96 protein-coding genes, 1 tRNA gene and 2 pseudogenes (1 of these 99 running past the window's edge) are annotated in these 81,199 nt (G+C 58.6%); 58 read left to right on the top strand and 41 right to left on the bottom strand.

Annotation, left to right across the window (positions count from 1 at the left end):
* The 4 genes from FQ187_RS12825 to FQ187_RS12840 all read left to right on the top strand — a co-directional run.
* On the top strand, nt 1-104 hold the 3' end of the coding sequence (locus FQ187_RS12825) for a hypothetical protein (protein ID WP_149629767.1). The gene continues 574 nt to the left of window position 1, outside the view; the window shows 104 of its 678 coding nt (coding positions 575-678); its start codon lies off the left edge, out of view; the stop codon is at nt 102-104.
* A 198-nt stretch (nt 105-302) separates the two neighbouring features.
* A complete protein-coding gene (locus FQ187_RS12830; protein ID WP_149629768.1) occupies nt 303-611 on the top strand; it encodes a hypothetical protein in 309 nt (102 codons plus the stop codon).
* 750 nt (nt 612-1,361) lie between these two features.
* Nucleotides 1,362-1,676: a phage holin, lambda family gene (locus FQ187_RS12835; protein WP_046047667.1), complete on the top strand. Its 315-nt coding sequence runs from the start codon at nt 1,362-1,364 to the stop codon at nt 1,674-1,676.
* On the top strand, nt 1,673-2,050 hold the full coding sequence (locus tag FQ187_RS12840) for a hypothetical protein (protein ID WP_149629769.1): 378 nt from the start codon (nt 1,673-1,675) through the stop codon (nt 2,048-2,050). The genes FQ187_RS12835 and FQ187_RS12840 overlap by 4 nt, the downstream gene beginning before the upstream one ends.
* A gap of 224 nt (nt 2,051-2,274) precedes the next feature.
* On the opposite strand, the gene FQ187_RS12850 is transcribed toward FQ187_RS12840, so the two are convergent.
* Complete coding sequence (locus FQ187_RS12850; protein WP_178122717.1) at nt 2,275-2,871, bottom strand: hypothetical protein; 597 nt, start codon at nt 2,869-2,871, stop codon at nt 2,275-2,277.
* 195 nt (nt 2,872-3,066) lie between these two features.
* Between FQ187_RS12850 and FQ187_RS12860 the strand changes: the two genes are divergently transcribed.
* The 20 genes and pseudogenes from FQ187_RS12860 to FQ187_RS12955 all read left to right on the top strand — a co-directional run bounded on the left by FQ187_RS12860 (nt 3,067) and on the right by FQ187_RS12955 (nt 18,646).
* Nucleotides 3,067-3,528: a DUF2280 domain-containing protein gene (locus FQ187_RS12860; RefSeq protein WP_149629772.1), complete on the top strand. Its 462-nt coding sequence runs from the start codon at nt 3,067-3,069 to the stop codon at nt 3,526-3,528.
* Complete coding sequence (locus FQ187_RS12865) at nt 3,515-4,816, top strand: terminase large subunit domain-containing protein (RefSeq protein ID WP_149629773.1); 1,302 nt, start codon at nt 3,515-3,517, stop codon at nt 4,814-4,816. The genes FQ187_RS12860 and FQ187_RS12865 overlap by 14 nt, the downstream gene beginning before the upstream one ends.
* Nucleotides 4,813-6,273, top strand: a complete 1,461-nt coding sequence (locus FQ187_RS12870) for a DUF4055 domain-containing protein (RefSeq protein WP_149629774.1) — start codon at nt 4,813-4,815, stop codon at nt 6,271-6,273. The genes FQ187_RS12865 and FQ187_RS12870 overlap by 4 nt, the downstream gene beginning before the upstream one ends.
* Entirely contained in the window at nt 6,248-7,336 is a 1,089-nt protein-coding gene (locus FQ187_RS12875) for a minor capsid protein (protein ID WP_149629775.1), read from the top strand. Before FQ187_RS12870 ends, FQ187_RS12875 begins: the two co-directional genes overlap by 26 nt.
* A 39-nt stretch (nt 7,337-7,375) precedes the next feature.
* Nucleotides 7,376-8,086 (top strand): hypothetical protein, encoded by a 711-nt coding sequence (locus FQ187_RS12880; protein ID WP_149629776.1) that lies wholly within the window; start codon nt 7,376-7,378, stop codon nt 8,084-8,086.
* An 11-nt stretch (nt 8,087-8,097) separates the two neighbouring features.
* Nucleotides 8,098-9,066, top strand: coding sequence for a major capsid protein (locus FQ187_RS12885; RefSeq protein WP_046048554.1), 969 nt, complete (start codon nt 8,098-8,100; stop codon nt 9,064-9,066).
* 53 nt (nt 9,067-9,119) lie between these two features.
* Nucleotides 9,120-9,335: a hypothetical protein gene (locus FQ187_RS12890; protein WP_178122714.1), complete on the top strand. Its 216-nt coding sequence runs from the start codon at nt 9,120-9,122 to the stop codon at nt 9,333-9,335.
* 3 nt (nt 9,336-9,338) lie between these two features.
* On the top strand, nt 9,339-9,839 hold the full coding sequence (locus FQ187_RS12895; protein ID WP_149629778.1) for a DnaT-like ssDNA-binding protein: 501 nt from the start codon (nt 9,339-9,341) through the stop codon (nt 9,837-9,839).
* A 40-nt stretch (nt 9,840-9,879) separates the two neighbouring features.
* A complete protein-coding gene (locus FQ187_RS12900; protein ID WP_149629779.1) occupies nt 9,880-10,104 on the top strand; it encodes a hypothetical protein in 225 nt (74 codons plus the stop codon).
* A 48-nt stretch (nt 10,105-10,152) separates the two neighbouring features.
* Nucleotides 10,153-10,521: a hypothetical protein gene (locus FQ187_RS12905; protein ID WP_149629780.1), complete on the top strand. Its 369-nt coding sequence runs from the start codon at nt 10,153-10,155 to the stop codon at nt 10,519-10,521.
* On the top strand, nt 10,518-11,171 hold the full coding sequence (locus FQ187_RS12910; protein WP_149629781.1) for a hypothetical protein: 654 nt from the start codon (nt 10,518-10,520) through the stop codon (nt 11,169-11,171). Before FQ187_RS12905 ends, FQ187_RS12910 begins: the two co-directional genes overlap by 4 nt.
* A complete protein-coding gene (locus tag FQ187_RS12915) occupies nt 11,168-11,584 on the top strand; it encodes a phage tail terminator-like protein (RefSeq protein ID WP_149629782.1) in 417 nt (138 codons plus the stop codon). The genes FQ187_RS12910 and FQ187_RS12915 overlap by 4 nt, the downstream gene beginning before the upstream one ends.
* 195 nt (nt 11,585-11,779) lie before the next feature.
* Nucleotides 11,780-11,935, top strand: a pseudogene (locus FQ187_RS30905) (DUF1983 domain-containing protein); the annotation flags it as partial.
* Nucleotides 11,936-12,185: 250 nt separating this feature from the next.
* A complete protein-coding gene (locus FQ187_RS12925; protein ID WP_149629784.1) occupies nt 12,186-12,842 on the top strand; it encodes a phage tail protein in 657 nt (218 codons plus the stop codon).
* A gap of 3 nt (nt 12,843-12,845) precedes the next feature.
* On the top strand, nt 12,846-13,226 hold the full coding sequence (locus FQ187_RS12930) for a phage tail assembly chaperone (protein WP_149629785.1): 381 nt from the start codon (nt 12,846-12,848) through the stop codon (nt 13,224-13,226).
* Between the two features lie 62 nt (nt 13,227-13,288).
* Nucleotides 13,289-13,543 carry a DUF1799 domain-containing protein gene (locus FQ187_RS12935; RefSeq protein ID WP_149629786.1) on the top strand — a complete coding sequence of 85 codons (255 nt, stop codon included), beginning with the start codon at nt 13,289-13,291 and terminating at the stop codon, nt 13,541-13,543.
* Nucleotides 13,540-16,773 (top strand): phage tail tape measure protein, encoded by a 3,234-nt coding sequence (locus tag FQ187_RS12940; protein WP_149629787.1) that lies wholly within the window; start codon nt 13,540-13,542, stop codon nt 16,771-16,773. The genes FQ187_RS12935 and FQ187_RS12940 overlap by 4 nt, the downstream gene beginning before the upstream one ends.
* 3 nt (nt 16,774-16,776) lie before the next feature.
* A complete protein-coding gene (locus FQ187_RS12945; protein WP_149629788.1) occupies nt 16,777-17,115 on the top strand; it encodes a phage tail protein in 339 nt (112 codons plus the stop codon).
* Nucleotides 17,116-17,126: 11 nt separating this feature from the next.
* A complete protein-coding gene (locus FQ187_RS12950; protein ID WP_149629789.1) occupies nt 17,127-17,879 on the top strand; it encodes a phage minor tail protein L in 753 nt (250 codons plus the stop codon).
* Between the two features lie 2 nt (nt 17,880-17,881).
* The gene (locus FQ187_RS12955; RefSeq protein ID WP_149629790.1) at nt 17,882-18,646 is read left to right on the top strand and encodes a C40 family peptidase; all 765 of its coding nucleotides are present in this window, start codon (nt 17,882-17,884) and stop codon (nt 18,644-18,646) included.
* 110 nt (nt 18,647-18,756) lie between these two features.
* Here the strand turns inward: FQ187_RS12955 and FQ187_RS12960 are convergent, their stop codons facing one another.
* Complete coding sequence (locus FQ187_RS12960; protein ID WP_149629791.1) at nt 18,757-19,002, bottom strand: hypothetical protein; 246 nt, start codon at nt 19,000-19,002, stop codon at nt 18,757-18,759.
* A gap of 121 nt (nt 19,003-19,123) precedes the next feature.
* Between FQ187_RS12960 and FQ187_RS12965 the strand changes: the two genes are divergently transcribed.
* From FQ187_RS12965 to FQ187_RS13020, 11 genes are all read left to right on the top strand, one after another.
* The gene (locus FQ187_RS12965; RefSeq protein ID WP_149629792.1) at nt 19,124-19,387 is read left to right on the top strand and encodes a hypothetical protein; all 264 of its coding nucleotides are present in this window, start codon (nt 19,124-19,126) and stop codon (nt 19,385-19,387) included.
* 334 nt (nt 19,388-19,721) lie between these two features.
* Nucleotides 19,722-20,069: a hypothetical protein gene (locus FQ187_RS12975; protein ID WP_149629794.1), complete on the top strand. Its 348-nt coding sequence runs from the start codon at nt 19,722-19,724 to the stop codon at nt 20,067-20,069.
* A 54-nt stretch (nt 20,070-20,123) separates the two neighbouring features.
* Nucleotides 20,124-20,705, top strand: coding sequence for a tail assembly protein (locus tag FQ187_RS12980; RefSeq protein ID WP_149629795.1), 582 nt, complete (start codon nt 20,124-20,126; stop codon nt 20,703-20,705).
* A 58-nt stretch (nt 20,706-20,763) separates the two neighbouring features.
* Nucleotides 20,764-24,327, top strand: a complete 3,564-nt coding sequence (locus FQ187_RS12985; protein ID WP_149629796.1) for a host specificity protein J — start codon at nt 20,764-20,766, stop codon at nt 24,325-24,327.
* 51 nt (nt 24,328-24,378) lie between these two features.
* Entirely contained in the window at nt 24,379-24,687 is a 309-nt protein-coding gene (locus FQ187_RS12990) for a hypothetical protein (RefSeq protein WP_256667307.1), read from the top strand.
* Entirely contained in the window at nt 24,684-25,343 is a 660-nt protein-coding gene (locus tag FQ187_RS12995) for a hypothetical protein (RefSeq protein WP_149629798.1), read from the top strand. The genes FQ187_RS12990 and FQ187_RS12995 overlap by 4 nt, the downstream gene beginning before the upstream one ends.
* A 705-nt stretch (nt 25,344-26,048) precedes the next feature.
* The gene (locus tag FQ187_RS13000; protein WP_149629799.1) at nt 26,049-26,996 is read left to right on the top strand and encodes a phage tail protein; all 948 of its coding nucleotides are present in this window, start codon (nt 26,049-26,051) and stop codon (nt 26,994-26,996) included.
* On the top strand, nt 26,996-27,331 hold the full coding sequence (locus FQ187_RS13005) for a hypothetical protein (RefSeq protein WP_149629800.1): 336 nt from the start codon (nt 26,996-26,998) through the stop codon (nt 27,329-27,331). The genes FQ187_RS13000 and FQ187_RS13005 overlap by 1 nt, the downstream gene beginning before the upstream one ends.
* Complete coding sequence (locus FQ187_RS13010; protein WP_149629801.1) at nt 27,328-27,693, top strand: phage tail protein; 366 nt, start codon at nt 27,328-27,330, stop codon at nt 27,691-27,693. Before FQ187_RS13005 ends, FQ187_RS13010 begins: the two co-directional genes overlap by 4 nt.
* A 62-nt stretch (nt 27,694-27,755) precedes the next feature.
* On the top strand, nt 27,756-28,181 hold the full coding sequence (locus FQ187_RS13015) for a cell wall hydrolase (protein ID WP_149629802.1): 426 nt from the start codon (nt 27,756-27,758) through the stop codon (nt 28,179-28,181).
* Nucleotides 28,182-28,232: 51 nt separating this feature from the next.
* Nucleotides 28,233-28,463 (top strand): hypothetical protein, encoded by a 231-nt coding sequence (locus tag FQ187_RS13020; protein WP_056740689.1) that lies wholly within the window; start codon nt 28,233-28,235, stop codon nt 28,461-28,463.
* Here FQ187_RS13020 and FQ187_RS13025 read toward each other — a convergent pair.
* Both FQ187_RS13025 and FQ187_RS13030 read right to left on the bottom strand, forming a co-directional pair.
* On the bottom strand, nt 28,460-29,155 hold the full coding sequence (locus FQ187_RS13025; RefSeq protein ID WP_149629803.1) for an SOS response-associated peptidase family protein: 696 nt from the start codon (nt 29,153-29,155) through the stop codon (nt 28,460-28,462). The two genes, FQ187_RS13020 and FQ187_RS13025, sit on opposite strands and share 4 nt — an antisense overlap.
* 23 nt (nt 29,156-29,178) lie before the next feature.
* Nucleotides 29,179-29,907, bottom strand: a complete 729-nt coding sequence (locus FQ187_RS13030) for a hypothetical protein (protein WP_149629804.1) — start codon at nt 29,905-29,907, stop codon at nt 29,179-29,181.
* Nucleotides 29,908-30,091: 184 nt separating this feature from the next.
* Between FQ187_RS13030 and FQ187_RS13035 the strand changes: the two genes are divergently transcribed.
* Nucleotides 30,092-30,328 carry a hypothetical protein gene (locus FQ187_RS13035; protein ID WP_149629805.1) on the top strand — a complete coding sequence of 79 codons (237 nt, stop codon included), beginning with the start codon at nt 30,092-30,094 and terminating at the stop codon, nt 30,326-30,328.
* A 41-nt stretch (nt 30,329-30,369) separates the two neighbouring features.
* On the opposite strand, the gene FQ187_RS13040 is transcribed toward FQ187_RS13035, so the two are convergent.
* A complete protein-coding gene (locus FQ187_RS13040; protein ID WP_149629806.1) occupies nt 30,370-30,579 on the bottom strand; it encodes a hypothetical protein in 210 nt (69 codons plus the stop codon).
* Nucleotides 30,580-30,953: 374 nt separating this feature from the next.
* Between FQ187_RS13040 and FQ187_RS13045 the strand changes: the two genes are divergently transcribed.
* A tRNA-OTHER gene (locus tag FQ187_RS13045) sits at nt 30,954-31,068 on the top strand.
* Between the two features lie 80 nt (nt 31,069-31,148).
* Here FQ187_RS13045 and FQ187_RS30370 read toward each other — a convergent pair.
* On the bottom strand, nt 31,149-31,358 hold the full coding sequence (locus FQ187_RS30370; protein WP_149629807.1) for a hypothetical protein: 210 nt from the start codon (nt 31,356-31,358) through the stop codon (nt 31,149-31,151).
* A gap of 358 nt (nt 31,359-31,716) precedes the next feature.
* Here FQ187_RS30370 and FQ187_RS13055 point away from each other — a divergent pair, with 358 nt between their 5' ends.
* On the top strand, nt 31,717-31,977 hold the full coding sequence (locus tag FQ187_RS13055; RefSeq protein WP_149629808.1) for a hypothetical protein: 261 nt from the start codon (nt 31,717-31,719) through the stop codon (nt 31,975-31,977).
* Nucleotides 31,978-32,164: 187 nt separating this feature from the next.
* Here FQ187_RS13055 and FQ187_RS13065 read toward each other — a convergent pair whose 3' ends face one another.
* The 8 genes from FQ187_RS13065 to FQ187_RS13100 form a co-directional block, all read right to left on the bottom strand.
* A complete protein-coding gene (locus FQ187_RS13065) occupies nt 32,165-32,449 on the bottom strand; it encodes a hypothetical protein (RefSeq protein WP_149629809.1) in 285 nt (94 codons plus the stop codon).
* A 311-nt stretch (nt 32,450-32,760) separates the two neighbouring features.
* Nucleotides 32,761-32,991, bottom strand: coding sequence for a hypothetical protein (locus FQ187_RS13070; RefSeq protein WP_010460746.1), 231 nt, complete (start codon nt 32,989-32,991; stop codon nt 32,761-32,763).
* A 125-nt stretch (nt 32,992-33,116) separates the two neighbouring features.
* Complete coding sequence (locus FQ187_RS13075) at nt 33,117-33,338, bottom strand: hypothetical protein (protein WP_149629810.1); 222 nt, start codon at nt 33,336-33,338, stop codon at nt 33,117-33,119.
* A 72-nt stretch (nt 33,339-33,410) separates the two neighbouring features.
* Nucleotides 33,411-34,451, bottom strand: a complete 1,041-nt coding sequence (locus FQ187_RS13080; RefSeq protein ID WP_149629811.1) for a DNA topoisomerase IB — start codon at nt 34,449-34,451, stop codon at nt 33,411-33,413.
* A 75-nt stretch (nt 34,452-34,526) separates the two neighbouring features.
* Complete coding sequence (gene modC, locus FQ187_RS13085; RefSeq protein ID WP_149629812.1) at nt 34,527-35,606, bottom strand: molybdenum ABC transporter ATP-binding protein; 1,080 nt, start codon at nt 35,604-35,606, stop codon at nt 34,527-34,529.
* 3 nt (nt 35,607-35,609) lie between these two features.
* On the bottom strand, nt 35,610-36,290 hold the full coding sequence (gene modB, locus FQ187_RS13090) for a molybdate ABC transporter permease subunit (RefSeq protein WP_149629813.1): 681 nt from the start codon (nt 36,288-36,290) through the stop codon (nt 35,610-35,612).
* Nucleotides 36,291-37,058, bottom strand: a complete 768-nt coding sequence (gene modA / locus FQ187_RS13095; RefSeq protein ID WP_149629814.1) for a molybdate ABC transporter substrate-binding protein — start codon at nt 37,056-37,058, stop codon at nt 36,291-36,293. It lies immediately after the preceding gene.
* Between the two features lie 155 nt (nt 37,059-37,213).
* Nucleotides 37,214-38,278 (bottom strand): nitronate monooxygenase family protein, encoded by a 1,065-nt coding sequence (locus FQ187_RS13100; RefSeq protein ID WP_149629815.1) that lies wholly within the window; start codon nt 38,276-38,278, stop codon nt 37,214-37,216.
* 189 nt (nt 38,279-38,467) lie between these two features.
* On the opposite strand from FQ187_RS13100, the gene FQ187_RS13105 reads away from it, so the two are divergent.
* Nucleotides 38,468-39,451 carry an MDR family oxidoreductase gene (locus tag FQ187_RS13105; RefSeq protein WP_149629816.1) on the top strand — a complete coding sequence of 328 codons (984 nt, stop codon included), beginning with the start codon at nt 38,468-38,470 and terminating at the stop codon, nt 39,449-39,451.
* 52 nt (nt 39,452-39,503) lie between these two features.
* A complete protein-coding gene (locus FQ187_RS13110) occupies nt 39,504-39,992 on the top strand; it encodes a GyrI-like domain-containing protein (protein ID WP_149629817.1) in 489 nt (162 codons plus the stop codon).
* Here the strand turns inward: FQ187_RS13110 and ada are convergent.
* The 6 genes from ada to FQ187_RS13135 form a co-directional block, all read right to left on the bottom strand.
* Nucleotides 39,956-41,029 (bottom strand): bifunctional DNA-binding transcriptional regulator/O6-methylguanine-DNA methyltransferase Ada, encoded by a 1,074-nt coding sequence (gene ada / locus FQ187_RS13115; protein ID WP_149629853.1) that lies wholly within the window; start codon nt 41,027-41,029, stop codon nt 39,956-39,958. The two genes, FQ187_RS13110 and ada, sit on opposite strands and share 37 nt — an antisense overlap.
* A gap of 88 nt (nt 41,030-41,117) precedes the next feature.
* Entirely contained in the window at nt 41,118-41,798 is a 681-nt protein-coding gene (alkB, locus tag FQ187_RS13120; RefSeq protein WP_149629854.1) for a DNA oxidative demethylase AlkB, read from the bottom strand.
* Complete coding sequence (locus tag FQ187_RS13125; RefSeq protein ID WP_149629818.1) at nt 41,788-42,492, bottom strand: 2OG-Fe(II) oxygenase; 705 nt, start codon at nt 42,490-42,492, stop codon at nt 41,788-41,790. The genes alkB and FQ187_RS13125 overlap by 11 nt, the downstream gene beginning before the upstream one ends.
* Entirely contained in the window at nt 42,489-42,995 is a 507-nt protein-coding gene (locus FQ187_RS13130) for a methylated-DNA--[protein]-cysteine S-methyltransferase (RefSeq protein ID WP_149629819.1), read from the bottom strand. Before FQ187_RS13130 ends, FQ187_RS13125 begins: the two co-directional genes overlap by 4 nt.
* Before the next feature lie 126 nt (nt 42,996-43,121).
* The gene (locus FQ187_RS29965; protein ID WP_156363902.1) at nt 43,122-43,298 is read right to left on the bottom strand and encodes a hypothetical protein; all 177 of its coding nucleotides are present in this window, start codon (nt 43,296-43,298) and stop codon (nt 43,122-43,124) included.
* Between the two features lie 29 nt (nt 43,299-43,327).
* Nucleotides 43,328-43,630, bottom strand: coding sequence for a DUF1883 domain-containing protein (locus FQ187_RS13135; RefSeq protein WP_024164534.1), 303 nt, complete (start codon nt 43,628-43,630; stop codon nt 43,328-43,330).
* Between the two features lie 212 nt (nt 43,631-43,842).
* Between FQ187_RS13135 and FQ187_RS13140 the strand changes: the two genes are divergently transcribed.
* A complete protein-coding gene (locus FQ187_RS13140; protein WP_149629820.1) occupies nt 43,843-44,199 on the top strand; it encodes a hypothetical protein in 357 nt (118 codons plus the stop codon).
* A 72-nt stretch (nt 44,200-44,271) separates the two neighbouring features.
* The gene (locus FQ187_RS13145) at nt 44,272-44,502 is read left to right on the top strand and encodes a hypothetical protein (RefSeq protein WP_123364930.1); all 231 of its coding nucleotides are present in this window, start codon (nt 44,272-44,274) and stop codon (nt 44,500-44,502) included.
* Between the two features lie 11 nt (nt 44,503-44,513).
* On the opposite strand, the gene FQ187_RS13150 is transcribed toward FQ187_RS13145, so the two are convergent.
* Both FQ187_RS13150 and FQ187_RS13155 read right to left on the bottom strand, forming a co-directional pair.
* Complete coding sequence (locus FQ187_RS13150) at nt 44,514-44,795, bottom strand: hypothetical protein (protein ID WP_056740098.1); 282 nt, start codon at nt 44,793-44,795, stop codon at nt 44,514-44,516.
* Between the two features lie 139 nt (nt 44,796-44,934).
* A complete protein-coding gene (locus FQ187_RS13155) occupies nt 44,935-45,123 on the bottom strand; it encodes a hypothetical protein (protein ID WP_129444520.1) in 189 nt (62 codons plus the stop codon).
* Nucleotides 45,124-45,389: 266 nt separating this feature from the next.
* On the opposite strand from FQ187_RS13155, the gene galU reads away from it, so the two are divergent.
* Entirely contained in the window at nt 45,390-46,229 is an 840-nt protein-coding gene (gene galU, locus FQ187_RS13160) for a UTP--glucose-1-phosphate uridylyltransferase GalU (protein WP_129444518.1), read from the top strand.
* A gap of 133 nt (nt 46,230-46,362) precedes the next feature.
* Nucleotides 46,363-47,721: a glutathione-disulfide reductase gene (gene gorA / locus FQ187_RS13165; protein WP_149629821.1), complete on the top strand. Its 1,359-nt coding sequence runs from the start codon at nt 46,363-46,365 to the stop codon at nt 47,719-47,721.
* Here the strand turns inward: gorA and FQ187_RS13170 are convergent.
* On the bottom strand, nt 47,718-48,737 hold the full coding sequence (locus FQ187_RS13170) for a DNA-binding protein (protein WP_149629822.1): 1,020 nt from the start codon (nt 48,735-48,737) through the stop codon (nt 47,718-47,720). The genes gorA and FQ187_RS13170 overlap by 4 nt on opposite strands.
* A gap of 178 nt (nt 48,738-48,915) precedes the next feature.
* Between FQ187_RS13170 and FQ187_RS13175 the strand changes: the two genes are divergently transcribed.
* The 3 genes from FQ187_RS13175 (at nt 48,916) to ahpF (ending at nt 52,265) form a co-directional block, all read left to right on the top strand.
* Nucleotides 48,916-49,860, top strand: coding sequence for a site-specific integrase (locus FQ187_RS13175; protein WP_134420136.1), 945 nt, complete (start codon nt 48,916-48,918; stop codon nt 49,858-49,860).
* 144 nt (nt 49,861-50,004) lie between these two features.
* Entirely contained in the window at nt 50,005-50,568 is a 564-nt protein-coding gene (gene ahpC / locus FQ187_RS13180; RefSeq protein ID WP_046047429.1) for an alkyl hydroperoxide reductase subunit C, read from the top strand.
* 134 nt (nt 50,569-50,702) lie between these two features.
* Nucleotides 50,703-52,265: an alkyl hydroperoxide reductase subunit F gene (ahpF, locus tag FQ187_RS13185; RefSeq protein ID WP_149629823.1), complete on the top strand. Its 1,563-nt coding sequence runs from the start codon at nt 50,703-50,705 to the stop codon at nt 52,263-52,265.
* 178 nt (nt 52,266-52,443) lie between these two features.
* Here ahpF and gloA read toward each other — a convergent pair whose 3' ends face one another.
* The gene (gene gloA / locus FQ187_RS13190; protein WP_149629824.1) at nt 52,444-52,965 is read right to left on the bottom strand and encodes a lactoylglutathione lyase; all 522 of its coding nucleotides are present in this window, start codon (nt 52,963-52,965) and stop codon (nt 52,444-52,446) included.
* A 145-nt stretch (nt 52,966-53,110) separates the two neighbouring features.
* Here gloA and FQ187_RS13195 point away from each other — a divergent pair, with 145 nt between their 5' ends.
* Nucleotides 53,111-53,635 (top strand): DUF4946 domain-containing protein, encoded by a 525-nt coding sequence (locus tag FQ187_RS13195; protein ID WP_149629825.1) that lies wholly within the window; start codon nt 53,111-53,113, stop codon nt 53,633-53,635.
* A gap of 171 nt (nt 53,636-53,806) precedes the next feature.
* On the opposite strand, the gene FQ187_RS13200 is transcribed toward FQ187_RS13195, so the two are convergent.
* From FQ187_RS13200 to FQ187_RS13210, 3 genes are all read right to left on the bottom strand, one after another.
* Entirely contained in the window at nt 53,807-54,172 is a 366-nt protein-coding gene (locus FQ187_RS13200; protein WP_149629826.1) for a histone-like nucleoid-structuring protein, MvaT/MvaU family, read from the bottom strand.
* A 232-nt stretch (nt 54,173-54,404) separates the two neighbouring features.
* Nucleotides 54,405-55,940, bottom strand: a complete 1,536-nt coding sequence (locus FQ187_RS13205; protein WP_149629827.1) for a cyclic diguanylate phosphodiesterase — start codon at nt 55,938-55,940, stop codon at nt 54,405-54,407.
* A gap of 112 nt (nt 55,941-56,052) precedes the next feature.
* Nucleotides 56,053-56,925 (bottom strand): LysR family transcriptional regulator, encoded by an 873-nt coding sequence (locus FQ187_RS13210; RefSeq protein ID WP_149629828.1) that lies wholly within the window; start codon nt 56,923-56,925, stop codon nt 56,053-56,055.
* Nucleotides 56,926-57,004: 79 nt separating this feature from the next.
* On the opposite strand from FQ187_RS13210, the gene FQ187_RS13215 reads away from it, so the two are divergent.
* Entirely contained in the window at nt 57,005-57,949 is a 945-nt protein-coding gene (locus tag FQ187_RS13215) for a DMT family transporter (protein ID WP_149629829.1), read from the top strand.
* A 252-nt stretch (nt 57,950-58,201) separates the two neighbouring features.
* Nucleotides 58,202-59,278, top strand: a complete 1,077-nt coding sequence (gene hppD / locus FQ187_RS13220) for a 4-hydroxyphenylpyruvate dioxygenase (RefSeq protein WP_008155142.1) — start codon at nt 58,202-58,204, stop codon at nt 59,276-59,278.
* Nucleotides 59,279-59,342: 64 nt separating this feature from the next.
* On the opposite strand, the gene rarD is transcribed toward hppD, so the two are convergent.
* From rarD to FQ187_RS13235, 3 genes are all read right to left on the bottom strand, one after another.
* A complete protein-coding gene (rarD, locus tag FQ187_RS13225) occupies nt 59,343-60,230 on the bottom strand; it encodes an EamA family transporter RarD (RefSeq protein WP_149629830.1) in 888 nt (295 codons plus the stop codon).
* Between the two features lie 152 nt (nt 60,231-60,382).
* Nucleotides 60,383-61,390, bottom strand: a complete 1,008-nt coding sequence (locus tag FQ187_RS13230) for an aldo/keto reductase (protein WP_149629831.1) — start codon at nt 61,388-61,390, stop codon at nt 60,383-60,385.
* A gap of 103 nt (nt 61,391-61,493) precedes the next feature.
* On the bottom strand, nt 61,494-62,804 hold the full coding sequence (locus FQ187_RS13235; RefSeq protein ID WP_149629832.1) for an MFS transporter: 1,311 nt from the start codon (nt 62,802-62,804) through the stop codon (nt 61,494-61,496).
* A 170-nt stretch (nt 62,805-62,974) separates the two neighbouring features.
* Between FQ187_RS13235 and FQ187_RS13240 the strand changes: the two genes are divergently transcribed.
* Together FQ187_RS13240 and FQ187_RS13245 are read left to right on the top strand one after the other, a co-directional pair.
* On the top strand, nt 62,975-64,087 hold the full coding sequence (locus tag FQ187_RS13240) for a sugar diacid recognition domain-containing protein (RefSeq protein WP_149629833.1): 1,113 nt from the start codon (nt 62,975-62,977) through the stop codon (nt 64,085-64,087).
* Nucleotides 64,088-64,239: 152 nt separating this feature from the next.
* Complete coding sequence (locus FQ187_RS13245; RefSeq protein WP_149629834.1) at nt 64,240-65,382, top strand: glycerate kinase; 1,143 nt, start codon at nt 64,240-64,242, stop codon at nt 65,380-65,382.
* A 145-nt stretch (nt 65,383-65,527) separates the two neighbouring features.
* Here the strand turns inward: FQ187_RS13245 and FQ187_RS30910 are convergent.
* A pseudogene (locus FQ187_RS30910) lies at nt 65,528-66,357 on the bottom strand (DNA cytosine methyltransferase).
* Nucleotides 66,358-66,403: 46 nt separating this feature from the next.
* Between FQ187_RS30910 and FQ187_RS13255 the strand changes: the two are divergent.
* Complete coding sequence (locus FQ187_RS13255; RefSeq protein WP_149629835.1) at nt 66,404-66,607, top strand: hypothetical protein; 204 nt, start codon at nt 66,404-66,406, stop codon at nt 66,605-66,607.
* Nucleotides 66,608-66,703: 96 nt separating this feature from the next.
* Here FQ187_RS13255 and FQ187_RS13260 read toward each other — a convergent pair whose 3' ends face one another.
* The 8 genes from FQ187_RS13260 to FQ187_RS13295 all read right to left on the bottom strand — a co-directional run bounded on the left by FQ187_RS13260 (nt 66,704) and on the right by FQ187_RS13295 (nt 74,908).
* Nucleotides 66,704-67,573, bottom strand: coding sequence for an oxaloacetate decarboxylase (locus FQ187_RS13260; RefSeq protein WP_149629836.1), 870 nt, complete (start codon nt 67,571-67,573; stop codon nt 66,704-66,706).
* Nucleotides 67,574-67,703: 130 nt separating this feature from the next.
* The gene (gene astA, locus FQ187_RS13265) at nt 67,704-68,738 is read right to left on the bottom strand and encodes an arginine N-succinyltransferase (protein WP_149629837.1); all 1,035 of its coding nucleotides are present in this window, start codon (nt 68,736-68,738) and stop codon (nt 67,704-67,706) included.
* 61 nt (nt 68,739-68,799) lie between these two features.
* The gene (locus FQ187_RS13270; RefSeq protein WP_149629838.1) at nt 68,800-69,816 is read right to left on the bottom strand and encodes an arginine N-succinyltransferase; all 1,017 of its coding nucleotides are present in this window, start codon (nt 69,814-69,816) and stop codon (nt 68,800-68,802) included.
* 119 nt (nt 69,817-69,935) lie between these two features.
* Complete coding sequence (locus FQ187_RS13275; protein WP_149629839.1) at nt 69,936-71,285, bottom strand: APC family permease; 1,350 nt, start codon at nt 71,283-71,285, stop codon at nt 69,936-69,938.
* A 57-nt stretch (nt 71,286-71,342) separates the two neighbouring features.
* Nucleotides 71,343-72,095, bottom strand: a complete 753-nt coding sequence (locus FQ187_RS13280; protein WP_149629840.1) for an N-formylglutamate amidohydrolase — start codon at nt 72,093-72,095, stop codon at nt 71,343-71,345.
* Nucleotides 72,079-73,410 (bottom strand): glutamine synthetase family protein, encoded by a 1,332-nt coding sequence (locus tag FQ187_RS13285; protein ID WP_149629841.1) that lies wholly within the window; start codon nt 73,408-73,410, stop codon nt 72,079-72,081. The genes FQ187_RS13280 and FQ187_RS13285 overlap by 17 nt, the downstream gene beginning before the upstream one ends.
* Nucleotides 73,407-74,051 (bottom strand): isochorismatase family cysteine hydrolase, encoded by a 645-nt coding sequence (locus tag FQ187_RS13290; protein ID WP_149629842.1) that lies wholly within the window; start codon nt 74,049-74,051, stop codon nt 73,407-73,409. The genes FQ187_RS13285 and FQ187_RS13290 overlap by 4 nt, the downstream gene beginning before the upstream one ends.
* Before the next feature lie 2 nt (nt 74,052-74,053).
* Entirely contained in the window at nt 74,054-74,908 is an 855-nt protein-coding gene (locus FQ187_RS13295) for a MurR/RpiR family transcriptional regulator (RefSeq protein WP_149629843.1), read from the bottom strand.
* A gap of 342 nt (nt 74,909-75,250) precedes the next feature.
* On the opposite strand from FQ187_RS13295, the gene FQ187_RS13300 reads away from it, so the two are divergent.
* Together FQ187_RS13300 and cobF are read left to right on the top strand one after the other, a co-directional pair.
* Complete coding sequence (locus FQ187_RS13300) at nt 75,251-75,823, top strand: histidine phosphatase family protein (protein ID WP_149629844.1); 573 nt, start codon at nt 75,251-75,253, stop codon at nt 75,821-75,823.
* Entirely contained in the window at nt 75,823-76,578 is a 756-nt protein-coding gene (cobF, locus tag FQ187_RS13305) for a precorrin-6A synthase (deacetylating) (RefSeq protein ID WP_149629845.1), read from the top strand. The genes FQ187_RS13300 and cobF overlap by 1 nt, the downstream gene beginning before the upstream one ends.
* Nucleotides 76,579-76,702: 124 nt before the next feature.
* Here cobF and ftrA read toward each other — a convergent pair whose 3' ends face one another.
* Nucleotides 76,703-77,677, bottom strand: coding sequence for a transcriptional regulator FtrA (gene ftrA, locus FQ187_RS13310; protein ID WP_149629846.1), 975 nt, complete (start codon nt 77,675-77,677; stop codon nt 76,703-76,705).
* A 101-nt stretch (nt 77,678-77,778) separates the two neighbouring features.
* On the opposite strand from ftrA, the gene FQ187_RS13315 reads away from it, so the two are divergent.
* Nucleotides 77,779-78,213 (top strand): rhodanese-like domain-containing protein, encoded by a 435-nt coding sequence (locus tag FQ187_RS13315; RefSeq protein WP_149629847.1) that lies wholly within the window; start codon nt 77,779-77,781, stop codon nt 78,211-78,213.
* Nucleotides 78,214-78,221: 8 nt separating this feature from the next.
* Here FQ187_RS13315 and FQ187_RS13320 read toward each other — a convergent pair whose 3' ends face one another.
* A complete protein-coding gene (locus FQ187_RS13320; protein ID WP_149629848.1) occupies nt 78,222-78,854 on the bottom strand; it encodes a type 1 glutamine amidotransferase in 633 nt (210 codons plus the stop codon).
* 248 nt (nt 78,855-79,102) lie between these two features.
* On the opposite strand from FQ187_RS13320, the gene FQ187_RS13325 reads away from it, so the two are divergent.
* Nucleotides 79,103-79,882 carry an ABC transporter substrate-binding protein gene (locus FQ187_RS13325; RefSeq protein ID WP_056746669.1) on the top strand — a complete coding sequence of 260 codons (780 nt, stop codon included), beginning with the start codon at nt 79,103-79,105 and terminating at the stop codon, nt 79,880-79,882.
* A gap of 98 nt (nt 79,883-79,980) precedes the next feature.
* Complete coding sequence (locus FQ187_RS13330; RefSeq protein ID WP_149629849.1) at nt 79,981-81,093, top strand: succinylglutamate desuccinylase/aspartoacylase family protein; 1,113 nt, start codon at nt 79,981-79,983, stop codon at nt 81,091-81,093.
* The last annotated feature ends 106 nt before the right edge of the window (nt 81,094-81,199 follow it).

An 81,199-nucleotide genomic window follows, 5' to 3' on the forward strand; every position in this document is an offset into this window, starting at 1 on the left:
ACCTGTGGGAATCCCTGAAAGAAGTGATCGCGGAAGTGGATATTCAGGCGCAACAACCAGTATGGCAGGTCATTCACGCGGAAAAAGATGAAGAGGCGGCATAAACATATTGACATGACGGGGAGTTGCGCGTACTTTTCCCATAGTGCGCAATTCACGCAACACGCACACGAATACCTGAACCCGGCCATCGCGCCGGGTTTTTTGTCCCCGCCGTTCGTCCAATGCTCGGCACTTGCAATTGCTTTGGCATCTCTCATGTACAAGCACGGACATTCCGGGCATCAGAACGGAGAGCCAGCATGGAAATTGACGAGAATGCGCCTGGAAATATTTCTCAGGCGGGCGTAACAAGCACCACGGATAACGAAGCAGGCCATGATCCTAAGGGGAAAGAACCTGAGGTCCCGCTGCCTGCCGACGACGAAGCGCCTGTCGATGAAGATATGACAGACGTGGATGCAAATAACTCGGTGTCGAGTGAGCATCCCGAAGCCGGTACAAGCGGCCGCGTCGATGATCCGGACGCCGACTCACAGATTAACGATCAGGGCGAAGACGATAATGAGGCTCGTGGCTTGCCTGCGAGCGACCCTGAATCAGGCGCTTGAACAAGTTCGAATCATTCCAAATGCCCGCACAGCGCGGGCTTTTTTACGCCTCGAATTCACCTGTAGCCAGGGCAGCCTTCGGGAAGGCCTGGACGTCGATAGCCGGACAGTGCGACGTACGGAATCAACACCGGCAGCCCGCGCATTTTGCACACCAACGCTTACAGGGTGGCGCGAGACTGAATCTGCGAGATCGATGCAATAGGGCGTCGACGCAGTGAAGGTCTTTGGCGGACAGCGGGAAAGACTGCGAACCTATTCAGGGCCTCGCATTGAGCGAGGCCTTTCGCGTCAGTCAAAATCTACAAAGATCGGTGCCAAGTAACTTCGGTGATGCCGCTTAATCTCACGAAATCTCGCATCGCTCTGATTGTTCCGCCGCATGGCGGACCTGAACCAAGATTGCTGCCAGAGTGAAGCAAGGAGAGGTAGCAAGCATCCGCCTCTGTCATGGTTGTCGAGGGATGGGCGAACCCGACGCGGTACCCGTTGAAGCTGTAGCAAATAATAAAATTTGAGAGCTTCACGGCGGACCTCGTGGCTATTGGCTATCACCTGCTGACCCTAGTATGGGTGCGAGTAGATTGCTCTCGCCTCCGGTCTGAATGATTCAAAACTCTTTATTTGAGCCTCGCCATCGTGCCGGGCTTTTTCGTTTTCGGTTCCACCGCACCCATCGCTCTGAGCTGGGAGTGCTGCTGGAGCCGTACCTATCACGCTCCCCGAGAGGGAGCCATTGGATTCTCAATCATGCCGGACAGACCTGAGAGCTGGGCCAAGTTCTGGGAGGCAATGAGCAATCCACTCCTACAGGGCGCAATTATGGCGATCCTCATCTCCCTCTTACGCGTGCTGTACGACGCCAAAGAAACCAGCAAGCGCCGAATCATCTTCGAGGCGCTGATCTGTGGGGGCCTGAGCCTGTCAGCCAGTAGCGTTATCGCCTGGATGGAGTGGCCATCGAATCTTTCGGTTGCTGCCGGGGGCGCCATTGGCTTCCTCGGCGTGACAGCCATCCGCGAAATGGTGACCCGCTTCCTGGGTCGCAAGGTTGATTCGTTATGAAGGCGTTCGCAGCTGCAGCAATCATCGCTCTTGTTGCCTGCCTGCTGCTGGGTATCCAGCACTACCAGGTCATTGCACTTGAGGGGCAGGTGACGATCGAGGCCAAGGGCAAGCAGGACGCCATCGCGGCCAACACCGAGAGCCAGGCCACCATCACCACGCTACGGGCCGAAGCCCAGCGAAACGCTGACTACCTGAAAGACCTGAACAAGCGAATCAAGGCCAGCGAAGACAAAGCCAAAAAGGCGAGGAAAGACTTTGAGACTCTCAAACGAAACAGCAAGCCTGTTCGCGATTGGGCTGCTCAGCCTCTTCCTGACGGCCTGCGCGGGAAGCCAGCCAGTGGTAACAAAGGCAACGGCAGTAAGAATTGAAGCGCCTGAGCTAATTCCCTGTGAGCGGATTGACACGGCCGAGTCTGAGGCTGGCCTTCGACTGAACGGCGATGTGTGGGAGCTCAAGGACCAGGCCATCAAACTGCTGGATACGTGCGCTGACCAGGTGGACGCCCAGATCAAACGCAGTCAGAGCAAGTAAACCGCGACACGTTTTCGATAGTGGAGGTTCGTGGCGCGGATAGGCGAACGTTGAATGAGTGCTATCTGTGTGACGACTGGCATACATCAAGAGAATTATATTTTTTGTCCAAGCTTGATTGGGCCTGTGCTCGCTGGCCATCGCTTAGTCGCGGCAGCACGTAAGAGGGGCGCTGCAGTTCCGCCTCTAAAGAGCTAATTTCTTTCCGGAGTGGCGCACAAGGGTCTGAATTTCTGAGCGATGTACTTAGTTGCGCGACGTATACCTCGAGTTGTTTAGATTTTACGTCGCTTTCATCAAGAAGCTTCTTGTCATACCTGCTGTTGTTCTGCTCAGTTAGTAGTTGTTGTCGTAGTTCGTCAATTTGCTTTTGAAGGCTTTCCTTCTCGGCCTTGAGCTTTTCATTCTCGGACTTGCTCTCAACGAGTTGACCATTCGTGAATGCGAGTGCGGCTTTGTTCTCCCCATAAGCTGTCGATTTCTCGTTTGAGTCGTGCCACATCGTGTAGGCGATGGTGAGGAGCGCAGCGACGCCAGCTCCCCCCAGCACCACTTGAATAGTCCCTTTAATTACGCTTGATGCGGTCAATGTCATACGTGTTCCTGGAAGGTACAAATGAGGTCGAATGGCCATCATACCAAGCGCAAGGATACTCATGGCCAGGCCATATCCTCCCGTGTCACTTTCAGAGCTGTCCGAACTATCCGACTTCGGCGAGCCCTGACGTTCAGGCATTGGTGGACGCTGCAAACAAACCTGCTGAGGTGGGGAAATTGAACATATCGAGGGCCTGCGGAACCTGTCTGCTCAAGTCGGCCTGATTCTGGACAGGCATTGGACGGATGAGAATTTATGGCTGCCCTTCAAAATGACGTGAAGGCCTTTATCGTTCAGGCCCTGGCGTGCTTTGACACGCCCTCACAGGTTGTTGAGGCTGTCCAGAAAGAATACGGGGTGTCGATCACCCGCCAGCAGGTTGAAACACACGATCCCACGAAGACCTCAGGGAAGTGCCTGGCAAAGCGCTGGGTGACGATGTTCGAAGACACTCGGAAGCGATTCCGCGAAGAGACAGCTGATATCCCGATCGCCAACCGTGCGTTCCGCCTCCGCGCAATGAACCGTTTCGTGGAAAGGGCCGAGACGATGAAGAACATCGGCCTCGCCATGCAGATTCTGGAGCAGGCCGCGAAAGAAACCGGCGACATGTACGTCAACCGCAACCGAAAGGAAGAGCCTGACGACGAGCCGGCGATCCCGACTCGCATTCAGGTCGATGTAGTGGATGCGAGGAAGCCGAATGCCGAGCCTTAATGTTCCGCAGGCTCACTTCCTCACGCTACCCCATAAATTCCGCGCATTCGTTGCAGGGCTTGGCTCAGGAAAGACCTGGGTGGGATGCTCGGCGCTGTGCAAGCACTTCATGGAGTGGCCCGGCGTCAACGCTGGCTACTTCGCACCGACTTACCCGCAGATCCGGGACATCTTCTATCCGACAGTGGAAGAGGTGGCTCATGACTGGGGATTGAAGACCAAGATCAACCAGGCGAACCATGAGGTTCACATCTACAGTGGCCGGCAGTATCGCGGCACTGTGATTTGCCGGTCGATGGAGAAGCCGCAGACCATCGTCGGCTTCAAGATCGGCCACGCCCTGGTGGATGAGCTGGACGTGCTGACGTCGGTCAAGGCGCAGCAGGCCTGGCGCAAGATCATCGCCCGGATGCGTTACAACCTGCCGGGATTGAAGAACGGTGTGGACGTAACCACGACGCCGGAAGGCTTCAAGTTCGTCTTCTTGCAGTTCGTGAAGCAGCTCCGCGATAAGCCCAAGCTGAATGAGATGTACGGCCTGGTGCAGGCAAGCACGTTCGACAACGAACTGAACCTGCCAAGCGACTACATCGAATCGCTGATGGAGTCGTATCCGCCGCAACTGATCCTCGCGTACCTGAACGGCCAGTTCGTCAACCTGACGTCTGGCTCGATCTACCACACGTACGACCGCAAGCTGAATCAGTGCTTCGACACCGTCCAGCCAGGCGAACCCCTGTTCATCGGTATGGACTTCAACGTCGGCAAGATGGCAGCGGTGACCCACGTCAAACGTGACCAAGGACTTCCCCGCGCGGTGGATGAGCTGATGGATGGCTACGACACGCCGGACATGATCCGCCGCATTAAGGAGCGCTACTGGGAGCACACCGGCAACGACTACAAGAAGACCTGCGAGATACGGATTTACCCGGACGCCTCCGGTGATTCCCGCAAGTCTGTCAACGCCAGCGTCACCGATATCGCCATGCTCAAGCAGGCAGGCTTCGCGGTCATCGCGCCGGCAGCCAACCCACCAGTCAAGGATCGGATCAACGCCATGAACGCCATGTTCTGCAACGCGCAGGGTGAGCGGCGTTACCTGGTCAATCCGTTCACATGCCCGACCTATGCCGATGGCCTTGAGCAGCAGATCTGGGCGCCCAACGGCGAGCCGGACAAGAGCCAAGGCAACGACCACGCCAACGACGGTGGTGGTTACTTCATCCATCGCGAGTACCCGATCATTAAACCGGTCACCTCAATGAAAATGGGAGTCGCCCGATGACGGACGTCACTTTTACCCGCCCCGAGTACACCGCGGCGCGATACCGCTGGCGTTTGGTGCGTGACGTCTGTAAGGGCTCGGAAACCATCAAGGGGGCCGGTGATTATTACCTTCCACGGCCGAACGCCTCGGATACCAGTCAAGACAACAAGGATCGATACGACGCGTATAAGAAGCGCGCCGTGTTCTACAACGCCACGGGCCGGACGAAGCACAGTCTGGTTGGGGCGGTGTTCCGCACCTGGCCAACGCTGACCGTTCCCGGCGCCCTCGACTACGTGTCGAAGGACATCGACGGGCAGGGCGTCAGCATCTACCAGCAGTCGCAATCGGTCATCGGGCATCTGCTCGAAGTCGGCCGTCACGGGTTGCTGGTGGATTACGCGGCTGTTGTGGCCGGTTCCGTGAGCAAGGCAGATGAACAAGCCGGACGAGCCCGGGCAAACATCGGCAGCTACCCGGCAGAGGCGATCATCAACTGGAAGACTCGCCAAGTCGGTGGTCAGCATCTGCTGAGCCTGGTCGTGCTGCGTGAAACGGTCGACATCGACACTGACGATGGCTTCGGTAGCGAGCAGGTCGTTCAGTATCGAGTGCTGCGTCTGGATGCTGCCGGCGTCTACACGCAGGAAGTGTGGGAGGAGGGATCTAGCGAAACGGCAATGATCATCGCGCCCTTCACTCCACTGAATGGCCTCGGCCAGCCTTGGCGGGTGATCCCATTTCAGTTTCTCGGCAGCGAGAACAACGACACCAGCATCGACGACTCACCGCTGTACGACATGGCTGAAGTAAACATCGGCCATTACCGCAACAGCGCTGACTATGAAGAGGCTGCCTACCTAGTGGGCCAGCCTCAGCCATGGATAGCCGGACTCGAAGAGCAGTGGCGCGACCACATGGAGAAGAACGGCATCTTCCTTGGCTCCCGTGCGCCTTGGCTGCTTCCGGTCGGCGGTGATTGCGGCGTCTGGCAGGCTCAACCCAACACGGTGGCCAAAGAGGCCATGGACAGCAAGAAAGAGGACATGGTGTCGCTCGGCGCCCGACTGATTGAGCGAGGTAGCGCGGTGAAGACCGCGACCCAAGCCGACAACGACAGCGCCGCCGAACACAGCGTGCTCTCTCTGGTGGTGAGCAACGTCAGCGAGGCCTACAGCCAGTGTCTGGTCTGGATGGCTGAGTTCGTGAACGCTCCCGGCGAAACCCTCTACAAACTCAATCAGGACTTCAGCCAGATCACCCTGGACGCAACGATCCTTTCCGCACTGTTCAATGCGGTGCAGGGCGGCAAGTTGCCGGCAGGCGACTTCTGGCAGTACCTGCGCGATCGCGGGGTTATCGATCCCGAGAAGACCGACGACCAGATCCGCGACGAACTGGAGACCGAAAGCCCTGGGCCTGCCCTGGACGACACCGAGGTAATCCCGAATGGCGGCAAACCAAGCAATCCTTGATGCCACGATTCGCCACGCCGTTTTCCTCGAGCAGTTGAAGTCGGGGGAGGTCGCGAAGTTCGGGCCTTTCCTCAAGGAGATTGACCGCTCGATTCGTGAGCGACTGACCCGGACCGATCTGACGGATTACACCGTTGCTCGGTTGGAGCGATTGCTAAGTGAAGTGGATAGCCTGCTGCTGGGCATCTTCAGCCGCTACAGCGACAAGCTGAGCCTCGACCTGATCGATATTGCGAACTACGAGGCCGAGTTCGAAGCGACCAGCCTGACCCGGGCGGCACCGGTTGGCGTCTCGTTTGATGCCGCGGTGCCTGGTGCTGCTGCAATCAGGGCGGCAATCCTCACCAACCCGCTCAGCGTGCGCGGCGCAGATGGCGGCAAGCTGCTCAAGTCGTTCATTGATGGATTCACCTCCACAGAGCGGCAACGCCTCACAGGCGCGATCCGGCAGGGCTTCTTCGAAGGCCAGACCAACTTCCAGATCATCAAGAACATTCGCGGGACCAAGGCGCTTCAGTACAACGACGGCATCCTGGCCACGACCAACCGGAATGCCGGCGCTGTGGTGCGAACGGCAGTGCAGCACGTTGCTACCCAAGCGCGCATGGAGACGCTGAAAGAGAACTCCGATGTCGTGCAGGCGGTGGAGTGGGTCAGCACCCTGGACACGAAGACCACCAGTCAGTGCCGGACGCTCGACAAGCAGCGCTTCAAGCTGACCGAAGGGCCAAGGCCGCCGATCCACATCAACTGTCGCTCGACAGTGGTTGCGGTGACCCGCTTCAGCGCTCTGTTCGCCAAGGACGCCACGCGGGCATCCATCGGCGATGGTGGGCCGCAGCAGGTGAGGGCAGACCTCAGCTATTACGACTGGCTCAAGCAGCAACCGGCGGCGTTTCAGGACAAGGCCATTGGTCCGGTCCGCGCCAAGCTGTTCCGCGAAGGCGGCTTGAGCATCGAACGATTCTCCGAGCTGCAGCTTGATCGCAACTTTTCACCTCTGACCCTTGTGCAGATGAAGGCTTTAGAGCCTCTGGCGTTCGAGCGGGCGGGCATCAAATAGCAGGCAGGGCCTGCACCAACGTCTCTGGGAGACAAGAAAATGGGTTTGAAATATCAGCTGGACACCCTGGACGGGGTGGATGACACCGTGCGCGCTCTTTACACCGAGAAGGACGGCAAGTTCGTGCTCGGCATTGAAGGTCTGCCACAGCCTGAAGACGTATCTGGGCTGAAAGCCAAGGTCGACGAATTGCTCGGTGAGAAGAAAGCCGCCGAGAAGAAGGCACGGGAAGCCGAAGAGGCGGCGCGGCTCGAGCGTGAAGAGCTGGCTCGCAAATCGGGCAACGTCGAAGAGCTCGAACGCTCCTGGTCCGAGAAATACAACCGCCGCGAAGCTGAGCTGAACGGTGCGTTGGAGCAGGAGCGTGGAACTCTGGGTGGGCAGATCCGGGATCTGACTGTCGGCCGTACCGCTACTGATATCGCGTCTGCCCTGGCAATCCCAGGCAGCGCCAAAGCCCTGTTGCCGCACATCGAACGCCGATTGAGCGTCGAGCAGCGCGACGGGAAGCCTGTGGTGGTCGTTCTCGACCAGCAGGGCAAGCTCTCGGCGGCAACGCTGGATGAGCTGAAAGCAGAATTCGCAAACGACACGGCGTTCGCGCCGTTGATCGCGGGTAGCAAGGCATCTGGCGGCGGGGCCGGCGGTGCTGGAGGTGGCGGCGGGGCCGCGAAAGGAAACATCGGCGGTACCAAAGCGGAGCGCACGGCGGCAATTGCGTCCCGGTTCTCTGATCTCCCCCTAAATTAAGGATTTGACCCATGTCCCTGTCTCAAATGCAGGTTTTCAACGATTACATCATGCCGGCGACTCTCGAGACGCTGGACCAAATGCTGGAGGCGTTCAACGCAGCCAGCAACGGCGCGATTGTGCTGTCGCCGAACGGCTTCACCGGTGACTTCCTGCAAGAGTCGTTCTTCCAGAACCTCGGCGCAGCTCAGCGTCGCGTGAACCGCTATGGCGCCAACGCCGCGGTAACGCCGGTTGATCTGACCGAGCTGCAAGACACCACCGTGAAAGTGGCGGGCGGCTTCGGTCCGATTCGCTACGAACCGTCGCAAATGACCTGGCTGCAGCGTCCGACTGCACAGGGCGTCGAAGTGGCGAGCCGCGCGTTCGCTGAAGTGCTGCTGAAGGATCAGTTGAACACCGCGATCGCTGCACTGGTGGCGGCCATCACTGCGCAAGCAGCAGCGGTGAACGACGTGTCGGCCACTCTTGGCATCTCCCAGTCTGGCCTGAACAGCGCGCATGCGAAGTTCGGCGATGCCAGCCAGAACCTGGTTGCTCAAGTCATGCAGGGCACCACCTGGCACAAGCTGGTCGGCCAGGGCCTCGCCAACCCGAACAACCTGTTCCAGGCCGGCAACGTTCGCGTCGTCGACATCCTCGGCAAGACCTCGATCGTCACCGATGCACCGGCTCTCGCTCAAGCCGGCACGCCGAACAAGGAAATCATCCTCGGTCTGGCGGCTGGTGCGGCGCTGGTGCACGACAACCGAGACATCATCTCGAACGTGCAGACCAACAACGGCAACGAGCGCATCACCACGACCATCCAGGTGGACTACACCTTCGGTCTCGGCATCAAGGGCTACACCTGGGATGTCGCGAACGGCGGCAAGTCTCCATCCAGTGCCGCGCTTGCCACCGGCACCAACTGGGACAAAACAGCAGCCAGCATCAAGGACACCGCTGGTGTTGCTCTGATCGGCGACGCCTCCAAGTAACCAATCGATGACTGCACCGGGGCATAATGCCCTGGCGCAGCGGAGTAACAGTGATGACTAACAACATCTGGTATCTGCCGGGCCCGTTCCACCGCTACGAAGATGACGTGAAGGCAATCGCCAAAAAGGAAGGCCTGATCATCATCGACGCCAACGTGACGGAAGACCGTGACGGTGAAGTCGAGAAGCCGCCAAAGGCTACGCTGAAGGCTGAGTACCGCAGTGCGCCTGTGAAGGCAGGCGCTGACCTGAACAAACCCAAGGACTGACCCATGCTCATCATCGAGGACGGCACCAGCAAGCCAGACGCCGAAAGCTACGCGAGCGCCGCGGACCTGGTCATGTACGCCGGCAAGTTTGGTGTGACCATCCCTGCGGACGAGCCAGCGCAAGAAGCACTGCTTCGCCGGGCCGCCTTGGCGATGGATGGAAAGACCTGGAAGGGGCGCAAAACGGACAGCGATCAGGCTCTAGCCTGGCCGCGCCGGGGTGTTGAGCTGGATTGCCAGATCAAACCCGACAACTACCTGCCGGCGCGTATCCAGTACGGCCAGATGGCCTTGGCCGCTGAGATTCACACCGACGACATTGACCCAATCGACAAGCGAAAGGGTGCCATCACCCGTGAGCGCGTCGAGGGCGCAGTTGATCGCGAGTACGCGACGATTTCGAATACCAGCGGCCGACTGTTACCGGCGGCACCGGATCGGCCGAGCGCAACTCAGTTTGCTGACTACCTACAGAAGCGGGGGCTGTTTGCGGTACGGGCGTAATCGAGCGTAGGCTTGCGACTCCATCAAAAAGGAAGTCGATATGGCCGAACATCAGATAGTTAGAAAACACCCGACTCAGGATGAAAAAGACGCTTGGGATGCTTACGCCAGCGCTGCTCTTTCCTCGCTTGTTGCCATAGGAAGCGAGCCAAATAAACTGGCGGCTTCAAAAGCCGCAAAGTTCGCTACCCTGCTACTCAACGAGCGGAGGGAGTTGTTCTCAGAGAAGGAAGCGACAGCTCGAAGCGTGCCTCTCAAGCTTTAACTCAAACTGCCCGGCCATCGAGCTGGGCTTTTCACATCTGGAGCCACCATGGCCTTCTACGACGAAATGGCCGTGATGGCTCTGGAGATGATTACAGAGTTCGGCCAGCCCGTGACCATCCGGGCAATCACCGTCGGCGAGTACGATCCCGATACCGGGAGCGCGCCGCCAGACACCATCACCGAGCAGACCGCCCAAGGCATCCTGCTCGACTTCACCGGCCAAGAATTCCAGAACAACAGCCTAATCAAGCAGGGCGATAAGAAGCTCAAGATCGCCGCGCAGGGACTGGCGTGGGTGCCGGATCTGCTGAACAAGGTCATCGCCCAAGGTCGCACCTGGTCAATCGTTCCGCCGCTGAAAGAGATCAACCCGGCCGGCACACCGATTCTGTACGAGCTGCAGGTGCGATCGTGAGCAAGTACTCGGGCCTCAACGGCAGCTTTGCCGAGAACATCCGACAGTTCGCCGAGCAGGCCCAGGCTGGGCTCGACGCCACCTTCCGCGAGATTGTGATCGAGATCGGCAGCAGCGTTATACGCATGTCACCGGTCGGAAATCCGGAGATCTGGGCGGCCAACCTTGCGCATCGCCAAGCCAACACCGCGGCGGCTGACGACTACGACTTCAAGGTGGCTGTACGCAATACGGTCATCAACCTGACCGACAGCAACTTCACCAAGGCCGGCAAGCTGAAGCGCGGCGTGAAGTATGCCAAACCCCTGACCAAGACCGAGCGCGACCAGAACTTCAATGTGAACGGGCTGGTCGCTGGCAAGGACTATGTCGGCGGGCGGTTCCGCGGAAACTGGCAGTTTTCTGTTGGCTCGCCGGTTGACGGCGTTCTCGATCAGATCGACCCTTCGGGCAATGTATCGGTGGCGGTGCTGAGAACGCAGGTGCAGTCGCTGACAATCGGCCAGACGGCGTACCTGGTGAACAACCTGCCGTATGCGGTGCCGCTTGAGTACGGACATTCGAAGCAGGCGCCCGGCGGGATGGTCCGCATCACCCTGGCCCGCTTTCAGCAGATCGTCGATGAAGCCATCAGGAACAACCAGGTATGAGCCATAACTTAATCGCCTCGGTCTACGAGGCCAAGCTGATCGCTTGGGCGAAAGCGTTGCCGGTGCCGCTCAAGGTTGTCGTCGAGAACGAGACTTACACGCCCGTGGACGGCGTCACCTACCTGAAGGCGTTCACGCTGCCGGGCGACACCGCAAGCAACACGCTCGGCGGTGACCACAAGCTGTACACCGGCGTATTTCAGGTCAGCATCGTGACGCCCTCGGGCAAGTATCGCGGGGCGGCCGGTGCACTGGCTGACCAGATCGCCGCGCTGTTCCCGCTGTACGAGCGGTACACGAAGGGCGCGCTGACCGTCGTGACGATGACGCCGGTGGACCCTGGCCCCGGCATTCCCGACGACACCACGTTCACCGTGCCTGTGTCGTTTCTGTACCGCGCTGACACCAATTAAATAACGGAGATACCAATGCAAAGTACCGACTATGTGCCGGGCGTTTCCGGCTGGAAGATCGACCCGGCCTCTGGTGCCTTCGAAATGGCGTCCGATCGAGTAGCTGTCGTCGGCACGGACCCAAAGGCAATTTACACCGGGAGGTCTCGGCCTAAAGAGCCGAATCCATTCGTTGTGATTGATGGTGTCACCTACATCAGCCAGGCCGAGGTTGAGCGAGCGTCCATCGCCAGCCTGAATAACCACCATATGTGGTCGGTGAAGATGCAGATCACCCAGGACGGCAAGTACGTCGCAGCGGGCGTTGGCCTAGATTCCCAGTTCTTGGTTTCCGCTGAAAAGTTCGCCATCAAGGAGCCAGGCGAGTTCGAAAAAGCCCGGGGAAAATGGGCTGACGCAGTACTCGAATTCATAGGAAACATCATCAAAGACACCGATCTTGGCGCGACTTTGTCCTCGCCGATCGCTGATCAGGTGCGAGACGTTATCCGCGCCGAGATCAAGCCGGGCGGCCTGCTGCACCGCAACTAATCCGCCCATTGGGCAAACCCAGAACCCGCCATTGAGCGGGTTTTGTCATTTCTGCAAAGAGGAAAAACCCATGGGCTACAAGATTCCCAACGGCGGCACCTTCCAGCATGCCGCGACCTATGCCGCTGCGCTGGCGTTCACTGCCATCTCCAATGCGTCCGAGGCCGTGGCCACGGTTGTCGGTAGCACCTTGGCCGCTGGCGATATTGTCCTGCTCAGCTCTGGCTGGAGCAAACTGGACAACAAAGTGGTGCGCGTGAAAGTGGCTACGGCCACCGCGATCACCCTGGAGGCGATCGACACCACCGACGCGCAGGTTTTCCCGGTCGGCAACGGCGCCGGAACCATGAAGAAGGTGCTGACCTGGGTGCAAATCCCTCAAGTCACCGACCTGGCTTTCTCGGGCGGTGAACAGAACTATCTGGACGTGGTGTTCCTGGAGAACGACCAGGGCAAACAGATCCCGACCGACAAGTCGGCGGCCAGCATGGTGCTGACCATTGCCGATGACCCGGCCCAGCCATTCAATGCTGTGCTGATGGCTGCCGACGCGGGAAAACAGGTGCAGGCGGCGCGCCTCAATCTCCCCGGTAACGACACGCTGCTCTACGGGGCCTTCACCTCGTTCTCGAAGCAGCCGGCCGTCTCCCGCAACAACCTGCTGACCCGCACCGTCAACCTGGCGTTGCAGGCCGAACCAACCCGTTACCTGACTGCGGCGGCGTAATCCATGGCCAAGTTCACGCTTATTCAGAATCCCACCTTCAAAGCTGACGTCATGCTCCCGACAGTTGGCGGGGAGCCGGTGAAAGTGGAGTTCGAGTTCAAGTATCGCGACCGAACCGAGTTGGCAGATCTGTACGCCGCTTGGGGCGAGCGGCATAAGGCGCTGGGTCTGAAATCGGAAGAGGTGGGGCTGAAGCAGTTCACCACCTTGCTGATCGATCTACAGGTGGAACAGCTCAAGGCAATCGTCTCCGGCTGGGACATCGATGAAGAGTTCACCGACGAAAACCTTCGCATCCTAGTCAGCTCGATCAGCGCCACGCCAAGCGCGGTGCTGGGGGCGTATTCCGATGCGTTCAGCAAGGCTCGCCTGGGAAACTCCTAAGCGCTGCACGCACCCTCTATGAGCAAGGCCCTTCAGCCGAAGAGCTGAAGACCTTCGGCTTTATGGTCGGCGACCTGACAGGGCAAGACTGCGAGGTCTGGCCCGATGTCTGGCAGGCCTTTCAGGTCTTCGAGGCCATGAGCACACAGTGGCGTACAGGTGCGTGCGGCGCTACCGGTCTGGATTACACGTCAATTCGCGCAGTTGCGGGCTTTCTCGGTTTAACCCGAGCCCAGGCCACCGACATTTTCCCAGATCTCCGCATCATGGAAGCCGAAGCCCTCCGGGTGATGGCGGAACAGAGGGACAGTAAATGAGCACTAACTTCACGTCCCTGGGCATCGAGGTCAATTCGTCGCAAGCAGTCAAGGCCGCTGACGATTTGGACAAACTGGTCGATTCGGCTGTTGATGCCGAAAAGGCAATCGACGATCTCGGCAAGACCGGGACCGGATTGGCCGACACTGGCAAAAAGATCGTTCAGGCCGAGCGTGAAGTCGCTCAGGAAATCGACAAATCGACTGGCGCCACCCAGCGCCAGACCGACGCAAGACGAAAGTCAGGCGCAAGCGCTACCAGCGAAATCGCCATCATCAGCCAGCTCGACAAGGCGATGTCCGGCAACATCGGCAGCATGGAGCAGTTGGTTCAGGCGGAAGGGTTGCTGGAGCGCGCTCGCAAGGGTGGCTTGGTCACTATCGAGCAGCAGGAGGCTTATCATGATCGTCTCGGTATGTCTTACGACAAGATCGAAAAAGCCGAAGCGAAGGAAATCGCGCAGAAGCAACGTTTGATCGATGCCGAGAGCCGCCAGATCGAAGCGCTGAAACGCACGGTCAACGGCATTGACCCGGTTACCGCGAAGCTGGCCAAGTTGGAGGCTCAGGAGAAAGCGGCTCACGAAGCTTTTCGAGTAGGTGCGATTAACGCAGACCGCTACAACGAGTCTTTGGCAAAAATCGGAAAGGATCGAGCCGGTTTGACGGAAGTCGCTACCGGCTTCGACAAATTGAAACTCGGCACCCGCCAGGCGCAGGAAAATGTTATTCAGCTCGGCAACGCGCTGTCTTCTGGAGACTGGGGAAGCGGCGTTCGCGCCGTTGCTCAAATTGGTGCTGGCGCCGGCGCTTCTGCTGCCGGCTTGCTTACAGTGCTCGCTCCTCTCGCGCTTGCAACTGCAGCAGTTGGCGCATTGGCTGTCGCCTATTTCAAGGGCAGCGCAGAGCAGGACGCCTTCAACAAATCACTAATTCTTACTGGCAGTTACGTCGGCACAACTGCGGACGGATTGGCTTCTATGGCCCGACAGGTCAGCTCCACTGTCGGCACAACCGGCGCAGCGGCTGCCGTCCTTGCTCAGCTGGCAGGCAGCGGCAACATTGCGGCCTACAGCTTCGAAGGGATCACCAAGGCCGCCTTGACCATGAAGGAGGCCACAGGCAAAGCCGTAGAGGAAACTGTGGCCGAGTTTGCCTCTATCGCCAAGGAGCCGGTGGCGGCCTCAATCAAGCTGAACGAGCAGTATCACTACCTTACAGCGTCGGTTTACGAGCAGGTCGCTGCCCTTGAGAAGCAAGGTGAGCAGGCTGCCGCAGTGAAGCTGGCCACGGATTCATTTGCAGACGCCATTCAGTCGCGCGGAGAGAAGATCACCGAGCGGCTGGGACTGATCGAAGGTGCCTGGAACAAAGTCGCAAGGGCAGCCAAATGGGCGTGGGATTCGGCTCTAGACGTCGGGCGTGAAGCAACCTACGAAGAGAAGCTTGCCGATCTAGAAAGTCAGGCGCAAAACGCTGCTCGACTGGGCGCAGGACCTCGTGGCGGCGGTGGGCGCGGCCCGGAGCAGATCGAGGCTGAAAAAACCTCGCTGATGCTGGCCGAGCAAGAGCGGAAAAACCGTGTTCAAGCCCGTAAGGATGAGCAGGGTCGCCAAGAGTCCGCAGTCAATGGAATGCAGCTTATTGCCCGAGAGGCAGACTCTGCTCAATCCCAGGTGCAGAAGCTCGAGAAAAAGCTGCTGGATCTCGACAAGGCTCGCCAGAAGAACATAGCCAACAAAAGTTACTCGCCAGAACTGCAAAAGCAATACGAAGGCGCCGTGGCTGGCGTGCAAAAGCAAATTGTTGATGCAAAAAAGAAAGACGCCGGCCCTGCCGGGTCTGTTGACCTGACCGGCTTCAACGATACAAAGAACCAGCTCGCGGCAATTCTGGCCGAGTACAGCAACGCTCAGAAAAAGCTGGAGGCCGAACAGAAGGCCGGGCTCATCTCCCAGGCTGAGTACGCACAAAAGAGAGACGGCCTGATCGGCAACGAACGGGACGAGGTTACCGCGGCGTACGAAGCCGAAATAACGGCGCTGGAATCCGTAAAGAACAAGTCCAGCACCACGGCAGCGCAGCGCATTCAGCTCGACCAGAAGATCGCTGACGCACGCACAGCCATGGTCAATGCGCAGAAGGATGCCGACAGCCAGCAGGAAGTGCTGGCCACCGCCGAGACAGGTCGTCTCGACAAGCAGAAGTACGCGATCAGCCAATACGTTGCAGCCCTCGGGCAGCAACAGAAAGCTCTGGCGCTTGCCGGTCAGCGTGCAGTCAACGGCGTCGGCGAAGGCGATCGACAGAACGCGCTCAACGGCGAGCTGAACAGCCAGCAAGACCGATTTGCGCAGCAGTCGCTGGATCTGGAAAACCAGCGTTCCGACCCGTCCAGAAACATGGACCCGGAAGAGTTCAAGCAGAAGTCGAAAGCGCTCGCAGACGCGAACAAAGCGGCCACCGACCAGATCCGGCAGAACTATGCCGATGTCGAAGCGGCACAGGGTGACTGGACGAAGGGCGCAACTTCGGCCTGGGCCAACTACCTGGACTCCGCTCGGGACATTGCCGGCCAAACGCGGAACCTGTTCACCAACGCCTTCAGCTCCATGGAGGACTCGATCGTCAACTTCGCCATGACGGGGAAGGCATCGTTCGGTGATTTCGCGGAGTCGATCTTGGCGGACATGGCGCGCATCGCCACTCGGCAGGCTAGCTCCGCTTTGCTGGGCAGCCTGGTCGGGGCGGCAACCAGCTACTTCACTGGCAGTGGTGCTGGTAATGGCTTGGCGTCTGGCTCAGCGGGTGCTGCTTCTTCTGCGGCAGGAGCGTCGCAGGCCGGATACACCGGTGTCGACTTCTCTGGCTACAGAGCTACTGGCGGCCCGGTCTCGCCAAACTCCCTGTACGAGGTAAACGAGCTCGGCCCGGAGCTTTACAACGAGGGCGGGAAGTCCTTCCTCATGACTGGTGCAAATGGCGGCAGCGTCACGCCGCTGACTTCTGGTGCCGGGCCCGGTGTCGCTTCTTTGGGTGGCGGGGGTGCAACCACAATCAGCGTGCAGGTCATGGTGGCCGGCGACGGATCGACCAGCTCAACAACTGATGATCCTGCCTACGAGCAGTTCGGGAAGGACTTGGCCGACTTCGTCGATCAACGTTATCAGAAACTCGTGAGCCAGGACCTGAGGCAGGGCGGGAAAATCAACAGGGCCATCAAGGGGTGATCCATGGCAATTGAGCGATTCACCTGGCAGACGGAAAAGGGTGCGACGGGCGACATCAAGCAGCGAGTTCGCACCAAGGGCTTCGGTGACGGCTACAGCCAGTCTGTGTCGGACGGCATCAACAACGAGCAACAGTCTTGGCCGGTCACGCACACGGGCAGCTCGGAACGAATCCAGGAAATCATCACGTTCCTGCGCCGCCACAAGGGAGCAAAGGCCTTCCTGTGGACGCCGCCCCTGGGCGAACTCGGGCTCTACAAATGCACCGGCTTTCAGCCGTCACACAAAGGCGGATCGGTTTACACGCTGACCGCCACTTTTGAACAAACCTTTCACCCCTGAGGTAACGCCGAATGGCTTTGATTACGGACATCCAGAAGCTGGAGCCCGGCGGGGAAGTGCGGCTGTTTCAAATTGACGGCACTGAATACGGTGCGGACTTTCTGCGCTTCCATGCCCACGCTATCCCGCACACCCCGGAAGAATTGCTGGCTTATGAGGGTTCGGAAGAGGATCTGCCGGCGAAGTCGATCTGGTGGCAGGGCAACGAATACGCGGCCTGGCCAGTGCAGATTGAGGGCGTCGGCGCCGACAGCAATGGCAGTGCGACTCGGCCCACGTTCATGGCTGCCAACGTCAACGGACGCATTACGGCGCTGTGCCTGGCCTTCGATGACCTGCTGAAGTTTCAACTGACCGTACGCGAAACCATGGTGAAGTACCTGGATGCTGCGAACTTCCCTGAGGGCAATCCGACGGCTGATCCGACGCAGGAGGCGCTGGAAATCTGGTTTATCGATCAGAAGACCAGTGAAGACGGCGAGGTGGTGCAATGGGAGCTGTCCTCACCTGGTGAGATCGACAACCACGGATTGCCGGGCCGGCAGATGACGATCTTCTGCCACTGGGCAATGACCGGCGGCTACCGCGGGCCGAACTGCGGCTACACCGGCGGTGCGATGTTTGATGACGACGACAACCCCGCGGACGACCCGAGCAAGGACGAGTGCAAGGGCGGGCTCAAGTCCTGCAAATTGCGTTTCGGCGAGAACAACCAACTTCCTCACGGCGGATTCCCCGCGGTATCCCTGATCGCACGGAGTTGACCATGCGCAAGCACATCTTGAGCGCCATGGCAGCGCACGCGTCAGCCCAGTATCCGAAAGAGGCTTGTGGGTTGCTGCTGGCGATCGGTAGGAAGCAGAAGTACTTCCCGTGCCGGAACATCGCCAATGAGCCGGCCGAAGAGTTTCGAATCGATCCCGAGGACTACGCCGCGGCCGAAGATGCGGGCGAGGTGATCGGTATCTTCCACACCCACCCAGATGCAACCAGTCGGCCATCGCCGCACGACTTGGCCATGTGCGAGGCGACAGCCTTGCCCTGGCACATCCTCAGTTGGCCGGAAGGGGATCTGCGCAGCATTACCCCGGCCGGAAACACGCCGCTGCTCAACCGGCCGTTCGTGCATGGTGCGTGGGACTGCTGGCAAGTCTGCGCCGACTGGTACAAACGCGAGTGGGGGATTGAGTTTGAAGCCTTCAAACGCGCCGATGGCTGGTGGGAGAGCAAGGAAAACGCCAGCCTGTACGAGGCGAACTACGAGGCCGCCGGCTTTTACCGGGTCGACCAGCCACAGCACGGCGACATGATCGTGATGGAAGTAGGTCGGACGGTTTACCCAAACCATGCCGGCATCTTCCTCGGTGCCGATCCGGCGTTGCCTGACGAAGAGGCAAATACCTTCGGGCCTGGGCCCTTCCTGCTGCACCACCTGTACGGCAGGCCGAGCGAGATCATCGTTTTCGGCGGTCCTTGGCTGGACCGAACACGCCTGATCCTCAGGCACAAAGATGCACAATTAGCCACATGACGCGGCGAAGCCGTTGGAGATATGTATGAATCGAAACACTTCGGCTGTTGATGCCAGCCAGCCAGATACCTTCCCTGGGCATCAAGACGCAGGGAAGGTTTTGAAATGGATCAGCCGACAGATTTCTTCGACTTCTCTGGGTAAAGACCTGCTATTAACGCTTGAAGCGGGACGTGATGTGCAGAAGAACCATCTGCGAGCTCCCCATCCGCTGGAAGCATCGTTATAAGAGATTCGGCCGACGACTTTATCATGTCTCGTTTCGATGGTTCCAACGCTGCCAGTGCTGTGCCTATCAAGGTGATCGCAGCAATCACGCCCGTGTCGAATGAAGTCAGTGTTCGTTTGTCGCTCATTTCAGTTTCCTTTCATTACCCGCGCCGAAATTGGCGCAATCCCAGTCCTTGGGCTTGCAGGCAAAGGACTGGGAAATCCTTCAATTAATGTTCACTGCCCATCCGGCAGCAGGAGGGCTGTATGCAGCCAAGCCAGCGCTATGTGCTGACCATTCACGACCTCTTCACTATTACCGACGGCGGTATCTGCGGCGCTGAGGCCGAAGTTGCCATTCTTGATGGCGACGTCGAGATCGATCGAGTGAAATTCACCGGCAAGTGCCAGAGCAAGGATGGCTACCGCCGTGCGTACACTGGAAGGCCTGGGCTCGCAGCCAAGCTCGTGTCAGGCCCTGGCCGAATCCGTTTTGCAGAAGAAAAGCTTCCGGTCACTTCGGCGGTGTAAGCCCGCCGATGAAGTCGCCCGTACCAGGGCGGTGAGATCCGTATTCGACGCTATAGCGTGGCCCACGGACTGAGGATTCAGCTTCAGCCGTATCCTTGGACGCGTAAATGTCGATGAACCGCCACGGCGATTTCTGAATCACTCCCCAGCCTAGGACCGAGCCAGGATTATCTGGATCTGCCGGAAGGTTTTTCGCAAGACTTCTGATTGACATGACCGCTCCCTGGCTTTGATGAAGGCCAAACGCTACTCCTGAACATTAGCGGGGCGTTACTGAGGATTTGTACAGGCGTAAACCGGTGATATGGTGGCGCTTTCAGGACGAGGAAAAATCATGCGGATTTTGATAGGAGCGTTGGCGGTGGCGCTGTTGGCGGGGTGCACTACACCTTCGGATTTGTTGAAAGGTTCTCCCGAGCTCTCTGGCAGATCAAAGAAGGACCCGAAAGCTTACGCCCTGTGCGTGTACCCATCTTGGCAGGACTATCGATCGAGCTCCGTCATGAGCGAAACCAGCACTGGCTATCGCATTGTCGCCGGCAGTGAAATGAACGGTCAGACGGATGATGTGCTGGACATCAAAAAGGTATCGACAGGTAGCAGTGTGAAGCTTTACCAGCGCGTTGCGTGGCAGCAATTGGGACGATCAGATTTGAAAAGCTCCTTTAATAGCTGTCTTTAAACACTTACGAAACGCCGCCTTCGGGCGGTTTTTTTATGTCTGGAGAAAAGAACTATGTCAGCGCAAGCGATTGAGTATCAGCCCATGACCACCATCTTGCTTTACGGGCAACTCCGGCAATTCGGTCGTTCGTTCAGGCTTTCGGTGCGGTCCCCGGCGGAAGCCATAAAGGCGCTGTGCATTCAGATCCCCGGCTTTGAACGTTTCATTTCAAACGCAAAATCTCGAGGTATCGAATTTGCCGTGTTTCGCGGATCAAAAAATATTGATGAAAAAGAGCTTGGATACTGCGGATCGGGTGAGATCCGCATTGCACCTGTGATCACTGGCAGCAAGCGAGCGGGGATCCTCCAAACTATCGTTGGCGCAATTCTGATCGTCGCCTCATTCATCCCTGGCTTTCAGGCTCTACTTCCTGTGGGCATTGCGTTGGTTGCCGGTGGTGTTATCCAAATGTTGAGTCCACAGCCCAGCGGTTTGAAGACGAGCGCAGCCCCCGAGAACACCCCGGGTTATGCCTTCGGCAGCGCCAAAAACACCACCGCATCCGGCAACCCAGTGCCGCTCTGCTACGGGAAGCGCCGGGTGGGCGGGGCGATCATCAGCGCCGCGATATACGCCGAAGACCAGATGTAGTCACGTCACGAACACCACTGCCGCCCACGAGGCGGTTTTTTATTGCCTGGAGAAAAGCATGGGCGCAGCACAGCAGCTTGATATTTACGGCGCCAAAGGCGGATCGGACAAGCCGAAAACCCCGACGGAGGCGCCCGACAGTCTGCGCTCGGTAGCCGTGGCCAAGATCCTGATCGCAATGGGCGAGGGCGAGTTCGCCGGAAACCCCACAGCTCAGGACATCTACCTCGACAACACGCCGCTGCAAGATCCTCAGGGCAACATGAACTTCCCCAACGTGAAGTGGGAGTATCGCAACGGCTCTGTTGAACAAGGCTACATCCAGGGTATCCCGTCGGTGGAGAATGAAACCACCCTAGGCATCGAGCTGCGCAGCGGCACGCCATGGGTTCGGGCGATCAGCAATACCGAGCTGTCAGCAGTGCGCCTGCGCTTCGCCTGGCCGGCGCTGCAATCGGTTGATGCCAGCGGCAACGTGAATGGCTATCGGATTGAATACAAGGTTGAGTTGGCCACCGATGGTGGCGCCTATCAGCAAGTGCTGAGCGAAGCCGTCGACGGCAAAACCACCAGCACCTATGAACGAACCCGCCGCATTGATTTGCCCGCCGCTACCAGTGGCTGGCTGATCCGCGTCACCCGCATTACGCCGAACCAGAACAACAACAAAATCGCCGACACCATGCAGATCGCCGGCTTCACCGAGGTCATCGACGCCAAGCTGCGCTATCCGAATACAGCGCTACTCTACATCGAGTTTTCGGCCGAGCAGTTTCGTAGCATTCCTGCTGTGACTGTCGATACCAAGCTGAAGAAGATGTCGGTGCCGAGCAATTACAACCCAGACAGCCGGTCCTACACCGGTATTTGGGACGGCACTTTCAAGCAGGCATGGACCGATAACCCGGCGTGGATGACTTATGACATCACTGTCAGTGACCGCTTCGGTCTGGGCCGCCGGATCAAGCCATGGCAGGTCGACAAGTGGGAACTGTACCGGATCGCCCAGTATTGCGATCAGTTGGTGCCGGACGGAAAAGGCGGCCAAGAGCCGCGCTTCATCTGCAACCTGAACCTTCAAGGCAAGGCCGATGCCTGGTCGCTGCTGCGCGATATCTCGGCGATCTATCGGGGCATGACTTACTGGGCGCAGGGCCAAGTGTTCACTCTGTCGGACATGCCGCGCGCAACTGACTTCGACTTTGCCTATACCCGGGCGAATGTCATCGACGGCAAGTTCACTTACTCGAGCGCGTCGGAGCGCACTCGGTACAGCCGAGCCCTGATCAGCTACGACAACCCGGCCAACAACTACGACACCGACGTCACTGCGGTTACTGATGCCAAGCTTCAGCGGCGCTATGGCGACAACCCGCTGGAGATCAGCGCAATCGGCTGCACCCGCGAATCGGAAGCGCAACGCCGCGGTAAATGGGCGCTGCTGACCAACTCGAAAGATCGCGGGATCAACTTCCGTGTTGGCCTCGATGGTCGCATCCCGCTGCCTGGCTATGTCATTCCCGTGGCTGACGAACTGTTGGCCGGCCGCGCGATCGGCGGTCGCATCTCGGCGGTTGCTGGCCGCTCGATCACGCTCGACCGCGACACCCAGGCCAAGGCCGGGGACCGGTTGATCGTGAACCTGCCCAACGGCAAGTGTGAAGGCCGCACCGTGCAATCGGTTGCGGGACGCGTGGTTACCGTGACAGTTGCCTTCTCTGCAGTGCCGGAGCCCGAACTCGTCTGGGCGCTGGATGCCGACGACCTGGCGGTGCCGCTGTATCGCGTGACCAGCGTGTCGCGCCCGGAGCCAGGCGTATTTGAGATCTCGGCCGTCCAGTACGACCCGAGCAAGTTCGCTTTCATCGATACCGGCGCGCGCTTGGAGGAGCGGCCGATCAGCGTGATTCCGATTACTGTCGTTCCGGCCCCGGCCAGCGTGACCGTTACGTCAAACTCGGTTGTATCCCAGGGCATCGCCGTCGCCACCATGACCATTACGTGGCCGGCGGTGAGCGGTGCGGTCAGCTATGACGTGGAGTGGCGCAAGGACAGCGGCAACTGGATCAAGCTTCAGCGCACTGGGATGACCAGTGTCGACGTGGTTGGCATCTACGCCGGGGCCTACGTGGCCCGTGTCCGAGCGGTCAGCGCCTTCGACATCTCATCGATCTGGCGCAACTCGATCCTGACCAACCTCAAGGGGAAGGAAGGCTTGCCGCCGGCGGTGTCGTTCCTGACGGCCACGCCGCTGCTGTTCGGTATCTACCTGAAGTGGGGATTCCCGGCTGGCGCCGAAGACACCCAGCGGACTGAAGTCTGGTACGGGCCGACGACCAGCCTTGAGGCTGCAACCAAGCTGACGGACCTGTCGTACCCGCAAAGCGATTTCTCGATGCTTGGCCTGAAGGCTGGTGTGACCTTCTACTTCTGGGCGCGGCTGGTGGATCGGATCGGCAATATCGGCCCGTGGTACCCGATTGGTATGGGTGTGCAGGGGCAGTCGAGCTCTGATTCCTCGGCCATTCTGGAAATGATCGAGGGGCAAATCACTGAAACAGAGTTGGGCCAGGACCTGCTGGACGAGATCGAGAAGATTCCTGGTCTTCAGGCGCAGATTGATGCGCTTGACGGCTTGACCGGCTACAAGCCGGACGTGATTTACGAGAAAGACCAGATGGTGATTGAGGATGGCCGGATATTCCAGGCAAAAGTCCCAGTGCCAATCAACACGCCACCGCCGAACGCCACTTACTGGCTGGATGTTGGGCAGTCGATTGAAACTGCAAATGGTCTGGCGCAACAGGTCGCGACCAATACTACCGAGATCACCGAGCTCGACGGTGTGGTCACTGCCCAATCGACGGCCTTCCAAGCGTTGCGAGCGTCATCCCGCGACGACAATGGCGAAGGGGATCTGGCGGATGCGCTGAAGGGCTGGACCAGCACCGCTGCGATCGCTTCGGAATCAAAGGTTCGCACCTCTGAAAACTATGCCATGGCGCAGAGGCTCACTACCTTCGACGCCGCCATCGGCGAGAACGCGGCGAACATTACCGAGCTGGAACAGGTGGTCGCCACGAACGAGTCTGCGACGTCCACGAAGATCGATCAGCTGAATGTTTCGGTGGGACAAAACACCGCCGCGATTCAGCAGACGTCGACGGCATACGCCGACACCGCCGGCAAGCTGACCACGATGTGGTCGGTCAAAATGCAGATCACCGCAGGGGGGCAGTACGTCGCAGCCGGCATCGGCTTGGGCATCGAGAACACCGGTGCTGGTCTGCAAAGCCAGTTCCTGGTGAGTGCCGATCGCTTCGCCATCGTGAACACCATTGCCGGCGGTGCCATCTCGGTTCCGTTTGCGGTGCAGGGTGGCCAGGTGTTCATGAACTCGGCGTTTATCGCAGACGGCACGATCACCAACGCCAAGATCGGCAGCTACATCAGCTCGACGAACTACATCGCCGGCCAGCAAGGCTGGATTCTCAATAAAGACGGAACGCTTGAAATCAACGGCATCGTCCCCGGTCAGGGGCGGCTGGTGATCAACTCGCTAAACGTCTCGGTCTACGACGCCAACAACGTGTTACGTGTCCGGCTCGGCTATCTGGGGTGAACCATGGCTTCATTTGGCCTACGTGTTTTTGATGCAAACGGTGGCCTATCCATGGACACCAACAGTTTCACCTACCAGGTGATCTGGCAGGGCGTGATCGACTTCAGTGGAGTCGCGCCCGACTACACGCTGAGCATTCCGGGCTTCAACCCGGCCAACTGCGTGTTCATGATGATTCCGGCCAGGGCACAGGATGTGCAGTCATCCGAGACCGACGGGAGCGGGAACCAAAAGTCCTATCCGTTTGTCACCACGGCGGTGAACCAGGTGGTTGTCAGGCGCAAAAACCCATCATCAAGTGCTTCCACTATCGGCTCAACGGTTGCCGCAAAGGCCTACGCGATAAGGTACTCGACATGAGTTTTGGTTTTCAGAGCATCAACGACAATGCATTTGTTCAGATTGACGCCGAGGCCCCCAGACTTTGCATGCTCACCAAGGGGGCGTATTCGGGGACTACCAATGCGACGGGGGTATTTGCCAGGGCAATCACAAGCTCAGATCCGCCACTGGTGTTCATTCGCCCGGATCAGGGGGCGATTCAGATTCCGATATCGGTGTGGTTCACCGGTGGGCCGGGAAACTGGACCGGGTTCACCATGAAGGCATCCAACGTCAACGCAACGTTAAGCGGCCAGTATTTCGCGGCCGCCTGGGCGTCCATGGGCACGGCAGCCTATGGGCTGCGGCTGTGGGATCAGAACGCGGCGCTTGTTTACGACAGTGGCGCGCCGGCGGTTGTCGTGACCTTCGCGGCAGGAAACTGGACGTACCTCGGAGACGAGCAGCTGACCGTGGGCCGCCGGTATTTCTGGGGAATTAACAAGATGCTCGGCTCAGGCGAGTATGTCTCCCTGAACCCTTTCGCCATGAACTGCCACAACAATGCATCGGGTGGTGGTTGTGCTCTGGGCGTCGATTACGCCAACGGCCGCATCATGATGTACAGCCTCGCAACAACCGCCTGGACTGACCAAGGTCACCGTCCATTCCTCTGCGCCAAATTACTGGCCTGACTTCAATGGTTTCGACCTAATTGGGGTGTTCAAGGCTCTGGACAATTCCCAGCCATACTTAATCACCCTCATGTAAAGGGCTTTTACGGGAAGATTAAATTCTTCGGCAAGCTCGGAGAGCGGGCGCTGAGCGCCTTCAAACTCAACAAGAACTACGTTTTTTCGATTCCTGTTCTGCTCTTTGTAGGTTGCCCACCGACAGTTTCCCGCTGTGTAGCCCAATGCAGGATCTTTTCGGTCAAGAGTATGGCTATCGGATGGAGGCCGGCCCATATCCGCCAAGAATTTCTCAAAGGATTCTAGCCATTCGGGACAGACAGTGATTCCAGTACCGCCATACCTTTCAAAGCCATGTGCTTTGGGGTTTGTCGTTCGCGATTTCATCGTCGCCCATATTCCGTAGACCCTGTCTACAGGCTCTCCAGGCAGTCTTCGCGTTATGCCATGAGTTGTTTTGAAGTGTCCTGAATTTGGAATTTTCTTTCGGCATCCGCAAGAAAGCGTCCGGCCCGATCTGAGGCTCAACTGATGACGTATCACTGCTTTTCCGCAATCGCATGTGCAGTGCCATGAGGTTCGTCCTTTTTCCACTTTCGCGGGGCTTGTTACCAATAGGTTTCCGTATCGATGCCCACTCAAATCAATTTTCGCGCTCAAGGAATACTCCATTAATGAAACTGTACCGGTTGTGCAGAAGGTATATTTATGAGCTGGTATAAGCAAGGTCTTGTCTCTGTCACCCAAAATTCCACTGCCGTCATTGGCTCGGGTACATCTTTCATTGCTAACGGACGTGTTGGCGATGCTTTTCGCGGACCGGATGGTGGCTGGTACGAAGTCACCAACATTGCCAGCGACACGGCCCTGTCGATCTCGCCGAACTACCAGGGGTCGACCAATGCGGCGGGCACCTTCGCGCTCGCCCCAATGCAGGGCTACGTCAAAGATTCGGCCGACGCGCTGCGGGCCCTGGTCAATACTTACGGCGCAAAGCTGGCAGCATTGGGCACGACTGGTAACTATGATGTTTTGCCAGTCGGCAAGGGTGGAACCGGGATCACCAACTTGTCTGTCATGATGCAAGACATGCTCGGAAAAGCGGCGGCGGTTGATGCCCGCTTAGTTATCACGGCTGCTAAGTCTGGCGCAAACAACGACATCACATCGTTCAATGCTTTGACTACCGCAATAAGTGTCGCGCAGGGCGGAACTGGTGGTACTACTCAAGCTCTGGCACGTAGCGGTCTCGGTCTCGGCACTGCTGCAGTGGCCGCAATCATTGGTACTGTGTCGCAATCAGGCGGAACGCCAACGGGCGCTTTGATGGAGTACGTTTCAGGCGCAAATGGCGAGGCTTGGAAGTTTGCCAGCGGGCTGATGATCTGTACCAGATCGCGATCCTATGGGCTTGTGGTTGGCGACTTCACGATTTACGGAAGTATTTGGTACTACTACGGGAGCTGGACGTTTCCGTCTTCATTCGCCGCGCCTCCAGTAGTCACTGGCGCTGCGAGGGGGGCAGGTCGTGTCCACGCCTTGAATGCCGATCCGAATACAACGGTCTCTACATGTAATTTCTTCGTGATCGATTACACCAGTCCCGTGGCTACCACGGTATCTGAAAAGTTAGTTGCAGTTGGGAGGTGGTTCTAATGCTGATTAATCTTTCACCGCAGCGGCGGGACGATACGCTGGAAGTATTCCGGTCAGGAAGCACGCTGATTGTAAATGGGGAGTCTTTTGACTTTTCATTAATAGGGGACGGCGACACACTTCCACGCGCAGCGATTAATTCCGAGTGGTTTGCGGGCAATGTTGACAAGGTAAATGGTGAGCTGATCTTGACACTATTGTTTCCCATGCCTTGGAACTACAGCCCCGAGCAGGCTTTCCCGGTTCCTCTGAATAACGTGCCCGATGGCCCTGTTGTCTTCCCCGGCCCGCTGCCGGAGCCAGCACTCGAAGCCTCGCCTGAGGACAATCAATGAATATCGATTGGTCGCAACTCATCACCAAAGCTATGAAGGACGCTGCTGTCGAAGCAGCTCAACTGGCTGCAGCCAAAGCTGAGCTGTCAGGCAGGAACATAAAAGCGCTCGCGCAGATTGCCCGTATTCAGGAGCGCATAGACACGATCGGGTTTGGCATCGAAATTGGCGAAGCGACCGAGGAAGATGAGGCAGAGCAGGCCACGCTCCTGATCAATCTCAAAGCGTGGAAAACCTACAAGTTCGCGCTGGGCAAAGTCACCGTGCAGCCGACCTGGTACGCCGCGCCGGTTTGGCCAGTTGAGCCAGCGGTGCCGGTAATCGTGGCAGACCCCCAAACTGTGGCCGCTGACCTGATCTGATGCGCCACCGCAGTACAACGCAACCCGCCATCGAGCGGGATTTTTTTGCCTGGAGAAAAGTGATGCCAGTTACCGACAAAGACCGAGATATCCTCGCTCGCACGCTATGGGGTGAGGCGCGCGGCGAATCACTGGCTGGCCAGATTGCCGTGGCCTGGACGATCCGCAACCGCGTCAACGACGGCAAAGCCAAGTCGTGGTGGGGCGAGGGTTACGCCGGCGTGTGCCAGAAGCCGTACCAGTTCAGCTGCTGGAACAGGAACGACCCGAACTTTGTTTACCTGTGCGGTGCAAAGCCGATTCCATTCCGCGAGTTCGCTCAGGCACAGATCGCCGCTGATCAGGTGCTGGCCGGTAAAGCACCAGATCCAACCGGCGGGGCCACGCATTACTACGCGACCACTATGCCTAAGGCACCGGACTGGGCGGCGAAGGCCAAACAGACGCTGAAGCTCGGCCATCACGTTTTCTTCAAGGATGTTCCTTAAGACGAGCATGCAGCTATCCTTCCCCCATTCTCTGAATGACTGGGTGGCCGTATGGAAGGTATATCGCTGAGCCAAAAGATTGAGCGCGAGGCCGATAAGCTTCTTGCTCAGATCGCACGGGCTGATTCGATGATTGTTGCGGCGAAGGCGGGCGCCCGAGCTGAAGGATTCGTCCTGGGCCTAGAATCGTCCGGAGCGCTGAATGACTCAACAATTGATCAGCTCTATGTCATTTTCGATGTCGCCACCGAAGATCGGCTGAAAGCGTTGGCACCTATTTAGAACAACCCATCCGGCTCCATTGGCTTTATCAAATCGGGTCCCTGATTGCGCACATTGCCAATGGCTCGGTCGACCTTGAACCACTCGAACGCCTCAGTCGGCTCACTCTGGAGCAGTACCATCTGCTCGGCGCGCTCTTTTGGTGTTGCCGGGTCCAACCATTCACGGGCCAGTTCCGGGGATAGCGTCACCGGGCGCCGGTCGTGGATGTCGACCATTCCGCCCGCGCTGTCGGCGGTGATGATTACGAAACCGTCGTGCTCACCTGGTGGGTGCTCCGCGTTGGGGTACTGGCCGATGGCGGCGCAAAGGATCGGCTCCCGGTCTTTCCTGCGGATGAGGTAGGGTTGTTTTTTCGGTCCGCCTTCATCCACCCATTCAAACCAGTTGTCGATGGCAATGATTGCCCGGTGCGGCCAGATCGCCCGGAAGAACGGCCCATGGGCGACTTTCTCGACCCTGGCATTGATCGGTGCCGCGCGGTCTTTGGCCCAGTGTGAGCGCCAGCCCCAGCGAACCATGTCAGCGCGCAGAAACTGACCTTCTTGGTGAAAGAGGGCAAGCAGAGTGGTCGGAGCGGCGTTATAGCGCTCGATAGGCTGGTCGCCGGCATAGTTGATCATTGCGTTTGGAATGCTGAGCGCCGCGACGAAGTCGTGAATGCCCCGATACTGTGAAAGGCGTCCGCACATGGTTGAACCCTCCGGCTGTACATTCAGGGTAGACCAGCGGCCGAAGGCTTCGTTACAAACCCTCTGCCAGCGCATGTCGAGCAATCTTCACGCCGATCAAAACGATCAAGGCAAGCGGGGCAGGTGCGGAACCTGGCCAAATCGAGACGCGGCCGTACTCTTTCGAAAGCACGTAGATCACAGCACTCGTGGGCAATTTGAGCTGCGTCCACCAGCGCGCGGTAGATGTCCGGATCTTCTATAGGCTCATGGGTGATCCCCTCGAGTGTTCGCCCTGTTTCGACAAGGTCGTATTGCTGCCCATCAGGTAGGGTCAATATAAGTCCGACAATTCTCGCGGAAACACCGGACGGGCTGAAAATAAGGTTCGCCCCGGAGGCATCGCGGTAAATTTTCCCGTTGTATGAGGATCGTGCGTTGTCGGCAAGCGTGCTTGCGGCATAGAAAATTGACTGTCCGATGCGGCCGAATAGCTCGCCATTGCAACGCGATAAAACGTCGTAGGCAGAAGCGCCGCAGTACCGGGCTGGCGAGGTATGAAGTTCTTCAACCGCATGCCAGTAAGCAGCGTTCGCCATTTCGTTCATGTCGAACTGCTGAAGTTCGTCGATCAAGCCTTCAGTAACGAGGGCAGCGCTCATTTCGTGAAGGGTCTGTCTGTGGGCTTCAGGGTTCTGCATTCGAAAGTCGTGGTCGTCGAGGGTCGAGCGCCACTGCTGAAGTCTCAGCGCTTTAGCCTGGTCGAAATTCATGGGGACGGATTCGCTGTACAAATACTGGTTGTACGTACAGTAATCGAGACGTGACTATTGTGGCGAGGGTGAGGCGACGGACCGTAGGTTATGAGAGATGTACGGTCGGTGGAACACTTGAACTAAAAACTGACCATTAAGTCAGGATAGTTAGCTGTACTTCTCCCATTATGAGGATTTCACCATGCGCAACTTCACCTTGGAATACCTGTTCAACGGCGAGCCCCGCACATACATGTTCGAATTAAAGCAGCCTCAGCTGCCCGCACATGAGGCGGCGATGCACCTGCTACAGCTGCATTTTGGGGATGGAGAGAACAGCCTGATCATGCCAACCGCGGACGCGACGCCGAAGGAGATTTTAGAGCAGGCTGAGCTGGTAGGGCTGACGCAGATAAGGGTCGTCGATCAACTCAGTTGATGCCAGGTGCGGCGACTGGTTGAATCCACAGCCAATAGCAGTCATTCCGGCGTCATCAGCACCGCGAGCGTAAGCTTGATGAACTCTTCGTTCTTGTCGATGGTGTCCAAGGCGCCGCGGACGTTGTCGGCGACGTCAGCCGAACCGCGGGCCTCGACCCAATTGGAAAGCTCCATAATGGCGGCCTCCAGGGCGAGCTGGTTTTCGTTGATCTTGAAGAGCAGGGAAGGGAGCAGGTCTGAATTTGGCAAGGCGATTCCTCTGGGTGGTTGGGAAAAGCGTAGCAGTCAAAAAAGGATTGGTGTTCGGTCGGCAGGACGCCGGAGATGGGTGCGTGACTTTTGCGTGACTCTCTCACGCACGTGTAAGCACTTGTGGGCATTCGATTGCAGCGAGCGCCAGTAAAAACGGCCATTTCACAAGGTCTTACAGGGGTACTGCGTGCATGGGGTGCTAGGGGTCGAGGCGATACCAGTAGAGCGCGTGGATGTATGCATCATTGGCATAGTGTAATGTTGTTTCGACTCGCGCTGAGCGGTCATTTTTTCTCTTTGAACATGGGTTTTTCCGGGCCGCAATCATTTAGAGGTATGCGGAAACATTGGGCTGCATGGCATCCTTTTTTGCCTGATTGCGACCCGGAAAAGCTATTGGAAGGCACGGCCTGATTGATTTTCTCTTGGGACTTAAAATCCCCCGCTCGTAAGGGCGTGCCGGTTCGATTCCGGCTTCGGGCACCATCTTAAATCAAGGGTTTGCGGGCGAAAGCTGATGCAAACCCTTGTTTGTTTCTGGCTTGTTGTTTTTTAGCCCCTGGCAATTATTGACCCCGGCCGCTAGCCCCTGGATTAGCGCCGCGTCGATCTTCGCCAGAAGGGTTGCCGGTATCGACAAGCCTTCTCTCTATCAGGACATTTTGAAGGGCCTGGCGGGCGTCAGCGTCCAGCTGGTGCTCTCTCTCCTTGAGTTCAAGCAAGATTGGGCTGGACCAGGTGCGATAGGTTTGCTCGGTCTTACGAATTGATGTCATCTGTCCCCTCCTTGATGAGTGCCCGCCAACACCGTCGGCGAAATTTTGGTTCGATAGAACCCTAGTCGAGGAATCTGTTTGCCGCCAAAAAATTGCATGGCAATGGTGCACACCTCGCTGGCGCCGCTATTGATCTTATCGTCAAAAAATATATTGATCAGTTTGGGGTTATCTAATCTTAAAAGTTACGTTGTCTGAATATAAAAAATTGTAAGAGGTGGAAGTGTGAGTAAGTTATCGACTGCCACTGCTGTAGCGTTCTTTCTCTCTGGATGTTCTTCCGGACCTCAGATTCCAAACGATGCCCATACCCCCGCACCTGCTGGGGCGAGGCAATTAAGCGGGATGAATTCACCAAGTGTTGATTGGTCGTGAGCTCAAAAGCAAAACCGCCAAAGGCGAGCTGTTCACGGAAACATTGAGTCCTGGCGGAGAAGCGTTAATTAAAATCGCTAATTATCCAGGCGTTAAAGGTAATTGGACTGTGGCGGGTGACGTGATCTGCGTCACCTATAAAGAATATGGAAAGGAATGCAATACCGTGCACAGTGATAGCGCTTCAGTTTGGCTTGTAGACCAAAATACAAAGACTACTAACAATCAATTCAGTGTGCACTAGTTAAGTATCATCCAACTAACGCGCACCCGTTATCTCAATCGGAAGCGCAGGCTGCTTCGATTTCATCCCTCATGTGCACCCGAGGAGGGCGTGGCCTGGTCGAAGCCTTCAAACGCATGTCGTTGCTGGAAATCTTGGCGCCAGCGGCCGAATCGAGTGAATTCGATTCAGCCGTTGATGCTGTCAGCTAAACGAAAGGCTGACCGGTAAAACCACGAGGCAATCGTTGTAGTCCATCCATGGCGGTGAGCCGTTCGACCCAAGCCGTACGCCAGTCATTGGTGGTGTGCGTAACTTTGGCTTTGCGTGCGGCGCGGCGTGCAGCGTTGCGCTGGTCTTTGCGCGCATCCTTGAACGCGTCCGTGTTGCGGCAGCTTCTGCATTTCACCCGGGTAAGTTCGCTGGTTGAAACGAGCTTGCTGCCTTTGTGACCGCAGGCCAGATGCCCGCCGACTTTGAAGTGAGTAACCATCAGACGTCTCCTTCGTTGCGTGTAATGGTTTGACCTCCAGCGTACGGCGACGTTCGTTGCCTGCGCAATGGGCAAAAAAAAGGCCCGCATGCGGGCGGGCCAGGGGGAGTCTTCAAAGGAGTCCAGTCACTGTAGGGCGTGAGTTGTGAACACGGTGTGAAACAGACTGCGAAGCAATAAAAAAGCCCAGCGCCAGGCCGGGTTGGGGGGATGTAGCAGGAAGCGTTCAGGCAAGGACGCACCCGGTGACGATAAGGTCGCCGTTCATGCGTCCTGAATCAGGCCGTGTCCTTGAGGATGTCCAGATCGAATCATCTGAACCGCGGCAGGGGCGGGTCGACAGGTTTGAGCGAAGACAGCGTATTGCGAATCAGTGGCGCGTCCTTCTCGATGTCGTTCAGCCGATCACGGATTCTGAGGGCCGTCGGGTGCCCGCCTTGATGATCGACCCAGTCGGCGATTTCCTTGCACGCCGCTGCCAGGCGAGCCTGACGGGAGTCGAGCAGGGTGAGCAGCGTGGTGATGGACTCTTTTTCGGACATGGCAAACACCTCCGTTCAAGAAACCTGTAATTGGCAGCAAAAAGCCCGCGGGGTGCGAGCTTTCTGCCGATGGGGTCGCTATTCCTTCAGCTTTTTCAGTATAGACCCCTAAAAGGCAGGTGACCTTAGCCTTGTCGGGCCGTCACTTGCGACCTGGCATTGAGCTGCCAGCATTCACGCCGGGCGTCTTCCTCACGATCGAAACCGTCACCGATGAAGCCGCGGGTTCGAGTATCGGCGATGCGATACCAGACGGCGGCGTCGGGTGGTGGATGATCGGGTTCGCCGGCCCGGCGACCATGGATGATGATCTTGTTGCATCGCTTCACAACGAAAATGTCTTCCATGGCTCACCGCAGCTAATTCAGGTTCACATCAACTATAGAAGCCATTGGCGATCATGCAAAAAAATAGACAGGTCAGTTAGTCGCCTCAGCCATTGCGACCCTCATCTCCAAAAACATCGCCAGCCCGACTTCCTCTGCCCTGAGCCCTTTGCGAGCTCGTGGTCTGGGCAGCTCAGCCAACGCACCCAAAAGAAAACCATCGAGCACCGCCGGGTGGATGTAGCACTTGCGGCAGACGGCTGGGGTGTTGCCCAGTTGTTTGGCCACATTCTTGACCATCTCCACCACATGCCGCTTCGCATCCGACTCGGGCTCCCACTGCAGTTCCCGCAAAACCGCCAACGCCAATGCGCTGCCGGCCCAGGTGCGGTAGTCCTTGGCTGTGAAGTCGGCTCCGGTGAGGGTTTGCAGGTAGGCGTTGACGTCGGAGGAACTGACGGTGTGTCGCTCACCGTTTTCATCCAGGTACTGAAACAGGTTTTGCCCGGGAATTTCCAGGCAACGTTTGATGATCCGCGCCAGGCGTCGGTCTTTCACGGTGATCTGGTGCTCGACACCGCTCTTACCGCGGAACTGGAACAGGATCGCATTGCCGTTTACCTCGACGTGACGGTTGCGCAGGGTAGTCAAGCCGTAGGAGCGGTTGTCCCGAGCGTACTGGGTGTTGCCGACCCGGATCAGCGTCGTATCGAGCAAGGTGATGACCGTGGCCATGACCTTGTCGCGACTGAAGCCGGGAGCTGCCAGCAATGCTTCAAGCTGTTTGCGCAGTTTCGGCAGCGCCAACCCAAAGTCCCGCAAACGTGAGTACTTGTCGGCATCACGCACTTCTCGCCAGCGTGGGTGATAACGGTATTGCTTTCGACCTCGGGCATCGCGACCGGTAGCTTGCAGATGGCCGCACGGGTCGGCGCAGATCCACACATCGGTGTAGGCCGGGGGCACGGCGAGGGCATTGATGCGTTTGATCTCGTTTTGATCGGTGATGCTTTGACCCGCGGGATCGAAGTAGCAGAACTTGCCGCGCAGTTTCTTGCGGGTGATGCCGGGCTGGGTGTCATCGACGTAATGCAGGTCGGATGGCAGCACATCGGGCAGCGCGATATCGGGCATGGCGGTAGTCCTTGGCGGCGGATCAGGGGCCGGTACAGCCATTGACCGCACGCCGTTGCAGTCGTGCCAGCGGATTTATGCCAGCACCGCCACCGCCTTGATCTGTGCCCAGAGTTGCTGGCCGGGGTGCACACCCAGTTGGTCCCGGGAGTAGCGGGTGATCCGCGCCAGCAGCGGTCTGCCGCCAGCGTCCAGGCGGATCAGCACGTGGGCGGCATTGTCGGCGCCCATTTCACTGATCACGGTGACCGGCAGGCGATTGAGGATGCTGCTTTGCTCGACGCTTTGCAGGCTCAGGCTGACATCCCGCGCCTGAACCTTGCAGCGCAGGGCCTGACCTGGAGTCATCGGTGAGTGAGCCACCCGAATGTTCAGGGTCGTGTCCGGCAGTTGCAGGGTCAGCAACTGATAGTTGGAGTCATAGGCACTGACGTGCCCCTCGATTACCACGCCGGCGTCGTCACCTAGCGCCAAGGGCAGGTCGAGACGGGCCAGCGTTTCGCCGATAGCGCCGCTGGCCAGCGCCTTGCCATTGCTGAGCAGGACGAGATGGTCGGCCAGCCGCGCGACTTCATCCTGTGAGTGGCTGACGTACAGCACCGGGATGTCCAGCTCATCATGCAGTCGCTGCAGGTAAGGCAGGATTTCGTTTTTGCGTTGGCTATCCAATGCCGCCAGCGGCTCGTCCATCAGCAACAGTTTCGGGCTGGTGAGCAGGGCGCGCGCGATGCCGACCCGCTGCCGTTCACCGCCGGAAAGGTGCTGCGGATGGCGATCCAGCAGGTGGCCGATCCCGAGCAGTTCGGTCGCGTGTGCCATGTCAACCCGGCGTTGTTGATGAGGAATGCGCTTGATGCCGAACTCCAGGTTGGCCAGCACCGACAGATGGGGAAACAGGCTGGCTTCCTGGAAGACATAACCCAGCGCACGTTTGTGCGGCGGTACGAAAATCTTCTTGTCGCTGTCCTGCCAGACTTCATCGTTGACCTGGATGAAACCCTGCTCGGCCTTTTCCAGACCGGCGATGCAGCGCAGGCAGGTGGTCTTGCCTGAACCGGAGTGACCGTAAAGTGCGGTGACTCCGCGGCCGGGCAGTTGCAGATCCACCTCCAGGGCGAACCCCGAATACCTCAGTTTCAGACGCGCATGAATCATCGATCAGCTCCAGCCCGATTTGGTTTTACGGCTGGAGTAGAGCGCCAGCAACACAACAAAGGAGAACACCAGCATCGCCCCGGCCAGCCAATGGGCCTGGGCGTATTCCATGGCTTCGACGTGATCGTAGATCTGCACCGAGACCACGCGGGTTTTGTCGGGAATGTTGCCGCCGATCATCAGCACCACGCCGAACTCACCCACGGTGTGGGCGAAACCGAGAATGGCAGCGGTGATGAAACCGGGGCGGGCCAGCGGCAGGATCACGCTGAAAAACGTGTCCCAGGGATTGGCGCGCAAGGTCGCGGCCACTTCCAGGGGGCGAGTGCCGATGGCAGAAAAAGCGTTTTGCAGTGGCTGGACCACAAACGGCATCGAGTAGAGCACCGAGCCGATCACCAGCCCTGCAAAACTGAACGTGAGGGTACCGAGGCCGAGTGACTGGGTGAAGTGGCCAACAAACCCGTTGGGGCCGAGCGCCAGCAACAGGTAGAAGCCAATCACCGTCGGCGGCAGTACCAAGGGCAGGGCGACGATCGCCCCGACCGGGCCGCGCAACCACGAGCGGGTGCGCGACAGCCATAACGCAATCGGAGTGCCGATGACCAGCAGGATAACCGTCGTCAGCGACGCCAGTTTCAGGGTCAGCCAGATGGTGGAAAAGTCGGCACTCGATAGTGTCATTTAGAGTTGGTAACCGTAGGATTTGATGACAGCGGCGGCTTTCGGACCTTTAAGGTAGTCAACCAGCGCCTTGGCAGCCGGGTTGTCCTTGCCTTTGTTGAGGATCACCGCGTCTTGTTTGATGGGGTCGTGCATGTCGGCCGGAACGATCCAGGCCGAGCCGCCGGTGACTTTGCCGTCTTTGTAGATCTGCGACAAGGCCACAAAACCAAGTTCGGCGTTGCCGGTGGAGACGAACTGGTAGGCCTGGGTGATGTTCTGGCCTTCAACGATCTTGGTTTTGACCTTGTCGGTCAGGCCGAGCTTGGCCAGCACCTGAGTAGCGGCCAGACCGTAAGGCGCGGCTTTCGGGTTGGCGATGGACAGATGCTGATACTGGTTGTCGCTCAACACTTTGCCCTTGGCATCGACGTAACCTTCCTTGGCCGACCACAGCGCCAGGGTGCCGATGGCGTAGGTGAAGCGCGAGCCCTTGACCGTGTCGCCTTCGGTTTCAAGTTTTTGCGGGGTGGTGTCGTCCGCCGAGAGGAACACTTCGAAGGGGGCGCCATTTTTGATCTGGGTGTAGAACTGGCCGGTTGCGCCATAGGCGGCGACCAGTTTATGCCCCGTATCTTTTTCGAAATCGGCGGCGATCGCCTGAATCGGTGCAGTGAAGTTGGCGGCGACGGCGACCTGGACTTCGTCCGCCTGGGCGGACCCGAAAGCTAACACTGCGAGCAGGGTTGCCAGGCAGGTGGGGGCAAAACGTGAGGCACGAATGGTCATATAACGGCTCCGTGGTAGGCAAGTGCGGCGAGGGGTTAAAACGCTATATAGCGGAATATATAGCGAATTACCTACAAACGGAACGTGTTGGATGCACGTTGTTGAGACCACGCATGAACCTGTAGCAGCCTTCGGCAGCTGCTACGGGGCCGTGTTTAGTGACGAAGCAATTTCGCCAGCCCCTCTTCAGCCAGGCGCCGGGTCAGTTCAGCCGTGGTCATTTCAACGCCCAGCGTGAATGCTTGCCCCGCCCAGAGATTGCTGAAATCTGCTTCTCCCTTGGCCCGCAATGGCATCAGCGCTCCACCTGCCAGCGGGAAGGCCGGTGCTTTGGCGCTCATGGGCCCGAGTTCGCGCATCACCCTATTGAGAATTCCACGCGCCGGGCGTCCGGTGAAAATGTTAGTGACGGCTGTCTCACTTTCCTTGGCGGTGCGTAACGCCATGTGATGAGACGCGCTGACCTTGGCCTCTGGCGTGAACAAGTACGCCGTGCCCACTTGCACCGCTGAAGCCCCCAACAGGAAAGCCGCCGCGACGCCTCGTGCATCGGCAATCCCGCCGGCAGCAATCACCGGCACTTTCACCGCATCGACGATCTGGGGCACCAGCGCAAAGATCCCCACTTGGCTGCTCAGATCATCACTGAGAAACATGCCCCGATGGCCACCGGCTTCATAGCCCATGGCAATGATTGCGTCACAACCGTGCTGCTCGAGCCAGATGGCCTCTTCGACCGTGGTGGCCGAGGAGAGCACTTTCGCTCCAGTGGCTTTCACGCGGTCCAGCAGGGACTTTTCCGGCAGGCCGAAGTGAAAACTCACGACTTCGGGGCGAAACTCTTCGACCACTTCGCAGGCCGCGCTATCGAACGGCGCTCGATTGGACACCGGCGTCGGCGCGTCGAAGTCCACGCCAAGTTCCCGGTAGTAGGGCTCCAGCAGATTCTTCCAGTCTCGAGCGCGTTGCTCATCGGCGGCGGGTGGCTGATGGCAGAAGTAGTTGACGTTGATCGGACGTTGAGTGCGTTGACGAATCGTTTTCAGCTCCTCGCGCAACTGATCGATACTCAACATGGCGGCGGGCATGGAGCCCAGGCCGCCGGCGTTGCAGGCTGCGATAACCATGGCCGAACCGGTCGCACCGGCCATGGGCGCCTGGATGATCGGCAGCTCAATGCCGAGCAGATCAAGAATGCGGGTGTCTGGCCATTTGCTCATTTGAAGGGTTCTCCGACGTCATAACAGGGCAGGGACGGTAGGACCGTTTTTGTATCAGCAATGACTGACATAAGGCCAGTCGAGTTTTCAGTTCGTGTGCCACTTTTGGCTTAAAGTCGAGTACGGTGAAATGTTGCTATGTGTTATTTCAATTGCACCACAACTGAGTGATTCCAATAGGAGACAGCGATGTTTCAAGGAATTTTGATCGACAAAGACGACAGCGGTTACCGGGCCACACTGCAAGAGATCAATGACGATCAACTGCCCGAAGGCGATGTGACAGTGCGTGTTGCGTACAGCACGCTGAACTTCAAGGATGGCCTGGCGATCACCGGCAGCAGCCCGGTGGTGCGAAAATTCCCGATGGTGCCGGGCATCGATCTGGCAGGTACTGTCGAAGTCAGTGGGCATCCGGACTACAAGGTCGGTGATCTAGTCGTACTCAATGGCTGGGGTGTTGGCGAAGGACATTGGGGCGGACTGGCGCAGAAGGCTCGCTTGAATGGCGACTGGCTGATTCCGCTTCCTAAGGAGTTCACCGCGGCGCAAGCGATGGCCATCGGCACGGCGGGTTACACGGCGATGCTGAGCATCCTGGCGCTGGAACATAATGGCGTGACGCCCGAGCAGGGAGACGTGTTGGTCACCGGCGCCAATGGCGGTGTAGGCAGTTTCGCCATCGCACTGCTGAGCAAGCTCGGCTATCGGGTGGTCGCGTCTACCGGCCGCACCTCCGAGCACGATTACCTCAAGCAATTAGGCGCCAGCGAAATCATCGACCGCGCCACGCTGTCCGAACCGGGCAAACCCTTGGCCAAGGAGCGTTGGGCGGCGGTCATCGACTCGGTCGGCAGCCACACATTGGCCAACGCCTGTGCCAGCACCAAGGCCGACGGCACTGTCGCCGCGTGTGGCCTGGCGCAAGGCATGGACTTCCCGGCTTCAGTCGCCCCGTTCATTTTGCGCGGCGTGACCCTGGCCGGGATCAACAGCGTGACTCAGCCCAAAGCCAGGCGGATACTGGCCTGGAATCGTCTGGCCAAGGATCTCGACTTCACCTTGTTGCCGCTGATCAGCCACGAAATCGGCTTGAGCGAAGTGATCGAGGCTGCACCGCGATTACTCGCCGGCCAATTGCGTGGTCGGGTGGTGGTCGACGTCAATCGTTGACTGTCTCACCGCCAATCAAACAGACAAACGACAGAGACAAGGACTATCGACCATGGATGTAAAACAGCGTGAAGTGCGGACCTTTAGCGTCTCGGGCCTGCAAGTGCGCACCTGCAATGCCGCAGAGCAGAAACCAGACACGGCGCGCATCGGCCCGATGTGGGAACAATTTTTCGTTGAGGGAATCTTCGACAAGATCGCCCACAAGCAGCCGGATTCCTTTGTGTACGGCGTCTATTCCAACTACGAGTCCGACGCTTCGGGCCACTTCGATGTGACCGCGGGGGTGGCGGTCACCGCGCCCTCCGAGGACTTTCCGCAGATTCAGGTGGAGGGAGGCGATTACCTGGTGTTCAGCGCCAAAGGGGCGATGCCGGACAGCGTCATTCAGGCCTGGGGCCTGATCTGGGCCTACTTTAAGGACAACCCGCAGGTTTGCCGCACGTTCGCCACAGACTTCGAGGTCTATACCAGCCCGGATTCAGTGTCGGTCTATATCGGCATTCAGGACTCAGACGGGTTTTCGCGTTCAAGCAACTGACGCTTGCGCTCCACACCCCAGCGATAGCCCGACAGGTTGCCGTCGCTGCGCACCACGCGGTGGCACGGAATCGCCACCGCCAGATTGTTCGCGCCGCAGGCTTGAGCCACGGCGCGCATCGCTTTTGGCGCGCCGATTCGCTGAGCGATATCGGCGTAGCTGGCGGTGCGGCCGACGGGAATTTCCCGCAGGGCTTGCCAGACCCGTTCTTGAAAAGCGGTGCCGCGAACATCCAGCGGCAAGTCCAGGCCCAAGGCCGGCGCTTCGATAAAACCAACAACCTTGGCGATCAGTTGCTCGAACGTGTGATCGGCGCCAATCAAATTCGCACGTCGAAACTTGTCCTGCAGATCGCAGACCAGTTGGTGCGGGTCATCGCCCAGCAGGATCGCGCAAACACCACGCTCACTCTGCGCCACCAGAATCGCTCCCAGGGAACACTGGCCGACGGCAAAACGAATGTCGTTGTTCTGACCGGCGGCGCGGTAATCACCTGGTTTCATGCCCAATAGTTGATCGGCGGATTCATAGAAACGGCTGTTGGAGTTGAAGCCGGCGTCATACAGCGCGTCGGTCACCGAGTCTCCGTCCGCGAGACGCTCACGGACCCTGCGTGAACGATGGGCCGCGGCGTAACCCTTGGGTGTCAGACCGGTAACCGCTTTGAACACACGATGGAAGTGGAAGCTACTGAGGCCCGCAGCAACAGCCAGTTCGCTCAGGACAGGCAGATTCTCCGCGGTTTCGATCTGGCGGCAAGCGGCCGCCACGGTCGCAGCATGTTGCGCCGCGATGTCGCTTTGATCCTTCGCGGCTCGTTTGCTGGGGCGATAACCCGCCGCCTGGGCCTGCTCGGCCGTGTCGAAGAACTCGACGTTCTGCGGTTTCGGCAATCGCGCCAGGCTGCTGGGGCGGCAGTAAATGCCGGTGGTTTTCACCGCATACACAAACTGTCCGTCCGCCCGGGGATCACGCGCGACGACGGCGGCCCATCGAGGGTCGTTTTCGGTGGCTATCTTTGTCGAATGGCTTGTCATGGCTTCATGTCCGTTGATCCGTTTCATGCAGATTAACCAGCCGACGGAGGTCGCTGCACCCCGGGTCTTGCGGTCGAATTCGAAGGCTTCATCCTGCGGTACGAAAGGTGAAGTTGATCCGTTGTTCGCCCAGTCGCGGGTGTTGGCCGTCCTTGATCGGCAAGACCCCGTGATAACGCAAACGATCCACGCCACCCCAGACCACGATGTCGCCATGGAACAGCGGCACTCGTTGGCTTTTATCGCTGCGTTCGAAGCCGCCGAACAGGAACATCGCCGGTAATCCCAGGGACACTGAAACAATGGGCGCGGCGTAGGAAACTTCATCTTTGTCCTGGTGCAACGACATCTTGGCTCCGGGAGCATAGCGGTTGATCAGGCAGGAATCAGGCATGAAGTCCGCAAACCCCGCTTCCCGCGCCGCCGCTTGTGCCAACTCGAAAAACACCTCGGGCATTTTCGGCCAGGGTTTTCCGGTCAGCGGATCATGGCGGGTATAACGATAACCACTGCGGTCGGTGGTCCAGCCCAGCGCGCCGCAACTGCTCAAGGCGACCGACATGGTAAAGCCCCCGGGCGTGATCATCTGCCGAAACGGTGCCGCCGCCAGAACTGCGTCCAGTGCGGGCAGCAACTGATCCAGCCAGGGCAGGGCAAAACCTCTGAGGACGCAGGACTGTTCGCCGATACGATCGAGCCTGGGTTGCTGCTCGGGTTCCGCGTCGGCAAACAAGTCGAAGGTGATCGGGTTCATGGGGTCATAACGCATCGTGAAAGATGATTCCAAGGGTATTCCGTTTTCCGCTGTGCAGGCGACTCACGCCGTGTCGCAGGGTGACTCGGTAATAGCCGCGAACGCCTTTGACCGGTCGTTGGTTGACGGCAAAGATCAGTGCGTCACCTTTCTTCAGGCCAATGACCTGAGGGCGCGATTGCATTCGTGGGCGCTGTTCAGTCAGCACGAACTCGCCGCCGGTGAAGTCGTCGTCCGGCTCTGACAGCAGAATCGCCACTTGCAGCGGGAAGACGTGTTCGCCGTACAGGTCTTGATGCAAGCAGTTGTAGTCCTGCGGTCCATATTGCAGCAACAACGGCGTCGGGCGTTTCTGACCGGCGGCATGGCAGCGTTCGAGGAACGCTTCATGCGCTTCAGGGAAACGGGTCGGCAGGTCCATGTGCTCGTACCAGCGATTGGCTATCGGCACCAGCCTGGGGTAAAGCGTACTGCGCAAACGGGCGACGATATCCGGCAGCGGGTACCTGAAGTATTTGTACTCGCCACGGCCAAAGCCGTGACGAGCCATGATCACTTGCGAGCGAAACGGTTCGGGGCGGGCATACAAAGCGCTGATTTGATCGCATGTCTCGTGGCTTAAAAGCGACTTGATGATCGCGCAGCCATCCTGGTCGAGTTGCTGTGCCAGCGCTTCCCAGTCCAGTCCACCGAGAGAACGCTCGCTCATTGCTGCGCCTCACGATCCAGCAGTTGCCGTTTGCGCTTCAGCCCCCAGCGGTAGCCGCCAAGGCTGCCATCCTGACGCAGCACTCGATGGCATGGCACGATAACCGCCAGCGGGTTCGCTCCGCAGGCATTGGCCACCGCCCGAAAAGCCGTGGGTTGACCCAGTTGTCGCGCGATATCCAGATAGCAGGCGGTTTCACCCACCGGTATTTGCCGCAGGGCATCCCAGACTCGCCGCTGAAAAACGCTGCCTGCCAGATCCAGCGGCAAATCCAGGGTGGTATGCGGGTCTTCAAGGTGGCGCAGGGTTTGCTTCAGCGCAGGCATCAAACCTTCATCGCGCTGCGGTGCTTGTTGGCCGGGAAAGCGTTGCGAAAGATCGCGTTCCAGCATTGCCAGATCATCACCGATCAGCAGCGCACACAAACCCTCGGCGCTGAACGCGAGCAGCAAGACGCCAAGGCTGGAAGTGCCGCTGATGAAGCGAATCGAGGAAGTAGACATGTTCTGACTCCTGAACCAAAGGTTGAGGTGGCCAGTCTAGGGAGCGAGGTTGGAGTGAGCACTCCGGCGCTTGCGGTTGAATTCCAGAGGCGGGAGCAGACGTCCATGTTGTCGCTCCGGATCCCGTTACAGCGCTTTGCTGACGCTTATTTCGCTGATGACGTCTTCGCTTGAACCATGAAGAGCGTCCAGCGCGGCCTTTGCTTCTTCTTCGGTGCCGTTTTCAAGCTGGGCAAATTCGAAGCGACGTTCACCATTGAGTTTGTATTTGATGACGTACTTGGTCGTTTGGGCCACGGTCATACCTGCTTGTCTTCGTGTTTGGGTGTCACTCAGCTCAGTTTCGTGCTGGAGCGGCGGATGATCTTGATGGTGTGAGTCAGGGTCGGTTTGCGAGTTACGCTGATCGGCCGGCGGTTGACCGTGTCGATAGTGATGTTCCAGAAACCAGTGCTCGGTGCAGTAATCCGGGCAGGGAAAGTGTCGAATGCTCCACCATGGTAAGTGTGGCGGCCGCCATTCTTGAAGCTGCGGAAATTGGCGTCGTTCATCAAGCGGATGTTGCATGTTTGGGAGCATTGAATGACGACGATGTCGTCTTCGTTGAGGTGCTCGCGCTGGTGGATAAATTTCATGAGGCGCCTCCAGAAGGGCTTTTTCTACAAAATCAAAACGATAGCATGGGCGATTGGCGCAGTTTATCAGCCCGAACGGGTTATTATCCGGTCGTCGGGGTCCGCTTTGACAATTAAAAACGGTTATACGGAATTCTATGAGCGATAAACGCAGTAAGCCTCGGAGAAAAACAGCATTTGTACTGTCGGAGTGTCTTTATCGGAGGTGTTGTATGAAGTGGGGTGTGCTGGTCCTGCCTATGGCGATAGCGATGAGTGGCTGTGCGAGTGTCTCGGAGATCAATGAGACGCTGCCCACCATGAATGTGATTTCTGGCAAGAAGCCTCATGAGTACGCGCAATGCCTGACCGAGAAACTGGCCAGCAGCCGGGGAGCCCTGCAAGTCGAGCCGCATAAGGACGGTATGCGAGTCATCGTACCGCAGAAGTTCTCCTCGGGCCCGGCCGCCGTATTTGATATCGAAGACCGCTCCGGCGGCAGCAGCATCAAGTTGCATGAGCGCATCTCCAATGTGCCGTTGCGCCCCAAGGATGTACGCAATGCCGCTACTGCGTGCATTTCCGGCTGATAGAATGCCGCCCGTCAGCACCGATGCCGCCAAAGCAGCGCTTTGGCGGCATTGTCATTTCTGGAGTCGAGCATGAAGCGAGAGCAGGTACGGGAGCGCCATGCAGAGGGTCACATCTCTGCCACCCACGTGATTCAGAATCCGGCGAATCCGGGAGAATGGATCGTGTTTTTCAAGAAAAGCGCCGGGCGCAGTTATTTTCTGGTGGATGAAAACGATGAAGTCGAATCCTTCAGTAGCCTCGATGATTTGATCGAGACGGTGCGCGGCCTCGGGATCAAGTTCGCCGAAATTCACATGTAGGGCAGGACGCCTTACTTGCAGACCACCACGACGCTGCGGTTCTTGTAGTTGCCGACGTCGACGCCCAGCGTCTTGTCGCTTTCCTTGGTCGAAGGTGTTCCGTCGGTACCGACGATCCGATAGCCGGTGCCGGCGCATGAGGCATCGGCTTTTTCGTAGCAGGTCGCCCAGGAATTGGCTTCCCCGGAGCAGTCGATGGCCAGGCCTTGCTCGCCGTTGTTCAGGTAGGTCGTTTCGGAAGTGGCGCAGCCGCTCAGGGCCAGTGCCGCGATCAGTGGCAAAAATTTATTCATGTCGTTGTCGTCGTCAGGATGAAGGGGCTGAGCCTGTGACAGCGCTGGCATCAAAAGGTTATAGCGAATGGCCACTTGGTTGCAGACAATCACAAAAAAGCCCTGCGCGAGGCAGGGCTTGGGTCGAGTCCGGCGCTTCTCAGGACTTGTCCTTGCCGCGACGCTTCGGGGCTGGGTGTTCGAGTTCCAATACGGATGCCACTTCAATCGCCAACGCCTCGGTCGGGAAAGGTCCGGCAATATTCTCGCCGCTGGCACTGTCTACCCACCACTGGCCGTCTTTCGCCTGATTGATCAGGAACCCGTTGACACTTTTTGCTTCCGACATCTATCTGCCTCGTTGGCTGGTTCAATCGCGCAATGATAGCGCCAAATGCTCTCAGCGGGTGCTGATGGTGTAGGGTGATGCCATTCGCGGCCGTGCAGATCTGATGGTCTGTGCTATCTATAAAGGCTGCGGAGCTATCTCGGGAACTATCCGCGAGAATATTTCTCTATGATGGCATCGGTTAGCCAGTGCGGGGCATTGTAAGGTGCGCGCCGCCTGATTAGACTGCGCCGAAACTCGTACACACAGCCCTATCAAGGACTTTTATGATCAAGAAATGCTTGTTCCCAGCAGCCGGATACGGTACTCGCTTCCTGCCAGCGACTAAAGCCATGCCCAAAGAAATGCTGCCGGTGGTAAACAAGCCACTGATCCAGTACGGCGTCGAAGAAGCACTGGACGCTGGGTTGACCGAAATTTCCATCGTTACCGGTCGCGGCAAACGCGCTCTGGAAGACCACTTCGACATCAGCTACGAGCTGGAAAACCAGATCAAGGGCACCGACAAGGAAAAATACCTGGTCGGCATCCGTAAACTGTTGGACGAGTGCTCGTTCTCCTACACCCGTCAGACCGAAATGAAAGGCTTGGGCCACGCCATTCTGACTGGCCGCCCGCTGATCGGCGACGAACCGTTCGCGGTAGTGCTGGCGGACGACTTGTGCGTCAACCTCGAAGGCGACGGCGTCCTGACCCAGATGGTCAAGCTGTACGAGCAGTATCGCTGCACCATCGTTGCGATCCAGGAAGTGGATCCGCAGGAAACCAACAAGTACGGCGTGATCTCCGGCGAGCTGATCGCTGATGATTTGTACCGCGTTCGTAACATGGTCGAAAAACCAGCCCCGGAAGACGCACCGTCGAACCTGGCGATCATCGGTCGTTACATCCTGACACCGGACATTTTCGAGCTGATCAAACAAACCGAGCCAGGCAAAGGCGGCGAAATTCAAATCACCGACGCCCTGATGAAGCAGGCGAAAAACGGTTGCGTGATTGCCTACAAGTTCAAGGGCAAGCGTTTTGACTGCGGTGGCGCTGAAGGCTACATCGAGGCCACCAACTTCTGCTTCGAGAACTTCTACAAGACTGGCAAGGCCTATTAATAGCCTCTGACCCAGTTGTTTCTTAAAAGCCACCTCTTCAGGTGGCTTTTTCATTTTCCGTCCCCATATCGATTGCAGCGCTTGCCCAGCGGACGTCTGCGGGTATGCTTGTGGACTGCCGAGGAGATTGAAAATGGCCTACGATTTTGACCTTTATGTGATTGGCGCCGGTTCCGGTGGTGTGCGGGCTGCGCGTTTTGCTGCCGGTTTTGGCGCGAAAGTGGCAGTGGCCGAGAGCCGCTACCTGGGTGGCACTTGTGTGAACGTCGGCTGTGTGCCGAAGAAGCTGCTGGTCTACGGCGCACACTTCGCCGAAGACTTCGAGCAGTCTTCGGGTTTTGGCTGGACGCCAGGTGAAGCGAAATTCGATTGGGCGACGCTGATCGCCAACAAGGATCGCGAGATCAATCGCCTGAACGGTATCTATCGCAACCTGCTGGTTAATAGTGGCGTGACCTTGCATGAAGGCCACGCCAAAATCGTTGATCCGCACCAGGTCGAGATCAATGGCGAGCGTTACACCGCCAAAAACATCCTGATTGCTACCGGTGGATGGCCAAAGATTCCGGAAATTCCGGGGCATGAGCATGCAATCAGTTCCAACCAGGCGTTCTTCCTCAAAGAGCTGCCCAAGCGCGTTCTGGTGGTAGGCGGTGGTTACATCGCCGTCGAATTCGCCGGGATCTTCCACGGTCTGGGCGCCGAGACCACGTTGCTGTATCGCGGTGAACTGTTCCTGCGAGGCTTCGACGGTGCAGTGCGCAAACACCTGCAGGAAGAGCTGACGAAACGCGGCATGGACCTGCAATTCAACGCCGACATCGAGCGTATCGACAAGCAGTCCGATGGCAGCCTGAAGGTGACCCTCAAGGACGGCCGTGAGCTGGAAGCGGATTGTGTGTTCTACGCCACCGGTCGACGTCCGATGCTCGACAATCTTGGGCTGGAAAACACCGGGGTCAAACTCGACAAGAAAGGTTTCGTCGAGGTCGACGAGCAGTATCAGACTGCTGAGCCGTCGATCCTGGCGCTTGGCGATGTGATCGGTCGGGTTCAGCTGACGCCGGTGGCGTTGGCGGAAGGCATGGCCGTGGCGCGACGTTTGTTCAAGCCTGAGCAGTATCGCCCGGTCGATTACAAGATGATCCCGACCGCGGTATTCAGCTTGCCGAACATCGGCACGGTCGGTTTCACCGAGGAAGAGGCCCGGGAGGCCGGTCACGATGTGGTGATCTTCGAAAGCCGCTTCCGCCCAATGAAGCTGACCCTGACCGAATGCCAGGAGCGCACCCTGATGAAACTGGTGGTGGACGCCAAGACCGACAAGGTTCTGGGCTGTCACATGGTCGGTCCGGAGGCTGGGGAAATTGTGCAGGGCTTGGCGATCGCCCTGAAAGCGGGTGCCACCAAGCGCGATTTCGATGAAACCATTGGCGTGCACCCAACTGCCGCCGAAGAGTTCGTCACTATGCGCACGCCGGTCGCGGGTTAATCGTCCTTTTGGGGCTCTGATGCGTCTGGCGCTGTCGCAATGACTGCCGCCAGGCGCACGCTCTCATCGAGGCTCGCCTGAGTCTTGAGCAACTCAATTTCCAATGCTTTGTTTATCTGCGATTGCTCGTCGACGTTCTGTTTCAGCGACTGACTTTCCAGCAAGGCAGCGCGCAAGCGTTCCTGGAGGAGGGTGCGTTCGCTGTCGATACGGCTCACCTGTTCCAGCAGCTGATCCTGTCGAGCGTTGGTTTGTTTGAAATGATCCTGCAGCAGGCTCAACTCTCTCAGGGTGCCACGGTTCTCCGTCAACAAACGCTCATTGTCGCGGTGCAGTTGCGTGATCTCATCCTGGCGCACCAATGCGCTCTGCTGGGTCTGGCGCAACTCCATCTGAATCTGCTGTACCTGGCTTTCGTGGCGACGTTGCTCCTGCTCGCGCTGTTCTTTGACGGCGTTGCGATAATGTTCCAGGGCATCGCGAGCGTGCAGGTGCTTTTCTTCCAATGAGCGGATCTGCTCATCCTTGTCTTGCAAGCGTAATTCGAAATCGGCCAGCGCCTGATTCAGTCCGGCGTTGCGGGTTTGTTCGGTCTGCAGCATGGCGCGGGTTTCTTGCAGGGCCTCGGACTCTTGAGTCAGTGCCAGGCTTTGAATCTCGTACTGCTGCTGCAATTGCGTGTTGGTTTGTTGGGCTTCATGCAACTGCGTATCCAGCTGTTTTTTTTGCTGATCGAACAGCTCGCGGGCATGATCGATGGGCTCCTGAGCCTGCTCCTTGAGTCTTTGTGCCAGCCGCGAGACCAGTCCCGCCAGCTCGTCATCAATGGGTTCCGGCGGCACTTCGGCGCGCTCGGCGCCGTCATCCAGCTCTTTCAAATAGCGATGAATCGTGGTTTTCGAGCCCGTGTTGCCCATTTCGATCCGTACCGCATCAATGCTTGGGTTTTCGCCGCGAGCCAAAATTGCCAAGCGTGCTGCCTGGACCACTGCTTTATTTACACCGCCACGAGCCATGAGTTCTCCTACGATTTCGTACTGTGGTACATGCCACGTAAGTACACAATGTACCACGCAAACGAGAAACTTAAAATACGATAGGTATTCATGCGGGATATACTGGTATTACCCCGTGTGATAAGTCCTGTGGCGTGTTTTCACCCGCCAAACCGGTACGTTTTAGAGAGTTGAGCCGATGACTGAGCTGGATCGTTACCTGCAAGCCGCCACCCGCGACAACACCCGTCGCAGTTACCGGGCAGCTATCGAGCATTTCGAAGTCAGTTGGGGCGGCTTCCTGCCGGCGACCAGCGACAGCGTCGCGCGTTACTTGGTCGCTCACGCGGGAGTGCTGTCGATCAATACCTTGAAATTGCGTTTGTCAGCACTGGCGCAATGGCACAACAGTCAGGGTTTTCCTGACCCCACCAAGGCGCCGGTGGTGCGCAAGGTCTTCAAGGGCATTCGCGCGCTACACCCGGCTCAAGAAAAACAGGCCGAGCCGTTACAGCTTCAACATCTGGAGCAAGTGGTTGCCTGGTTGGAGCAAGAAGCGCAAACCGCAAAATCTGAACACGATCAACCGGCTCTGTTGCGGGCCAGACGCGACAGGGCGCTGATCCTGCTGGGCTTCTGGCGCGGTTTTCGTAGCGATGAGTTGTGCCGGTTACAGATCGAGCACGTGCAAGCGGCCGCTGGCTCAGGCATCACGCTCTATTTGCCGCGAACCAAGAGTGACCGCGAAAACCTTGGCAAGACTTACCAGACGCCAGCGTTGCAGCGCCTGTGCCCGGTGCAGGCGTACATCGACTGGATCACCGAAGCCGCGCTGGTTCGCGGACCGGTATTCCGGGGCATCGACCGTTGGGGCCATCTGAGCGAGGAGGGGCTGCACGCCAACAGCGTGATCCCGTTACTACGCCAGGCGCTGGAGCGCGCGGGCATCCCGGCCGAGCACTACACCAGTCACTCCTTAAGGCGCGGCTTTGCCACCTGGGCTCATCAGAGCGGGTGGGACTTGAAATCGTTGATGAGTTACGTGGGCTGGAAGGATATGAAGTCCGCCATGCGCTATGTTGAAGCCAGCCCGTTTCTCGGGATGACACCGCTCGCGGAAAAAACCATTGGTGCTGCTAAGTAAGTTTTCTTCTATTAATACGTTCGGCTAATAGCGAAAAACAATGAGCAGCATGAGCTTTGCCAATGAGCCATCCGGCAATCGCGTCGGTAGGATCCACTCCATCAACTTCTCAACAAACTTTTCAACCCTGACGGAGAGTCATCGATGCCTATCATCAACAGCCAAGTTAAACCGTTCAAAGCTACCGCCTACAAAAATGGCGACTTCGTACAAGTGTCGGACGCTGACCTGAAAGGCAAGTGGTCTGTCGTGTTCTTCTACCCAGCCGACTTCACCTTCGTTTGCCCGACCGAACTGGAAGACCTGGCTGACAACTACGACGCGTTCCAGAAGCTGGGCGTCGAGATCTACAGCGTTTCCACCGATACCCACTTTGCCCACGCTGCCTGGCACAACACTTCGCCAGCCATCGGCAAAATCCAGTACACCATGATCGGCGACCCGACTCACGCCATCTCCCGCAACTTCGACGTGCTGATCGAAGACGCCGGTCTGGCTGACCGTGGCACCTTCGTAATCAACCCTGAAGGCCAGATCAAAATCGTTGAACTGAACGATGGCGGCGTTGGTCGTGACGCTTCCGAGCTGCTGCGCAAAATCAAGGCTGCTCAGTACGTCGCTGCTCACCCAGGCCAGGTTTGCCCAGCCAAGTGGAAAGAAGGCGAGGCCACTCTGGCTCCGTCCCTGGACCTGGTCGGCAAGATCTAAGTCTGTGGATCGCATCATTTGGGCGGGTTTCCGCACCTAAGTAACCTGCAACCGCCCTCAAAAACGCCCGGGCGAGATTCGCTCGGGCGTTTTTTTTGAATTCACTCCCTATTAAAAGCATGGAAATCGCCCGTATGTTGGACGCCAATCTTAAAGCCCAGTTGAAGTCATACCTGGAACGGGTCACCCAGCCGATCGAGATCATTGCATCCCTCGACGACGGTGCGAAATCCCAGGAAATGCTCGCTCTTCTGAAAGACGTTGCCAGTCTTTCTACCCAAATTACGTTGCTCGACAACGGTGACGATGCGCGTAAACCATCGTTCTCGATCAACCGCCCGGGTGCCGATATCAGCCTGCGTTTCGCCGGCATCCCGATGGGCCATGAATTCACATCCCTAGTGCTGGCCTTGCTGCAAGTCGGCGGTCACCCTTCGAAAGCCAGCGTTGATGTGATTGAGCAGATCCGCTCGCTCAAAGGCGAGTTCAGCTTTGAGACTTACTTCTCGCTGTCCTGCCAGAACTGCCCGGACGTGGTCCAGGCGTTGAACCTTATGGCCGTGCTTAACCCGAACATCCGCCACGTCGCCATCGATGGCGCGCTGTTCCAGGCCGAAGTCGATGACCGTCAGATCATGGCCGTGCCGAGCATTTACCTGAACGGCGTGAACTTCGGCCAGGGTCGTATGGGCCTTGAAGAAATCCTCGCCAAGATCGACACCAGCGGTATCGAGCGTCAGGCCGAGAAGATCAGCGCCAAAGAAGCTTTTGACATACTGGTCGTTGGCGGTGGCCCGGCCGGTGCTTCGGCCGCGATCTACGCCGCCCGTAAAGGCATTCGCACCGGTGTGGCCGCTGAACGTTTTGGTGGGCAGGTGCTCGACACCATGGCCATCGAGAACTTCATCTCCGTGCAGGAAACCGAAGGGCCGAAACTGGCCGTGGCGCTGGAAGAACACGTCAAGCAATACGACGTCGACATCATGAACCTGCAACGCGCCGACAGGTTGGTGCCAGGCAAGAGCGGCGAGTTGCACGAAGTCCACTTCGCCAGCGGCGCGACCCTGAAAGCCAAGACCGTGATCCTGGCGACCGGTGCGCGGTGGCGTGAAATGAACGTCCCGGGTGAGCAGCAATACCGCAACAAAGGCGTGGCGTACTGCCCGCACTGCGATGGTCCCCTGTTCAAAGGCAAGCGTGTGGCGGTGATTGGCGGCGGTAACTCCGGCGTCGAAGCGGCCATCGACCTGGCGGGCATCGTGTCCCACGTAACACTGCTGGAGTTCGACGTGCAGCTGCGCGCCGATGCGGTCTTGCAGCGCAAGTTGCACAGCCTGCCGAACGTCACCGTGATTACCAGTGCGCAAACCACTGAAGTGTTGGGCGACGGTCAGAAGGTTAACGGCCTGCGTTACAAGGATCGTCAGTCGGACGAGTTGCGTAGCGTCGAGCTGGAAGGGATCTTCGTGCAGATCGGTTTGCTGCCCAACACCGACTGGCTCAAAGGCACCATCGAGTTGTCGCCTCGCGGTGAGATCATCGTCGATGCCCGCGGTGAAACGTCGATGCCGGGTGTGTTCGCTGCCGGTGACGTGACCACCGTGCCGTATAAGCAGATCGTGATTGCGGTGGGCGAGGGCGCCAAGGCTTCCTTGAGCGCATTCGATCACTTGATCCGGACCTCGGCCCCGGCATAAAACCCGACGCTGAAAACACAAAAAACCCATGAGTGATCATGGGTTTTTTTGTGTCGTGCACATTCCAAATGTGGAAGCGGGCTTGCTCGCGAATGCGGACCATCAGCCGATATCGCTGCTGAATGACACACCGCATTCGCGAGCAAGCCCGCTCCCACAGGGGGATCTGCAGCGGGGCTTAAAGTGGGGCAGGTTGGATGATCTCAACCCAGTACGCATCCGGGTCTTTGATAAAGGCCAGGCTTTTCATACGGCCGTCATTCAGGCGTTTCTGGAAGTCGCAGCCCAGCGCTTCGAAGCGCTCGCACGCAGCGACGATATCCGGCACCGAGATGCAGATGTGACCAAAGCCACGCGGGTCGGTGTTGCCGTTGTGGTAAGCGAAATCCGCGTCGTTCTCGGTGCCGTGGTTGTGGGTCAATTCGAGAATGCCGGGGATCGACTTCATCCATTCAGTGCGGGCAGCAGCGTCGGCCGGGATCTGGTTTTTATCGACCAGCGCCAGGAAGTACAGGCTGAACTCGGCTTCCGGGAAGTCACGTTTTTCCACCAGCGAGAAACCCAAAATGCGCGTGTAGAAATCCAGGGACTTGGTGATGTCCTTGACCCGCAGCATGATGTGGTTGAAGACGAACTTCTGGGTGGCGGTGTCAGGTTGGGCAGTCACGCCTGGTAAGGTGTTCAATTCGTGCAGGCTCATGGGCCCTCCGGAAAATAAGTGGGGCTAACGAATGGCGACAATGATACGCAAGGGCTCGAACATCACCAAACCCAAAGCGTCGGCTATTGCCTGACAGACGGGCGAAGCTCAGACTTTACGGTTCAATCCGTGAGTGTTCATTGCAATGATTCGTTTCTGTAAATCGATGTTCGTCCTGATCTGCGTGCTTTCAGGTGTTAATAGCGCTCACGCAGACGAGCCAATCATGACCTGGCCCAACGGCTGGGAGGTCGAAACTGTCCCGCAAGATGAGGCCAACGCCCAGGTGTCCCGCCAGCGTGCGGTGAAAAACGATCAGGGTGGCACGCCGGTGATGGTGATGGAGTTGACCATGACTCAGGTGGAAAGCGGTCATCAGGTGAATCTGCAAGGCGTGTTGCTGGAGATGCGCAAGTCGGTGCAGAAGGACTTCTTTCAGGGCGGTTATCAAAGTGTCTGCAACAAGATTCACCCGACGACGTTGAGCCGCTTATCAGCGCTGGAAACTACCTGCACGATCACGCAGAACGGAAGGCATGTGCTCTCTCAAACATTGGTTGCCGCCGTGGATGGCGATAAGGCCTATGTTCTTTCCTACGCGGGGCAGGCAGAGGTTTATAAGGCAAGTCAGGATGAAATAGAGGCAGCCCGTAACAGCTTGAAACTTTAGTTAAAGATTTCAATGGCTGCCGGTTTCAGCGCGTTCGGAAGTTTTTAGATACCAAAGGGTTAAGCACAAAGTTATTCAACAAGTAGCGAGTTGATCGACGCCAATCGTTGCATTTAGAAGGCGTCCATGAAAAAGCCCTGCATTGGCAGGGCTTTTTTTCACCGCGAGTGCTTAGCCACGCAGCCAGGAATCAACGGTAGCTGCACCGTATTGTTCCTTCCAGGCTTTCAGGCCGCGGTGGTTGCCACCCTTGGTTTCAATCAGTTCACCGGTGTGCGGATTCTGATAAACCTTGACCACGCGAGCGCGGCGGGTTTTAGGCGCTGTTGCCTGTTGCAGACCGGATTTTGCCGGGTTCGGATCGAGAATGGCGACGATGTCGCGCAGGCTCTTGCCGTAGGTTTTCATCAGCCCCTGGAGCTTTTCTTCGAATTCGATTTCTTTCTTGAGCCCGGCATCATTCTTCAGGGTTTCCAGCTGCTTGAGCTGCTCCTGAAGGGCCTTTTCAGCTGCGCGAAATTCAGCGAGTCTGGACAATATCTTTACTCCAATAGTGTGTTTGGCTGATACCAACCGCAAACAAAGCTATAAGCCAAGAGCCTTGAAGCGACTCGGTGATAATGGCTCACCTGCCAATCTAGCGCAGGCATGAAAAATTGTAGTAGTTAATTGGCCAAGAGTAAATCCTGTCTTTTTCTTCATGTAACAACAGTAGTCTTTTGATTCAAATTGGTGCGCGATCTCCTGTCTCGTCGCTTAGTGTCGCTAGTTAATGGTGACTTAATGCGTTAATGAAGTCCGCGCCGGGCATCGGCCGGCCGAACAGATAACCTTGCAAGAAGTTCACGCCGTGGGCGGTCAGATAATCACTTTGCTCCACGGTTTCCACGCCTTCGGCGACGATACCCAGATCGAGCTTGGCCGAGAGTTCGATGATGGTGTCCAGAATATGCCGTGAGAGGGCGTCAACGCCGATCATGGCGACAAAACTCTGGTCGATTTTCAGAAAGTCCACATTGAACTGACGCAGGTAACCCAGGCTTGAGTGACCGGTGCCGAAGTCATCGATCGCGATCATCACGCCCAGCGCGTGAAGCTGTTCGAACAGTTGGTGGGTGATGGCCGTGGGTTCGATGAGTTCGCGCTCGGTGAGTTCCAGCACCAGGCTGACGGCACCCGGTTTGAAGGCCGCGAGGAATTGACGGCAATCCTCGACCAGTTTCAAGTCCTTGCAGTGGCTGGCGGTGATGTTGATGCCAATATGAAAAGCGCCCTCGAATGAGGATGAAACAGGCGCCAACCATTCGGCGGTCTGCTGCATCAATGAGCGGGTCATCGGCACGATCAGCCCGGTGTGTTCGGCAAGCGGAATGAACAGCTCCGGGCGCACCAGACCTTCCTTTGGATGATTCCAGCGCATCAGCACCTCGGCGCCGGACCACTTCTTGTTGTCGCCATGCACCACAGGCTGAAAGTACGGAATGAACTCCGTAGCTTCCAGGGCGCGCCGCATTTCATTGCTCGGTGATGACGAGCGTTTTTGTACAACGTGCCCGATCAAGCCGGACATCACACCGAAGAAGACCAGCAAGCTGAACAGCGGCGGATACTCACTGCTCATGAAGCGCCAGGTTTCGCCTTCAGGAAATCCGGCCGTCACCGAAAAGGCGTAACGCGAGGACGCCAATTGGGTTTTCGCCACCGCAAAGGCAGGCAGGGCACCTTCATGGAATTTGCCATCGGCGGACAGCCAATGGGGGCCGACTTGCAATAGCAGCAATGTCTTGCGGCCGATCAGCCGCAGTACGTTGCTCAGGTGATACCCGTCCAGGGTGCTCATCGCGCCGTGTTTTTCTTTGCTGAGCCGATACACAAGCAATGCGGTATCCGGCGTGACCGGGTTGCCTTTCATCAGCAATAACGCGCCTTTGCTGTAGTCGCCGGAAACGATCTTTTCCTGAACGTCACCGAACAAAGAACTGCAATAAATGGTGTTGTCCCACACCAGATTGGTCGAGCGCACGAACGGACGGCGGGTGACCTGTTCGCGCAAGGCCAGTTTGACGTCGTTGCAGTTTTGGCCGGCCAGCGGCAGAAGCTCCCGAGCGGCCTGGGCGGTGTTGTCGAGCATCAATTCGAATTGGCGAATGGCTTCTTCGGCCGTCTGTTCAGTGCTTTGCTTGAGCGCACGCTCAGCTTGCATATAAAGAATGGCAAATCCCAACAGCACCGGGAGTAATCCGCTCAGTAGCGTCACAGCCATCCTGATACCGCGTTTGCGGCGGGTTTTGACGTTCAGTGGCATTTGCGAAACCTGTAACGATGAAGTAGGGCTCTCAAATGCTAGCAGGACGGGACGCCTTCCAAAAAGAGTTCAGGTAGAGGCCATGATAGTTGGCCCTCGGTGTGTGTGCCGCTCAACGGTAATTCAGGCGTTCGGCCAGTTTGATAAAAGCCAGCGCCGCAGGGGATGACTGGCGCTGGTCGAGTACCGCCAGACCAACCTGACGGATGACCGGTGGCGATAGCGGTTTTTTCACGTAGCGACTGTCGCGGTCGTCGGGTAATGAGCTTTCGGCGACAACCGTCAGCGCGTCGCCTCGGCCAACGGTGTCCAGCGTGCTCAGTAGTTGCGAGCAGCGATAACGGATGTTCGGAGTCAGCCGCGCGGCACTGAACAGTCGCGACACCAGTTCCGAAGAGCCGGCCTCGGTCAATACAAAGGGGTCGTTACATAAATCGCTCAAGCTCAGGCTGTCGCGACGAGCCAGCGGATGATCGACGGGCAGCAGCGCGACCATTTGGTCCTCGACCAGCGCAAAAGTGTCGAACCGCTCCTCGGGCAACACCACGAAGCAGATGTCGATTCTCCGCTCCTCCAGCCACTGGATCACCTGCCGGTCCGGGCCTTCGTCAATGTGGACCTCGATGCCCGGGTGAGCCGCGCGGTAGTGCCGCAGGATCAGCGGCAGCAGTTTGATCGATGAGGTGGGGCCAAACGAGCCGATGCGCAACGTGCCGCGTTTCATTCCGCGCGCATCGGCCGCTTCCTGGCGCAAGGTGTTCGCCAGGCCCAGCATCGCCCGGGCGCGCAGCAAAAGCTGTTGGCCGATGTCGCTGAGTTCGACCCGGGACTGATGCCGGCGCAGCAACTCGACGCCCAATTCCTGTTCCAGCGACTTGAGGGCGTGAGAGACCGCGGATTGGGAAATCCCCAAGCGATTGGCTGCCGCCGTAAAGCCTTGAAGCTCGGCGACCAGAGAAAATATCTCCAGTTGGGTAAGGGTCATGAGTGTTTACTCATTTTACGATGAGAAGGTATTAATCAGATGATACGTCATCTCTCCCGATTTCTCGTTCTGGAAACCTATGACGACCTATGAGCAAAGTCTGTCCAACCCTTCGGATGTCCCGGTTTATCTGAAACTGGCTGCCGTCACCATGATCTGGGGCGGCACCTTTGTCGCCGGGCGGTTTCTGGCCGACAGCCTAAGTCCCTTGTTTGCCGCCAGCCTGCGATTCTTGCTGGCCAGCGTGGCGTTGTTGGTGTTTCTGCTACTGGCCCGCGTGCCTTTTGCAAGGCCCAGCCCCCGGCAATGGCTGCAATTGGCGCTGCTGGGTTTTTTCGGGATCTTTTTCTACAACCTGTGCTTCTTCTATGGGCTGCACTACATCAATGCCTCACGGGCGTCATTGATCGTGGCGTTGAACCCAGCCGTGATCGGGCTGGCGTCATGGCTGCTATTTAAGGAGCGCTTGAGCCGAGTGAAAGTCATCGGAATCGCGATCTGCATTACCGGGGCGAGCCTGGTGATCGTCAGTCGTAATCCACAACTATTGGCCAGCAATCCCGATGCCTGGATCGGCGATCTGTTGATCTTCGGCTGCGTGCTTGGCTGGGGCGTTTATTCGCTGTTCTCCAAAGATCTGAATCAAACCCTGGGCCCGGTGCAAACGGTGACGTACTCGATTCTGTTGGGCACGCTGATGCTGTGGGTGACCAGTGCTGTTAGTGGTGAATTGAGTGTTGCTGCACTCGCCAGCCTCGGACCCAAGCAATGGATGAGCCTGATGTACCTGGGCGTATTGGGTTCGGCGCTGGCCTATATCGGCTATTACGACGGCATTCGTAAAATCGGCGCGACGCGTTCAGGCGTGTTCATCGCTCTGAATCCGCTGACTGCGGTGATCCTCGGTGCGCTGTTGTTGGGCGAACAGTTGACCCTGGCGATGTGCCTGGGAGGAGGGCTGATCCTCGCTGGGATTTTCCTGTGCAACAAACCCCTTGCGCGAGCAGGGAAAAAGGGGATTTGATACAGAAGGCGGACAAACCGATTTACGCTGTGTAGAATCGGGTTACGCATATAAGAATAATCGTCTTCTGGCAGCAGAAGCCTCGCCCGCAAGAGCCTTGGGTCGACAATGAAGAGTTTTGGGTTTCAATTGATCTACGGTGACTTCCTCGCCCGCAGCGTGCGGGGCATCTCCTGCGCGCCACCCGCCGGTCTCAGCATTGCTAGCAACTAACGATCCGTTAATTGACAAGAAAATGATGAGGCGCCAACCATGGCAGATTTATACGAAAACCCAATGGGCCTGATGGGCTTTGAATTCATCGAATTCGCATCGCCGACCCCGAACACCCTGGAGCCGATCTTCGAGATCATGGGCTTCACCAAGGTCGCGACCCACCGCTCCAAAGACGTGCACCTGTATCGTCAGGGCCAGATCAACCTGATCCTCAACAACGAACCCCACAGCGTCGCTTCGTACTTCGCGGCCGAGCACGGTCCGTCGGTGTGCGGCATGGCGTTCCGCGTCAAGAATGCCCAGCAGGCGTTTGCCCGGGCCCAGGAACTGGGCGCCCAGCCGATTCACATCGAAACCGGCCCGATGGAACTGAACCTGCCGGCGATCAAAGGCATCGGTGGTGCGCCGCTGTACCTGATCGACCGTTTCGGCGAAGGCAGCTCGATCTACGACATCGACTTCGTGTTCATCGAAGGCGTTGACCGCAACCCGGTCGGGGCTGGCCTGAAGATCATCGACCACCTGACCCACAACGTGTACCGCGGTCGTATGGCCTACTGGGCCAACTTCTACGAGAAGCTGTTCAACTTCCGCGAGATCCGTTACTTCGACATCAAGGGCGAATACACCGGTCTGACCTCCAAGGCCATGACCGCGCCGGACGGCATGATCCGCATCCCGCTGAACGAAGAATCGTCCAAGGGCGCCGGGCAGATCGAAGAGTTCCTGATGCAGTTCAACGGCGAGGGCATCCAGCACGTTGCCTTCCTGTCCGATGACCTGATCAAGACTTGGGATCACCTGAAAAGCATCGGCATGCGCTTCATGACCGCGCCGCCGGAAACCTACTACGAAATGCTCGAAGGCCGTTTACCGAACCACGGTGAGCCGGTTGATCAACTGCAATCGCGCGGCATTCTGCTGGATGGTTCGTCCGAGTCGGGCGACAAGCGTCTGCTGCTGCAGATCTTCTCGGAAACCCTGATGGGCCCGGTGTTCTTCGAATTCATCCAGCGTAAAGGCGACGATGGTTTCGGCGAAGGCAACTTCAAGGCGCTGTTCGAATCCATTGAGCGCGACCAGGTTCGTCGTGGTGTGCTCTCCACCGACTAAGCCGTTTCAGATGTAAAAAAAGCCCGGTCAGCAGCAATGCTGGCCGGGCTTTTTCGTGCCGGTCCTACATCGATTTTCGTCGATGCCGGACCAGATGTTTGAACCCTTCGAACACCAGAACCACCACCGCCAACCAAATCGGGATGTAAGTCAGCCACTCACCGGGCTTGATGCTTTCCCCCAGCAGCAACGCGACGCCGAGCAACAGCACCGGCTCGACGTAACTCAACAACCCGAACAGGCTGAACGGCAACAACCGGCTGGCGATGATGTAAACCACCAGCGCCGAAGCGCTGATGACGCCGAGCAACGGGATCAGCAGCGACAGCCACGGGTGTTGATCGAACACGGCGAAACCCTGTTCACCGCCCTGAACGAACCAGAACGCCACGGGTAACATCAAGGCCATGTCCATCCACAAGCCGCCGAGGTTGTCGGTCGCCAGTCGTTTGCGCAGGATGAAGTAGAGCGGATAACCGATGACGACCAGTAAGGTCGCCCAGGAAAATCCGCCGACCTGATACAGCTCGTTGAGCACGCCGAGGGACGCAAAAAACACGGCAACCTTTTGCAGGTAAGACAGTCGCTCGCCATAGGCGAACCGCCCGGTCAGCACCATGGACAGCGGCAACAGGAAGTAGCCCAGGGACACGTCGAGGCTAAAGCCGTTGAGCGGAGCCCACATGAATAGCCAGAGTTGCAGGCCAAGCAGCATCGCGGAAAGGATCAGGCCAGCGAGCAATTTTGGTTGGCCAGTTAGCCGCCGAAAAAGGGCGACCACGCGTTTCCATTCGCCGGAGACCACCATGAACACGGTCATGCATGGCAGGGTCAGCAGCATGCGCCAGCCGAAGATTTCTACGCCGCTCAAAGGCGTGAGCAGCGAGGTGTAGTAATACATGACGGCAAACAGCACCGAGGCTGAAACCGATAGAGCGATACCTTTAGACAAACTGTCCTCGCGAAGTTGAACGTGAAAAGGGCGCAGAGGATACGTGGTTCGGCCGGTGAATGTGTCGCCAGATAAAAGATCGCAGCTTTCGGCAGCTCCTACTGGGTACACCGATCCAGGTAGGAGCTGGCGAAGCCTGCGATCTTTTGCTGTTAGCGCGGTTTGCGTCCCGACACAAAGTGGCTCACATCATTAAACCCCGGCGTCGATGCATGCCCAGGTACAACCAGCGAATCAATAAACGCCTCATCCTCCGCCGTAATCTTCACCGCCTGCGCCTTAGTGTAGGCATCCCATTGTTCTTCAGTGCGCGGTCCAACGATGGCCGAGGTGACGGCGCTGTTGTTCAGCACCCAGGCGATGGCGAATTCCACGATGCCCACGCCGCGACTCTGGGTGTATTGCTGGATCTGCTGAGCAATGCGCAGAGACTCGACGCGCCATTCGGTTTCCAGAATGCGTTTATCTGCGCGGCCGGCGCGGCTGTTGGCGTCCGGCTTCACGTCCGGCGCGTATTTACCGCTGAGCACACCACGAGCCAGCGGACTGTAAGGCACCACGCCCAGGCCATAGTTTTGCGCGGCAGTGATCTGCTCGGTTTCCACCTGACGGTTGACGATGTTGTACAGCGGCTGACTGATCACCGGCCGGTCGATGCCCAGTTGATCGGCCACACGAATCACCTCGGCGATGCGCCAGCCACGGTAGTTCGACAAACCCCAATAGCGAATCTTGCCCTGACGAATCAGATCGCCAATCGCCGACACCGTGACCTCCAGCGGCGTGTTGTGGTCTTCGCGGTGCAGGTAATAGATGTCGAGATAGTCAGTGCCCAGGCGCGTCAGGCTGGCGTCGAGGCCATTGAAAATGTGCTTGCGGCTCAAACCGCTGCGGTTCGGCACGCCGTCCACCGGGCCAAAACCGACCTTGGTTGCCAGCACCCATTCGTGGCGGTTACCGGCAATCGCTTCGCCGACGATCTCTTCGGAGCGGCCGTTGGTGTAGACGTCTGCGGTGTCGATGAAATTGATGCCCTGGTCCCAGGCCTTGTCGATGATCCGCAGGGAATCTTCGGTGCTGGTCTGTTCGCCGAACATCATGGTGCCCAGGGTCAGGGTGGAAACCTGTAAACCCGAATGACCCAGTGTGCGGTAGCTCATGCCGAAATCCTTTTGCCGGTGGGAGAAAGCCTCAATCAAATACCAGAATGGTGGGGCGGGGCAAACGGAAATATCGCCCCCCCGGACCAAACTAATGAAATGGCTACCCCCGCAACGTCCGCGTCATACGCAGCGCCAACAAACTCCCGCAAACAATCACGCCCGCCAGCAGGTAAAGCGCGGCATCGGTTGACCCGGTGCTGTCCTTGACCCAACCCACCAGATACGGACTCAGGAACCCGGCCATCTGCCCCATGGAGTTGATCAACGCCAAACCACCCGCCGCCGCACCGGCGCTGAGCAGCGCAGTCGGCACCGGCCAGAACATCGGCAAACCGGTGAGGGCGCCCATGGTGGCGATGGTCAGGCCGAGGATAGCAATGGCCGGCGTAGTCGCAAAGTTCACAGCGATCAGCAAACCGACCGCGCCCATGAGCATCGGCACCACCAAATGCCAGCGGCGCTCTTTGCGCAGGTCCGCCGAGCGGCCGACCATCAACATGAACAGCGCCGCCAGCAGGTACGGAATCGCACTGAGCCAGCCGATCACCAGGTTATCGCTGAAGCCCAGGTTTTTGATGATCGACGGCAGCCAGAAGTTGATCGCGTAGACGCCGCTCTGGATGCAGAAATAGATCAGACCAAACGCCCAGATCGCCGGGTTCTTGAACACGGCCAGCAGCGAGTCAGTGGTGGTTTTCGGTTTGTTGGCCAGGTCTTCAGCGTGGTCGGCTTCCAGCACCGAGCGCTCGAACGGCGTGAGCCATTTGGCGTTGGCGTAACTGTCGCTCAGCAGGAAGTAGGCGAGGGCGCCAAGGATCACGGTCGGAATGCCTTGGAGCAGGAACATCCACTGCCAGCCCGCCAAACCCGTCTGGCCTGCGCCAAAGTGATTGAGAATCCAGCCGGAAAACGGGCTGCCGAGCAGGCCGGACACCGGGATCGCCGACATGAACAGCGCCATGATGCGGCCACGGCGGAAGGTCGGGAACCATTGCGAGAGGTAGAGCACCACGCCCGGAAAGAACCCGGCTTCGGCCGCGCCGGTGAACAGGCGCAAGGTGTAGAACTCGGTCGGGGTGGTGACGAACAGTAAACAGGTCGAGAGCGAGCCCCAGACGATCATCATCAGCGCGATCCAGCGGCGCGGGCCGAATTTGGTCAGGGCCAGGTTGCTGGGGACGCCGCACAACACGTAGCCGATAAAGAAGATCCCGGCCCCGAGGCCGTACACGGTTTCGCTGAATTTCAGTGCGTCGAGCATCTGCAGCTTGGCAAATCCAACGTTCACCCGGTCGAGGTAGTTGAACAGGTAGCAGATGAAAATGAAGGGAATCAAACGCAGGGTAATGCGTTTGTAGACGGCGTTTTTTTCGTCAGTGATGGCCTGGGTAGCGGCGGCGCTCTGTGACATGGCGGGCTCTCTCTTTATTATGATTTTTTGCGATGCAAAGGGTAACGTTGATCGCCCTGAGAGTCTCAGCCACCCTCAGGGTTGCTGTCTTTGTGCCTGAGCACAGGGTTTGCAACCAAGGCCTGTGCGGGTGAACAATCCGCTCCATCACGCTTTCAAGGATCCCCGCTATGTTCGAACTCGATCACGACCTGGCCCAGGACATCGTCGACCGGGCGATGGCCATCCTGCCGTACAACGTCAACGTCATGGACAGCCAGGGCCTGATTCTTGGCAGCGGCGAACCGGAGCGGGTCAACACCCGGCATGAAGGCGCGCAACTGGTGCTGGCCAACGGGCGGGTGGTGGAGATCGACGCCCAAACGGCGATTCATTTGAAAGGCGTGCAACCGGGCATCAACCTGCCGCTGTTGCTCGATCAGCGTTTGATTGGCGTGCTGGGCATCACCGGTGAACCCGATCAATTGCGCACCTATGCCGAACTGGTGCGGATGACCGCCGAGATGCTGGTCGGCCAGCGCAATCAGCAGGCCGAACAGCAATGGCGGCGTCAGCGTTGCGATGATTTGCTGGCATTGCTGCTCAGTGAGGCCGGGGATTCGCCGCGGCTGATCGACGAAGCGCAACAGCTTGGGCTCAAGCCGCAGATAACGCGGGTGCCGTATCTGTTCGAGTTAGGGATGGAACACGGTCCCGGGCAAACCGTCGAAGCGCTCAGCGCCTGGCTGACCTCGCGCTACCCGGACAGTTGGTGCGTGAGTTCGGCCAAGTCCTCGTTGCTCTGGTGCCGACCGGCGGCGCAGGCGATCGAGAATGACCGGTTGCTGGAAAAACTCGACGGCCTCGGCTGGAACATTCTGCGCATCGCCGTGGGCGGGCAGGCCGATGGGCTGTCGGGATTGCGCCGCTGCTATCGACGTGTCGGCGACTTGCTGGCCTATGGCCGCGATGTGTTGCCGCGTTCGAGGTTGCTGACGCTCAATCGGTATCGGCTGCCGGTGATGCTCTGGCGGCACCGCAACGACGACGCGCTGGACGAGTTGCTCAAACCGCTGCGCAAAGTCATCGCCAAGGATGGCAACGGCCAATTGCTGGCGACCCTGCGCAGTTGGTGTGATCACGATGGTCAGAGCCAGGCCTGTGCCGATGCGCTGGGCATTCATCGCAACAGTTTGCGTTACCGGATGGAGCGGATTGCCGAGCTTAGTGGTGTTGATCCGCTGAAGCTGGACGGGATGCTGGCTTTGTACCTTGGTGTGCAACTGCTTCCGCAAACTGAGTAGAGATGTGGCGACTGCAAGGACGCCTTCGCGAGGCATCACAATGCCGGTTTTGTTGGAATGAACAATAATCGTCATGACCGCTTGTGCAGCGGACCGGCGTTATTGTTCTTGCCTGCTGGCAGCATGGAGCGCATTGGAACTGGAGAATTCGCATGAAAATCGTCATCGCCCCCGATTCATTCAAGGACAGCCTGAGTGCCCAGGGTGTGGCTGACGCCATTGCTCTGGGGTTGGCGCAGGTTTGGCCCGATGCGCTCCTGGTCAAATGCCCGATGGCGGACGGCGGGGAGGGGACCGTCGAGTCTATTCTGGCGGCGTGCGAGGGCGAACTGCACCGCACCCATGTCCGCGGGCCGCTCGGCGCAACGGTTGAGGCCGTTTGGGGCTGGCTGCCCCAGAGCCACACCGCGATCATCGAAATGGCCGAGGCCAGTGGCCTGCAACTGGTTCCGCCGGGCAAGCGTGACGCCTGCATCAGCAGCACATTCGGCACCGGCGAGTTGATCCGCGCGGCGCTCGATGCCGGGGCGCAACGGGTGATTCTGGCGATTGGCGGCAGCGCCACCAACGACGGCGGGGCGGGTGCGATGCAAGCCTTGGGCATCAAACTGCTGGACGCCCAGGGCCAAATACTGGCACCGGGCGGCTTGGCCCTCGCGCAACTAGCGCGAATCGACATGAGTGAAGTCGATCCGCGTCTGGCCGAGGTGCAATTCGACATCGCCGCCGACGTCAACAATCCACTGTGCGGCCCTCACGGTGCCTCAGCGATTTTCGGCCCGCAAAAAGGGGCATCACCCGAGCAAGTCCAGCAACTGGATCGCGCGCTCGGGCACTTTGCCGAACGATGCGCTCAGGTATTGAACAAAGATGTACGTGACGAACCGGGCAGCGGTGCGGCAGGCGGCCTGGGCTTCGCCGCCAAAGCGTTTCTGGGGGCGCAGTTCAAGGCCGGGGTCGAAGTGGTCGCCGAACTGGTCGGCCTGGACGATGCGGTCAAGGGCGCCGACCTGGTGATCACCGGTGAAGGTCGTTTCGACGCCCAGACCCTGCGCGGCAAGACGCCGTTTGGTGTGGCGCGTATTGCTCGGCAGCACGGCGTGCCGGTGATCGTCCTCGCCGGAACACTGGGGGAGGGTTATCAAGCACTGTACGAACATGGCATCGATGCCGCGTTTGCCTTGGCCAGTGGGCCGATGACGCTGGAGCAGGCGTGTGCCGAGGCACCGCGGTTGTTGCGGGAGCGGGCCAGTGATGTTGCGCGGGTTTGGCGGGTGGCTTTGCGTAAGGCTTGAGTCTTGCTGATGCCGAGCGCGAAAAACTCGGGCGCTGGTGCGAGGTAAATGGAGTTTAGGTTTGTTGCGTGTGGTGCAAGGGAATTTCGGAAACTGAGACGTTGGGGTTAGGCAGCGGAGATGGTCGTCTCTGCTGCCTTTGTTTTTAGTGTGCCTTAATTAGCTTTTCGGCAATCCATTGCGCGATTTGCGTAACGACGGCGTTTCCGGCAGCGAAAGCCTCTGCAAGGTTGGCCGCATCCACTCCGAGGCAAAGCCCATCATCTTCAGACGCTCGCTGCCGCTCAGCCATCTGATGCCATCCGTTCGGTTGAGCGACGAAAGTGGTACAGCCCATAGCGATTTGGGAGCCTGCTTTGTTTGCCAATAGAGTATTGGCAGCCCATGCATCCGCTGGGCGTGGCCACGCGATCTTGCTAGACGCTGGAGGTATTGCTTCCACTGGCGCGGCGTCAGCCAGCAGCTCCATGGGGGGCATTCGTCTGTAACCTGCGACCAGGAATACGCGACGACGTTGCTGGGGGACTCCGAAATATTGAGCATTAAGCACTCGCCAGAATCCCACATACCCGCATTGCGCAAGGGCCCGGATGACTTTTCAAAGTCTTGGCTATCGTTGATAGCGAGCAGGTTAACGACATTCTCAAGCACCACCCAGCGAGGTTGTGTCTCTTTGAGGACTCGTATGACTTCCCAGAATAGGCCGCTGCGTTGGCCACGCAGGCCTCGGGTTTCTTTGTTGCTGGGTCTGGCGCCGGCAAGGCTGATGTCTTGGCAGGGAAAACCGCCGGTGATGACGTCGACGGGACGGAGGTGGCGGACGTCTTCGAACTGGACGGCGTGTGGAAATCGATCGGCAAGGACAGCCCGGTTGATGGGGTTGAGTTCCACTTGCCAGGCGGTGCGGTAGCCTGCGTTTTCGAATCCGACATCAAAACCTCCTATGCCTGCGAACAGGCTTCCAATGGTGGGCAATGGGCGAACTGCTCATCCATTCATCTGATCGATGCCGGGGTGACCTATGGCTAATCAGCCGCTGCCCCCCGCACTGGCCGGTGATCTGGCGGACACCTTGTCCAGCCTGAACCTCAAAGACATTTCCGATTGCGATCTGATGCGCGTTACCCGGGCGGTTCATCTGCTGATGCGCGAAGGCTGCGCGATGCTGGATGTGGTTCAGGCGCGGGCGTTGCAGCGGGAGGAGGGGTTCAAAGCCGCGGTGTAGGCAAGATCAAAAGATCGCAGCCTGCGGCAGCACCTACATAGAGATGGCGTACACCCTGTGAGCTGCCGAAGGCTGCGATCTTTTCGGTGGAATCGGTTACTCCTTCACGCTCATAAACTCTTCCGCCCAACGGATGTATTCCTCAGGCTGCGTATAGGTGTGGGTCAACTCGGTCGCATTCAGGTCCGACGCCTGAGTAAAGATCTGCCGTTGTTCCCGCAGGCTGTCATACGTGGCCTTGATCGCGGCGAAGTAGGCGCCGTGGCCGTCGATGGTGACCCGCACGCCCAGTTCGGCCAGGCGTTTATCGTCGCGCAGCAACGGGTTGCCGTAGGTGACCAACATCAGCGGCACGCTCAGGTGCTCGGCGATTTGTTCGAGGTGGTCGAAGTCCCGCACGCCCACCATGCAAATCCCGTCCGCACCGGCCTGCTGGTAATGACAGGTACGGCTGATGACTTCCTGCGCCGGCAGGATCCCGGCGTTGGTGCGGGCGATGATTGCCATTTCCGAGTCGACCCGTGCTTCCAGTGCTGCGCGGATCTTGCCGACGCCTTCCGCCACCCCGATCAGGTCGGTGGATTTGCGGCCGAACTGGGCGGGCAGCAACGTGTCTTCAATGGTCAGGGCGGCGATGCCGGCGCGCTCAAGTTCGACGATGGTGCGCATGACGTTCAGCGCGTTGCCGTAGCCGTGGTCGGCGTCGGCGATGACCGGCAATTGGGCGACACGGCCAATGCGAGTGGCCTGCTCGGCAAACTCACTGAGGGTGATCAAGGCAAAGTCGGGGGCGCCCAGTACCTGCAACGATGCGACCGAACCGCCCAGGATCCCCACTTCAAAACCCAAGTCAGCGGCAATGCGGGCCGACATCGGGTCGAAGACCGACGCCGTGTGATAGCAGGTGCTGGAAGCGAACAGCTCGCGAAAGTTACGGCGCAAATCTTGATGAGAAAGCCTGGACATATGAGTTCCACCACTGCAATGGGAATGGAAGGGCTTGAGCAAAAGTGTCAACGCCGAAGGAACAAAAGGCTATCACGCGAGCGGGGGAAGGATGATGACGAATTTGCAGAGGCGGACGGACCACCGTCGGTCACGCCGCCACCGACTGCTGTTGTTGATTGAGCAGCGGCACGGCGCGTACCGAGTTGCCGGGTTGCAGTTGCAGGCGTTTGGCGGTGAGGCGGTCGACGATCAGGCTGTTGCCCACCTGCCTGGCCTGGGCGGCGGTGATGCGGCAGTTTTCCAGGCGACGGTTGTGGATCAGCCACACCGGGGCCTGCTCGTCGGGCGTGCCGATGGCCAGCAGCAGCGGTTGACTGTCGCGCACGGTGCGGATATTCGAGACCGGGGCTTCGATCACCGGGCCGGCGTCGAAGATGTCGATGTAACCCTTATGGGCAAAACCTTCGGCGGTGAGGATTTTCAGCGCCGGTTCGGTGTTCGGATGCGCCTTGCCGATCACGGCCTGGGCCTGTTCGGTGAGCAGGCAGGTGTAGAGCGGTTGGCGTGGCATCAGTTCAGCGATGAACGACTTGTTGCCCAGCCCCGACAAGTGATCGGTGTGGCTGAAATCCATCTTGAAGAAGTGCCGGCCCAGGCTGTCCCAGAACGGTGAACAGCCTTGTTCGTCGGCGCTGCCACGCAGTTCGGCGATGAGTTTGTCGCCGAACAGGTGCGGAAACTCGGCCACAAAAAACAAACGCCCCAACGACAGCAATCGACCGTTACTGCCCTGGCGTTGATCGGGTCGCAGAAACAGCGAGCAAATCTCCGATTGGCCGGTCATTTCATTGTTCAGGAACAATGTCGGGATCTGTCGCCGGATACCCAGGTCCGGTGACGAACTTACCGTGAGCCCGACCCGGTAGTTGTACCAGGGTTCGCGCAGGCCCACGGCGCCCACCAGGGCACTGACGCCCACCAATTGCTGATCGTCGTCTTCGAGCACGAAGAGGTAATCGGCATCGGCGCGTTCGACCTGTTCGGCGAAGGTTCGTTGGGCCCAGCGCACCCGGTGGGTCAGGCGTTCCTCGTTGGCCGGTAGGGTGGTGAAGCCAGGGCCTGCCTGGTACACCAGGTTCAGCAAGGCGGGCAGGTCGGTGACGTGAACCGGGCGGACAATCATGATGCAACTCCTTCTGCACGCCCGCTCGGGCGCTGTCGTTGGGCGCGGGGCCGGGTGATGCTCACAGGTCGATCAGCCGGATCGGGCTGCCTTCGGTGACGTTCAGGGCGGTGCACATCTCGGCGCTCAACTTCACAGGTTGTCCGGCCTGGTAATCCAGATCGGCGACGATGGCGCGATAGTCCTTCAGCGAATCGTTGCTCACCAGATAGCTGCCGCGTGCGTCGATGGGCGAATCCAGCCGAGCCGTGCCGGTCTGGCTCTGGGCGATGGAGCGGATGCCGGGAGTGCGCGCATACAATGTCGGACCGCCGTCGAACAGGTCGATGTAGCTGTTGGTTTCGAAGCCTTCGCGCTCGAGGATATCGAAGGCCTCCTGGCCATCGGGGTGGATACGACCGATGCAGTCCTGCGCAGCCTGCGGCAGCATCGGCACGTAGATCGGGTATTGCGGCATCAGTTCGGCGAGGAAGGTTCGGCTTTCCAGGCCGCAAAGTCGCTCGGCCTCGACGTAGGGCAGGTCGAAGAAATGCTTGCCCACCGCATCCCAGAATGGCGAGTGTCCTTCATCGCTGCTGAAGCCGACGATCTCGGTGATGACGGCTTCGGAAAATCGCTGCGAGTGGGCGGCGATGAACAATAACCGCGCCCGGGACAGCAGTTCAGAGAACCGTGTGCGCACCAGCGTCGCGTCAATATGAAACCCTCGCAGCAAGGTATGGCCGCTGAGGTCGTGACACAACGACAGCGCGGGCACGCCGTGCTCGATGTTCAGCTCCCGCGAGGCGCTGGTGAAATGCCGGTTGCGCAGGCTGTAGAACGGCTCGCTGAAACCGGCGGTGGCAAGGATCTCCGAGCAGCCCACCAAACGCTCTCGAGTCAGATCTTCCAGCACGAAGAAATAGTTCTCCGGGCCATGACCCTCAACGTCTTTTTCGAATGAGGCGCAGGAGTCGAGAATCTTCTCGCGCAGGCATTCGGTGTCGTCCGGCAAAGACGTGACGCCTACCAGACTGTCGCGCGCCAGTTGTTGCAACTGGGGCAGGTCGGTTAACTCGACTGGGCGTAAGACCAGCATGGATGCACTCCTGTATCAAAGGGTTCGGCGGTTGGCACCGAACCTGACTATCACTGTCGGTTTCCACGCGTTAAATCGGCGGTCGCCTGATTTTTTGTCAGACGCCGCTCTTTTTCTTGTCAGCCGTTGCTTGGGTCGGGCAGTACCGTGCGGGTGCCCACCTTGTTGAGTACAAACAGGTAGACCAGGCCCAGGGCAATCCAGATCAGGCCGAGTTTCTGTGCATCGACGCCCATGTTGTACATGATGGCCGCGACAATGATGAAGCCGATCACCGGGCAGATCAGGTGACGGATCACCTGGCCGGATTTCTGCCGACGCCAGTAGTAGTTGATGACCGTCAGGTGCAGCAACATGAAACCGCTCAGTGCGCCGAAGTTCACCAGTGAGGTGAGGGTGTCCACCGAGTTGATGAACAGGTAGCAGATCACCAGCGACAGCACGGCCACCAGGTAGATGCTCACGTACGGCGTGTTGTGTTTGGGATGAACTTTGGCCAGTACCTTTGGCAGCTTGCCGTCCCGGGCCATGCCAAACAGCAGACGAGACACCGCTGCTTGAGAGGTGATTGCCACCGCAACACCCCAGGCCAGCGCTGTCGCCACGGCGGTCAGGGTGGCCAGCCAGCTGCCGGCCGCGAGTTCAGCGATTTCATAAAAAGCCGTGTCAGCCGATTTGAAACCCATGCCGGCCGCCAGATCCGTCGCAATCCAGGTCTGCACGACGAAGATCACGCCCATGACCACCAGCGTGATCAGCGCGGCCTTGCCGACGCTGCGGCCCGGGTCACCCTTGATCTCTTCGGCGAGGGTGGAAATCGCATCGAAACCGAGGAATGACAGCACCGCAATCGACACCGCTTGCATCAGCAGGGCGAAGTTGAACGTCTCGGGGTTGTACAACGGCGCCAGTGTCAGCTGGCCGTTGCCGCCGCCACTGTGCAGCGCGTTCCAGGCGTAAAACAGGAAGATCCCCAGCACCACCAGTTGCGCCAGCAGAAAGATGATATTCATTCGCGCGGTGAAGGTGATGCCCCGCAAGTTGACGAAGGTCGCGCTGACCAGAAAGGCCAGAATGAAACCGACCTTCGGAATGTCCGGGTACAAATGATTCAGGGCCATGGCCGCGTATACATACAGCAGCGGCGGAATAAGCAGGTAATCGAGGAGCATCAGCCAACCGGCGATAAACCCTACGTGCTGGTTCAGGCCCCGTCCCGCATAGGAGTAAACCGAACCGGCAATCGGAAAGGCCCGGGCCATGCTGCCGTAACTCAGGGCAGTAAAGAGCATCGCCACCATGCCGATGATGTAGGCCAGCGGTACCAGTCCCGGCGCCTCGGCGTTGACGTAGCCATAAACACCAAACGGTGCGATGGGGATCATGAAGATCATCCCGTACACCACCAGGTCTGTCAGTGACAGGCTGCGTTTCAACTCTTGCTTGTAGCCGAATTCCTCTATTTCCATGAAGCGGTTCTCCTTGATATGTAAGCAGCTACAGGCTGCGAGTGTGTGGCGATTGCTTTACAACAGTGGCGCCAGGTATTCAGTAAATCGACGGACGTCTTCAGGCGTGCGCAGCAGGTCGTTGCGCACCTCGATCAACACCGACTCCAGGCCTCTTGCATCGCCATGGACCGGCACGGTCATGTCGCCCAGCGTATTGATTTTGTATGGCTCATTACCGGCAACCTTCAATGGATGCTGGCTTAAGCCATCGATCAAACGCTGGGCATATTCCCTGCCCTCGCCAAACAACACGCCGATTTCCAGCGCACGAGGCTGGCCGTGATAGACCGGCGTGAAACTGTGAACCCCCACCACCCGCACCGGCCGGCCTTGAGCGACACGTTTGTCGATCAAGTCTGTCAGACGCGAGTGAAACGGCTCGAACAAAGATTGCCGTCGATACTCGCGGGTGGCTTCGTCCAGGTCCCGGTTGCCCGGCACCTGATAAATCTCGCTCTGCGCCGGAATGCTGTCCGGGGCTTGACGCGGTCGGTTGAGGTCGACCAACAGTCGCGAATAATTGGCCACCAACAGCGTTGCGCCCAATGCTCGGGACAAGCCCTCGGCCAGCGCCAGGGCGCCGATGTCCCAGGCGATGTGCTCACGGGCCGCCTCGTGACTCAGGCCCAGGTCATTTAACCCGGCCGGAATAAAACGGCTGGCGTGCTCGCACACCAGAATCAACGGGTGGCCGGAGTCTTCCCGGCTCAGGGTGTACGCGGGCTCGGTGTAAAGACCGAGCTCAGCAGATTCAGTACAGGCGCGCATAGTGCTCACAGCGTTCGGCGGGCGACAGCTGTTCCGTCAGCGTCAGTTCCTCGGTTTTAAGGGCGAAGTAGGTGTCCAGCAACACGCTCGGCAGGGCTTCAATCAGTGCTTCGCTGTTGCGCAGGCAGTCCAGGGCCTGGGCAAGGGACGCGGGCAGGGCGACGATGCCGCGCGCCTGGCGTTGCTCTTCGTTCAGGGAGTCGGGGACTTCATCGGTGATTGCGTTCAAGGCCAGGCGTTGCTCGATGCCCAGCCGACCGGCAATCAGCAGCGCGGCCATGGCCAGGTGCGGCGAGGACGTGGCGTCCATGGCGCGAAATTCCAGGTTGAATTGCGATGCCACCGATTTGCCGCCCAGGCTTGTCGTCGGGCAGATTCGCAGCGCCGCTTCGCGGTTGCGTTGCCCGAGGCACGCGTAGGACGCGCTCCAGTGATGAGGCTGCAAACGCTCGTAAGACACCGGCGTCGGCGCGGTAAACGCACAGAGCGCCGGCAGGTGATGCAGGATGCCGGCGGCCCAGTGCTGGCCGAGGGTCGACAAGCCATTGGTGGTGCCGGCGTCGTACATCACCGGTTGGCCAGCCAGGTCGAGCAGGCTGACGTGCAGGTGCACGCCGTTGCACACCGCATGCTCCGAGGTCTTGGGCGCGAAGCTCAACTCCAGGCCCATTTGCCGGGCGATCTCGCGGGTGATTTCACGAACGTTCACCGCGCGATCGGCAGCGGCCACCCCAAGGGTCGGGCGACAGGTGATTTCGTACTGATGCTTGCCGTACTCGGGCAGGAACATTTCCGGTTCGACGCCACCGGCACGCAGGGCGCTGAGCAGCCAACCGCCAAACTCAGCACCCTGACGCTGGGCTTGCAGAGAAAACGCCAGATGTTCGACGTCGCCGGTGTTCAAGTTGAATTCATGCTCGAACGCCGCATTGACCTGCAAGCCCAACTCGGCGCGATAACGCTCTACCTCGTTGCGTAACACCGTACGCGGGCAGGCACCCCATGGGCGGCCATCGGTTTCGCGAATGTCGCTGTGAATAAAATCCAGCGCCGGAGCGTTGGCATCCGGGCCGTTACTGACCGTCACTCGGCTGGCCGGATCAGGCATCAGCCGCAAATCGCCATAAGCGCCCCACGGGTTGGCGTAGGCGATGATGTCTTGCGGGGTCAGCGCACTGTTGGCCGGCACCCAGCCACAACCTGTCCTTTGATAGTGTTCGAGTTCGTCCGTGGGAAAGGAGCGCCCGCGTGTCACGCCGATCAGGTCGGTGGTGACGAGGGTGGTCATGGGCAGTGGCAGCAGGCGCTCGCTCATGGCTGCATCTCCTGCAATCGGCCGAGCACAGTCTGTGTGTCGGTAATCCAGCAGTAACCTTTGATTGCATCCAGGCAGGCCTGATGCCGCTCGGCTGTGTAGGTTGCGCAGGCATCGTCCACCAGCGTTACCAGGTAGCCGCGGTCCGCGGCGTCACGCACCGCCATGTCCACGCACTGGTCGGTGACGATGCCGGCGATGATCAGGTGTCGCGTCCCGAGGTTATGCAGCACGTAGTCGATGTTGGTTGAGTTGAAGACCCCGGACGAGGTCTTGGGCAGCACAATTTCGTTTTCTGCCGGGGTCAGGTCGTCAATGATCCGCGCTTGCGGGCTGCCCTTGGGCAAGTGCATGTCCGAGAGTTTGTGGTCCAGCGAGCGGTCGCGGCCGTCGGCGGTGAGGCTTTCGATGATCGTGTGCAGCACGTTTTGCCGGGAGCTGCGAAAGGCGCTGAGCAACCGGCGTTGATTGGGCACCACCTGCATGTGGGTGCGGGTCAGGAAGTACTCGGCGTCCGGTCCGTTGAGGTGCGGGTCGAACTGCGGCTCCAGCCAGGCGCGTTGCATGTCCACCAGCAACAGCGCGGTGTGATCGGTGACGAATGGCAAATCCCGGGGTGAGTGGTGGGGGAGCTTGAACATCCTTATTTATCCTCCAGCAGATGGGTGTCGAAGTCGGTCCGCAGGGCGTCGATGCCTTCCAGGCGATCGGCCAGATCCGGACTGCGCAAGGTCAGGCAGGCAATCAGCGCCTCGACCTGAGCCAGCGCCGGAACCAGGGAGTCGAAGGCCGACACCGATTCCACCGGCGCACTGATAATCAGGTCGGCCATTTCCCGCAACGGTGAAGCATAGATGTCGGTGAACAACACCACGCGTGCATATTGACTTTTCGCCGCATTGGCCACGCGCAGGGCCTGTGACTGGTAGCGGCGATAATCGAACACCAGCACCACGTCCTGACGCTGCACGTCGAACAATCGGTCAGGCAGTTGCGCGTTGTCTTCCAGGGCGAAACAGCCTGGACGCAGCAGGCGCAGGTGGTTGAGCAAGTAATTGGCGAGGAAACTGCTGAAGCGCCCGCCGAAGCAATGCACCTGATGGCGGGTGTCGAGCAGCCACTCCACCAGAATCCGCACATCTTCGGGTTGGGTCAGCGCATGGGTGTCCGCCAGCGCTCGATGGCTATCCGCCAGATAATGGCTCCAGGCGTCACCTTTCTGAAGATGAGAGCGAGGCTGCAACAGGGCGCTGGGGGAACGGAGGCGGTGGTCCATGTCGCTGAGCAGGGCATCCTGGAAATCGGCATAACCGCTGAAACCCAGTTTTTTGACCAGTCGCACGATAGTGGGATCGCTGACACCGGCATGTTCGGCCAAACGCGACATCGGGCCCAGTCCGTTACGCGGGTACTGGTCCAGCAAGGCACGGATGACTTTGCGTTCCGACGGCGTAAGTTCCAGGCCGGGATCGGTGATCAGGTCTCTGAGAGAAGGCATCCGGGCTCCTGCTGGATGGATGTGTCGGTTTCATTTCATAAATTGCTAAAACAGTATTTATGTAGCGGACTCGACATGTCTAGTGAATTTTTCAATGGTTTTTCAAAACCCCAAAATAGAGCGAAAACCCCGTGGGCATTGGGCTACATGGAAGTCGACTGAGCTTGTAGGCCATCGCCCATAGTGATATCGGATATTGCCGATTTTTTCAGGTGTATCAAGTTTTCGAACCTGGATGGCCGGATCAAACGAAACGCCCTGGATCGCGCTTCTTGCGGCACAATTGGGCAATTATTCGCGGCGTGACGCCGTTCTCAATTTCCATCGACAGAGTGATCCTTCGTGCAGGCGACCCGTTTGACCCTGATGTGCCACGCTCGAACCGTCGCACAGAAATTGGCGTGTTTTCCTACGAATGAGCCAATAGAGATGGATTGGCAATTGGCAAGGGGATCGCGTCGTGCTCAGTTCAAGGGGACGCCGCGACTGGTGTGTGGACCTGAACTGCGAACCCGGCAAACCGCCGAGTTGTTCGGCAGCGACGTGGAGATTGTCGCGGCATTGAGGGATTGCGATTTCGGGCTCTGGAACGGCGTACGGATCGACGATCTGCAAAAAACCGCAGCTGAAACGCTGCAGATCTGGCTCGATGACCCGAATTCGGCGCCCCACGGTGGCGAGTCGGTGGTGCAACTCGGTGAGCGGGTGGCCGCTTGGCTGAAAACGCTGGAGGCCACACCGGGGCACATCGTTGCCATCACCCATCCGTTTGTCATGCGCGCCGCGCTGACGCAGGTGCTGCAAGGCGCAGCGTTCAACCTGATCGACGTTGAACCGCTGTCGGCCATCGAGTTGCGGTTCAACGGTCGCTGGCGCTTACGCTTGCTGGGCACTGACTCTGAGGGAGCACATTGATGAAAAAACTTCTGGTCATCGGCATCGGCGCCGGCAACCCCGACTACATCACGATGCAAGCCGTGAAAGCGCTGAACCTTGTCGATGTATTTTTCGTCATGGACAAGGGCCAGAGCAAAGACAAACTGATCGACCTGCGCCGCGAGATCTGCGAGCGCTACATCATCGATCGCGACTACCGCTTTGTCGAAGCCCACAGCCCGGAACGCGAACGCGGTGATGTGGACTACAAGGCCAGCGTAGAAGACCTGAACCTGGCCAAGCAGCAGACCTTCGAACGGTTGATCAGCGAGGAAATGACTGACGACCAGTGCGCCGGTTTTCTGGTGTGGGGCGATCCGGCGTTGTACGACAGCACGATCCGGATCTTGCAGGCGATTCTGGCCTCAGGCCGGTGCGTCTTCGAATTTGAAGTGATCCCCGGCATCACCAGTGTTCAGGCGCTGGCTGCGCAACATAAGGTGCCGCTGAACCGCATTGGCCGCTCGATTGAAATCACAACCGGCCGACGGCTGGCGGCCGGGCAGGTGAGTGATGCCGACAGCCTGGTGGTGATGCTGGATGCGGAGGACTCCTACCATCAGGTGGCGGATCAGGAGGCAGAGATTTATTGGGGGGCCTACCTGGGGACGCCGGATGAAATTCTGATCAGCGGCAAGCTCAAGGATGTGGCGGATGAGATCGAACGGGTGCGCAAGGCCGCTCGGTTGGCCAATGGGTGGATTATGGATACGTATCTGCTGCGCAAGCCTTGAGTGCATCGGTGTTTGGGCTGACGCCTTCGCGAGTAAGCCCGCTCCCACAGTTGACCGAGTTGTCTGGACGGACGCGGTCTACTGTGGGAGCGGGCTTGCTCGCGAAGAGGCCCTCAAACACACTTCAAAAAATTGCTTTAACCTCACGCCCAAACCGCTCCCGATACACCGACGGCGGCACCCCGACCACGCTGCGAAACGCCACCCGAAAACTCTCCACCGAGCGATAACCGCAGCGCTGGGCAATCTGGTCAGTGTTCTGGTGGGTGCTTTCAAGCAACTCCCGAGCCCGGCCCAGGCGCTCATGCTGCAACCAGGCTTTGGGCGGCATGCCGGTGGCTTCCGTGAAACGGCGCAGAAACGTCCGTTCACTCATGGCCGCCTCACTCGCCAGCTCGCGTACCTCCAGCGGTTCGTGCAAACGCTCGCGTGCCCACTGCATGACGCGCGACAAATCGCTACGCGGCGTAGGACTGACCGGTGTCGGAATGAACTGCGCCTGACCTCCGGTGCGTTGCGGCGACATCACCAGCCGCCGCGCCACCGAGTTGGCCACTTGCGTACCGAAGTCCCGCGCCACCAAATGCAGGCAGGCATCGATACCGGCAGCGCTGCCGGCCGAGGTGATCAGCTGACCGGAATCGACATAGAGCACGTCCGGGTCCACCAGAATGTTCGGAAAACGCTCGGCCAACTCAGCGGTGTAACGCCAGTGCGTGGTGGCGCCGCGACCGTCGAGCAAACCGGTGGCCGCCAGCACGAACACACCCGAGCAGATCGACAGCAGCCGCGCCCCCCGTGTATGGGCCTGGCGCAGGGCCGCGATCAATGCCTCGGGCACCGGGGCGCTGCGATCACGCCAGCCGGGAATGATGATGGTCCGGGCGTTCTCGAGCAGCTCCATACCGCCATCGGCCATCACCTGAATGCCGCCCATGGCGCGCATCGGGCCTTGATCCACGGCGGCGATCCGGTGCTCGTACCAAGGGAAATCGAACTCCGGACGGGCCAGGCCGAAAATCTCTACGGCGATGCCGAACTCGAATGTACAGAGGCCGTCGTAGGCCAGAATCGTGACCAATCCAGGGATGGGCTGCATTTGGCGGAAAGTTCCCGATGAGTGTCTTGTGCGCCACTGTAGCCGCAAGCATCGGGCGGATAAAGTCTTCTCACACCCACCGAGACTTTGGAGTACAGCCCATGACCAGCTTGGTCCGCGAGATTCCCGCCGCCCCATCGGCCATCGCCCTGATGCATTTCAGCAACCGTCTGACCTTCGAAACCGACTGTTCCGACGTCTACGGGAGCCAACAGGCCGGCGAGGTGGATTTTGTCCTGGTGGACGTGCGAGGTCCGCTCGCGTTTGAGCGTGGCCATGTGCCGGGAGCGATCAATATTCCGGGGCGACTGCTGAGCGCTGAAGGTCTGGCGGCCTACCCGAAAACCAGCGTGTTCGTGGTGTATTGCGCCGGGCCCCACTGCAACGGTGCCAACAAGGCTGCCGTGAAACTGGCGGCGCTGGGTTACCCGGTCAAGGAAATGATCGGCGGGGTGACCGGGTGGCTGGATGAAGGGTTTGAGTTGAGTGTTGCGGTGCGACGGCCTGCCAGCACCGTGATCGGTTGCGAATGTTGATCTTGCTTCTAAACGGATGCCCACCACCCATCCAGCGTCGCCTGCAACCACTCGAACACGGTTGCGTAGGCGGCGCTGTCCTGTTGACCCCGGGGCAGCGGTGACTCGTCGCCAAAGTGTTCATTGAGCATGGCCACCGATTCAGCCGTCCACTCCGGATGAAACTGCAAACCCACCCGCGTCGACCCGACGCGATACATCTGCTGCTCGCACTGATCACTGCTGGCCAGCAACTGCGCGTTTGGCGGCAGGTCGATGGCGTCTTCGTGCCATTCCAGCACCTGCAACGCCTGGCCATCGACAAAGGTCACGGGCGTCCATCCGGTTTCGGTTCGATCCATCCGCCGCACCTTCCCGCCCAGGCTCAGCGCCAGCAACTGCGCCCCCAGACAAATCGCAAAAACCGCCGCGCCTTGGTCCAGACTGCCCGCCAGCCACTGGCGTTCGGCTTCCAGCCACGCTGGCCCGGCGTTGGATTCATAAGGCCCGCCCAACAGGATCACGGGGGCTGCACTCGACGGCGGCAACTGGCCGAGGTCAGCGCGAAACACATTCAGCGTCAAACCTCGGGACTCAGCCCACGTGGCAATGGCGCCAGGACCTTCGGCGGGGTGGTGCTGGATCAGGTTCAACGTAGGCATAAGGGCTCTCTTGTAGTTTTTGCTTGTAGGTTTTGTCTGAAAAAAGGGCTTGTCCTACAGTCTTTGCACCGGCTTGGCGCACGCTTCAAGGGTCTTGAATCCGTTGGCCACTTTTCTATAAGTATTTGTCGCTTAAACACAATTTGCCCTCCTTGCGCCGCTCTAGACTGCCGGCCACTTCGGTGCTCTCCAATCGGAAGCAGCTACCGAAAGCTGCCAATAAAAGCCTCCGCACACAGGAGTTATAAATGAAGAAGCTAGTGATGTTCGGTGCCCTGGCACTGTCGATGTTGTCCCTGACGGCTGTGGCCGAAGACGCCAAGCCGATCCGCCTCGGTATCGAAGCCGGTTACCCGCCATTCTCGATGAAAACCCCTGACGGCAAACTCACCGGCTTCGACGTGGATATCGGCGACGCGCTGTGCGAGCAGATGAAAGTGAAGTGCACCTGGGTCGAGCAAGAGTTCGACGGCCTGATCCCGGCGCTGAAGGTCAAGAAAATCGACGCGATCCTGTCGTCCATGACCATCACCGACGATCGCAAAAAGAACGTCGACTTCACCATCAAGTACTATCACACCCCGGCGCGCTTCGTGATGAAGGAAGGCACCGACATCAAAGACCCGCTGACCGAACTCAAAGGCAAGAAAGTCGGTGTGCTGCGCGCCAGTACCCACGACCGCTTCGCCACAGAAGTGCTGGTGCCGGCCGGTATCAATCTGGTTCGTTACGGCTCGCAGCAGGAAGCCAACCTGGACATGGTCGCCGGTCGTCTCGACGCGATGCTGGCCGACTCGGTCAACCTGGACGACGGTTTCCTGAAAACCGACGCCGGTAAAGGCTTCGCTTTCGTCGGCCCGACCTACGAAGACGCCAAGTACTTCGGTGGCGGCGCCGGTATTGCTGTGCGCAAGGGCGATACCGCCCTGGCAGAGAAATTCAACACCGCCATCACCGAAATCCGCGCCAACGGCAAGTACAAGCAAGTGCAGGACAAGTACTTCGACTTTGACGTTTACGGCCAGTAATCACGCCGTTCAAAAAAGTGGCAACCGTTGACGCGGTTGCCACTTTTTTTATGCCTTGATGATTTATTCTGCGCAACACGCGAACACAGGAGCACCCCATGCAACGCATCGACCATTCACTGCCCTGGAGCCACCTAGGCACCGAACGCACCCTCAGCGTGTTTCGTTATGGCGCGGGCACTCGCAAGGTCTACATCCAGGCCAGCCTGCACGCTGATGAACTGCCGGGCATGCGCACGGCCTGGGAATTGAAGAAGCGTTTGACCGAACTTGAAGCCCAGGGTCAGTTGCAGGGCGTGATCGAACTGGTTCCGGTGGCCAATCCCATTGGCCTTGATCAGCACCTGCAAGGCAGCCACATGGGTCGCTTCGAGCTCGGCAGCGGCAAGAACTTCAACCGCTCCTTCGTCGAACTCGGCGCACCGGTGGCCGAGTTGATTGGTGATCGCTTGGGCAATGACGCGGCGGCCAACATCGCGCTGATTCGCCAAACCATGGGCCAGGTACTTGACGGTTTGCCAGCGCCGACCTCGCAGCTTGAAGCCATGCATCGCTTGCTGCTGCGCCATGCCTGTGAGGCCGACATCACCCTCGACCTGCATTGCGATTTCGACGCGGCGATTCATTTGTATGCCTTGCCGCAACACTGGCCGCAGTGGCAATCCCTGGCGGCGGGTTTGAAGGCCGGGGTGGCGTTGCTCTGTGAAGAATCCGGCGGCAGCTCATTCGATGAGTCGTGTTCAACGCCGTGGTTGCGCCTGGCAAGGGCTTTCCCTGAGGCCGCGATCCCGCCGGCCAACCTGGCGACGACGCTGGAGCTGGGCAGCATGGGTGATACGCGAGTCGATCAGGCTCAAGCCAATTGCGAGGCGATTCTCGGCTTCCTCGCCGAGCAGGGTTTCATCAAAGGCACTTGGCCTGCGGCACCGAGCGAATGCTGTGAAGGCATGCCGTTCGAAGGCACTCAATACCTGTTCGCACCGCATCACGGGGTCGTCAGTTTCCTGCGCGATTCGGGTGAGTGGGTGGAGAAGGGGGATGCGCTGTTTGAAGTGGTCGATCCGCTGAATGATCGGGTCACCACAGTTTGCGCCGGAACCAGTGGCGTGTTGTTTGCTATCGATCGCGGGCGCTACACCCAACCGGGTACATGGCAGGCGAAAGTGGCGGGGCGTGAGCCGATTCGGGCTGGGAAGTTGATTAACGACTGAGGATCTTAGTCGTTTTCGAGGCCGCTTTCGCGAGCAAGTCGGATCGCCGCACCGCCGCTCCCACAGTTGACCGAGTTGTCCGGACGGATACGGTCAACTGTGGGAG

Origin of the sequence: Pseudomonas sp. ANT_J28 (assembly GCF_008370005.1) — a bacterium.
GTDB lineage: Bacteria > Pseudomonadota > Gammaproteobacteria > Pseudomonadales > Pseudomonadaceae > Aquipseudomonas > Aquipseudomonas frigoris.

What these genes read in the sequence shown, in the direction of transcription:
- FQ187_RS13285 (WP_149629841.1), bottom strand. Translation starts at nt 73,410, where the DNA reads ATGAGCGAGCGCCTGCTGCCACTGCCCATGACCACCCTCGTCACCACC.
- FQ187_RS12915 (WP_149629782.1), top strand. Translation starts at nt 11,168, where the DNA reads ATGAGCCATAACTTAATCGCCTCGGTCTACGAGGCCAAGCTGATCGCT.
- FQ187_RS12925 (WP_149629784.1), top strand. Translation starts at nt 12,186, where the DNA reads ATGGGCTACAAGATTCCCAACGGCGGCACCTTCCAGCATGCCGCGACC.
- astA (WP_149629837.1), bottom strand. Translation starts at nt 68,738, where the DNA reads ATGATTGTCCGCCCGGTTCACGTCACCGACCTGCCCGCCTTGCTGAAC.
- FQ187_RS13145 (WP_123364930.1), top strand. Translation starts at nt 44,272, where the DNA reads ATGAAGCGAGAGCAGGTACGGGAGCGCCATGCAGAGGGTCACATCTCT.
- ada (WP_149629853.1), bottom strand. Translation starts at nt 41,029, where the DNA reads ATGACAAGCCATTCGACAAAGATAGCCACCGAAAACGACCCTCGATGG.
- FQ187_RS13140 (WP_149629820.1), top strand. Translation starts at nt 43,843, where the DNA reads ATGAAGTGGGGTGTGCTGGTCCTGCCTATGGCGATAGCGATGAGTGGC.
- FQ187_RS13135 (WP_024164534.1), bottom strand. Translation starts at nt 43,630, where the DNA reads ATGAAATTTATCCACCAGCGCGAGCACCTCAACGAAGACGACATCGTC.
- FQ187_RS13030 (WP_149629804.1), bottom strand. Translation starts at nt 29,907, where the DNA reads ATGAATTTCGACCAGGCTAAAGCGCTGAGACTTCAGCAGTGGCGCTCG.
- modB (WP_149629813.1), bottom strand. Translation starts at nt 36,290, where the DNA reads ATGACACTATCGAGTGCCGACTTTTCCACCATCTGGCTGACCCTGAAA.
- FQ187_RS13205 (WP_149629827.1), bottom strand. Translation starts at nt 55,940, where the DNA reads ATGCCACTGAACGTCAAAACCCGCCGCAAACGCGGTATCAGGATGGCT.
- FQ187_RS12840 (WP_149629769.1), top strand. Translation starts at nt 1,673, where the DNA reads ATGAAGGCGTTCGCAGCTGCAGCAATCATCGCTCTTGTTGCCTGCCTG.
- FQ187_RS12880 (WP_149629776.1), top strand. Translation starts at nt 7,376, where the DNA reads ATGGGTTTGAAATATCAGCTGGACACCCTGGACGGGGTGGATGACACC.
- FQ187_RS13100 (WP_149629815.1), bottom strand. Translation starts at nt 38,278, where the DNA reads ATGAGCAAATGGCCAGACACCCGCATTCTTGATCTGCTCGGCATTGAG.
- FQ187_RS12860 (WP_149629772.1), top strand. Translation starts at nt 3,067, where the DNA reads ATGGCTGCCCTTCAAAATGACGTGAAGGCCTTTATCGTTCAGGCCCTG.
- FQ187_RS12895 (WP_149629778.1), top strand. Translation starts at nt 9,339, where the DNA reads ATGCTCATCATCGAGGACGGCACCAGCAAGCCAGACGCCGAAAGCTAC.
- FQ187_RS13275 (WP_149629839.1), bottom strand. Translation starts at nt 71,285, where the DNA reads ATGGAAATAGAGGAATTCGGCTACAAGCAAGAGTTGAAACGCAGCCTG.
- FQ187_RS13070 (WP_010460746.1), bottom strand. Translation starts at nt 32,991, where the DNA reads ATGTCCGAAAAAGAGTCCATCACCACGCTGCTCACCCTGCTCGACTCC.
- FQ187_RS13020 (WP_056740689.1), top strand. Translation starts at nt 28,233, where the DNA reads ATGGAAGGTATATCGCTGAGCCAAAAGATTGAGCGCGAGGCCGATAAG.
- FQ187_RS13315 (WP_149629847.1), top strand. Translation starts at nt 77,779, where the DNA reads ATGACCAGCTTGGTCCGCGAGATTCCCGCCGCCCCATCGGCCATCGCC.
- FQ187_RS13195 (WP_149629825.1), top strand. Translation starts at nt 53,111, where the DNA reads ATGATTCGTTTCTGTAAATCGATGTTCGTCCTGATCTGCGTGCTTTCA.
- FQ187_RS12940 (WP_149629787.1), top strand. Translation starts at nt 13,540, where the DNA reads ATGAGCACTAACTTCACGTCCCTGGGCATCGAGGTCAATTCGTCGCAA.
- gorA (WP_149629821.1), top strand. Translation starts at nt 46,363, where the DNA reads ATGGCCTACGATTTTGACCTTTATGTGATTGGCGCCGGTTCCGGTGGT.
- FQ187_RS13005 (WP_149629800.1), top strand. Translation starts at nt 26,996, where the DNA reads ATGCTGATTAATCTTTCACCGCAGCGGCGGGACGATACGCTGGAAGTA.
- FQ187_RS13075 (WP_149629810.1), bottom strand. Translation starts at nt 33,338, where the DNA reads ATGGAAGACATTTTCGTTGTGAAGCGATGCAACAAGATCATCATCCAT.
- FQ187_RS13230 (WP_149629831.1), bottom strand. Translation starts at nt 61,390, where the DNA reads ATGAGCTACCGCACACTGGGTCATTCGGGTTTACAGGTTTCCACCCTG.
- FQ187_RS12835 (WP_046047667.1), top strand. Translation starts at nt 1,362, where the DNA reads ATGCCGGACAGACCTGAGAGCTGGGCCAAGTTCTGGGAGGCAATGAGC.
- FQ187_RS12985 (WP_149629796.1), top strand. Translation starts at nt 20,764, where the DNA reads ATGGGCGCAGCACAGCAGCTTGATATTTACGGCGCCAAAGGCGGATCG.
- FQ187_RS13235 (WP_149629832.1), bottom strand. Translation starts at nt 62,804, where the DNA reads ATGTCACAGAGCGCCGCCGCTACCCAGGCCATCACTGACGAAAAAAAC.
- FQ187_RS13240 (WP_149629833.1), top strand. Translation starts at nt 62,975, where the DNA reads ATGTTCGAACTCGATCACGACCTGGCCCAGGACATCGTCGACCGGGCG.
- FQ187_RS13065 (WP_149629809.1), bottom strand. Translation starts at nt 32,449, where the DNA reads ATGGTTACTCACTTCAAAGTCGGCGGGCATCTGGCCTGCGGTCACAAA.
- FQ187_RS13035 (WP_149629805.1), top strand. Translation starts at nt 30,092, where the DNA reads ATGCGCAACTTCACCTTGGAATACCTGTTCAACGGCGAGCCCCGCACA.
- ahpC (WP_046047429.1), top strand. Translation starts at nt 50,005, where the DNA reads ATGCCTATCATCAACAGCCAAGTTAAACCGTTCAAAGCTACCGCCTAC.
- FQ187_RS13080 (WP_149629811.1), bottom strand. Translation starts at nt 34,451, where the DNA reads ATGCCCGATATCGCGCTGCCCGATGTGCTGCCATCCGACCTGCATTAC.
- FQ187_RS12830 (WP_149629768.1), top strand. Translation starts at nt 303, where the DNA reads ATGGAAATTGACGAGAATGCGCCTGGAAATATTTCTCAGGCGGGCGTA.
- FQ187_RS12905 (WP_149629780.1), top strand. Translation starts at nt 10,153, where the DNA reads ATGGCCTTCTACGACGAAATGGCCGTGATGGCTCTGGAGATGATTACA.
- FQ187_RS13150 (WP_056740098.1), bottom strand. Translation starts at nt 44,795, where the DNA reads ATGAATAAATTTTTGCCACTGATCGCGGCACTGGCCCTGAGCGGCTGC.
- FQ187_RS12980 (WP_149629795.1), top strand. Translation starts at nt 20,124, where the DNA reads ATGTCAGCGCAAGCGATTGAGTATCAGCCCATGACCACCATCTTGCTT.
- FQ187_RS12890 (WP_178122714.1), top strand. Translation starts at nt 9,120, where the DNA reads ATGACTAACAACATCTGGTATCTGCCGGGCCCGTTCCACCGCTACGAA.
- alkB (WP_149629854.1), bottom strand. Translation starts at nt 41,798, where the DNA reads ATGCGTTATGACCCCATGAACCCGATCACCTTCGACTTGTTTGCCGAC.
- FQ187_RS13000 (WP_149629799.1), top strand. Translation starts at nt 26,049, where the DNA reads ATGAGCTGGTATAAGCAAGGTCTTGTCTCTGTCACCCAAAATTCCACT.
- FQ187_RS12995 (WP_149629798.1), top strand. Translation starts at nt 24,684, where the DNA reads ATGAGTTTTGGTTTTCAGAGCATCAACGACAATGCATTTGTTCAGATT.
- FQ187_RS12885 (WP_046048554.1), top strand. Translation starts at nt 8,098, where the DNA reads ATGTCCCTGTCTCAAATGCAGGTTTTCAACGATTACATCATGCCGGCG.
- FQ187_RS13280 (WP_149629840.1), bottom strand. Translation starts at nt 72,095, where the DNA reads ATGCGCGCCTGTACTGAATCTGCTGAGCTCGGTCTTTACACCGAGCCC.
- FQ187_RS13215 (WP_149629829.1), top strand. Translation starts at nt 57,005, where the DNA reads ATGACGACCTATGAGCAAAGTCTGTCCAACCCTTCGGATGTCCCGGTT.
- FQ187_RS13105 (WP_149629816.1), top strand. Translation starts at nt 38,468, where the DNA reads ATGTTTCAAGGAATTTTGATCGACAAAGACGACAGCGGTTACCGGGCC.
- FQ187_RS13290 (WP_149629842.1), bottom strand. Translation starts at nt 74,051, where the DNA reads ATGTTCAAGCTCCCCCACCACTCACCCCGGGATTTGCCATTCGTCACC.
- FQ187_RS29965 (WP_156363902.1), bottom strand. Translation starts at nt 43,298, where the DNA reads ATGACCGTGGCCCAAACGACCAAGTACGTCATCAAATACAAACTCAAT.
- ftrA (WP_149629846.1), bottom strand. Translation starts at nt 77,677, where the DNA reads ATGCAGCCCATCCCTGGATTGGTCACGATTCTGGCCTACGACGGCCTC.
- modA (WP_149629814.1), bottom strand. Translation starts at nt 37,058, where the DNA reads ATGACCATTCGTGCCTCACGTTTTGCCCCCACCTGCCTGGCAACCCTG.
- FQ187_RS12975 (WP_149629794.1), top strand. Translation starts at nt 19,722, where the DNA reads ATGCGGATTTTGATAGGAGCGTTGGCGGTGGCGCTGTTGGCGGGGTGC.
- cobF (WP_149629845.1), top strand. Translation starts at nt 75,823, where the DNA reads ATGAAAAAACTTCTGGTCATCGGCATCGGCGCCGGCAACCCCGACTAC.
- FQ187_RS13015 (WP_149629802.1), top strand. Translation starts at nt 27,756, where the DNA reads ATGCCAGTTACCGACAAAGACCGAGATATCCTCGCTCGCACGCTATGG.
- FQ187_RS12960 (WP_149629791.1), bottom strand. Translation starts at nt 19,002, where the DNA reads ATGAGCGACAAACGAACACTGACTTCATTCGACACGGGCGTGATTGCT.
- FQ187_RS13125 (WP_149629818.1), bottom strand. Translation starts at nt 42,492, where the DNA reads ATGAGCGAGCGTTCTCTCGGTGGACTGGACTGGGAAGCGCTGGCACAG.
- FQ187_RS13130 (WP_149629819.1), bottom strand. Translation starts at nt 42,995, where the DNA reads ATGTCTACTTCCTCGATTCGCTTCATCAGCGGCACTTCCAGCCTTGGC.
- FQ187_RS12865 (WP_149629773.1), top strand. Translation starts at nt 3,515, where the DNA reads ATGCCGAGCCTTAATGTTCCGCAGGCTCACTTCCTCACGCTACCCCAT.
- FQ187_RS13270 (WP_149629838.1), bottom strand. Translation starts at nt 69,816, where the DNA reads ATGCTGGTCTTACGCCCAGTCGAGTTAACCGACCTGCCCCAGTTGCAA.
- FQ187_RS13255 (WP_149629835.1), top strand. Translation starts at nt 66,404, where the DNA reads ATGGCTAATCAGCCGCTGCCCCCCGCACTGGCCGGTGATCTGGCGGAC.
- FQ187_RS13320 (WP_149629848.1), bottom strand. Translation starts at nt 78,854, where the DNA reads ATGCCTACGTTGAACCTGATCCAGCACCACCCCGCCGAAGGTCCTGGC.
- FQ187_RS13010 (WP_149629801.1), top strand. Translation starts at nt 27,328, where the DNA reads ATGAATATCGATTGGTCGCAACTCATCACCAAAGCTATGAAGGACGCT.
- FQ187_RS13260 (WP_149629836.1), bottom strand. Translation starts at nt 67,573, where the DNA reads ATGTCCAGGCTTTCTCATCAAGATTTGCGCCGTAACTTTCGCGAGCTG.
- FQ187_RS12930 (WP_149629785.1), top strand. Translation starts at nt 12,846, where the DNA reads ATGGCCAAGTTCACGCTTATTCAGAATCCCACCTTCAAAGCTGACGTC.
- FQ187_RS12990 (WP_256667307.1), top strand. Translation starts at nt 24,379, where the DNA reads ATGGACACCAACAGTTTCACCTACCAGGTGATCTGGCAGGGCGTGATC.
- FQ187_RS12950 (WP_149629789.1), top strand. Translation starts at nt 17,127, where the DNA reads ATGGCTTTGATTACGGACATCCAGAAGCTGGAGCCCGGCGGGGAAGTG.
- FQ187_RS13110 (WP_149629817.1), top strand. Translation starts at nt 39,504, where the DNA reads ATGGATGTAAAACAGCGTGAAGTGCGGACCTTTAGCGTCTCGGGCCTG.
- FQ187_RS12935 (WP_149629786.1), top strand. Translation starts at nt 13,289, where the DNA reads ATGGTCGGCGACCTGACAGGGCAAGACTGCGAGGTCTGGCCCGATGTC.
- FQ187_RS12945 (WP_149629788.1), top strand. Translation starts at nt 16,777, where the DNA reads ATGGCAATTGAGCGATTCACCTGGCAGACGGAAAAGGGTGCGACGGGC.
- FQ187_RS12850 (WP_178122717.1), bottom strand. Translation starts at nt 2,871, where the DNA reads ATGAGTATCCTTGCGCTTGGTATGATGGCCATTCGACCTCATTTGTAC.
- FQ187_RS13025 (WP_149629803.1), bottom strand. Translation starts at nt 29,155, where the DNA reads ATGTGCGGACGCCTTTCACAGTATCGGGGCATTCACGACTTCGTCGCG.
- FQ187_RS13155 (WP_129444520.1), bottom strand. Translation starts at nt 45,123, where the DNA reads ATGTCGGAAGCAAAAAGTGTCAACGGGTTCCTGATCAATCAGGCGAAA.
- FQ187_RS12900 (WP_149629779.1), top strand. Translation starts at nt 9,880, where the DNA reads ATGGCCGAACATCAGATAGTTAGAAAACACCCGACTCAGGATGAAAAA.
- FQ187_RS13325 (WP_056746669.1), top strand. Translation starts at nt 79,103, where the DNA reads ATGAAGAAGCTAGTGATGTTCGGTGCCCTGGCACTGTCGATGTTGTCC.
- gloA (WP_149629824.1), bottom strand. Translation starts at nt 52,965, where the DNA reads ATGAGCCTGCACGAATTGAACACCTTACCAGGCGTGACTGCCCAACCT.
- FQ187_RS13170 (WP_149629822.1), bottom strand. Translation starts at nt 48,737, where the DNA reads ATGGCTCGTGGCGGTGTAAATAAAGCAGTGGTCCAGGCAGCACGCTTG.
- FQ187_RS12965 (WP_149629792.1), top strand. Translation starts at nt 19,124, where the DNA reads ATGCAGCCAAGCCAGCGCTATGTGCTGACCATTCACGACCTCTTCACT.
- FQ187_RS13245 (WP_149629834.1), top strand. Translation starts at nt 64,240, where the DNA reads ATGAAAATCGTCATCGCCCCCGATTCATTCAAGGACAGCCTGAGTGCC.
- hppD (WP_008155142.1), top strand. Translation starts at nt 58,202, where the DNA reads ATGGCAGATTTATACGAAAACCCAATGGGCCTGATGGGCTTTGAATTC.
- FQ187_RS30370 (WP_149629807.1), bottom strand. Translation starts at nt 31,358, where the DNA reads ATGACATCAATTCGTAAGACCGAGCAAACCTATCGCACCTGGTCCAGC.
- FQ187_RS13295 (WP_149629843.1), bottom strand. Translation starts at nt 74,908, where the DNA reads ATGCCTTCTCTCAGAGACCTGATCACCGATCCCGGCCTGGAACTTACG.
- modC (WP_149629812.1), bottom strand. Translation starts at nt 35,606, where the DNA reads ATGATTCATGCGCGTCTGAAACTGAGGTATTCGGGGTTCGCCCTGGAG.
- FQ187_RS13330 (WP_149629849.1), top strand. Translation starts at nt 79,981, where the DNA reads ATGCAACGCATCGACCATTCACTGCCCTGGAGCCACCTAGGCACCGAA.
- galU (WP_129444518.1), top strand. Translation starts at nt 45,390, where the DNA reads ATGATCAAGAAATGCTTGTTCCCAGCAGCCGGATACGGTACTCGCTTC.
- FQ187_RS12870 (WP_149629774.1), top strand. Translation starts at nt 4,813, where the DNA reads ATGACGGACGTCACTTTTACCCGCCCCGAGTACACCGCGGCGCGATAC.
- FQ187_RS12875 (WP_149629775.1), top strand. Translation starts at nt 6,248, where the DNA reads ATGGCGGCAAACCAAGCAATCCTTGATGCCACGATTCGCCACGCCGTT.
- FQ187_RS13175 (WP_134420136.1), top strand. Translation starts at nt 48,916, where the DNA reads ATGACTGAGCTGGATCGTTACCTGCAAGCCGCCACCCGCGACAACACC.
- FQ187_RS13210 (WP_149629828.1), bottom strand. Translation starts at nt 56,925, where the DNA reads ATGACCCTTACCCAACTGGAGATATTTTCTCTGGTCGCCGAGCTTCAA.
- ahpF (WP_149629823.1), top strand. Translation starts at nt 50,703, where the DNA reads ATGTTGGACGCCAATCTTAAAGCCCAGTTGAAGTCATACCTGGAACGG.
- FQ187_RS12955 (WP_149629790.1), top strand. Translation starts at nt 17,882, where the DNA reads ATGCGCAAGCACATCTTGAGCGCCATGGCAGCGCACGCGTCAGCCCAG.